General features: G+C 33.2%; 108 protein-coding genes and 1 tRNA gene (1 of these 109 cut by a window edge). 56 read left to right on the forward strand and 53 right to left on the reverse strand.

Features of this window, described 5'->3' with window-relative positions; translation table 11 throughout:
• On the reverse strand, positions 1-30 hold the start of the coding sequence (locus tag H8R22_RS02450) for a carboxymuconolactone decarboxylase family protein (protein ID WP_187009109.1). 522 nt of this gene lie to the left of the window's left edge; 30 of the gene's 552 nt are visible here — the first part of the coding sequence; its start codon is at positions 28-30; the stop codon falls past the left edge of the window.
• 73 nt (positions 31-103) lie between these two features.
• Positions 104-673 carry a TetR/AcrR family transcriptional regulator gene (locus H8R22_RS02455; RefSeq protein ID WP_187009108.1) on the reverse strand — a complete coding sequence of 190 codons (570 nt, stop codon included), beginning with the start codon at positions 671-673 and terminating at the stop codon, positions 104-106.
• A 177-nt stretch (positions 674-850) separates the two neighbouring features.
• Between H8R22_RS02455 and H8R22_RS02460 the strand changes: the two genes are divergently transcribed.
• Positions 851-1,483, forward strand: coding sequence for an SDR family oxidoreductase (locus H8R22_RS02460; RefSeq protein ID WP_187009107.1), 633 nt, complete (start codon positions 851-853; stop codon positions 1,481-1,483).
• A 198-nt stretch (positions 1,484-1,681) separates the two neighbouring features.
• Here H8R22_RS02460 and H8R22_RS02465 read toward each other — a convergent pair whose 3' ends face one another.
• The 10 genes from H8R22_RS02465 to H8R22_RS02510 all read right to left on the reverse strand — a co-directional run bounded on the left by H8R22_RS02465 (position 1,682) and on the right by H8R22_RS02510 (position 11,270).
• Positions 1,682-2,896, reverse strand: a complete 1,215-nt coding sequence (locus tag H8R22_RS02465) for a multidrug effflux MFS transporter (protein ID WP_187009106.1) — start codon at positions 2,894-2,896, stop codon at positions 1,682-1,684.
• 126 nt (positions 2,897-3,022) lie between these two features.
• Complete coding sequence (locus H8R22_RS02470; RefSeq protein ID WP_187009105.1) at positions 3,023-3,427, reverse strand: OsmC family protein; 405 nt, start codon at positions 3,425-3,427, stop codon at positions 3,023-3,025.
• 67 nt (positions 3,428-3,494) lie between these two features.
• Positions 3,495-3,926: a hypothetical protein gene (locus H8R22_RS02475; RefSeq protein ID WP_187009104.1), complete on the reverse strand. Its 432-nt coding sequence runs from the start codon at positions 3,924-3,926 to the stop codon at positions 3,495-3,497.
• Positions 3,927-4,160: 234 nt separating this feature from the next.
• Positions 4,161-6,431, reverse strand: a complete 2,271-nt coding sequence (locus H8R22_RS02480; protein WP_187009103.1) for a helix-turn-helix domain-containing protein — start codon at positions 6,429-6,431, stop codon at positions 4,161-4,163.
• 48 nt (positions 6,432-6,479) lie between these two features.
• Entirely contained in the window at positions 6,480-8,219 is a 1,740-nt protein-coding gene (locus H8R22_RS02485) for an ABC transporter ATP-binding protein (RefSeq protein WP_187009102.1), read from the reverse strand.
• A 35-nt stretch (positions 8,220-8,254) separates the two neighbouring features.
• Positions 8,255-8,497, reverse strand: coding sequence for a hypothetical protein (locus H8R22_RS02490; RefSeq protein WP_187009101.1), 243 nt, complete (start codon positions 8,495-8,497; stop codon positions 8,255-8,257).
• Positions 8,498-8,854: 357 nt separating this feature from the next.
• Positions 8,855-9,280 (reverse strand): lasso peptide biosynthesis B2 protein, encoded by a 426-nt coding sequence (locus tag H8R22_RS02495; protein ID WP_187009100.1) that lies wholly within the window; start codon positions 9,278-9,280, stop codon positions 8,855-8,857.
• Complete coding sequence (locus tag H8R22_RS02500) at positions 9,264-9,542, reverse strand: PqqD family protein (protein WP_187009099.1); 279 nt, start codon at positions 9,540-9,542, stop codon at positions 9,264-9,266. Before H8R22_RS02500 ends, H8R22_RS02495 begins: the two co-directional genes overlap by 17 nt.
• Positions 9,543-9,760: 218 nt before the next feature.
• A complete protein-coding gene (locus H8R22_RS02505) occupies positions 9,761-10,366 on the reverse strand; it encodes a sulfotransferase domain-containing protein (protein WP_187009098.1) in 606 nt (201 codons plus the stop codon).
• Entirely contained in the window at positions 10,356-11,270 is a 915-nt protein-coding gene (locus H8R22_RS02510; RefSeq protein WP_187009097.1) for a hypothetical protein, read from the reverse strand. The genes H8R22_RS02505 and H8R22_RS02510 overlap by 11 nt, the downstream gene beginning before the upstream one ends.
• Before the next feature lie 57 nt (positions 11,271-11,327).
• On the opposite strand from H8R22_RS02510, the gene H8R22_RS02515 reads away from it, so the two are divergent.
• Both H8R22_RS02515 and H8R22_RS02520 read left to right on the forward strand, forming a co-directional pair.
• Entirely contained in the window at positions 11,328-13,130 is a 1,803-nt protein-coding gene (locus H8R22_RS02515) for an asparagine synthetase B family protein (RefSeq protein ID WP_187009096.1), read from the forward strand.
• A 47-nt stretch (positions 13,131-13,177) separates the two neighbouring features.
• Positions 13,178-14,413 (forward strand): nucleotidyltransferase family protein, encoded by a 1,236-nt coding sequence (locus H8R22_RS02520; protein WP_187009095.1) that lies wholly within the window; start codon positions 13,178-13,180, stop codon positions 14,411-14,413.
• A gap of 68 nt (positions 14,414-14,481) precedes the next feature.
• Here the strand turns inward: H8R22_RS02520 and H8R22_RS02525 are convergent, their stop codons facing one another.
• From H8R22_RS02525 to H8R22_RS02545, 5 genes are all read right to left on the reverse strand, one after another.
• Complete coding sequence (locus H8R22_RS02525) at positions 14,482-15,057, reverse strand: OmpH family outer membrane protein (protein ID WP_187009094.1); 576 nt, start codon at positions 15,055-15,057, stop codon at positions 14,482-14,484.
• 242 nt (positions 15,058-15,299) lie between these two features.
• Positions 15,300-16,148: a class I SAM-dependent methyltransferase gene (locus H8R22_RS02530; RefSeq protein ID WP_187009093.1), complete on the reverse strand. Its 849-nt coding sequence runs from the start codon at positions 16,146-16,148 to the stop codon at positions 15,300-15,302.
• Between the two features lie 251 nt (positions 16,149-16,399).
• A complete protein-coding gene (gene mnmG / locus H8R22_RS02535) occupies positions 16,400-18,271 on the reverse strand; it encodes a tRNA uridine-5-carboxymethylaminomethyl(34) synthesis enzyme MnmG (RefSeq protein ID WP_187009092.1) in 1,872 nt (623 codons plus the stop codon).
• 168 nt (positions 18,272-18,439) lie between these two features.
• On the reverse strand, positions 18,440-18,862 hold the full coding sequence (gene ybeY / locus H8R22_RS02540) for an rRNA maturation RNase YbeY (RefSeq protein WP_187009091.1): 423 nt from the start codon (positions 18,860-18,862) through the stop codon (positions 18,440-18,442).
• Entirely contained in the window at positions 18,859-22,140 is a 3,282-nt protein-coding gene (locus tag H8R22_RS02545) for a coiled-coil domain-containing protein (RefSeq protein ID WP_187009090.1), read from the reverse strand. The genes ybeY and H8R22_RS02545 overlap by 4 nt, the downstream gene beginning before the upstream one ends.
• A 152-nt stretch (positions 22,141-22,292) precedes the next feature.
• Here H8R22_RS02545 and gltX point away from each other — a divergent pair, with 152 nt between their 5' ends.
• A complete protein-coding gene (gltX, locus tag H8R22_RS02550; RefSeq protein WP_187009089.1) occupies positions 22,293-23,798 on the forward strand; it encodes a glutamate--tRNA ligase in 1,506 nt (501 codons plus the stop codon).
• Positions 23,799-23,841: 43 nt separating this feature from the next.
• Here gltX and H8R22_RS02555 read toward each other — a convergent pair whose 3' ends face one another.
• The gene (locus H8R22_RS02555; RefSeq protein ID WP_187009088.1) at positions 23,842-24,483 is read right to left on the reverse strand and encodes an outer membrane beta-barrel protein; all 642 of its coding nucleotides are present in this window, start codon (positions 24,481-24,483) and stop codon (positions 23,842-23,844) included.
• A gap of 77 nt (positions 24,484-24,560) precedes the next feature.
• Between H8R22_RS02555 and H8R22_RS02560 the strand changes: the two genes are divergently transcribed.
• Positions 24,561-25,547 (forward strand): SPFH domain-containing protein, encoded by a 987-nt coding sequence (locus H8R22_RS02560; RefSeq protein ID WP_187009087.1) that lies wholly within the window; start codon positions 24,561-24,563, stop codon positions 25,545-25,547.
• On the opposite strand, the gene H8R22_RS15570 is transcribed toward H8R22_RS02560, so the two are convergent.
• From H8R22_RS15570 to H8R22_RS02580, 5 genes are all read right to left on the reverse strand, one after another.
• Positions 25,544-25,831, reverse strand: a complete 288-nt coding sequence (locus tag H8R22_RS15570; protein ID WP_222616886.1) for a DUF6327 family protein — start codon at positions 25,829-25,831, stop codon at positions 25,544-25,546. The two genes, H8R22_RS02560 and H8R22_RS15570, sit on opposite strands and share 4 nt — an antisense overlap.
• 3 nt (positions 25,832-25,834) lie before the next feature.
• Positions 25,835-26,185 (reverse strand): phage holin family protein, encoded by a 351-nt coding sequence (locus H8R22_RS02565; protein WP_187009086.1) that lies wholly within the window; start codon positions 26,183-26,185, stop codon positions 25,835-25,837.
• Positions 26,186-26,215: 30 nt separating this feature from the next.
• Positions 26,216-26,545, reverse strand: coding sequence for a YtxH domain-containing protein (locus tag H8R22_RS02570; protein ID WP_187009085.1), 330 nt, complete (start codon positions 26,543-26,545; stop codon positions 26,216-26,218).
• Positions 26,546-26,660: 115 nt separating this feature from the next.
• On the reverse strand, positions 26,661-27,143 hold the full coding sequence (locus H8R22_RS02575; protein ID WP_187009084.1) for a hypothetical protein: 483 nt from the start codon (positions 27,141-27,143) through the stop codon (positions 26,661-26,663).
• A gap of 504 nt (positions 27,144-27,647) precedes the next feature.
• The gene (locus tag H8R22_RS02580; RefSeq protein ID WP_187009083.1) at positions 27,648-29,771 is read right to left on the reverse strand and encodes a glutamine--tRNA ligase/YqeY domain fusion protein; all 2,124 of its coding nucleotides are present in this window, start codon (positions 29,769-29,771) and stop codon (positions 27,648-27,650) included.
• Positions 29,772-29,903: 132 nt separating this feature from the next.
• On the opposite strand from H8R22_RS02580, the gene folB reads away from it, so the two are divergent.
• Positions 29,904-30,263, forward strand: coding sequence for a dihydroneopterin aldolase (gene folB / locus H8R22_RS02585; RefSeq protein ID WP_187009082.1), 360 nt, complete (start codon positions 29,904-29,906; stop codon positions 30,261-30,263).
• A gap of 126 nt (positions 30,264-30,389) precedes the next feature.
• Positions 30,390-30,460 (forward strand) — tRNA-Cys (locus H8R22_RS02590).
• A 483-nt stretch (positions 30,461-30,943) separates the two neighbouring features.
• Here H8R22_RS02590 and H8R22_RS02595 read toward each other — a convergent pair.
• The 3 genes from H8R22_RS02595 to rnr are packed head-to-tail and all read right to left on the reverse strand — an operon-like array spanning position 30,944 to position 34,528.
• Entirely contained in the window at positions 30,944-31,627 is a 684-nt protein-coding gene (locus H8R22_RS02595) for a LysE family translocator (RefSeq protein ID WP_187009081.1), read from the reverse strand.
• Positions 31,628-31,663: 36 nt separating this feature from the next.
• Positions 31,664-32,332 (reverse strand): head GIN domain-containing protein, encoded by a 669-nt coding sequence (locus tag H8R22_RS02600; RefSeq protein WP_187009080.1) that lies wholly within the window; start codon positions 32,330-32,332, stop codon positions 31,664-31,666.
• A gap of 6 nt (positions 32,333-32,338) precedes the next feature.
• On the reverse strand, positions 32,339-34,528 hold the full coding sequence (gene rnr / locus H8R22_RS02605) for a ribonuclease R (protein ID WP_187009079.1): 2,190 nt from the start codon (positions 34,526-34,528) through the stop codon (positions 32,339-32,341).
• A 121-nt stretch (positions 34,529-34,649) separates the two neighbouring features.
• Here rnr and H8R22_RS02610 point away from each other — a divergent pair, with 121 nt between their 5' ends.
• Positions 34,650-34,889 (forward strand): DUF2007 domain-containing protein, encoded by a 240-nt coding sequence (locus H8R22_RS02610; RefSeq protein WP_187009078.1) that lies wholly within the window; start codon positions 34,650-34,652, stop codon positions 34,887-34,889.
• Positions 34,890-35,572: 683 nt separating this feature from the next.
• Complete coding sequence (gene rpiB, locus H8R22_RS02615; protein WP_187009077.1) at positions 35,573-36,004, forward strand: ribose 5-phosphate isomerase B; 432 nt, start codon at positions 35,573-35,575, stop codon at positions 36,002-36,004.
• Positions 36,005-36,122: 118 nt separating this feature from the next.
• Here rpiB and H8R22_RS02620 read toward each other — a convergent pair whose 3' ends face one another.
• Complete coding sequence (locus tag H8R22_RS02620) at positions 36,123-36,389, reverse strand: DUF1294 domain-containing protein (RefSeq protein ID WP_187009076.1); 267 nt, start codon at positions 36,387-36,389, stop codon at positions 36,123-36,125.
• 54 nt (positions 36,390-36,443) lie between these two features.
• Between H8R22_RS02620 and H8R22_RS02625 the strand changes: the two genes are divergently transcribed.
• A complete protein-coding gene (locus H8R22_RS02625; RefSeq protein ID WP_187009075.1) occupies positions 36,444-38,567 on the forward strand; it encodes a Tex family protein in 2,124 nt (707 codons plus the stop codon).
• Positions 38,568-38,650: 83 nt separating this feature from the next.
• Here the strand turns inward: H8R22_RS02625 and H8R22_RS02630 are convergent, their stop codons facing one another.
• The 5 genes from H8R22_RS02630 to tatA all read right to left on the reverse strand — a co-directional run bounded on the left by H8R22_RS02630 (position 38,651) and on the right by tatA (position 41,982).
• Positions 38,651-39,166: a PepSY domain-containing protein gene (locus H8R22_RS02630; protein ID WP_187009074.1), complete on the reverse strand. Its 516-nt coding sequence runs from the start codon at positions 39,164-39,166 to the stop codon at positions 38,651-38,653.
• A gap of 221 nt (positions 39,167-39,387) precedes the next feature.
• Positions 39,388-40,725: an alpha/beta hydrolase family protein gene (locus tag H8R22_RS02635; protein WP_187009073.1), complete on the reverse strand. Its 1,338-nt coding sequence runs from the start codon at positions 40,723-40,725 to the stop codon at positions 39,388-39,390.
• Positions 40,726-40,759: 34 nt separating this feature from the next.
• The gene (locus H8R22_RS02640) at positions 40,760-41,347 is read right to left on the reverse strand and encodes a YIP1 family protein (protein ID WP_187009072.1); all 588 of its coding nucleotides are present in this window, start codon (positions 41,345-41,347) and stop codon (positions 40,760-40,762) included.
• Between the two features lie 2 nt (positions 41,348-41,349).
• Positions 41,350-41,616, reverse strand: coding sequence for a DUF2089 family protein (locus H8R22_RS02645; protein ID WP_187009071.1), 267 nt, complete (start codon positions 41,614-41,616; stop codon positions 41,350-41,352).
• 192 nt (positions 41,617-41,808) lie between these two features.
• Complete coding sequence (tatA, locus tag H8R22_RS02650) at positions 41,809-41,982, reverse strand: twin-arginine translocase TatA/TatE family subunit (RefSeq protein ID WP_187009070.1); 174 nt, start codon at positions 41,980-41,982, stop codon at positions 41,809-41,811.
• 215 nt (positions 41,983-42,197) lie between these two features.
• Here tatA and H8R22_RS02655 point away from each other — a divergent pair, with 215 nt between their 5' ends.
• The 8 genes from H8R22_RS02655 (at position 42,198) to H8R22_RS02690 (ending at position 51,804) form a co-directional block, all read left to right on the forward strand.
• On the forward strand, positions 42,198-42,704 hold the full coding sequence (locus H8R22_RS02655; protein WP_187009069.1) for a peptidase: 507 nt from the start codon (positions 42,198-42,200) through the stop codon (positions 42,702-42,704).
• Positions 42,705-42,786: 82 nt separating this feature from the next.
• Complete coding sequence (locus H8R22_RS02660) at positions 42,787-44,274, forward strand: GH3 family domain-containing protein (protein WP_187009068.1); 1,488 nt, start codon at positions 42,787-42,789, stop codon at positions 44,272-44,274.
• A 35-nt stretch (positions 44,275-44,309) separates the two neighbouring features.
• Positions 44,310-45,989, forward strand: a complete 1,680-nt coding sequence (locus H8R22_RS02665; RefSeq protein ID WP_187009067.1) for a DUF6909 family protein — start codon at positions 44,310-44,312, stop codon at positions 45,987-45,989.
• 7 nt (positions 45,990-45,996) lie between these two features.
• Positions 45,997-46,980 (forward strand): hypothetical protein, encoded by a 984-nt coding sequence (locus H8R22_RS02670; RefSeq protein ID WP_187009066.1) that lies wholly within the window; start codon positions 45,997-45,999, stop codon positions 46,978-46,980.
• A gap of 44 nt (positions 46,981-47,024) precedes the next feature.
• The gene (locus H8R22_RS02675) at positions 47,025-48,335 is read left to right on the forward strand and encodes an MATE family efflux transporter (RefSeq protein ID WP_187009065.1); all 1,311 of its coding nucleotides are present in this window, start codon (positions 47,025-47,027) and stop codon (positions 48,333-48,335) included.
• Between the two features lie 42 nt (positions 48,336-48,377).
• Entirely contained in the window at positions 48,378-49,460 is a 1,083-nt protein-coding gene (locus tag H8R22_RS02680; protein WP_187009064.1) for a glycosyltransferase, read from the forward strand.
• Positions 49,461-49,463: 3 nt separating this feature from the next.
• The gene (locus tag H8R22_RS02685; RefSeq protein WP_187009600.1) at positions 49,464-50,525 is read left to right on the forward strand and encodes a hypothetical protein; all 1,062 of its coding nucleotides are present in this window, start codon (positions 49,464-49,466) and stop codon (positions 50,523-50,525) included.
• Positions 50,488-51,804 carry an O-antigen ligase family protein gene (locus tag H8R22_RS02690; RefSeq protein WP_225875980.1) on the forward strand — a complete coding sequence of 439 codons (1,317 nt, stop codon included), beginning with the start codon at positions 50,488-50,490 and terminating at the stop codon, positions 51,802-51,804. Before H8R22_RS02685 ends, H8R22_RS02690 begins: the two co-directional genes overlap by 38 nt.
• Here the strand turns inward: H8R22_RS02690 and H8R22_RS02695 are convergent.
• Positions 51,773-52,852, reverse strand: coding sequence for a glycosyltransferase (locus H8R22_RS02695; protein WP_187009063.1), 1,080 nt, complete (start codon positions 52,850-52,852; stop codon positions 51,773-51,775). The genes H8R22_RS02690 and H8R22_RS02695 overlap by 32 nt on opposite strands.
• A gap of 221 nt (positions 52,853-53,073) precedes the next feature.
• Between H8R22_RS02695 and H8R22_RS02700 the strand changes: the two genes are divergently transcribed.
• Together H8R22_RS02700 and H8R22_RS02705 are read left to right on the forward strand one after the other, a co-directional pair.
• Complete coding sequence (locus tag H8R22_RS02700; RefSeq protein WP_187009062.1) at positions 53,074-54,441, forward strand: exopolysaccharide biosynthesis polyprenyl glycosylphosphotransferase; 1,368 nt, start codon at positions 53,074-53,076, stop codon at positions 54,439-54,441.
• Between the two features lies 1 nt (position 54,442).
• On the forward strand, positions 54,443-55,225 hold the full coding sequence (locus H8R22_RS02705; protein WP_187009061.1) for a glycosyltransferase family 2 protein: 783 nt from the start codon (positions 54,443-54,445) through the stop codon (positions 55,223-55,225).
• On the opposite strand, the gene H8R22_RS02710 is transcribed toward H8R22_RS02705, so the two are convergent.
• Complete coding sequence (locus H8R22_RS02710; RefSeq protein ID WP_187009060.1) at positions 55,209-56,519, reverse strand: phenylacetate--CoA ligase family protein; 1,311 nt, start codon at positions 56,517-56,519, stop codon at positions 55,209-55,211. The two genes, H8R22_RS02705 and H8R22_RS02710, sit on opposite strands and share 17 nt — an antisense overlap.
• Before the next feature lie 153 nt (positions 56,520-56,672).
• On the opposite strand from H8R22_RS02710, the gene purD reads away from it, so the two are divergent.
• A complete protein-coding gene (purD, locus tag H8R22_RS02715) occupies positions 56,673-57,947 on the forward strand; it encodes a phosphoribosylamine--glycine ligase (protein WP_187009059.1) in 1,275 nt (424 codons plus the stop codon).
• Between the two features lie 86 nt (positions 57,948-58,033).
• Here purD and H8R22_RS02720 read toward each other — a convergent pair whose 3' ends face one another.
• Positions 58,034-58,264: a DUF6341 family protein gene (locus tag H8R22_RS02720; RefSeq protein WP_187009058.1), complete on the reverse strand. Its 231-nt coding sequence runs from the start codon at positions 58,262-58,264 to the stop codon at positions 58,034-58,036.
• A gap of 133 nt (positions 58,265-58,397) precedes the next feature.
• On the opposite strand from H8R22_RS02720, the gene H8R22_RS02725 reads away from it, so the two are divergent.
• Positions 58,398-59,327, forward strand: a complete 930-nt coding sequence (locus H8R22_RS02725) for a DUF6427 family protein (protein WP_187009057.1) — start codon at positions 58,398-58,400, stop codon at positions 59,325-59,327.
• Here the strand turns inward: H8R22_RS02725 and upp are convergent.
• Entirely contained in the window at positions 59,322-59,975 is a 654-nt protein-coding gene (gene upp, locus H8R22_RS02730) for a uracil phosphoribosyltransferase (protein WP_187009056.1), read from the reverse strand. The genes H8R22_RS02725 and upp overlap by 6 nt on opposite strands.
• Positions 59,976-60,096: 121 nt before the next feature.
• Between upp and H8R22_RS02735 the strand changes: the two genes are divergently transcribed.
• Positions 60,097-60,702, forward strand: a complete 606-nt coding sequence (locus tag H8R22_RS02735; protein ID WP_187009055.1) for a DUF4254 domain-containing protein — start codon at positions 60,097-60,099, stop codon at positions 60,700-60,702.
• A 266-nt stretch (positions 60,703-60,968) separates the two neighbouring features.
• Positions 60,969-61,982 carry a glycosyltransferase family 9 protein gene (locus H8R22_RS02740; protein ID WP_187009598.1) on the forward strand — a complete coding sequence of 338 codons (1,014 nt, stop codon included), beginning with the start codon at positions 60,969-60,971 and terminating at the stop codon, positions 61,980-61,982.
• Between the two features lie 111 nt (positions 61,983-62,093).
• Here the strand turns inward: H8R22_RS02740 and H8R22_RS02745 are convergent, their stop codons facing one another.
• Complete coding sequence (locus H8R22_RS02745) at positions 62,094-63,143, reverse strand: ferredoxin--NADP reductase (protein ID WP_187009054.1); 1,050 nt, start codon at positions 63,141-63,143, stop codon at positions 62,094-62,096.
• A 129-nt stretch (positions 63,144-63,272) separates the two neighbouring features.
• Between H8R22_RS02745 and H8R22_RS02750 the strand changes: the two genes are divergently transcribed.
• The 24 genes from H8R22_RS02750 to H8R22_RS02860 all read left to right on the forward strand — a co-directional run bounded on the left by H8R22_RS02750 (position 63,273) and on the right by H8R22_RS02860 (position 84,974).
• Entirely contained in the window at positions 63,273-63,614 is a 342-nt protein-coding gene (locus tag H8R22_RS02750) for a PadR family transcriptional regulator (protein WP_026708801.1), read from the forward strand.
• An 11-nt stretch (positions 63,615-63,625) separates the two neighbouring features.
• Complete coding sequence (locus H8R22_RS02755; protein WP_187009053.1) at positions 63,626-64,303, forward strand: hypothetical protein; 678 nt, start codon at positions 63,626-63,628, stop codon at positions 64,301-64,303.
• Between the two features lie 98 nt (positions 64,304-64,401).
• Positions 64,402-64,962, forward strand: coding sequence for a hypothetical protein (locus tag H8R22_RS02760; protein WP_225875979.1), 561 nt, complete (start codon positions 64,402-64,404; stop codon positions 64,960-64,962).
• 79 nt (positions 64,963-65,041) lie between these two features.
• Positions 65,042-65,353, forward strand: a complete 312-nt coding sequence (locus tag H8R22_RS02765) for a GIY-YIG nuclease family protein (RefSeq protein ID WP_187009051.1) — start codon at positions 65,042-65,044, stop codon at positions 65,351-65,353.
• 90 nt (positions 65,354-65,443) lie between these two features.
• Complete coding sequence (locus H8R22_RS02770; protein WP_187009050.1) at positions 65,444-66,151, forward strand: hypothetical protein; 708 nt, start codon at positions 65,444-65,446, stop codon at positions 66,149-66,151.
• A 48-nt stretch (positions 66,152-66,199) separates the two neighbouring features.
• Positions 66,200-67,669, forward strand: coding sequence for a DUF5687 family protein (locus tag H8R22_RS02775; protein WP_187009049.1), 1,470 nt, complete (start codon positions 66,200-66,202; stop codon positions 67,667-67,669).
• A 49-nt stretch (positions 67,670-67,718) separates the two neighbouring features.
• On the forward strand, positions 67,719-68,414 hold the full coding sequence (locus H8R22_RS02780) for an ABC transporter ATP-binding protein (RefSeq protein ID WP_187009048.1): 696 nt from the start codon (positions 67,719-67,721) through the stop codon (positions 68,412-68,414).
• Positions 68,415-68,643: 229 nt separating this feature from the next.
• Positions 68,644-71,274, forward strand: coding sequence for a type IX secretion system periplasmic lipoprotein PorW/SprE (gene porW / locus H8R22_RS02785; protein WP_187009047.1), 2,631 nt, complete (start codon positions 68,644-68,646; stop codon positions 71,272-71,274).
• A 4-nt stretch (positions 71,275-71,278) separates the two neighbouring features.
• Positions 71,279-71,686 carry a bactofilin family protein gene (locus H8R22_RS02790; RefSeq protein ID WP_187009046.1) on the forward strand — a complete coding sequence of 136 codons (408 nt, stop codon included), beginning with the start codon at positions 71,279-71,281 and terminating at the stop codon, positions 71,684-71,686.
• On the forward strand, positions 71,655-71,882 hold the full coding sequence (locus tag H8R22_RS02795; RefSeq protein WP_187009045.1) for an AtpZ/AtpI family protein: 228 nt from the start codon (positions 71,655-71,657) through the stop codon (positions 71,880-71,882). The genes H8R22_RS02790 and H8R22_RS02795 overlap by 32 nt, the downstream gene beginning before the upstream one ends.
• A gap of 34 nt (positions 71,883-71,916) precedes the next feature.
• Positions 71,917-72,309 (forward strand): DUF6168 family protein, encoded by a 393-nt coding sequence (locus H8R22_RS15575; RefSeq protein WP_222616885.1) that lies wholly within the window; start codon positions 71,917-71,919, stop codon positions 72,307-72,309.
• A gap of 119 nt (positions 72,310-72,428) precedes the next feature.
• A complete protein-coding gene (atpB, locus tag H8R22_RS02800) occupies positions 72,429-73,586 on the forward strand; it encodes a F0F1 ATP synthase subunit A (protein WP_187009044.1) in 1,158 nt (385 codons plus the stop codon).
• Between the two features lie 99 nt (positions 73,587-73,685).
• Positions 73,686-73,877: an ATP synthase F0 subunit C gene (atpE, locus tag H8R22_RS02805; RefSeq protein WP_170111537.1), complete on the forward strand. Its 192-nt coding sequence runs from the start codon at positions 73,686-73,688 to the stop codon at positions 73,875-73,877.
• 119 nt (positions 73,878-73,996) lie between these two features.
• Complete coding sequence (locus H8R22_RS02810) at positions 73,997-74,497, forward strand: F0F1 ATP synthase subunit B (RefSeq protein WP_187009043.1); 501 nt, start codon at positions 73,997-73,999, stop codon at positions 74,495-74,497.
• Positions 74,498-74,503: 6 nt separating this feature from the next.
• Positions 74,504-75,037 (forward strand): ATP synthase F1 subunit delta, encoded by a 534-nt coding sequence (atpH, locus tag H8R22_RS02815; protein WP_187009042.1) that lies wholly within the window; start codon positions 74,504-74,506, stop codon positions 75,035-75,037.
• Between the two features lie 36 nt (positions 75,038-75,073).
• Entirely contained in the window at positions 75,074-76,651 is a 1,578-nt protein-coding gene (atpA, locus tag H8R22_RS02820) for a F0F1 ATP synthase subunit alpha (RefSeq protein ID WP_187009041.1), read from the forward strand.
• An 80-nt stretch (positions 76,652-76,731) separates the two neighbouring features.
• Positions 76,732-77,592, forward strand: a complete 861-nt coding sequence (atpG, locus tag H8R22_RS02825) for an ATP synthase F1 subunit gamma (RefSeq protein ID WP_187009040.1) — start codon at positions 76,732-76,734, stop codon at positions 77,590-77,592.
• Positions 77,593-77,686: 94 nt separating this feature from the next.
• Complete coding sequence (locus tag H8R22_RS02830) at positions 77,687-78,124, forward strand: GNAT family N-acetyltransferase (protein WP_225875978.1); 438 nt, start codon at positions 77,687-77,689, stop codon at positions 78,122-78,124.
• Positions 78,125-78,237: 113 nt separating this feature from the next.
• On the forward strand, positions 78,238-79,695 hold the full coding sequence (locus tag H8R22_RS02835; protein ID WP_187009039.1) for a lipopolysaccharide biosynthesis protein: 1,458 nt from the start codon (positions 78,238-78,240) through the stop codon (positions 79,693-79,695).
• 140 nt (positions 79,696-79,835) lie between these two features.
• Positions 79,836-80,270: a dUTP diphosphatase gene (dut, locus tag H8R22_RS02840; protein ID WP_187009038.1), complete on the forward strand. Its 435-nt coding sequence runs from the start codon at positions 79,836-79,838 to the stop codon at positions 80,268-80,270.
• Between the two features lie 175 nt (positions 80,271-80,445).
• On the forward strand, positions 80,446-81,462 hold the full coding sequence (locus H8R22_RS02845; RefSeq protein ID WP_187009037.1) for a sugar phosphate nucleotidyltransferase: 1,017 nt from the start codon (positions 80,446-80,448) through the stop codon (positions 81,460-81,462).
• Between the two features lie 52 nt (positions 81,463-81,514).
• The gene (locus tag H8R22_RS02850) at positions 81,515-82,855 is read left to right on the forward strand and encodes a tetratricopeptide repeat protein (protein ID WP_187009036.1); all 1,341 of its coding nucleotides are present in this window, start codon (positions 81,515-81,517) and stop codon (positions 82,853-82,855) included.
• A 9-nt stretch (positions 82,856-82,864) separates the two neighbouring features.
• Positions 82,865-83,665 (forward strand): DUF4292 domain-containing protein, encoded by an 801-nt coding sequence (locus tag H8R22_RS02855; protein WP_187009035.1) that lies wholly within the window; start codon positions 82,865-82,867, stop codon positions 83,663-83,665.
• 22 nt (positions 83,666-83,687) lie between these two features.
• Complete coding sequence (locus H8R22_RS02860; protein ID WP_187009034.1) at positions 83,688-84,974, forward strand: murein hydrolase activator EnvC family protein; 1,287 nt, start codon at positions 83,688-83,690, stop codon at positions 84,972-84,974.
• Between the two features lie 170 nt (positions 84,975-85,144).
• Here the strand turns inward: H8R22_RS02860 and H8R22_RS02865 are convergent, their stop codons facing one another.
• Together H8R22_RS02865 and H8R22_RS02870 are read right to left on the reverse strand one after the other, a co-directional pair.
• Positions 85,145-85,996 carry a polysaccharide deacetylase family protein gene (locus H8R22_RS02865; RefSeq protein WP_187009033.1) on the reverse strand — a complete coding sequence of 284 codons (852 nt, stop codon included), beginning with the start codon at positions 85,994-85,996 and terminating at the stop codon, positions 85,145-85,147.
• Between the two features lie 18 nt (positions 85,997-86,014).
• Entirely contained in the window at positions 86,015-87,040 is a 1,026-nt protein-coding gene (locus H8R22_RS02870) for a hypothetical protein (protein ID WP_187009032.1), read from the reverse strand.
• Positions 87,041-87,240: 200 nt separating this feature from the next.
• On the opposite strand from H8R22_RS02870, the gene H8R22_RS02875 reads away from it, so the two are divergent.
• Positions 87,241-89,319, forward strand: coding sequence for a TonB-dependent receptor family protein (locus H8R22_RS02875; protein ID WP_317171724.1), 2,079 nt, complete (start codon positions 87,241-87,243; stop codon positions 89,317-89,319).
• A gap of 15 nt (positions 89,320-89,334) precedes the next feature.
• Here the strand turns inward: H8R22_RS02875 and H8R22_RS02880 are convergent, their stop codons facing one another.
• On the reverse strand, positions 89,335-89,799 hold the full coding sequence (locus H8R22_RS02880) for a c-type cytochrome (RefSeq protein WP_187009031.1): 465 nt from the start codon (positions 89,797-89,799) through the stop codon (positions 89,335-89,337).
• 1 nt (position 89,800) lies between these two features.
• On the reverse strand, positions 89,801-90,916 hold the full coding sequence (locus H8R22_RS02885; protein ID WP_187009030.1) for a PQQ-dependent sugar dehydrogenase: 1,116 nt from the start codon (positions 90,914-90,916) through the stop codon (positions 89,801-89,803).
• Positions 90,917-91,198: 282 nt separating this feature from the next.
• Here H8R22_RS02885 and H8R22_RS02890 point away from each other — a divergent pair, with 282 nt between their 5' ends.
• Together H8R22_RS02890 and H8R22_RS02895 are read left to right on the forward strand one after the other, a co-directional pair.
• Complete coding sequence (locus tag H8R22_RS02890) at positions 91,199-93,250, forward strand: tetratricopeptide repeat-containing sensor histidine kinase (RefSeq protein WP_187009029.1); 2,052 nt, start codon at positions 91,199-91,201, stop codon at positions 93,248-93,250.
• A 587-nt stretch (positions 93,251-93,837) separates the two neighbouring features.
• A complete protein-coding gene (locus tag H8R22_RS02895; RefSeq protein ID WP_187009028.1) occupies positions 93,838-94,257 on the forward strand; it encodes a DUF2452 domain-containing protein in 420 nt (139 codons plus the stop codon).
• 422 nt (positions 94,258-94,679) lie between these two features.
• On the opposite strand, the gene H8R22_RS02900 is transcribed toward H8R22_RS02895, so the two are convergent.
• The 9 genes from H8R22_RS02900 to H8R22_RS02940 all read right to left on the reverse strand — a co-directional run bounded on the left by H8R22_RS02900 (position 94,680) and on the right by H8R22_RS02940 (position 106,498).
• A complete protein-coding gene (locus H8R22_RS02900) occupies positions 94,680-98,114 on the reverse strand; it encodes a DUF3427 domain-containing protein (RefSeq protein WP_187009027.1) in 3,435 nt (1,144 codons plus the stop codon).
• The gene (locus tag H8R22_RS02905; RefSeq protein WP_187009026.1) at positions 98,107-98,502 is read right to left on the reverse strand and encodes a (deoxy)nucleoside triphosphate pyrophosphohydrolase; all 396 of its coding nucleotides are present in this window, start codon (positions 98,500-98,502) and stop codon (positions 98,107-98,109) included. The genes H8R22_RS02900 and H8R22_RS02905 overlap by 8 nt, the downstream gene beginning before the upstream one ends.
• A gap of 255 nt (positions 98,503-98,757) precedes the next feature.
• Positions 98,758-99,618: an HIT family protein gene (locus H8R22_RS02910; protein WP_187009025.1), complete on the reverse strand. Its 861-nt coding sequence runs from the start codon at positions 99,616-99,618 to the stop codon at positions 98,758-98,760.
• Complete coding sequence (locus H8R22_RS02915; RefSeq protein ID WP_187009024.1) at positions 99,611-100,675, reverse strand: HNH endonuclease domain-containing protein; 1,065 nt, start codon at positions 100,673-100,675, stop codon at positions 99,611-99,613. The genes H8R22_RS02910 and H8R22_RS02915 overlap by 8 nt, the downstream gene beginning before the upstream one ends.
• A 643-nt stretch (positions 100,676-101,318) precedes the next feature.
• Complete coding sequence (locus tag H8R22_RS02920; RefSeq protein ID WP_187009023.1) at positions 101,319-102,962, reverse strand: amidase family protein; 1,644 nt, start codon at positions 102,960-102,962, stop codon at positions 101,319-101,321.
• 787 nt (positions 102,963-103,749) lie between these two features.
• Entirely contained in the window at positions 103,750-104,037 is a 288-nt protein-coding gene (locus tag H8R22_RS02925) for a GIY-YIG nuclease family protein (RefSeq protein ID WP_187009022.1), read from the reverse strand.
• 284 nt (positions 104,038-104,321) lie between these two features.
• Positions 104,322-104,684: a hypothetical protein gene (locus H8R22_RS02930; protein WP_187009021.1), complete on the reverse strand. Its 363-nt coding sequence runs from the start codon at positions 104,682-104,684 to the stop codon at positions 104,322-104,324.
• Between the two features lie 122 nt (positions 104,685-104,806).
• On the reverse strand, positions 104,807-105,745 hold the full coding sequence (locus H8R22_RS02935) for a DUF805 domain-containing protein (protein WP_187009020.1): 939 nt from the start codon (positions 105,743-105,745) through the stop codon (positions 104,807-104,809).
• Positions 105,746-105,883: 138 nt separating this feature from the next.
• Positions 105,884-106,498, reverse strand: a complete 615-nt coding sequence (locus H8R22_RS02940; RefSeq protein WP_187009019.1) for a tetratricopeptide repeat protein — start codon at positions 106,496-106,498, stop codon at positions 105,884-105,886.
• A 374-nt stretch (positions 106,499-106,872) separates the two neighbouring features.
• Here H8R22_RS02940 and H8R22_RS02945 point away from each other — a divergent pair, with 374 nt between their 5' ends.
• Complete coding sequence (locus tag H8R22_RS02945) at positions 106,873-107,085, forward strand: helix-turn-helix domain-containing protein (RefSeq protein WP_187009018.1); 213 nt, start codon at positions 106,873-106,875, stop codon at positions 107,083-107,085.
• Between the two features lie 317 nt (positions 107,086-107,402).
• On the opposite strand, the gene H8R22_RS02950 is transcribed toward H8R22_RS02945, so the two are convergent.
• The 3 genes from H8R22_RS02950 to H8R22_RS02960 form a co-directional block, all read right to left on the reverse strand.
• The gene (locus H8R22_RS02950; RefSeq protein ID WP_187009017.1) at positions 107,403-107,597 is read right to left on the reverse strand and encodes a hypothetical protein; all 195 of its coding nucleotides are present in this window, start codon (positions 107,595-107,597) and stop codon (positions 107,403-107,405) included.
• 122 nt (positions 107,598-107,719) lie between these two features.
• Complete coding sequence (locus tag H8R22_RS02955; RefSeq protein ID WP_187009016.1) at positions 107,720-108,178, reverse strand: JAB domain-containing protein; 459 nt, start codon at positions 108,176-108,178, stop codon at positions 107,720-107,722.
• A 98-nt stretch (positions 108,179-108,276) separates the two neighbouring features.
• Positions 108,277-108,681 (reverse strand): hypothetical protein, encoded by a 405-nt coding sequence (locus tag H8R22_RS02960; RefSeq protein WP_187009015.1) that lies wholly within the window; start codon positions 108,679-108,681, stop codon positions 108,277-108,279.
• A 260-nt stretch (positions 108,682-108,941) separates the two neighbouring features.
• Here H8R22_RS02960 and H8R22_RS02965 point away from each other — a divergent pair, with 260 nt between their 5' ends.
• The 4 genes from H8R22_RS02965 to H8R22_RS02980 all read left to right on the forward strand — a co-directional run bounded on the left by H8R22_RS02965 (position 108,942) and on the right by H8R22_RS02980 (position 115,202).
• The gene (locus H8R22_RS02965) at positions 108,942-110,513 is read left to right on the forward strand and encodes a site-specific DNA-methyltransferase (protein WP_187009014.1); all 1,572 of its coding nucleotides are present in this window, start codon (positions 108,942-108,944) and stop codon (positions 110,511-110,513) included.
• Between the two features lie 9 nt (positions 110,514-110,522).
• Positions 110,523-111,518, forward strand: coding sequence for a virulence RhuM family protein (locus H8R22_RS02970; protein WP_187009013.1), 996 nt, complete (start codon positions 110,523-110,525; stop codon positions 111,516-111,518).
• A gap of 1 nt (position 111,519) precedes the next feature.
• Entirely contained in the window at positions 111,520-114,192 is a 2,673-nt protein-coding gene (locus tag H8R22_RS02975; protein WP_187009012.1) for a DEAD/DEAH box helicase, read from the forward strand.
• Positions 114,193-114,323: 131 nt separating this feature from the next.
• A complete protein-coding gene (locus tag H8R22_RS02980) occupies positions 114,324-115,202 on the forward strand; it encodes an Abi family protein (RefSeq protein ID WP_187009011.1) in 879 nt (292 codons plus the stop codon).
• Positions 115,203-115,343: the final 141 nt, after the last annotated feature.

Here is a 115,343-nt window from a genome sequence, read left to right on the forward strand (position 1 = left end):
TTCGATTGTGTGCACTTTTAATGTTGTCATTGTATTGATTTTTAAAATTATAATTGTGTTAAATATATCTAAGCATTTGCTTAGTTTATGGTTAAAAAAATAGTTAGATGTTTTGGAACGTTAATTCAATGTAGTCTTCTATTTCTTGTTTGTTATTTACTCGTGATGCGGCAGCTAGACCGTGTTTTGCTAATACTAAATAGTTAGCTTGTTTGGCAATTGTTGCTTCGTCTTTAGTGCTATTTACAGCTAATTTTTCAATAAAAACTGTTTTCAAATTATCCATGAATTCCTTCATTTGCAATTGAATCAACTGGTCTTCGTTGTTTGCAAATTCATTGTAGGTATTAGTTAACAGGCAACCTTTATTGTCAAATTCTCCCATTTTTACAGGCATTTCGACTGAATCATAGAAAAATGTTTTGATGTCATTTACGCCATCGCTTCCGTTTTGTAATTTTTCGAAAACAGAATAGATTTTGCTTTTATAACATTTTAAGCTTTCTAAGAAAACCCCGTGTTTACTCCCAAAACTAGCATAAATAGAAAATTGATTGATACCCATTTCCTTTTCCAACATACGAACGGAAGTACTCTCATACCCATTGCGCCAGAACAAAGACATCGCTTTCTCTATCACTTCTTGTTCGTTATATTGTTTTGCTCTAGCCATATTTTATTTTATTCTGATGCAAAACTAAGCAACTGCTTTGAAATAAAAAAATTATTTGGAAAGTTTTAACTTATCTTAACGAATTCAATTTCTTAAAGAGAGTTAAAAAGTCATAACCTGAAGTTAAACGTATATTTTATAAGCCATTAGTATAAGAAGTTTTTGTAATTTTAGAATATGGAAAATATATTAGTAGCCAGTGCTAATGGCACCACTGGAAAAAAAATAGTAGCCATTTTAAATAAATCTCAACTTTACAATCCTATAGCAATGGTTAGAAAAGAGGAGCAGCAAGCTTACTTTAAAGACCAAAACATCGATTGTGTAGTAGGCGATTTGGAAAATAATGTGGCCTCCGTTTTTAATTCATCCATTGATAAAGTGATTTTTGCTGCAGGATCTGGCGGGAAAAATGTAGTAGGTGTAGATCAAGAAGGAGCCAAAAACTTAATTGATGCCTCTATAAAAGGAAATATTAAAAAATTTGTAATGCTAAGTTCTATGGGAGCTGACAAACCTGAAGAAGCAACGCAGTTAGTAGAATATTTGAAAGCGAAGCATAATGCGGATGAATATTTAAAAAATAGTGGACTTACCTACAGTATTGTGAGACCTGGAACGCTAACAAATGATTCCCCTATCGAATTGATTGAACTGCAGCAACACCTAAATAAACACGGAGAAATCAGTAGAGCAGATGTTGCTCAAACGCTAGTTCATTTTTTAGCAGATAAAATAGGTCTTAACGCAACTTTCGAAATTATAAAAGGAAATACTTCAATCCAAAAAGCATTGGGTCAAATTAGTTAAAGTAATATACATTGCGCAGTTTAGATTTGTAAGAGAATACAATTATTAATTCAAAATAAAAAACCGAAAGGACTTTATAGACTAAAGTTCTTTCGGTTTTTTTATATTTTGTTTTAAGCTGAGACAGAATTATAGTATGAATTAAGATACTTCTTTATTCAAGTCGTTCCTCTCCTATTTTAGTAATCTCATTCTATTTTAAAGGTTGGCTATTCTTCGTTTCTCGTCTATTTTTAAATAAATAAGCAAACCAACTGCCAAAGCAGAGCATATTGAAAAACCAAAAAATAATGGCAACGCTGTTTCCTTAATGAATCGGCCAATAAAGATACTGATAGGAACAGCCATAATTGTAGAAATGAAACCGGTTACTGCTGCGGCAATTCCAGCAATGTGTCCAACAGGCTCCATGGCCATAGCGCGTACATTTCCGAAAAGGAAACCAATACTGAAAAATTGCAATCCAAAAAACAACAGCAAAACACGTACATCCGGATTCGGCATATTATAAAATAAGGCTACATAGGTGGCCGAAACTACAAAGAAAGATATTAGAGCTACGGTAATTAATTTTTCCATTCCGTATTTTAAAACAAGTACACCATTTGAAAAAACAGCCGCGCCTATTGCTATTGCTAGTCCGGCGAATATATATGGGAATTCTTCCTCTAGATTATATTGATTCTGAAATATTTGTTGCGAACTACTCAAGTACACCATGAAAGATCCAGTAATAAAGCCAGAAATTACGGTAAAACCAATGGATCTTTTAAATTTTAGCAACTCTTTGAACTCGCCTATAAATCCTTTTTTGGAAAAAACTTTCCTGTTTTCAATGGATAAGGTCTCTGGTTGACGTTTCCAAAACCAGAACGAAACCAATATACTAATAACGACCTGAATATAAAAAATCCCATGCCAGTTGAAGTAATCAAGGACAAATTTACCCAAGGCTGGAGCAACGACAGGAACGAGTATAAAAACAACCGTTACAAATGACATAATACGTGCCATATAATCTCCGCTATACATGTCGCGAATAATGGCAATACTGATGGTTCTGGGAGCTGAAAGACCAATTCCTTGCAATATTCTTCCTAAAACCATCACCTCTAAACTTGTAGCATTTACACAAATGAAACTAGCGGCAATAAATAAGGCAAAACCCATGTAAACAACTGGCTTTCGTCCTAAACTATCGGATAGCGGACCAAAAACTAATGGACCAAATCCAAGACCCAAAAAAATCATGGTGATTAGTAGTTGGTTATCAACAACATTTGTGGTTCCAATGGTTATTCCAATAATTTGTAACGCTGGTAATAAAGCATCAATTGCTAATGCTACCACCGACATTAGTGATGCCATTAATGCGACAAATTCAAATTGAGACGTGCGGATAGTATTTTGCATACCGCAAAAATACAGTATTGAAATGGTTTCGGCACTTTTTCTTGGGATTTCAAAGCATTTTAGATTTGCCTTGCTACGTTCTAAAAGTCCATCAAAATTAGAAGTATAGGTACTATCAGACTTAAACTATTCAGTTATTTTTTTAACGGTACCGCTTATTGAGCAGCACAATTTTACTGTATTAAATATGGTACCAAACTTTTCAATGTTCTTTTGTAACAAATCAATGTTTAAGCTTTCGTCTTGGCTGTAAATAACTAGTTCATATTGAATTTCATCCATTCGTGGTGGCTTTTCAAGACGTACCGCTTTAATTTTTACTTCAGCTCTTATGTAATCAAAATCCATCATAGCCGAAAATCGGGCAACGTTTTTAAGAATACAAGCAGATAAGGAACCTAAAAACAATTCGGCCGGGTTGGGTAAACTTGCTTCGGTCTCAGGAGAAATACCAAAAGTAATAGCAGACTCTTTAATTTGAACTGCTGCATATTTAGTTGAGGATATACTTGCCACTACTTCGTATTCCATAGTATTTTTATTTAGATGTGGAGAGATTTCACCGCTTGTGTTACTATCAAATATACAACAAAGCAAATTAGATTGCTGCAGTACTATTTTGTATACCAGCATTTTCATTAATAATACGGATGAGTTTAGCAACATCCTCACTATTAATAGTATCGATTTGAAAGTTTTTTTTGAAACCTGATTTTTCAATAATTGTTAGTGTGCTATCTGTCAGAAGCACTTCGCTTACTTCATCAAAAGAGATCGACTTACTGATCCATTTGTTTAGTTTAATGTTCATACCAAGCTTATTCCATTCGACATAATTCCTGTACCAAAACATTTTAGAATAATAAATTGCAGTCAAAATATACCCCAAAGCTGATACCTTTTTATTGATTTCTGGATTAGTGAACGCGACAATCTCAAAGAAACCAAATACAATACATAGAAATGCTAGCAGTATAACAAACGTTGACCAATGTTTGAATCTCAAATGATTAAAATGAATTTTTTTCATATTCCCATAATTTTAATAGTAATCTAATAAAAAATGACCGGTAAGATAATTATTCCATTCAAATATTTAGAAAATATCTTATATTTTTGACCAATATTGCTCATGAAAATGAAATTGCCTTTTTAGCCCCGATAGCAGTGAAAATCCTTTGCTTTTTTTCTTTAAAAAAGTAAAGATTGCAACGTATAGCGGGAGGATTTGTTGTTAAAAACTACTCTCATACTGCTCCTAAAACTAATTCAAGCTAGCCTTGAACATGCGCAATTCGTCCCAGCTGTATTTATCGGCAAATTGCTCTTTCATAGCGTTTAGCGATTCTTCTTTGTAATGTTTGAAGGCTTCGCTTAATTCGGTTATTTTATCGCTAGGTAAAATATCTTGCACATTAACTTTTTTAGACTGAATAAGTTTTACCAAATGTCCCTCGATTGTCGCAGTCGTCAATTTACGAATGGTTGCAATATCTTGAACTGAATTTTTAGCAATCCACAATTCATACGTCTCCTCTACTGTGGACTTTTTCGGTGCTTTTTTATCCTTACTTTTCTTGGTGTATCGGTCCGCATCGGCTTCATCTTCGATTAAAGTAACATGTGTTTCCTTAAATTGATTTTGAATTGATTCGGTTTTTCGAGCCAAGTACTTTTTAATTTCTTCTGAGGTTAGCTTTTCTTTCGAAATTGTTTCACCAGCCACAACTGTTTCAATTAGTAACTTGGCTTTCATTAGTCGTAAAACAGCTTTAGACTGCATCTCCTCGAGTATGGTAAGTTCGTCAAAAAAAGCTTTCCCTTTCTTGAGGCGCTTTACCTCTTCGATTTTCCAAATGGTTTCAAAAACCAGATCGTCCATGGGTTTAAAAAAGTAATCGAAAGCCGCTTGGATGCGGTCTGAAACATGAATTAAATCGACGGTCTCACTTGCAAATATTTTGTTTAGTTGATGTATAAATTTTTTGGATGGGTCCAAAACACCTTCGATAGCATCCAATTGTTTTGCAGCCCAATTGGCATGTTTCGATTTGGTTGTATTTTCAGTCTTATCACCGTAACTAAATTTATGATTGCGCCATTCTTGGGCTAGATCATGCCAATCGAAACTGTTAATAAGGTAGTTATGAATAAAATTCTTGGTTTCAAAATGCAGGGAATTCTTCAGCAACTCTTCTGAAGCTTTGTTGAGCGCGTAATCCATCACATCTTGATCATTCGAAATACCATTCATTCGCAGCGGAGAAAGCAAAATAAGTCCTTCTAACGAGCGCAAACGTGATAATGCAACGTATGCTTGTCCAGGCATAAAAACTTGTGAAACATCAATCGCTGCCTTGTCAAAAGTCAATCCTTGACTTTTATGCACCGTTATAGCCCACGCTAATTTGATGGGATAATGTACAAAAGTTCCCAAAACCTCCTCCTCTACTTCCTTAGTAAAAGCATCTACTTTATATCGAATGTTTTGCCATTCGTATTTATCGACTTCAATAGTTTTATTTTCCTCTGGGAAATGCACAAGAATTTCTTGGCTAGAGAGCGATTTAATAATGCCCATTTTACCATTGAAATAGTTTTTTTCGAATGACAAATCGTTTTTTACAAACATGACCTGAGCGCCAACCTTAAGCTGTAACTTTTCCTCGACAGGGTAAATTTTTTCTGGAAAATCACCAACTATTTCTGGGGAATAGGTAATTAATTCTCCCTTTAAATCAGCTAAAGCTTGTGCATTCATGGCATCAGCTTTATTATTGTGCGTAGTAAGTGTGATGTATCCTTTATTGATTTTTAAGTCAAAATCAGGTTGAACATATTTGTTTAAAGCAGCCACATCAATGGCTGTTATTTTATTGTCTCTCAAATTATTAAGTACCGATATAAACTCGGTATCCGTTTGACGGAAAATGGTAGACAATTCGATATACAGCGGCGGACTTTGCTGCACTACATGCGAGTGAAAAAAGAATTTTCCTTTGTAATAATTGCGCAACGTACGCCATTCCTCGTCTCTAATTACGGGTGGTAATTGCAATAAATCTCCAATATACAATACTTGCACACCACCAAAAGGCGTCGTTTTTTTTCGAACTGTTTGCATCATATAATCCATAGCGTCAAGCAAATCAGCGCGCAACATACTGACTTCATCAATAACGAGCAATTCCATGTTGCGAATCACCGATTTTTTGAGACCGTTCATTTTAAAATGCCTGCGTAAGGTATCTTTAGACTCAAACTTAACCGTATCCGTAAATTGTGAATCAACATTAAACGAAGGAATGAAACCACCAAAAGGCAACTGAAACATCGAGTGAATGGTAACACCACCTGCGTTTAAAGCTGCTATGCCTGTAGGCGCCACGACTACTGTGTTTTTATGTGTTGTAGCAATTATTTCCTTAAGCAAAGTGGTTTTACCAGTACCCGCCTTACCCGTTAAAAAAACGGATCGTTGGGTTTGATTGATAAATTGTAAGGTGTAGGCAGCGGCTTCGGAAATAGTTTGCATGTGGCGTGTAGGGTATAAAGTTGCATTTTAAAATCGTCCTAAAAAGAATTACAATTGATCTTCGAACATGTCACAAAAATAGCTTTTTTGACTGATTAAAGTATCAAAATCGCCTTTCTCGACAATACGACCATTTTTCATTACATAAATGACGTCCGCTTTTTTCAATTGGGACAAACGGTGAGAAACTAAAAGAATCATTTTTTCTTTACCCCAAACACGCAATGAATTGTACAATTCACTCTCAGAAAAAGCATCTAAGGCACTAGTAGGCTCATCCATAACTACTAAATCAGCATCGCGATAAAACAAACGGGCTAAGGCTAATTTTTGCCATTCGCCACCACTTAATTGTTCCCCCATCCAAAACGTTCGACCTAATTTAGTGTCAAAACCTTGCTTCATTCTATCTATAAATGTTGAAGCACCACTGTTAATAGCTGCTTCATTTAAACGTTTTATATCAATGCTCTCTTTAGACCCTAAGCTAATGCTCTCGCCAACACTTAAAAAATATTTTTCAAAATCCTGAAAAAGGAAAACACTTTTCCTCCGGAACTCTTGGTTATCTATAGTGTACAAGGGTATGGAATCAATGGTAATCGCGCCATTATCATCGCTGTACAATCTTCCCAGAAGTTTAACTAACGTAGATTTACCCGAACCATTTGCACCTACAATAGCAATGATTTGCCCTTTGTCACAGGATAAAGAAATATCATGTAACACTTCTCGATCAGTATCTGGATACGAAAAACTAAGATTTTTAACCTCTATTCGTTTAGGTGAAACCGGAAAAGGAACTCCTTTATTACTAGAGTTGCTATCAGGAATATCTAAAAATAAAAACAAATGGTTGATAAACATGCGATGTTGAAATAACTGCACTAAGGCAGTCAAAAAACTCTTGGTGCCTGATTGTAATTTTTGGAAACCTTGTAAATAAATTACAAAAAGACCAGGAGTAATAATTTGCTCCCAAGTATTTTTTGCCAAGGATAAAAATATAAAACCAACTAAAACAATTTCACCCGCTTCGATGATAACGCTATAAAAATTTTGTTTGTTCTGAATGCTTTTTCGTTTTTTAAATAAATATTCTCTTAATGCACTATAGCGTGAAATAAATTCTTGACCAAAACCAAACAGCCTTACCTCCTTAGCATAACTCAATCCTGTTAAAACCTGCTGTAAATAATTAGACTCTCTCTCGATCGTGGCTAAGTTTTTCTCTTCACTAAAACTTTTTCGAGAAAAAAACCACTTTACTGCAAATAAGGGTAATGAAAGTAAAATTATGATTACTGCATACTGCCAATAATAATAAGCCAACATTATAGCAATCATGATTACGCTGCTAAACTGCATTAATAATGTACTAAAACTATTTAGCAATTGAGCTGCCTTGAATACCGCTTGTTGTTGCGCTAAATGCAAGGTATCGTGATAAATGGGGTTTTCGTAATAAGCAAAATCAACGGTTATTGCTTTCTCCAATACTTGCTTGGAGAGGTAATCACCCACTTTTTGTTGGTATAGTGAATTGACATAAGTTGCCATTTGAGCACAGACAGAGGAAATTAATTGTAATAAACAAAATCCAAGAACTAAAAGAATCACTTCGTTAAAGTCATGTCCTTTGGGACTAGTGATAATATCAATTATCTCCTTGGTAATATACAAAGACAATACAGGAACAACGGATTGCAACAAAACCAAAACAAAATAAATCAAGGCGTTTGCCGGAGAAGCCTGGTAGATTAATTGTAAAATATGGACATAATCCATTAAGATTTTTTTGACTTGCAATTGCTTTTTCACGTTTAAATTGCAAATTTAAGATTGAAACTTCTCTTTAACTCTAAGTAATTGTCATCGCAATTACAGTTGTCAGATCTCAATTGACGATTATGATCATATTGCTTTAATGACAATTCTACTAAAAATTTTCTACGGTCCGAAAACTCAGTTGACTGGATATTAAAATAATTTTGACCATCCAATTCTTCACTTTCTTTTGTAGAGAACGAATAGTTGTCGTTGAATAAATTAGTAACCTCTTTCATACTATTACTATTGTTTAGAGTTCAAATTTAGTATTTTGAACTTAATTGGTAAAAAAACAAGCTTTTTCTTTACAGAAGAAAGAAATTTTAAAAACTTTTACTTTTTTTTTTAACATAATTTTTTTTTTAACAGAAAAAAGAATACTTTTGTAGTATTATTTGTAAACAACTAAAAAACATAGATTATGAACATAGCAAAAAAACAATGGATGGCTCCCGTAGCTACTGAAATAGAAGTTAATAATGGTCCTCAAATGGGAACTGATGAAGTTTTTGATGCAACTGATGGAGATTCTTAATCAGAGAAATATTTTACTTACTAGTACAATAAAAAAGCTCACTTTACAGTGAGCTTTTTTATTTATTTAATACAATGTAATTATTTTCGTTACATCTACCCGAAATAAATTTGTCATTTACTTTCACCCAAGAATGTCCTTCTTTAACATTTTTCATCTTCTTAACCCCTACCTTATACTCAAAAGGAATTTTATACTTAATAAGCAAATAAACTGCCTGCCAAGATTGATGTCGGCACACATTCTTCCAAATCATGTATTTATTAACAATAGCAATTCCTAAGGCAATATCTTTTGCTATAGCCATTTTTTCTACCGTCAAAGTAGTCTTGTACTTTAGATTTTTACTTATATTTTCTGAAAAAGCTTGTTTTGAACCTATTAGTAAAAGTAAATTTCTGTATATTGATAAAAGAAAAACTAATACTATTATTTTTTTTTGACGAGCAGATAAAAGAAAAGCATTTCTAAACAGTCGCTTCATTTATGTATTTTTTTGCAATTAGATCGTCAATCGTCTTTTTTAGTTGAAATGTACATTCATCCTTTCCTACATGGTATTCTACCATCAATCGCTCGAGAATAGTTGAATATGTTAAACCTTCGTCTATATATTTCAAAATTGAAGCGTAGCTTTCATTTAAACTAATGTACTTGTTTTCTGTTAAAGCATATAAAACACCTTCTTCTTCAAGAGGAGTGAATATTACTTTATCAGTATTCAAACTATATTTCTTGTTTTCCATATTTATTTATTTAATTAATTTCTTCATCACAATATCCAAAACATTTTATCATCGTTTCGTTTAGGGTCACTATTTTTATATTTGTTCCTTCAATAACTCTTTTTTCCACCGTCATGCTTCTCCTTTAAAAAAGAAAGCAGAAGCCACATTTGGTCTCTTTGAGTCTCTTGGTAACCTCTTGTTCCTTTAAATTATTGACGTCGTAAGACTCGATCACTTTACATATGGTTATCATCATAATTCAATTGCATTTGCAAAGCGGCTTCCTTAAAAGTCGCGAAAGGGTCTTCTTCCAAATCCTCGTAACGAATAACATGGACTGAAATGTTTTTTTGATCGATCCCACTAGATGTATGTATGGCCCAAGTTCCTAACAATTGATAATATTGCTGTTTTATTTTACTTTTTTTAACAAAAACACTTTCCTCACAATTCATGTATTTATAAATAGTTTCCTCTATGTTCAAGCCTATATGGTTGGCCAAAGAAAGTACTACATCGAGTGGATTACGAATAAAGTATAAAGCTAATCGACTTCCAAACGAGGGAATTAATGGGAGCCCATCCCATCGAGAGTAGGTATACGAATCTTGGATTTTTACAAAAGATGATTTTGCACTTTCTTTGGCTATGTAAATAAAAGCGAGTTTCCTGTAATTTATTAATTCTCTCGAGCTTAAAACATCTACTGATAAGTCTAGTATGTTTTCGACATATCCTTTATCTGAAAAAATACCATCGTTTTGAAGTGCTGTTAAAAAACCACGAAACCAGGAGAGACCTGACTTATGACAGGAGGTCAATAAAATAATATTATTTCCCATCAACTTCTATAATTTGTTCAATTATTGCATCAGCAAAACTTTCAAAACTAAGCTTGTCTTTCGGTCTTAATGCTTTCCAAAAAGGCACCTTTTGCGCTATGGCGCTAATGGTTTTAAATTGTAAAAAATTTTTATTCATTCCTTCAACCCACCTATTTCGATAAATATTATCACCTAACAATTTCATTCCATCGATAGCTTTCATCTTTTCGATATGAATGCAATCACCTTGAATTTCTAAAAAAACAATTCCTCTCACTTTTTGGGAAGTACAAACAAAATCATCGTGAAATGCAATTCCGAACTTATTAATTTCTGCGCGCAATTGTTTAGCATCCGAATAGGTATAGACGTGTTGATTATCCAAGGTGTTTTGCCATGCTCTTAAAACAGGATAGGAGGCTGTAGCTACACAACTATTATTTTCAATGGATATTAACGCGGTATCATCTGTAAATAAAGTATATCCTTTTTCTTTTAATTTTAAAGCTGTGGTTGATTTCCCTGTTCTAGAAGGTGCGGCAAAAAGCCAAAGTCCTTTGTTTTTATCCAATACTCCCGAAACATGAAATGGCATTAAATTCCTTTGGAATAAGATTGCTGCTACACAATTGGAATAGAAAAACAATAAAATACTATCCCAGTCCTCACAAAGCGGTTCAATTATAACTTTATTACCGTTACTAACAAAATATCTAGCGATATCAGGTATTTGATAAAAAAATTCATTTTCATTAAAATGTGTAAACGGATTTTTAACGGTTGGCTCGAGCTTAAAATCCGGCCCAACTGAACCTAGAACTACTTCAAAATCAGGTTTCACATCTTCTTCAACAGCAATAAATGATGGTAGTGGTAAAGAAGAAGAACAAATTAAATTAAAAACCTTGTATTTGTACTGCATTAGCTCGCTTTATTTTGATATTTTATTAACTTAGCAAAAGTAAAAAAATACACTGAAATGAAAGGGTTTTTCGGCATTTTAAACTTAAAAAAAGATAATTTTAAAATAGCAACGGCTAATTATCTACAAAATAAATCAAAAAGAAATCTAACTATTCCTCTTACAACAGATGATATCTTATTAATTGATTTTGATTCGTCCGTAGTTAATGACGCTAAATCTAAAAATCTGCAGTATGTCGGTTGGTGCCGATTAGACAATATAACCGAATTACAAACGCTTTTGAATCTTAAAAGCACTGCCATTGAAAGTGAAGTGATCCTTACTGCTTATAAAAAATGGGGAGAAGCTTGTGCTGAGCATTTTATAGGCGATTTTAGTTTTGCTATATGGGATAGTGAACAAAAGACTCTTTTTTTAGCCAAAGATCAAATGGGTATTCGTCCCCTTTTCTATTTAGAACAAAATGGATTATTCTACTTTGGGACAACTATTCCTGAAATAAAAATAGCATTATTAGAAAAACCTTCATTAAATGAAATCTATATTGCTAAAGAATTAAGAAATTTCCCCCAAGAAATTGAGGATACTTTTTTTAAAGGCATTAAGCGTTTAAAACCGGCTCATTATATTTTCCTAAAAATAGAGGGAAGGTTAGAAGAAAAAAGGTATTGGGAACTTACGCCAGTTGATTTAAGTGAATGTAAAAGTGAAGAGGACTACCTTGTTTTGTTAAGAGCTACTTTTAAAGAAGCTGTTCTTTGTAGAATTAGAGATAAGAAAAATGTAGGATGCCAGCTTTCGGGAGGAATAGATTCCTCTGCTATTGCAGTACTTTTATCAAGATTAATGAATAATAAAAATCTACACACATACTCTTTCGTATTAGACGACTTAACAAAAACATATTCAGAAAATGCTATTGACGAACAAGGAACTCAGGAGGAAATTATCAATTATGCTAATTTAATTCGTGAGAATCATCATCATATCACTTCGTTCTACTACAAAAATGTCTTTGAAGAATTAGCTAAAAAAAATGCGGTAATGGGTGGCGTCGCTAATAGCGATTCTATCTGGCAAGATAGTTTATATAAAATAGCTGCTGAACAAAATAAAATAGAAGTTATATTCAGTGGTTTTCCGGGAGATGAAGGATTATCTCAAACAGGAAGTAATTATTTTTATGATTATTTAAATGATTTTAAAGTTTTTGCATTATTTGCTTTTATTATCAATTTTAGAAGAGCTGCCATAAAAAAGATAGTTCAATACTATAGAGCAAAAAAAGCTAATACATCAGCTTTGGGCTATGAGGAACTTCAGAGAAAAAGAAACATGCTAAACATAAAATCTGAATTCTACACAGAACTGAAAGATCCTTCATTTAAATTTAATCCGAGTTTTAAAAGCTGGCAAAAACAGCAAATTTGTAGAGCCCATACTACTTTGAGAGCAGAGTCAGAAGGTACTTATGCAAATCAATATAACATAGAAACTGTTTATCCTTTAGCTGATATACGTTTATTAGAAATCATGTATAGTTTACCGGCTGAATTATTTAAACCAAAGCCTTATTCAAGGGCTTTATTTAGGAATATATGTAAAGGAATTTTACCTGACAGGGTGCGCCTTCAAACTAAAAGAAATGGTTCTAAAACACTAGCTTTTGCAGACTATTGGGTAACTAAAAAATCCGTTGAACTTAACCATTATAAAATTAAGAATCATACTGGCCTGATGATGACCGAGGAGGAATACCATCTTAAAGAAACTGAAAATGAATTCATGCGAATGAAACGATTAAATACATTAAAAGAAATAGATTATCTTATAGATTTGAATTTACCGACGAATTAAAAAGCGCTATTAAATTCCTCTGAGAAATAAAAAAACAGTTTCTGTAAATGAACGCTACTAAAGACATAAAAAATAAATACGACTCTTCTATTGCCTTAATCGTTTTGTGCTGTAGAATACACTTTAAATCATCTAATTTAGATGATCTAAAGACCTTTATGGTTGCAAACGAAATTGATTGGTCAGTCTTTTATAAAAGTAGTTCTAAACAAAAGGTTAGACCTATCGTATATCGGATTCTATTAAAAACAGAATTACCCGAAACTGTAAAAATTACTCTTACCAATGAGTTAAATAAACTCACTTTACATAGTTTTGAACAAGCAAAAGAAACAGAGCGTATTATTTATTTATGTAAAGAAAATGGCGTGAATTTACTTCCGTATAAGGGAACTGCATTTTCCAAACAGTTTTTCGGTAACATCAATATGAGGGAGTCTAGTGATATTGATCTTATAATACCTCCAGATGACATCCCAAAGGCGATAGAAATACTTGAAAAAGATGGCTATTCACCCTATCAAAAAGAATACTACCAATGGGTAGGGCATGAACAATTCATAAAGTTTCATAAAGATTTTAGTTTTGATAAGCACGATAGTTCTAAGAGACTGCACCATGTGGAACTGCATTTTAACATTTTAGGCAAAACGACTTACTTACCGGATCACCGAAATACATTTGTAACACAGCAAACGACAAACTATAAACTATTTCAAAAGGAAGTTGATTGCCTACTTCCCGTAGAACATTTTAGAGCAGTAGCGTTACACCATATGCTCATGGATACCATGGGATATTTAAAAACGGTAGTTGATCTTGCCCAAATGTTTCAATCAATTCAAGATATACAATCAAATCAGGAACTGAATTCCAACGAAATTGCCATTTTGAAGACGATGGAAGAACAGTATAACTTATCGTTAGTAAAAAATTTAATAAAAAGTTTATTGGGTGTCGACTTAGCTATATATTCCAGTCAAAAATCAACAAATTCATTAAGTAAAAGAATTTTAAGTGGGTCTTATAGAAAGGTTAGAGAAAATAAGTCGCCCTTTTTTGATACTATTTCGTTTACCTATACACATCTTAAATATAGTACCTTTTTTTATGTAAAAAGAATAGATAAGTTCAAATATTTGTCTAAAAGTTTCATAAACATCATGCATCCGCAACCCGAGGATTGCATGTCTATCATCTTACCTAAGTACCTTTTTTTCATGTACTATATAATTAGGCCCTTTAGACTAGTATTCTTTCCAGGAGACCCAACAAAGAAATAAAATCAATAAAAAAAGCCTTCATTTCTAAATAAGAAATGAAGGCTTTTTTTATACTTATTCAGAAAAAATTATTTTTTTTCTTCCGTTTTTACTTCCTCTTTAGCATTTGTTTTAGAAGTAGCTTTGTATTTATCATTCAATGCTTTTACAACCTCTTTAGTAATATCATATTTGTCTTCAGCATATAAGACAGTTGCAGCATCGCCAGTTCCATATATGTAAGAATACCCTTTTTCTTTACCATAAGATTTGATAAACTTTTTAACGCCAGAAACTAACGAGTCCATTTCGGCACCACTCTCTTGTTGCAATTGTTGTGCTAACGCTTGTTGTGCATATCCTAATTCTTGCTCTCTTTTTTGTAATTCTGCTCCACGCTTTTGCGCCCACTCTTGACCATTTGCTTGTGCCTGTGCTTGAAAATTTGACGCATCTTGTTTGAAGCGATTAATCTCTGCTTCTAGTTGTCTTCCTTTCTCACTAGATTGCGCTTTATATTTTTCTTCAAGATCTTTTGCTTCTGTGTATTCTTTCATTAATACCGACGTGTCAACATAAGCAGTTTTTACTTCTTTAACTTCTGCTGTTTTGTTACAAGCAACAACTGAAATAGAAATTGCGATAAATAATAATACTTTTTTCATTTTGGTTTATTTCTAATTTATGTGTGTTAGCAAAAATATAAAAAAATAGATAGTATCCTAAAAAACTTTAATAAACAGTTAATTTTAATGGTATCGATTTTATTTATATAATATTAATTGTTGATAAGATGAGGCTATAAGAATCAACTTAAAAAGCTGCGATTTGCAGAATAAAGTCAAAATTTCCTTGACAACCATTGCTCAAGTGGTAAATCTAGTCTTAAATGAGCTTAAAATCAAAATCACTTATGATTTATAACATATATGTGAGAGGAATACTCCTGATTACTACTGCCTTTCCAATTAGATTGTAAACCGATCAAAAAAGCTTTTACAAAATTCATTTTACCATTTTTATATTTTTCTGAAAGCAAACTCACATAAAAAGAGTCAAATTTCATAGGGAGCACCGTTTTTAAAACCATCTGTTCTTTTTCAAAAAGCAGTTTAATTGCATTTTTAGAAAAATGCCAAAAATGAATAGGAACATCATAAGCTGCCCAAAAGGCTCCATAATATTTAGCATCAAATGATTTAAAATTAGGAACCGCGACGATCAAAGTTCCAGTAGGCTTTAATAATCGTTTAAGCTCTTTTATCTGAAAATCTAAATCTGGTACATGTTCCAATACATGCCACATGGTAATTACATCAAAAGAAGAATCAGCTAAATCAGTAGTATTTGACACAAAAGATATTCCTTTGCCAATAGCAATAGACTTGGCCCTTTCACTAGGTTCAATACCCGTAGTATTCCATCCATCGTTTTTTGCCACAGATAGAAAATCACCAGTACCAGCACCAATATCTAAGATACTACCTTTAGTAATTTGCTCTCTATTAATTAATTCTAGTTTGTTTTTTAAAGCAATGCCTTTGACAAAATGATAGGCTTTCTCAAACAAAGACCTCTTATTATCTGTATGTGAAATATAATCTTCACTTTCATAATATCTACCCAAGTTTTCGAGGCTAGGTTGTGGCGAAGTAACCAACATATCTAAATTTGTATCGTGATACAAATCAAAAGTTTCTTTAGAAACGGAATGATCCTGTACGGTCAGGAAATGATTTTTATTTGAAATATCCATTAATTATTTTAATTTGAACAAACTGTAAATTTTATATTTTGTATTCTTAGATATGTGATACAATCACAACTTGACTACATTCACAAAAAAGGAGTGATTTACAATTAAAGTAAATACTCCTTTTAATATCTTTTAAATCTTTAATTTTCTAATGATAGCAAGGGTTACCGAAGTAGTTTCACGTGGAACAAACTAACTAAACTATCAAAAATATATTTCTATGTAAATTTGTAGCCGATAAAAACTATTCTTTACCTTCCCATATAAATTAACAATACAGAAACATCACTCGGCGAAACACCACTAATTCTAGAAGCTTGCGAGATAGTAACAGGACGTATTTTACTTAATTTTTGCTTAGCTTCTATAGACATTGACTTGATTTTATCATAATCAAAATCAGCAGGAATCTTTACATCCTCTAGACGAGTAAGCTTATCTGCATTATTTCTTTCTTTTTCTATATAACCGGAATACTTCACCTGAATTTCAGCTTGCTCCAAGATTTCCTGATCTAGATTATTTTCAGAAATATAAGTCTTCACTTTATCGAACTTTAGAATATCTTCCAAATCAATTTGAGGACGAGAGAAAACCTTAAACATTTTATCACCTTGAGAAATAAGAGCAGTGCCTTTCGATTCCAATATCGGATTTGCTTCGGCAACTGAAACACTTGTTTCTTTAAAAAAAGAAACCATTTTTTCAGACTCATTCAATTTATGCTCCATCCTGCGCAAACGCTTTTCAGAAGCTAACCCAATTTCATATCCCATAGGAGTCAATCTAAAATCGGCGTTGTCTTGACGTAATAAAGTTCTATATTCTGCACGAGAGGTAAACATCCTATAGGGCTCTTCAGTTCCCTTAGTAATTAAATCATCAATTAATACACCAATATAAGCTTCGTCCCTTTTTAAAATTAAGGGTGCTTTTTCGCGAACCTTTAAATGCGCATTAATACCTGCCATCAACCCTTGAGACGCTGCCTCTTCGTAGCCAGTAGTTCCATTTATCTGCCCAGCAAAATACAATCCTTCGACCAACTTTGTTTCTAAAGTATGCTTTAATTGTGTTGGTGGAAAATAATCATATTCTATTGCATACCCTGGTCTAAAAAACTTTACATTTTCAAAACCTACAACAGAACGCAATGCTTTAAATTGAATGTCCTCTGGTAAAGAAGTAGAAAAACCATTAACGTAAACTTCACAAGTCTGCCATCCTTCTGGCTCAATAAATAATTGATGCCTTTCCTTATCAGCAAAACGATTAATTTTATCTTCTATGGATGGACAGTATCTTGGACCAAGACTTTTAATACGACCATTAAACATTGGAGAACGATCAAAACCTTCTCTCAAAATATCATGAACATCTAATGAAGTATAAGTCATATGACAAGATCTTTGATGTACAAGTGGAGAAGTAACATCAGAATAAGAAAATTTATCTGGACGCACATCTCCCTTTTCCTCATTCATTTTAGAATAATCTAAAGAACGCCCATCAACACGAGGAGGGGTCCCCGTTTTCATTCTTCCTGCTTCAAAACCTTCTTTAATCAAATCTTCCGTAATTCCATAGGCAGCACTTTCGCCTGCCCTACCACCTCCAAATTGTTTTTCACCAATATGAATTAAACCATTCAAAAAAGTACCATTAGTCAAAACAACAGACTTAGATCTTATTTCAACTCCTAAAGAAGTACGAACTCCTTTAACAACTCCTTTTTCAATAATTAATCCACTCACCATTTCTTGATAAAAATCCAAGTTAGGAGTACCTTCTAACATCATCCTCCACTCTTCAGCAAAACGCATACGGTCCGACTGAACACGAGGCGACCACATCGCAGGGCCTTTGGATTTGTTCAGCATTTTGAACTGAATAGCAGTTCTATCAGAAACAATCCCTGAATAACCACCAAGCGCGTCAATTTCTCGCACAATTTGCCCTTTTGCAATACCACCCATAGCTGGATTGCATGACATTTGCGCTATATTTTGCAAACTCATTGTAACCAACAAAGTCTTAGAACCCAAATTAGCAGCCGCAGCCGCAGCCTCAGATCCCGCATGACCTGCTCCTACTACAATAACATCATATTCTTCTTGAAACATCTTATGTATTTGAATTAATCCAACTTCGTCGGAAATATCTAAATTCTATTTTATTTAAGCCTTTTACTGATTTCCCAACTGTTCCACGTGGAACAACAGTGTGTGTAGATAAGACTAAAGGTTCCACGTGGAACAAAAGACTAAAAGCAAACTATCTTGTATAATGCTTTAGCTATGTTTCACGTGGAACATAGCAATTTTTTCATCTTCTTTAGAGCGCATTAAAAGCTCATCACTCTCACCCTTATCTTTATATCCACAGTAATGCAGTAAACCATGAACAATAACACGCTTTAGTTCCTCTTCAAAAGCGACGTTGAAATCTTTTGCATTGTCTTCAACCCTCTCGATAGATATAAAACAATCACCATTAATTTCATTACCTAGACTATAATCAAAACTAATAACATCTGTAAGCGTATCATGGTCTAGGTATTCCACGTTGATCTTATGAAGGTAATCGTCATCACAGAATATATAGTTTATCTCTCCCTCATTCTTGTTTTCAGACTCAATAACTCTAGATAACCATGAAGCTATCTCCTCTTCGTTGCTTAGACTAAACTCTGTCTCGTAGTTAAAATCGATCATTTTTTATTAAAATATTCTTGAACCTTACGGTTGTAATTATTGCGCAAAGGTAATGATTGTCTATTTAAAATCTCTATGCTCTTCAAATATTCCAACAATGCGTCTGGTAATACTTTAGCGCTGTTGTTAAAAGCCTTGTCTCCTACCTGTGACTGCCTAATATTCTCTTCACCTTGAGTTTGCAAAGCACTCTTTAATTTTAATAATTCTTGATTAACATTCAGTACCTTTGACAACGTTTGCTTGCTAAAGCCCCTGTTCAAAACATCCCTTTCGATTTGCTTCATGTTTTCCAATACACCATTGCCAGCACCATTAATGCCTTGCTTCTTCAACTCGGCGTCAAGAGCTTCCCTTAACTCCTTCTGTTGCTTATAAATCTCCATTATCTCTTTAGCGTCTCCTTCAGAAGCATTATCATCTTTACCTCCTTCGGAACGGCCGTTTTTATCTCCATCAGAATTACCATCCTTTCCAATACCTTTACTTAACTTATCTCCTAACCCCTTCTGTTTGGCAATAATGTCTGGAAGTTGCATACCTTGCCCACCACCACTTTTAGGCTTACCGGAACTCATGCTGCTTAAATCCATTTGCATATTAGATAAAATACCACTTAGAAAATCACCTAGCTTATTTGCACCAGCTATAACATACTGCTGATGCGATAAACCTTTACCGATCTTAGAGTCCGACAAGCTTTCAATAGCCTTGTCTAAATTATATTGCGTACTCCCTACCTCTTTAGTAATATCCTCAGTAAAACGTGGATTACGTAACGACACAGCAAACAAACTACCATCAATGTGTTTAAACTGCAAACGTAAATCTTGCTGCTTTTTAATATTTTTGTTATACATTGGCGAACCAGAATTCAGATTTCTGACATCCTTCATTACCACTTCTTCAGCAAGAGAGAAAGCAAGCAAATTATCTAACACTTGCCTTAACATTTGAATATCTTCTTGCATCTGCTCCGCATCAGAACTCTCTAAACTTTCACCCATTTTTTTTGATAAAGACTTCATCTTAGAAGAAGCATTCTTTTGATTACTCTTCGCTTTACCTTTGTTCTCTTTAGAAAGTTCATTAAGAGACTTCTCCAAATCAGTATCAATACCTATCTCTAAATTTTTATCTTCACCTAAGTCCAAAGGCGCTCTTAACTCTCTATTATCTTTACCCAAGTCACTTAAATCTTGCTTCAAATTATCGAAATCCTTATTGATATCATTTTGGTTTTTAACTGTATTATCTGTGTCATTTTCTGTTAAGTCGTCTTGCTTTTCAGCTAAATTCATCAACTTATTCGCAATTTGTTCCGTCTTCTTTTGGACATAAAACTTCTTAGTAAGCTCTACAAGTTGTTGCAAGTTTTTACTTTGGTTTTTACTGTTCTGCTTGAATTTATCAATTTTGGTCACTAACTCCTCCTTGCTTAATTTGTCATTAAGAAGTTGTAATTCATCTAACAATTTATTGTTCTTATCTAATTCATCAGCGGACTTGTCTATCCGACTTTTTATTAATTCTTTGAAGTCATCTTTAGCAGAACTCTTTTGCTTGTCTAAATTATCCTTAAGTTTTGCAGCGAAATCACGCATCATTTGATCTTGTTTTCTTTGCTGCTGAATAAAATCTTTAACTTTTTGCTGCTCATTAAAATCAAAATTATCTTTTTCCTTTCCTACTTTTTGCAACCTTTCAATTTGTGAAAACTGCTTTTCTTGGTTTAGCAGTGAACGTTCTAAGCCTTTGATATTACCGTTTTGTTCCTCTAGAATTAAATCATTAGTTTCCTCTACGGTACGTACACGAGCAGAAAAAACAGAAGATCTAGTACTTTTAAAATTGTGCACTACATCATTATCAAAAACTTCAAAATAATAATCGTAATCAATACCCTCTTTAACTGGAAATGGTCCAGGAAAAGCAAATACGAATTGATCAAAAATTCCATTTTTAACCGATACTGTTCCACGACTAACAATGGATGGTTTTGTGTGATCATAATAAACGACCTGAAGTTTACTGACACCATAATCATCTCCTACTTCTCCTATAACGAACTTAGAATCTAATTTTAAACTATCTGGACTTTTACGCGCATTAATAGTTGGAAACTGATCTTTTATGACTGTTAATTGATAACTAAGCATTTCGAATTTCTTTCCATTACTATTTGAAGTAACTATTTGGTATTCTGTATTTTGACTAATATTTTTACTTAAGTAAAACAATAGATTATTTTTTGAGAATGCAATAGAACGATTATCGATTTGCATATCGATTCTTTGGGTTGATTGCGCATTCACTCTCCACGTTACAACAGTACCCTCAGGAACAACTGCATTACCACTACCACTAATAACCTCATTTTTACGACCTAGAAACGAAGGGTAATTTAACTCCATTACTAAGTTGGTAATTGAAGGAACTGCTACTACATCCAAGTAAAATTCCTCCGATACTACGTTGTTAGCTTCAAAATGAAAAAGCATTGCTTTGGTGGGTTTACTAATACTATACTTAAACTCCCCTCCACCAATATTCTCCATGAAGTAACTTTCACCATCAATAGAAATAAGAGCATTTTCAGGAACAAGAGAGCCCACTGTTTTAACACGTATGACAAAATCTTTGTTCTCATCAACAATTAACTTTGAATTAGTGACAATAAACTTAAAAGGTGCTGGAGGTAAAAACTCCTTTTTAAAATTCATGACTCTATTTAGACTTTGAGAAATAACAATACTATTCCCTGAAAAATAAATAAGTGATATAACTATTACAGGTATCAATGCAACAGGAAAAAACTTTTTATTGGCTTTAAAATTAACCGCATTGGAGAAAGGAATAGGCTTAAGATCTAAAGCTTTTTGATCTATAGAAGCCAATAGTAAATCTGAATCACTTGTGGCCTTTACAGACTTATTTAACTGAATAAAATTTAAAAGTTTGTCATCGACCTCTTTAAAATGATCACCAATTATCACTGAAGCAGCGGTATAACCTATTCCTTTACTAAACTTACTAAGTTTGAAAATTGGAAAGCAGATAAACCTTATAAACAAAAACAATTCGACTACAAGAAAAAACCAAAACAATACGGTTCTTCCCAAAGGCTTAAGCCAAAGAAAATATTCGATAAATAGAATGCCTAAAAAGTATAGCAAACCTAAACCTACGAAGAGTAACAAGCCTCTAAGCAATTCATTTACATAATACTTCTTAATAAACGCTTCTAACTTTTGATAAATAACATCTGTACCGTCCAAAATATTTAAGTCTTTTTATAACCAATAAAAGTACTAATTTAAATGTTTAGTATATTGTTAAAAATAAGAAACCTAGCTGCAATCTAAATATCTCATTTTCATATTCTCCTATTCAGCAATTGATATTGTATCTTTGCCATAAAATAATAAACATGTCACAGAAAGTTCGTGTGCGTTTTGCACCAAGTCCTACAGGACCATTACATATTGGCGGTGTTAGAACAGCCTTATTTAATTATTTATTTGCCAAGAAACATGGAGGTACCTTCTTCCTAAGAATCGAAGATACTGACCAAAACAGATTTGTTCCTGGTGCCGAAAAATACATCTTAGAAGCATTAGAATGGCTGGGGATTTCGCCTGATGAAACCATAGATAAAAATGAAAAGTTTGGACCTTACCGTCAAAGCGAAAGAAAACAAATTTACGCAAATTACTCCAAAGAGCTTATAGACAATGGCTGGGCTTACTATGCATTTGATACTCCCGAAGCCTTAGATAAAGCGAGAAAAACACAAGAAGAAAAAGGAAATACATTCATATATAATCACACTATTCGCGAAACATTAGACACATCGTTGATATTGACAAAAGAGGAAACTGCAGCAAGAATAGCTAGCGGAGCACCCTACGTTATTCGTTTTAAAACTCCAGTAAATGAAACTTTACATCTACACGATATAATAAGAGGAGACGTAAAATTTGAAACTGGTTTACTTGACGACAAGGTTCTGTTTAAAAGCGACGGAATGCCTACCTATCATTTAGCAAATATCGTCGATGACCATTTAATGGAAACCTCTCACGTAATACGAGGTGAAGAGTGGCTTCCATCAATGCCTTTGCATGTTTTAATTTATAGAGCATTTGGATGGAAAGCACCACAATTTGCTCATCTGCCCTTAATTTTAAAACCGGTAGGAAATGGTAAATTATCAAAACGTGATGGTGACAAATTAGGATTTCCCGTATTTCCATTAGAATGGAAAACAGAGGAAGGAATAGCATCAGGATACAGAGAAAACGGATTTTTTCCTGAAGCGGTAGTTAACTTTTTAGCACTTTTAGGATGGAATGATGGAACTGAAAAAGAACTTTTTACATTAGAAGAACTATCTGCCTCATTTGATTTAAACAGAGTTCACAAATCAGGAGCTAAATTTGATCCTGAGAAAAACAAATGGTTCAATCATCAATATTTAATTAAGCAGGAAGATCAAACTTTGGCAAATGACTTCTCCCCTATTTTATCAGAAAAAAACATTGACACAGCAAAATTTGACCTTGATAAAATAGTTTCCTTGATAAAAGAAAGAGCGAATTTCGTGTCTGATTTTTGGGAAATGAGTGATTTCTTCTTTGTTGCGCCAATTGAATATGATGCCAAAGCTAGTAAAAACTGGAAAGAAGAAACAACACCTTTGATGCAACAACTAATAGCTGTACTTGAAGAAATAAGCGATTTCACATCAATCAATATTGAAACGATAGTAAAAGATTGGATGACCACAAATGAAATAGGAATGGGTAAGGTAATGCAACCTTTTAGACTAAGTTTAGTAGGTGCATTAAAAGGCCCTCACCTATTTGATATTGTCGAAGTGATTGGTAAGCATGAAACAATCGAAAGAATAAAACATGCCATACAAAAATTCTAATAAAAGTAAAACCCCGTCTAGTTAAATACCTATTCGGGGTTTTTTAAAAATATAAAATTACATTGCCGTTTAGTATAGCTGCATTCCCTTTAAAACTGTTCCCCAAATTTTCGTTATTTAGATTAGCCAAGAAGTTATTAATTCCATATTGGTAGGATACATTTACTCTAACATGTTTCACTCCTGCAGTCAAGCCAACCGTAGGATAAAAATTAAATTTAGAGATATCAACTATATCCTTTGCTAATAAAGTTGTTCCAGATATGATATTGTTTTCACTGGACCTATCAATTTTAAGCTTACCATTCACCTGAATTAATGGACCAAATTCTAAACTTAAATGATTTTGAATTAGAACATAACTCAATTGAAGAGACATTTGTGCTGATGGCAGCTTATAGTTTAAGTCTTCATTACCTAAAACAAGCTTGTTAGTGGCAACAGAAAAATTGTTTTCACTAAACTGCAAAGCGTAAACCATATCCCAATTGTTATAAAAGTTACCTCTAACAGAAAGACCCGCATTCCAACCGTAATCAGGTTTAGCATTAAAGTTGGAAGTGTTTAAGGTGAACTGGTTCATTCCTAAAGTAACTCCAATTCTGTTAGAATCACGATAGCCAAATTGAGCATAACTGCTATTACAATTCCAAACAAACATTAGTAACAATATTAGCTTTTTCATATAGTTGATTTATTCGACGACAAACCTAAAGATTTTTCGTAATTTAACGGTAATTTTATAACTAAATAAATATAATCATGAACATTGCATTAATTATTATTCTTGTACTAGGGCTTTTTATCTTGATGTCTTCTTTTTTCACGGTAAAGCAACAATCCTCTGTAATTGTAGAGCGATTTGGTAAATTTCACAGTGTTAGACAGTCAGGTTTGCACTTAAAAATTCCGTTAATTGATCGAATTGCAGGACGCGTAAATCTAAAAATCCAACAACTAGACGTTATTATTGAAACAAAAACGAAAGATAACGTTTTTGTCAAGCTAAAAGTATCCGTTCAATTTATGGTCGTTAAAGACACTGTATATGATGCTTTTTACAAACTTGAATATGCACACGACCAAATCACATCTTATGTATTTGACGTTGTACGTGCCGAAGTTCCAAAATTAAAACTAGATGATGTCTTTGAAAGAAAAGATGATATCGCTATTGCTGTAAAGAGAGAATTGAATGAAGCAATGACAACTTATGGATATACGATCATCAACACGTTAGTAACAGATATTGATCCAGATATTCAAGTTAAAAATGCTATGAATAGAATTAACGCTGCAGATAGAGAAAAAACAGTCGCAGAATTTGAAGCAGAAGCATCAAGAATACGAATAGTAGCTAAAGCAAAAGCAGAAGCAGAAAGTAAGAGGCTCCAAGGTCAAGGTATAGCTGACCAAAGAAGAGAAATTGCAAGGGGACTTGTTGAAAGTGTAGATGTTCTTAATAGAGTTGGAATCAATTCACAAGAAGCATCTGCATTGATTGTTGTTACACAGCATTACGATACCTTACAAGCAATTGGTGCAGATACTAATTCGAATCTGATCTTACTACCTAATTCTCCACAAGCAGGAAGCGATATGTTAAACAATATGGTTGCTAGTTTTACTGCAAGCAACATGGTGGGAGAATCTATGAAACAAGGGAGATCAAGTACTAAAGCGGTAAACACCTTCCCTGCTCCTATTGCTCCAACTGTTGAAGAAAACGAAAGTGAGGACGAAGCTTAATAACAGATATTATCAAAAAAAAAGAGGCTTAATTGCCTCTTTTTTTTACGAAAAAACCTTTTTATAATAAAAGGTAACGCTAGGTTGAAAATTGTGCCTAAGGACCCTGGAAAATTAGATATAGTAGAACTAACTAATCCTTTAACTATATTCATAGGTTCTAAATTTTCCTTAGTCTTCTGGACACTATAAATTAGTCTTTGATAATGAATATCTTTCTCGATCTTCAATATTTCCAACTCTCTATCAATTTGCGCAAATGAGGTATATCTTCTTGAATCCATAATCTAGTTGTTAAAAAATAGCTCAGAAAACTTCTTTAAAAGCGGACCTTCAATGATTTTGTCTTTTACCAATAATAGTAATGATGTTACAATAACATAAATCCCACCAACACAAAGAAAACCAAGAGCTGTATTAGAAAAATAATTACCTAATCCAAAAGCTAATGCAATTGACAAGAATAATAAAATCATTAAAAAACAAAGTGTAACTATAGCTAATTTCAAAATCAATGTCGTCGATTTTGCAGCAATTTTGAAAGTACGAAGCTTATAATAAGCTACATTACTTTCAATTATTGCCTGAGCTTGCTCACGAATGTCTTCAGCACTTTCTTTTATTTCTTCAAAAGCCATATGTTGGTTTATTATAATTGTTACTATAAATTATTTTTGAAGTTTAGCATTTTTAGCCTTTAATTCGGCTAATTTATTTTCTAAAAACAAAATAACGTCTTCTGTTTTATGGCTCATATTGTCCAATAAGTCATCATAACTACCTTCAAAATCTATTTTCGCAGTAGATAACCTTGATTTAACTTCGCTAGAAAGTGATTCATATTTTTTTACTAAATCCTTTTGAGCATCATTATACCCATCCTTGATCTTTCCTCTAGTTTTTGAACCCTTGTCTGGTGCAAATAAAATTCCTACTCCAGCTCCGATTGCAGCCCCTGTTAAAAGTGCTAATAATGTATTTCCTGTGTTATTTGACATAATATTTAATTTTTAAGATTTATATAAAGATATAATTAATTCACTACTAACTGCTTATAGTATTATATGAATTAGTTACAAAATTGTAAACAATTGGAAATACTACAGTATTAACTTAATAAGTATAGGCAGTAGCCTCATAATTACCATTAGATTTTTTTGTGATTGCAACAAAAGGGTATCCCTTCTCTGCAGCTCTGTACTTTAAAGCTCGTTTCGTGTTTTCTAATTGTTCCCAAACAGAAATTCCTTTAGTTTTATTAAGCTGCCCTTTAAATTCTTCAGCTACTTTCAAACCAGCTGCTTCATCTTTGTCGTTTAAAATAACAACCTTTAGATAATCCTCTTTAGAATTAATCTGATTTTTAGTTGAAATATTTTGCTTTTCAGAAGATTTTAGATCTTTTACAACAGCAACAGCATGCACACTAATTGATTTTTGTTCCTGACTTTCAGGATGAGAGTAAATCACTAGATTCTGTTCTTGCTTGATGAAATTAACCTCTTGGATGCTCCCGTCGTGTTGCACTAACTGATGAGTTTGAGAAAATGCATTGCATCCTAAAAATAAGGATATTGATAAAAATAAAATTTTCATAATAATAAATTTAAGATTAAAAATATTTTGCAGAAAATTTATTTTAAAAGATTATTAAGGTTCTAAAACTTTTCTCAAGCAATACTGAGAAAAGAAGCACAACCGTTTTTCACACTTAAAAAAAATTTTAGAATGTAAAAAAATATATTACCAAATTTTAAATTGCGTTAAACAATTTAAAATTTATAAAAATATTTAATATTCCATTGCATGTTTGTACACCATTGAAAAATACAAATTTTTTCATTAATCCAAAAATACAACAATATTTACATTTATGCTGTTAACAAATAGTTAAACGGCTCTAAAGATTTATAAAAAAGCCAAATAAAAACAATTAAAAGCTTTTTTTTATAAATACATATATAATATCCAAATTTTAAAAAAACTACCTAAAAAAGGCTTTAAAATAGTTATTTTTAATAATTAAAAACTATTAAAATTATAATAACAATTAGTAAATATTATTATAAAAAAAAGCGCTTAAAAAAGCGCTTTCTATAATTAAAACTTATTTAAAATTTTTTCTGTAATTTCTTTTTCAAAATCAGTAACGCTTTTAGGAGGATTGGATTTTAACTTTATTATCTCGTCTTTAAATGAGTTCACAAAAGAGATTGTATAACTTAGCTCCAATAAATTTAAAATAGCTTGCGATCTGACAAAAGTAGATTCACTTCTAAGTGACATCATGTATAATTTAGAAAGTTCCTCTTTATCAAAATCAGCAAACACTAAAGAACTAAATTTCAAAATATAGTTAGCAAACAACAAAGAAGATTTGTTATTATTAATATTCTTTTTAAAAGAACTTAGTAATAAGCTATAGTTGTTAATCTCTTTTAAAGTCGCGCCAATTGCTTCGCTAATAGCTGTTCTTTCCTCATCAGTTGTTACTTTAAAAAATTTATTAATATCTTTTAAAGCATTATTTATAGCATTAGTATCTTTTTTTCCCTTTTCTTCCCAAGCATCTTTTAAACCAACCGTCTTGTTAAATACTAATTTAGAACTAGATGAATCCTTATCTACAGCAAAATAACCCAGACGTTGAAACTGAAATTGATCCCCAACTTTAGCAGTACGAAGACTTGGCTCAACATAAGCAGTGATAACTTGTAATGAATTTGGATTCATAAAATCCAAGAAATTTTTCTCCTTGTGAGAGTCTGGAGCTTCATCGATAAACAAACGATCATACAAACGCACTTCTACCGGAACAGCATGTTCAATAGAGACCCAATGCAAAGTACCAGCTACTTTACGCTGAGAAGCCTCACTCCCACTTCCGCTGCGACTATCTTCATCATATGTAACTTGGATCTCAGTTATATTTCCATCACTATCCTTCGTAACTGATTCTCCTTTAATGATATATCCATTCTTTAATCGAACTTCATTGCCTATACTTAATCTAAAAAACTTTGGTGGAGCTACTTCTAGAAAGTCTTCTCTTTCGATGTAAAATTCTCTTGAGAAAGGTACTTTTCTAAACCCAGCAGCCTCATCTTCTTGATTATTTTCAGCATCAAGTAGTTCTTCTTTTCCAACAGGATAATTAGTAATAACAACTTTTACAGGATCTAAAACTGCCATTACACGTGCTGCTGATTTATTTAAATCATCACGTAAACAAAACTCTAACAATGAAAAATCAATAATATTTTCGCGTTTAGCAACTCCAATACTTTCACAAAACTTACGAATAGAATTAGGAGTATAGCCCCTTCTTCTTAATCCAGAGATAGTAGGCATTCTTGGATCATCCCAACCATTAACTATATTTTCCTGAACTAACTGAAGTAACTTACGCTTACTCATCACTGTGTAGTTCAAATTCAATCTTGCGAATTCATACTGATGTGGTTTAACTTTGGTATCATCATAAATTTGATCTAAGAACCAATTGTATAATTCACGATGCATCACAAATTCAAGTGTACAGATCGAATGCGAGATTTGTTCAATATAATCACTCTCACCATGCGCAAAATCGTACATTGGATAGATTTTCCAATCATTACCTGTACGGTGATGATGACGGTGTAATACTCTATATATTAAAGGATCACGCATTAACATATTAGTCGAAGCCATATCAATCTTAGCACGTAAGACATGACTTCCCTCCGGAAAATCACCATTTTTCATTCCTTCGAATAAAGTTAAATTTTCCTCAACAGATCTATTACGGTACGGACCATCAACTCCAGGTTGTGTAGGCGTACCTTTTTGAGTGGCCATATCTTCCGAGGATTGGCTATCTACGTAAGCCTTTCCATCTTTAATCATTTTAACAGCCCATTCATACAATTGCTGAAAATAGTCTGATGCATAGCGTTCTTCTGCCCATTGAAAACCTAACCATTGTAGGTCTTCCTTGATCGCGTCAACATATTCTTGCTCTTCTTTAGCAGGATTAGTATCATCAAAACGAAGATTAACAGGTGCATTGTATTTTAAACCCAAACCAAATTGCAGACAAATAGACTTGGCGTGACCTATGTGTAAATAACCATTAGGTTCCGGTGGAAAACGAAAACGCAATTTATCTTGATTAAAACCATTAGCTAGGTTTTCTTCAATTATTTGTTCTATAAAATGGAGTGACTTTTCTTCTGTTGACATGATAGTTTATTAAAAGAGCAAAGTTACCAAAATTGTTCGTTAATTAATAATAACTGTATTTGCTTCTTTGATTTTAACTTAATAAAACTGAATAATGTTGTACTTTTATGCGATAAACAAATACTCTCACAGATGGGAACAATTAAATTAAAAAATATTAGAACTTTTTCCTATCACGGTTGCTTGATTGAAGAAGGTAAAATTGGATCTGATTACGCAGTAGATTTAGAAATAAAGACTGATTTGCGAAAATCTTGTCTATCTGATGATCTTAATGATACAGTAGATTATGTATTATTGAATAAAATTGTAGTAGAAGAAATGGAAATACGCTCACATTTATTAGAACATGTGGGACATCGCATAATTACTAGGATTTTTAGTGAAGTTCCTGAGATTTCTAGAATATTATTAGGAGTTTCAAAACTGAATCCCCCTATTGGTGGTGATGTAGAATCAGTTACGATTGAATTAGAAGAATATAGAAGCTAGATATTTTAATAGTAATAGAAACTTACAGGCAATACAAGGTAAACCTTAAAATATTTTTAAAAAATTTAGGGCTTTAAACTTTTAAACTATAAACTTTTTAAGTACTTTTGCCGTCCATTCAATTATGGCGTCGTGGCCGAGTGGCTAGGCTGGGCTCTGCAAAAGCTCCTACTGCGGTTCGAATCCGCACGATGCCTCTATAACCTTCAAAGAGATTTGAAGGTTTTTTTTATGTTTAATTTTTAGAAAAAATTGGATAAAGAAATGGTTCGAATCCGAATGATACTTCTGAAACATTCATAGAAATTTAGAGGCTTTTTTTATGTCAAACCCATCCAAAATTATCATTTCGACGAAGGAGAAAACTCTATTAAATGCTTCAATTATTAGTGTCACATAGTGGAGATTCCTCCTTTGTCGGAATGACAAAGTAACAGGGAATCAGAGCTTAATATATAGTATACCTCAAAAGTAGTTTGAAAGATTTTATATATCAAACCCAGTTAAAATTGATATTTCGACGAAGGAGAAAACTCTATTGAATACTTCAATTATTAGTATCACGTAGTGGAGATTCCTTCTTTATCAACATAATAACTAAATTATATGATTATCTTTAAAATATAATCACAAAAAAACCACTCATTATGAGTGGTTTAAATTCTATCTTTTTAATAAAATTATTCTTGATTTTCAATTTTTTGGAAGGCATTTTTAACCATTTCTTTCTCTTTTGGAAACCAACCTTGGGTAATTAATACTAATCCAAATACCATTAGAACAACACTTATTCCCTTCTTAATCTTTAGAATATTAGTAGGTGTCATCTTTGATTTTAGTTGCTTTGCTAAAAGTATTTTTGCACAATCAACTAATAAATAAGTGACAATTACCGCAGTGAAAAAGGTTAACATTCTGCTATTTTGCATTTCTAATTTTGGTCCAACAGAAATAATTACTGCCATCCAAAAACCCAATACTCCAATATTTATAACGTTTAAAAGAAAACCTTTAACGAACAAACTAAAATAGTTTTTCTTAATGATTTCCTTATCAATTTCGTTAGTGTTGATTTTTTTTTCTTTTCTTAAACTCAAAAAAGAAATCACTCCATAAGCCAACATTATAATTCCGCCAAAAATGAAAAGAGCTGGTTTATCTTGTAAACTTTGAATTAATCTATAGCTACCTAAATATGCTACTGCAATAAAAAAAATATCTCCTAAAACCACACCTAAGTCAAAAACCAAAGCCGCTCTAAATCCTTTTAAAATACTAGTTTCTAGTAAAATAAAAAATACGGGTCCAATCATAAAACTTAAAAATATTCCCCATGGAATACCAGATAAAATGTCGTTTATCATTAATTTTAAAATTTAGCTAACGAATAAAAGTACAAGTTAATTTTTTTCTTCAATTGTACCACCTAGAATTGTCTTTTTATTAATTTGCTTTGGCTTTCCATAAACAAATACAGTACCTCCCGCTTTGATTTTTGCATCAACTAAAACTTTTGCATAAACCTCTGCGCTACCTCCAGCACTTATATTTACAGTAGTTTGATCAGTAACTAAATCTTTATTCTCTACAACACCACCTGTAGTAACAACGATGTCTTGATTAGTTGCTTTACCTTCTAAAACGATTATTCCGCCTGTAACAGTTTTAACATTTACTTTGTTGACATCTAAATTTAAATGTATCTCTGCTCCTTCTTTTGCGCTAACATCCATAATAGTTGCATCAAAAGTTTCATCGCTAGATACATAAGCACCTTCACTAGCATCTACTCCATCAATATTCTTGTAAAATAATTGAATAGCGATATCATTCCCTGATAACAATTTTGGAAAAGGCATTCTTAATTTCAATTCACCATTATTATTCACCACTTCTACTTCTTGCTCTCTAGAACCTTTTATAATAACTTTGTTCTCAGAGCTAGCAATTAGTTTTACATTTAGTTTATCATATACTTTTACTGTATTAAAATCCCCTAAATTTTTTGATACTTGTGCAACAGCAGTTTGCATTACAAATGCTATAGCGATAATAAATATTTTTTTCATTTTTCTTTAATTTATTGGTTCATTTACTCTTCTTAAAAAATTAAAATCTAATTGTTTTTTAACTAGATCTGCATTTTTAACTTTAACGTAAATTTCATCTCCTAATTGCAATAACTGATGTGATGTAGCACCAACTAAAGCGTATTGTTTCTCATCGAAAGTGTAATAATCGTCTTTGATGTCACGAATTCGTACCATTCCTTCGCACTTATTTTCGATAATCTCAACAAAAATTCCCCACTCCGTAACTCCAGAAATAACTCCCAAGAATTCTTGATCTTGGTGATCTTGCATGTATTTCACTTGCATGTACTTGATCGAATCTCTTTCGGCATTGGTAGCGAGTCCTTCCATAGTTGAGCTATGCAAACATTTAGTTTCATACAGCTCTTCATCAACTGATTTTCCTCCGTCTAAATAATGTTGTAGCAAACGGTGTACCATAACGTCAGGATAACGGCGAATTGGGGAAGTAAAATGAGAATAATAATCAAATGCTAATCCGTAATGACCGATATTATCAGTAGAATATTTCGCTTTACTCATCGAGCGAATCGCTAGAGTATCTATTAAATTTTGTTCCTTAGTTCCGTTTACATCAGCCATTAATTGGTTTAACGCTTTTGAAACATCACCTTGACTAAAATCAATTTTATAACCAAACTTAGATATCAGAGCTTGCATAGCAAACAATTTATCTTCATTTGGTTCATCGTGAATTCTATAAATAAAAGTTTTCTTTTGTTTACCAATGAACTCCGCTACTTTTCTGTTCGCTAATAACATGAATTCTTCGATAAGGTGATTGGCATCTTTTGATACTTTGAAATAAACACCTTCTGGTTCACCCTCTTCACTCAAGTTAAATTTAACTTCTACCTTATCAAAAGAGATTGCTCCATCGTTCATTCTCTTTCTACGTAAAATTTTAGCTAACTCGTCTAATTTAAGCGTCGCTGCAACAATTTCAGGTGAAACTTTATAAGAACTACCGGTTATAGAAGTTTCTTCCGGAATTGTATCATCTTTGGTCTCTATGATGTATTGCGCTTCCTCGTAAGCAAAACGTTGATCTGAGAAAATAACCGTACGACCAAACCATTGATTCAACACTTCGGCTTTTTCTGAAATTTCAAATACCGCTGAAAAAGTATACTTTTCCTCTTGGGGACGCAATGAACAAGCAAAATTAGACAATACTTCAGGTAACATAGGTACTACTCTATCTACTAAGTAAACCGAAGTAGCTCTTTGATAGGCTTCATCATCTAAAATAGTTCCTTCTTCAAGGTAATACGAAACATCAGCGATATGAATTCCTATTTCGTAATTACCATTTTCCAATTTTTTAAATGATAAGGCATCGTCAAAATCCTTAGCATCCTTTGGATCAATAGTAAACGTCAGCGTATCCCGCATGTCTCTGCGATTAGCAATTTCAGCTGCTGTAATAGACGTATCAATTTTTTGTGCAAACGTCTCCACTTCGATAGGAAACTCGGATGGTAGACCATATTCAGCAAGGATAGCATGGATCTCAGTATCATGTTCCCCTGGTTTACCCAAAACTTTAGTTACTGTACCAAAAGGACTATCCGCTCTTTTAGGCCAATCTTCGATGTGAACTAAAACAACATCCCCTTGTTCTGCTTCTCCTAATTTATCCTTTGGAATAAAAATATCGGTATACATTTTAGGATTAGCTGTCGATACAAAAGCAAAGTTCTTCTGTATATCAATCACACCTACAAAGTCTGTTTTATGTCGTTCTACAACTTCAATTACTTCACCTTCTGGGCGTTTACCTTTACGTCTATTGTAAACATATACTTTGACAATATCTTTATCTAGCGCTCGATTTAAATTAGCTGTAGGTATAAATACATCATCGTCTAAATCTGGACAAACAAAAAAAGCAGTCTTACGACCTGTCATATCTATTTTTCCTTCGTAATAATCTTGACTAGCTGCTTTTATTAAATATTTACCTGGCTCACTTTCGATAATCTTATTTTGAGAAGCTAATATTTTTAAATCTTTTATAATTTGATTTCTACTTTCGGTATCATCAAGTTCTAATTTTGATCCTATTTGCTTAAAATTGAATGCTTTATTAGCATTTTGTGACAGTATTTTTATAATTTTTTCAGAGAAATCTTTCTCTTTTTTGATCGGCTTTCTTAATCTTTTTCCCATAAATCTTTTCTTAAAAGTCGAAAATTACAAAATAGTTAACAGTTATTAGAAATTTGCAAAGAGTTTTAAAGAAAATATAACTTTCAAGAGATCTTTGTATCTTTATGAAAAGTACTAACAAATGGAAAAATTTATAACTGTAGCCGTTTTTGACTATGTCCATGAAATACAAATTTTAAAACATAGATTAGATCAAGAGGAATTACAATACTTTTTTGAAAATGAGATCATGTCTTCCTTTGCTCCAATGTATTCGAATGCACTTGGAGGAATCAAACTTAAAATTCATCCCAACGATTATGAAACTGTGAAAACAATTCTTCAAGAAATGAGATACGATAACAATTTAAAAATTGTTTAATTTTTTGAAAGTTGTCAACACTTATTTAAATAAACAAAAAGAAAAATTAAATTTAAAATCTTTTTTAATGGTTATTATAGTGTGTTAATAGTTACTATAAATTTATTTAAAAAAGGTTTGAATAGAAGTTATTCTCTTTTATATCGAGTTATTAACATAGTTATCTATTCTTAAAGTTCTTGTTTTCAAACGATATTCAATTTTAATTAACAATGGTTGATAAACTAAAAATAATAGAAAATGTAAATAAGTATTTTTTAAAATTATGTTGACAAACCACAGTTTAGTATTAATAACTTTTCTAAAAATTAGCTAAACTAAATTAGGTTTTTAAAAGTGGGTTTTGGATTAGTCTTTTTATTTTAAGAACCAAAAAATACTTCTAATATTCTATCCGAACTTATTAACATGTAATGTTAAATTAAAGTTAACTGAATATCAAGCATTTGCATTTTACTATTAACAATGCAAAAGATTAACATTTTATTTTCGAATTATTAACTGATTATCAATGATTTGTATATTTACATAAATTGTTAATAACCTCATAAATTTCTGTTTTGGTGATACTTAAGTGGTTGAATAACTAGAAACTTTAAAATAGTAAAAACAAATAAAAAGTGCTTTAAAATATGTAGTTATCTTTTGGTAAATTTGCAATACACAACTTAATATATAATTCAATGAAAATTTCAATTGGAAACGATCACGCCGGTCCAGAATACAAAAAAGCAATAGTTAAAATGCTAGAAGCAAAAGGGTACGAAGTTACTAATTACGGTACAGACTCGGTAGATTCTGTAGATTATCCAGATTTTGGTCATCCTGTAGCTACAGATGTTGAAGAAGGTAAAGCCGACTACGGAATTGTTATTTGCGGAAGCGGTAACGGTATTGCCATGACAGTTAACAAACACGCAGGCGTAAGAGCAGGTTTATGTTGGACTAAAGAAATTGCTTATTTGACACGTTTACATAACGATGCTAATGTGGTGAGTATCCCTGCACGTTTTACATCAATCGAACAAGCGGTAGAAATAGTAGATACGTTCTTGAATACTAAGTTCGAAGGTGGAAGACATCAAAATAGAGTGAATAAAATTGCTTGTTCATAAGTACTTTTTTAGATTTTTTTTTGAGGTAAATCCTATATTTAAAACGAGTTGCATTGTATTATGTAGCTCGTTTTTTGTTTGTACTAATTAAGTTAAACTAAAAACAATTAAAATTGGATTACTTTAGGGTCAACAAAAAGTAGATAAAAAAAATTTGCAAAAGTAGCACTCCAAAATACTTCCATAAAAAAGTAGCTTTTGCCGTTTTGTGTCTAAAAAGCAGCATGGCAATGCCAACACCAAAGCTTCCTCCAAGTGCAGCGATGCTCAAAAGAGTTTTCTCAGGAATTCTTCTTTTGCGTTTTTTTGCTAAGTTTTTGTCGTAACCCGTACTGACAAATCCAAGAATAGATAAAATCAAAAAACAGCAGAATAAAATAGACATTTAACTTAATTTAAGTTTCAAAGATATTATTTTAGCTGTCCGAAAAAAATTAAAATGAACAACATACAATTCATCTCTAAGTCAGTTGCTACAGCAGCAATCAACATTCAAAAAACAGTTCAATTATTGCAAGAAGATTGTACGATTCCGTTTATATCGCGCTATCGAAAAGATACTACAGGAAATCTAGACGAAGTACAAATAGAAAGCATAGCCAAGCTTCAAAAGGAATACGAAGTGATTGTAAAACGTAAAGAAGCAATTTTAAAATCGATCACGGAGCAAGGAGCCATGAATGAAACCTTGTTTGCTAAAATTGATAAAAGCTTTGATTTACAAGAACTGGAAGATTTCTATTTGCCTTTCAAGAAGAAGAAAAAAACGAAGGCCGATGTTGCTCGTGAAAACGGTTTGGAGCCTTTGGCCAAAATCATTATGGCGCAAGGTAAAGATGATGTTGATTTCTTGTCGACTAAGTATTTGAACGAAAATGTAATAAACGAAGAAGCCGCGCTGCAAGGTGCAAGAGATATTGTAGCCGAGTGGATTAATGAAAATATTTATGTTCGAAAACAATTACGTCGTTTATATGAACGAAAAGCAACAATCACCACTAAGGTTGTTAAAACTAAAAAGGACGACGAAGCAGCACAAAAATTCAATCAATATTTTGATTGGTCAGAGCCGTTGACCAAAGCGCCTTCTCACCGTTTAATGGCGATGTTGCGTGCCGAAAACGAAGGGTTTATCAAGTTTAAAGTCGAAGTTGACATTGATGATGCTTATAATATTATTGACGAAATAGTATTAAAAGGGCAAAGCGCGAGTACACCACATGTGCAATTGGCGATTGAAGATAGTTATAAACGTTTACTAAATCCAGCGATTTCTAATGAAGCGTTACAAGAAGCTAAAGCAAAGGCAGATGCTAATTCGATTCAGGTTTTTGCTAGTAATTTAGGGCAGTTGTTGCTAGCACCGCCATTGGGTGAAAAACGAATTCTAGCTATTGATCCAGGATTTAGAAGTGGATGTAAAGTGGTTTGTTTAGACGAAAAAGGAGATTTATTATACAATGAAAATATCTATCCCCATGCGCCGCAAAATGAAACGGCCATGGCGATGAAAAAGATAAAATCGATGGTGAATGCCTATAAAATTGATGCCATCTCGATAGGAAACGGAACCGCTTCACGCGAAACCGAATTCTTCATCAAGAAAATAGCATTTGATAAACCGGTGCAAGTATTTATCGTTTCAGAGGCTGGAGCTTCGGTTTATTCGGCATCGAAAATTGCTCGAGAAGAATTTCCAGATTATGATGTTACGGTTCGTGGTTCGGTTTCTATTGGGAGACGATTGTCTGATCCTTTGGCCGAATTGGTAAAAATTGATCCAAAAGCCATTGGAGTGGGGCAGTACCAGCATGATGTGGATCAATCTAAGTTGAAAGAAGAACTAGATAATACAGTGATTCGTTGCGTGAACTCGGTTGGGATCAACATCAACACAGCCAGCAAACATTTGTTGAGTTATGTGAGTGGAATAGGAGAGAAGCTAGCCGAAAACATTGTAAACTACCGCTCTGAAAACGGTCCATTCGAAGACAGAAAACAACTAAAGAAAGTGCCTCGTTTGGGCGAAAAAGCATACCAACAAGGAGTAGCGTTTATCCGAATTTCGAATGCTAAAAATCCCTTGGATAATTCGGCTGTGCATCCAGAAGCCTATAAAATTGTGGAGAAAATGGCCAAGGATTTAAAATTGACGGTGAACGATTTGATTGCCAATAAAGAAAAAACGGCCTTAATCAAACCAGAGAATTACATTACTGCAGAAATAGGTTTATTGACTTTGAAAGACATCATAAAAGAGCTAGAAAAACCAGGATTAGACCCAAGAAAAGCCGCTAAAGTTTTCGAATTTGATCCAAATGTAAAAACCATAAAAGACGTAAAATCAGGAATGATTCTCCCAGGAATTGTAAATAACATTACCAATTTTGGTTGTTTCGTAGATATAGGCGTCAAAGAAAGTGGTTTGGTACACATCTCACAACTCAAAGCAGGCTTTGTAAGCGACGTAAACGAAGTCGTGAAGTTACACCAACACGTAACCGTAAAAGTCACTGAAGTTGATGAAGATAGAAAAAGAATTCAGTTGACAATGGTGATTTAAAAAGTCAATAGTACTAATTAAAATAGAGAAACCATCCTGTAAAAAGATGGTTTCTCTATTTATAGGTATAATTAATTGAATTACTACAAAAATAACATGATGATAGTAAGCACAATTCCACCAGCGGTAAAGTACATTCCTTTTTTGAAAATAGTAGTTTTGGGTGTAAACATCCAGAAGGTCGAAACTACAAAAAAGAACAAGGATAGCCCAAAGAATATGTTTAAAAAGAACAATGGATCTCCTGTTTTTGCTTTGTGCAAATGAGTCATTTTCTCTATTATGAGGGGTTGGCTAGTCAATTTATAATCTGTAGCTCCTGTTTTTTTATTGTACGTTCCCTCTTTAAAGTAAATAACATCACCTTCCTCGCGCTCTACTTTAAATTTTTTAATTTTTAATGCTTTACCTAGGTCTTCACCACTTAAATTGGTTTCGACAGTACTAACAAATTTCTTTTCTTGCTTAAGAAAATCCGTATCTCTAAAGATTAAAATAATCCCACTTAAGGCATAAACTGCCATTATTCCCGCAAGGAAAAACCCTAAATATCTGTGAATAATTCGCATGAGGTTGGTTGATTTCTTCTTTTTTGTCATTACCGTTTATAATTTAAAAATTGTTTTACTATTTCAAAGTGCAAACATACACAATTAAGATTAATTCTAAATAAGAGTTTTTAATTTTTTTTGACTTGGAATGAAATTGTTTTCAGCAGTAAAAAATTGGTAATTTCTTGGATAGCATTTTTTACACAACCCTTTTTCAATTTATAGAAATCGAAAAAACTAAAAGTCCCGATTATCTCGAGACTTTTAGTTTATAATTTCAGAATCCAAGAACTCATTTTATCGAGTACTTGAGGCGAGACGGTTTGCTTTATTTGTTCATATTCTGTGAAAGCTCCCGTTTTACATTCTTGAAAAAGATGGTTCATTCCTTTAAATTCAAAGGTTTCAAAGTTTTTGTTCTTAGCCTTAGTTAAAGAATTTTTAATAGCAGCTAAATTTGTTGTGGCGGGAACTTGAAAATCAAGACTTCCATTAATCGCCAATACTGGAATTGTAACTTTTGATAAATAAGTGTCAGGATTAAATTTTAAGAAATATAGTAACCATGGATTTTTCATTTGACTCAAAACGGCTTCATCAACTAGTTGTCCCTCTTTCTCTAAAAAGGAACGGAGGTCTTTTTCGTAATCTGAACCCGTGTACTTCATTATAAAACTATAAATATTTTTATTTATTTTTTTATTTTCTAGTAGTTTTTCCTCGCTCATTCCAGCTAATTTTCCAGCTAAATAGTTTTGTTCTACGAGTAATTCATCAATTGGGGTAGCGGGAGCAGCCATTAATACGAGGAAGCGCACATTTTTTGAGTTAGTGGCAACCATAGGCGCTATCATACCACCTTCGCTATGACCAATTAATCCAATATTTGTAAAACCTTTGTTTTTTATAAATAATACAGCAGCATCTATATCAGTAGCGAAGTTAGCTGATGTATCGGTGCTAGTGCCTTTAGAAGAACCTCCTATGCCACGATCATCAATGCGAAGAGTTGCTATTCCTTTTTTGGCAAAATTATCAGCAATTACCGCAAAAGGCTTGTGATCAAAAAGTTCTTCATCTCGGTTTTGATTACCAGAACCAGTTATCATTATAAGTATTGGCGCTTTTTTATTGAAGTTTTTTGGGGTTGTAAGGGTACCGGCTAGCGTGTTTTTATCAATTGTGTTTGTAAAACTAACCTCCTCAATTTCGTAATCAAAAGGTCCTTTTGGTGTTTGTGGTCTGTTTACTGTTTTTATAGCTTCACTTTGTCGTGAAAGTGTCATTGGAAGCTCCATTCCGCCTTGTTTGAACGTACCTTCAAAAGTATCAGCATTAAATTTTCCAGAATAACTTAAACCTAAAGCAGGTGCATTTATTGCTAATTGATTATCAACAAATGTAGTAGTGCCAAGTGGAATATTGGTAGCCCCTTGTTTAGGACTGTCCATAGTAGAACTAAATCCATTTACATCTTTTTTAATATGAATGATTAGTGGTAGTGACATCCCTTGAACGTTAAGTTCCCCAGACCAAGATCCTGTGATCTCTTGCGCAAAAAGGAATTGCATGCTTAATAGCGAAAGAATTAGAAATTTTGTTTTCATGATTTATGTTTTTTTTAAAAATGCAATTTGATAGTTAAAGATCTAAAGATTGAATGTAAACCTGATGAAAAGTTATAAATAGAAATAGTGAAATTATAAATAGTGCGATATGGTATCCTTTCTTTAAGTTGGTAGCCGTTTTGAAACCATTATACATTAGTACAAATCCATATATAATCAATGCAAGCATTAAACAGATACCAACAACAAAAGGGATAATAGCAATTGTATTTAAATCCAATGAGGGAGGTGAACCATCTGTGGTATTTATATTATTGGCGAGTGTTTCTAAACCGCTGTATTTGATGCTAAGTAATACCATAAAATTAGGTGCTTGTGACAGTAGTACGGTGTTTATAATATCAATAAAACGAGTTTTTTTATTAATTAGAAGCGCTAGTAAAAAAAGAAAAAGAATTGCTGATGCATGACTAACACTAACTAAAATAAAAGCGCTGGAGAGCGAAAGATTGTTTTGTGGAGAAAAATGAAAGATACTATCCATTTTTGTAGAAGTGTAAAAGCAGACCAATGAATTGATGCTAAAAAATAATAATCCAAAGAGAAATAATTGCTTTTCGGACAACTTTGAAAACGGATTAAAAACGGTTTGCCAATTCATGGTTATGATTTTAAAGTTTTAATTTTTTTGATAAGATCGTCCATTTTGTTTCGCATGGTGGGATAGGAGTTGCCTGCTTGTTTGGCCATTTCTTTGATACTGCCGCTGCTCAAAAAAAATTCGAGTATGAAATCTTGATCATCTCTGTTTAATTTTAAATAAAGAGGTAACTCGTAATTACCATTCACATCTGTTTGGCATTGGTCGCATTTCATCTGACTAACTCGCAGCGAGTTTTCACAACTCGGGCAAACAATGGGTAGTTTCATTTTAATAAAGTTAAAAATAATTTAAACAAAGTTAAATATTATTTTCTATTCTTTACCATTTTAGGACCAAACTTATAATTTAGAGACTCTAAACAGAGAAGCTTAGACAAAAAAAATCCCAAACACCAGGAATTGGAATTTGGGATTACCTTACTTAAACCGTCTTATTTGTTTAGGTAGAATCGTTAGAGTTTACTCTTTAGTTTCGTCTTTTTTATCAGCTGGCTGATCTTCTTTAGCGGCGTTTTTGAATTCTTTAATTCCACTACCTAATCCTTTCATTAATTCTGGAATTTTTTTACCTCCAAAAAGTAATAAAACCACTGCTAAAATAACTAGGATTTCTGTAACACCAAATCTTCCCATGATTGAATAATTTATTGCCGAGGCAAATTTGTAATTAATGTAGCTGCAAAGGTAAATAGAATAACTATACGTGCATTCATTTCGTAGGACTTATTTAAAGTATGTAAAGTTAAAAATATATTAAAAACGTTTTTAAACACCCTTTAGTACTGAACTAAGGCACGAAAGCACTATCATTGACATTAATTATTATATTTGTCATATAAAGAAAAAAAATGCCTGAGAAACGATTAAAAAGAAAGAAACTTCACAGTAAATTATTCACTAAAAACCGATTGGTCATTTTGAATGAGGATACATTTGAAGAAACCTTTTCTTTAAAGTTGACTTTGATGAACGTTTTTGTAGTAGCAACTCTTGGAGCAATTTTACTTATTTCAATCACTACTTTTATCATTGCTTTTACGCCTTTGCGGGAATACATTCCGGGCTATTCCTCTACTAAACTTAAAAAAGACGCTACAATATTAGCCCTAAAATCAGACTCTTTAACCAACGCACTAAAGAAAAACGAAGCCTACATTCAGTCCATTCAAAAAGTGTTAAACGGACAGCTTGAGTATGCAAAATTTAATAAAGATTCTATTTTAGCAGCTTCAGATGAGGATGTGCCAAAATTGAAACTATCTGCATCAGAGGAAGAACTACAATTAAGAAAGGAAGTGGAACTAGAGGATAAAAAGGCAGATGTTTCTAAAAGTAAAAAGAAAGTTCAAAAGTAGCTTTTGGTTCAATAGATTGTAGTATCAATCTTGATAATACTAATCGATATTCCAGCATTAGGCTATAAATTAAAAGTAAATCATGTCAATAAAAGCAATTGCAGCAAAACTTTTTGCTCGTCATATCTTCAATAAAACCCAAGCCTGGCTCAATAATCCCGTGGCTACGCAGCAGGCTGTGTTCCATCAGTTGATTAAAGAGGCTAAGCAAACTGATTTTGGTAAAGACCATCATTTTGATATTATTAAATCCTTTACTGATTTTGCAAAACAAGTCCCTATTCGCGATTATGAAGATCTAAAACCCTATGTTGACAAAGTAGTAAGCGGACAGGAAAATGTGCTATGGAAAGGTAAGCCGCTTTATTTCGCTAAGACATCTGGCACGACGTCTGGTGCAAAATACATTCCGCTTACAAGGGAATCAATGCCGTATCATATTGAGGCAGCTCGAAATGCTATTTTAAGTTATATCCATGAAACGGGAAAGGCAGATTTTGTAGATGGGAAAATGATTTTCCTACAAGGAAGTCCCGTTCTAGAAGAAAAACACGGTATACAATTTGGTCGTTTATCTGGAATTGTAGCCCATTTTGTTCCTAAGTATTTACAAAAAAACCGCATGCCCTCATTAGAAACTAATTGTATTGAAGACTGGGAATCTAAAATTGACGCTATAGTAGACGAAACCTTCAATGAAAATATGACCGTGATCTCTGGAATTCCCTCTTGGGTTCAAATGTATTTTGAACGCTTAGAACAAAAAGGAGGAAAGCCCGTAGGTGAGATTTTTAAAAATTTTAATTTGTTCATCTATGGCGGTGTAAACTACGAACCGTATCGATCCAAATTTGAAAATCTGATAGGTCGAAAAGTAGATAGTATCGAACTTTTTCCTGCTTCGGAAGGATTTTTTGCGTACCAGGATTCGCAAAAAGAAAAAGGAATGTTACTGCTCTTGAATGCAGGGATTTTTTATGAATTTGTAAAAAGTGATGCATTTTATAGTGAAAACCCTAGACGTTATACCATTGGTGAGGTAGAGCTGGGCGTAAATTATGTTTTAATAATTTCGACCAATGCGGGACTATGGGGATACAATATAGGAGACACTGTTCAATTTAGTTCTTTAAAGCCTTACCGAATTATTGTATCAGGACGGATCAAACATTATATTTCTGCTTTTGGCGAGCATGTGATTGGTAAAGAGGTCGAGAGTGCTTTACAAGAAGCCATGGAGGGAACAAATGTGCGGGTCAACGAATTTACTGTCGCGCCTCAAATAAATCCTTCTAGCGGTTTACCTTATCACGAGTGGTTCATTGAATTTGAGCAGGAGCCAGAGAACAAATCCGCTTTTGCAGAAGCAATAGATAACGCCATGCGCAAACAAAACATCTATTATGACGACCTAATTGTAGGGAACATTTTGAGAAAAGTTGTTATTACGGCTGTGGCCAAAAATGGTTTTCAGGACTATATGAAATCAATAGGTAAACTAGGAGGACAGAACAAGATTCCGAGACTGTCAGACAACAGGAAGATTGTAGATTTATTAAACTTGAAATAAAACACTTACCTTTGCAGGTTAGAAAATTATAAGAAATGAAAGAAACTAAAAACATATCACGCTCTAGAGCGCAAGAATCATCAGCAGCAATTGAAAAATTGTACATTACCATGCGTCACTTATTTAACCGTGGATTTTACAAACCAATGGGAATCTCTGGTGAAACGTTGCGTGAAGCGTTACTGGCTTTACGTCCTGAAATATATGGGAATATAGCGGAAGAAAAAGTAGAATTAAACGGATTATTATACGTTATAGAACGATTACCAGTAGGAATTGAGGAATGTCGTTTTATCAATTTAACCTCTGACGAAGGGTATTCAAGATCACATTTTAAAGCGATTGTCCCTCCAAAAAGAAGACGTAATTGTTACCGAATTGATGAGGAGCAAATGAATGTAGAAATCACACGTGGTCGCTCAGATATTTATGATATTTTGACGCATTTGACTTTCATCTTCATTGAGTCTCACAAAATTAGAAATAGAGTTTTATTGGATGAAGCAGGTGAGGTTTCACGCGATTGGATGAAATTAGAGCAAGCCGTTTCTCAAACTAAAAAACTGCCTTTAGTCGAAAAAGAAAAAGCAATTTCTCATGCAGCTAATATTTTAGGTCGAACTTTTGAGGAGGTTTTAAATATTTACGACGCTTTTGGAACAGAGGCAGCGCCAGACCGATTTTTACACGTTATTTATTGGTTAGGAAAATTAGCCATCGATGAAATTGTATCAAATAATAAACGTACAATCACTTTTAGTCCTATATTAAGAGAACGTTTAGGGCACCACATTCATGGAGAAATTTGGGCTACAAATATTAAGGAAGTTTTAAAAGAAAACGGATTATTAGAACGTCCTATTCATGTTATTAGTGCGAATATGCACTCTGTGATGAACTCTATTTTTGCTACTACGGTACTAAAAACACAATTTAAAGACAAAGCAGATTTTTTTATTTACGAAGAGTTAAGTAGGTCTGGTGCACACGAAGTGCGAAACAAAGTAGAAGAAGTGGCACTTAAACACGGTATGATTTCAATACCGGACGCTTCAGGAACTAATATTGATGTTCAAATTTTTGATACTGCAAAAATCAATTGGGCTAAATCATCGTTTCCTAACGCAAAGTTTGAAGGGCAAGAACCTGTATTAATAGTAATGGATTACGCTTTTGGTGAGCAAGCTTACGAGACAATTGATGAGCTTTTAAAACCGTATAAAAAAGATACTTTATTAAATGTTGAGTCGGTTTCGATCATGGGTAAAGCTGGAATTCTAGAAGGCGGAAAAGGAGATATCATGATTCCGAATGCGCACATCAATGAAGGAACAGCAGATAATTACTTTTTTGAAAATGAATTAAACGCTTCGATGTTTGAAGGGAATGATATCGCTGTTTTTGCAGGACCAATGGTAACTGTTTTAGGGACTTCTTTGCAAAATAGAGATTTACTAAAATTCTTTCATCAATCAACTTGGGGCGTTATTGGTTTAGAGATGGAGGGTTCTTATTATCAAAAAGCAATACAATCTGCTTCGAAAATTAGAAAAAGTGTCCCTCAGGACATCAAAGTACGATATGCGTATTATGCATCAGATAATCCTTTAGAAACAGGAAGTACTCTTGCTTCAGGCGGATTAGGAACCACAGGAGTAAAACCTACTTATTTGATTACTATCAAAATATTGGAACAGATATTCAATTCTAAATAAATCACGAATGAGTACAAACGTACCCCAAAATCAAGACAATCAAGAAATTGATTTGTTTGTTATATTCAAGAAAGTAGGTGATTTTTTTCAATGGATTAATCGAGTGTTATTTCTTTCGATTTATTTTTTTGTAAAAAATGCGATCATCGTATTTGTTTTGATACTTCTCGGTTTTGGGGTAGGGCTGTATTTAGACAAAACACAACAACAATACGATCATCATATTATTGTTGCCCCTAATTTTAAATCAACTGATTACTTGTATGCTAAGATTGATTTGCTGGCATCAAAAATTGCAGAGCGAGATACCTCATTTTTAAATTTAGTAGGCCTACCTAAATACAGTAGTTTGCGATCAATAAAGATCGAACCCGTTGTTGATATTTACAAACTAATCAGTAGTAATGATCAAAACTTTGAGTTGTTAGCATTACTGGCTCAAAACGGTGATTTGAAAACAGTTGTAAAAGAGACTACTACCAGTAAAAACTATAATTTTCATACTATAATTGTATCTACTGAGGGAACAACTAATCAAAATGATATAATAGATCCATTACTACGCTATTTAAACACAAATAGGTACTATGCAGATGTACAAAAGATTGCTGTAGCTAATATTCAGCAAAAAATAAAAGTAAAAGAGGATATTATTTTGCAAATTGACGAAATTATCAAGTCGTATACCACGAATAAAGAAAGTGTTATTAAAAACGATAAGATGATGTATTATAATGAGAACAATCAGTTAGATAATATCATCAAAACTAAAGATACTTTGTCTAGTACGATGGCAGCATTAAAGATGGAACTGTTTAATTCCAAGAAAATTATAAACGATAATTCGGTGGTTTTAAATATCAAAAACAATAAATTTTCGAATGGCAAATTAAAATTTATTTTACCCTTCGTCTTGCTAGTCTTTTTTGTACTGACACAACTCTTTATTTCTTTTTACAAAAGTCAATCTGCAAAACACGCAGCGGAGTAATATTTTTCAATCATGCATATATAAACAAACTAATAAGAGTATGTATGATTAAATCAATTAGCCATTATATACAGGTACTAAAGCAAAACTCTTTGATTAAGCAAAGTCTGGTGACATTGATTTTAAGGGTTATTGGGGTCTTAATTTTGTTTGGGTTTACCTTATTTCTAACAAATAATTTTAGTCCAAAAATTGTAGGCCAATACGATTTTGTTCGTGCGTATTTGTTTGTTATAGGCAGTATTTGTTTGTTAGGCTGTGACCAATCTATATTGTATTTTAGAGGTAAGTTCAAAGGTGCTACTGTCTTGTCGTCATTGAAAAGTATTTATCTAAAAATGGTAGCTATCATTTTAATGATGTCAATTATTCTATTTGTCATCGTACTTGCGGTTAATGAATCGTTTGTAGATTCTTTTTTTGAGGATAAAGGAGTTTACACGCTTTTATATCAAGCTACAATAATTTTGTTTTTCTACGCTATTACCACCCTAAATATCGAGCTAATTAGAGTTTTAGATCATTTATATGTTGCTGAGTTATTTAGAAACTCAATCAAGTACTTCCCAATGATAATAGGTGCTATTGTCATAAATTACATTAACAAGGAAACGTATTTAGTACCTGTTTTTTTAGGAGGTTTCTTAGTGTTATCTCTTATTACAACTCTAGTTGTTTATTATTATTTTTCAAGAAATCAAGAGGTCTCTGCCGCACTTCCTACTTCCTATAAAGAGATTGTAACTCGATCATATCCCATTGCAATTAGCAGTATGGCTTTGTTTTTATTACTTAGTTTTGATATTTTGTTTTTGAAAAAATACAGAGATGACTCCACTATTGCATTTTATTCCTTAGCAGTGAAACTTATGACTATTTTGTCTATGATCATTGTTACGGTTAACATTACGGTTTCGACAAAAATAGCGGAACACCACTTTAAACAAAATAGGGAAGAGTTAAAAAAAATAATTAGAAGTAGTTCGCGCTTAATTTTTGCCTTAACATTACCTGCTGCATTATTTATCTGTTTTTTCTCTAGTTTTATTTTAGGTTTTTTTGGACCTGACTACCTTGCGGCTAGGGAAGCATTACTTATATTAACCATTGGACAAGTACTATGTTCTGCGTTTGGATCTGCTCCCGTATATTTAAATATGACAGGCAGACAACATGTTTTTCAGATAATTGTGTTGCTAGCAGTACTACTAAACTTAGGATTTAATAGATTTTTAATACCTATTTATGGCATGACTGGTGCTGCGATTGCGTTTGTGATTAGTGCTGTGTTTTGGAATTTATGTTCAGCAATTGTAATCTACAAGAGAGACAAAATTATTGTTTTCTTGAGCTAGAATAGTTTAGAACTAACTCCTAAAAGAATTAAAAAAGTAGAGATGAAAATAGTACACATTATAAATAGTTTAGAGTCAGGTGGCGCCGAGAAGTTGTTGCTGGATACCTTGCCTCTATATTCAAAAAAAAATGTGACTGTAGATTTGATTGTTTTAAATAGTTTCGATTTTCCATTTATGAAAGCCTTGCGATCTATAAATTGTTGCACGATCCACTCTTTAGGTTTGACTTCAGCTTACAATCCTATCGCTATATTTAAGCTCATTACTTTTTTAAAGAGATATGATATCGCTCATGTTCATTTGTTTCCTACTCAATATTGGGTGGTCATTGCAAAATTTTTATCAGGATCAAAAATTAAATTAGTCTACACAGAGCATAGTACCTCTGGACGCAGAATTAAAAGTAGCTTTTTCAAAAAATCAGACCCTTTTTTTTATAAGCAGTACAGCAAAATAATAGCCATTTCAGAGGAAGTTGTTGAGGTGATAAAAGCGCATACCAAACTAGATTCTACAATTGAGTTGATACCTAATGGCGTCGCAATTGATACTTTTAGAAATAGTGTTCCCGCTCAAAAGTCGGTTTTCTTTCCGGGAGGTACTACTGCTTTTAAAATCCTCATCCAAGTTGCAAGTTTTAAGGATCCTAAAGATCAAAAAACAGTAATTCGATCCCTGTTGTATTTACCTGACAATATTCGACTTATATTAGTTGGTGATGGTGCGCAACAAGAAGATTGTATTAATTTGACCAAACAGTTAAACATTAGCCATCGGGTCGTTTTTTTAGGAGTTCGTATGGATGTTCCTCAGCTTATTAAAATGGCTGATATTGCAATTGTATCATCAAAGTACGAAGGGTTTTCATTAACAGCTATCGAGGCAATGGCGGCCGGAAAGCCAGTTATAGCGAGTGATGTTGTAGCTTTAAATACAATCGTAAAGGGTGCTGGACTTTTGTTTAATGTGGGAGACGAAAAACAATTAGCGTACCACGTAGAGCAGTTGCTTTCTAACGATGATTATTACAATGAAAGGGTTGGTAGAGGGCTTGAAAGGGCTTCGCAATATGACGTAGCGTTTATGGTAAATAAACAGATTAAAATGTATTCAAAATTATAAATGATGCAGTTAAAATTAGCTAAAAGTAAAGCCGCTTTTTTGTTGTTATTTTTGAGTAATCTTCTAGTCGCTGTTGCGGCATTTTATGTCTTACCTAAAAAGTTTTTCTATGATGCTACACTTATTGCTTATGACAAAGGAAACGAGATTGGATTTTTAGGAAGTTATCCGCTCACGATTCTTTTTTATAAATTAACCTATTTAAGATATTTGCCGTTTCCTATTATCGGACTAATCCAGTATCCTATTTTAATTTATGTTTTATATAAAATTACTATTCCTAGTAATTTTCACATTATTACAATAAAAAATGTTTTGGTTTACTTGGGTTTTTTTATGATCGCTGTATTTATGTCTATGCCTTCAAAGGAGTTTATCACTTATTTATATTTATCGGTACTTGTATTTATTTTTAAAAGTGATCGTATTTCTTTTCAGCATTCTATACTGTACTCGATGCTGTTGCTCCTCCTTTTTGGAATTTTTTATCGTCCTTATTTTTTACTAATTCCCATAATTTCAGTTGGGATGTATGCAGTAGGATTTATAAAATTTAAGAACAAAACATTCTCTATCTTATTTTATGGTTTGTGTATTGCTTTTTTCTTATCATTGAGCTACGCAATTGTAAAAGGGCAATACCTTTCAGAAAGTAGTAGGGAAGTGGTAAATTTAGATCGACTGAATTCGCAAGACGCTAATTCGATAATAAGCTCTCCCATTAAACCCGACACTTGGTATGGTGAAGCTGTTGGTATTGTGTACGGTTTCTTCACCGTCAATGTGCCAATAAATGGCTTGAAGCATCTATTATCGCCGCAAATTTTAGCCTTTGTCATTTGGCAACTCTTGTTGTTTTATATCCTGATAGTAAGACTTTCAAGATGTTTAAAAAACAGACGAGAACAGCACTATGAATTATGGTTATTACTAATACTATTTTCTTATTTTATAGTTCAAGGTGTATTTGAGCCCGATTTAGGAACCGCTATCCGACATAAAATAGGAGTTTTTCCTTTAATCTATTATGCTTTATACTATGACTATTTCAGAGAAAAACTTTAATCAAATATTCAATCTCTTTTTACTTTTTATAGGAGCTGGAATTATCTTTAGAGTTCCATGTACTTGGTTGCTCTGTATTTTTACAGTTTTTAATTTAATTTTTATAAAAAAAACTGCAAACGTACAAGAGGCTCTTGTTTTACGAATTGTGCTGCTCTCACCCTTACTGTTAGAACTGTTGTTCTTTTTTAACACTGACTCCTATATCGACGAGGTTAAAGTGGTAGAGAAATATGTTTCTCTTGCGCTGTTTTCATGGTTCATCATTGGGAATTATCATAGAATTCAATTTGCTAGCTTAATTGAGTACTATGCTATTGCCACGATGAGTATAGTATCCCTATTCTTACTGCTTTTTGTATTAAATAATCCGCTATTAATAGCCAAGTATCAAAGTGGGATAGATTTATGGGAAATGGGTTATGTTTTTTCAAATAGTATGGGTATTCACGCACCTGCTTTAAACATGCATCTTGCTTTTGTAACTATTATTTTTATTTACTTAACGGTGCACTCTTTTAAGCAAAATAGGCAAACAAAAACACAGTTATTCCGCATTAGTAACTTTATTATTTCTTTATTCTTGGTATTGTTCATTAATACACGATTGGCCTTGCTCAATGTAATTTTGGGTATGCTACTTGTTTTTTTCTGTACTATAAAAGATCATATTAATATAAAAAAAACAATAAAAAGTACTCTACTGTCGATTGTAATTTTGAGTATTGTTTTAAGTATTTATGTCAAAAACAACAGCTATATGGCCTATAAATACAATAATGTAACCTTTGCTCATATGGATAAGATAGGCAAACTTGATGACATAGAAAATCCAGAAGCTACCGTTTTTAATTCATTTGTAACGAGACTTTCAATCTGGAAATCAGCATGGGAGTTGGGAGTTCAAAACCTTCCTTTTGGAGTAGGAGCTTCTCAATCGAAACCTGCTTTAACTGCTTATTACAAGCAAACAAACCAGCAGTTCTTGGCTAAATATGAATTTCCCACCCACAATCAGTTTTTAGATTATTTTATAAAATATGGTATTCTAGGACCTATTGTAGTTTTAATTTATCTATCAGGAATAGCTTATTTAGGAATAAATTTGAGACAACCTGTGATATTGTCTTTTTTTGTATTGTTTTTTACCTCCAATTGTGTTGATGACTTTTTACTTCGGTTTGATGGTATTGTTTTTAGTGGTTTTTGGTTTGCAATATTTATTAGTTATTGGTTGCAACAGAAAATTAAAGGTGATACAGCGCAATCAATTCTTTAAATTTCCTTTCGTTGCTAAATAATTTTTGACAACGAGCCAATCCGTTTTTACCCATTGTATCCCGTACATCTTTACTTTGTAAGGTTGTTAAGTAGTCATTAGCTTCAGATATACTTTCGAACAAAAAACCAGTTTCATTTGGTACAACCACATCTTTATTACCTATAATATTAGTAGCCAAAACTGGTTTTTGCAACGCCATAGCTTCAAGGACTGCAATTGGTAATCCTTCCCACAGTGAGGTTTGCATGTAAATATCTAGTTTGTTCAACTCACGCAAGGCCTCTTTTTGATCATAAAACCAGCCTGTAATAGTAATATTAGGAGCTGTAAGATTGTTTTTTAATTCGCCATCACCAATCCAAACAAAATGATAATTTGGGTTTTGAAGTGCAACTTCATTAAAGAGATCTGGGTTTCTTGCGGCTGTTATACGACCAACAATACCAATGGTTAAGATACTGTTGGTATGATCGATTGCTTGCTTTTGTATTTGATTTATATCAATGCCATTACGAACTAAATACGTAGGGCCTATTTTTTTTGCTATTTCGTATTCGGTATCTCCGCAAGCAATGGTTGTGTTATTAGATAGTTTTTGAAACACAATTTCGATGCCTTTGTAAATTTTTTTCTTGAAAGAGGAAATGTCGGTTCGCAGAAACGCGTACCCGTGTGGACTGTAAAAAATTTTTACTTTTTTTGACAGAAATAAGCAAGCAATTCTGCCTAAAACTCCTGCTTTTGAAGAGTGTAAGTGGACCACATCTGGTTTAGCAGATCTCAGGAATTTAGTAAGTTCAATAATTGCTTTACAATCTGCAATCCATGAAAATTCCCTCTCCATACTTAGTTCTTGCAGGACAACTGTTTTAGAAAAAGTGTGTTTTATTTGAGCTGAATCAACTTCCTTACGATTCGAACTATAAACAATTGTGGTTTGTATATCATGATGTGCGTTTTCATTGTCAAAAAACCAAGATAGGTCTTTGAAATAAGTATTGACTCCACCAGCCAAAGCCTCTACAACATGTACAACTTTTAACATTAAAATTGATTATTTGTGTAAAAATAAACAAAATAGATAAGTTACAAAGGAGCAATTAATTTGCATAGTTATTATTTAATGTTTAGCTCGTTAAATGTTTTTTAATACCTTGCATAGTCAAATGTAGATAAGGATACCTACGAATTAATGCCTATCACATTTGAATAAAATTTTTATTCCCCTTATAAACAAACTGCGTTCAAAGAACAGGAAAACTCCATATGACTGCCACCCAAATAGGAAGATATTCTAAATACATTAGGCCAATTGCTGTTCTAACAGATGTGCTACTTATCGTTATAAACTGTGTCTATTGGTTTCGATTTGCAAGGCCTCAAAGTGTATATCATTATAGTTATCTAATTGTAGGTTGGCTTGTTCTATCGTACATGGTGGGCTTTTATAAGGTGTATCGGTTTACCACTCTTATCCAGATTATTTCTAAAATTATAAAACAAGGCTTTCTCTTTTTACTGCTCGTTCTTGCTTATTTTCCTTTTGTAGAAACGATTGTATTTGATTTGGATATAGCGATTGCATTTTTTTTATGTTTTATGTTTTTTGTTACGATCTTCAAATTCGTTCTTTTTTATTGCTTAAAGCAGTATCGGATACTAACAGGTAATAATTATAGAAGGGTAATTATCGTAGGCTACAGCACAGAGGCCACTAACCTAAAACAGCTTTTTGAATCTAGAAAAGGGTTTGGATACATTTTCATGGGTTACTTTTCTAATAAAGGCGTAAATCAGGACATAAAAGGAAATTTAGAAAGCATAAAGTCATTTGTAATCGAAAATAAGATTGATGAAATCTATTGCTCATTAGAGGAGGTTTCAAATGCACGATTAAAAGATTTGATCGACTTTGCCGATGAGAATTACAAAACAATCAAGTTTATTCCAGATACTAAGGAAGTTTTTAAAAAGAATTTGAAAATTGATTATTACGATTTCTTTCCTGTTTTGTCCTTACACAAAACAGTGCTAGACGAGCCTGCAGTAAAGTTTTTTAAGCGTAGTTTTGATATAATTTTTTCGTTACTTGTTATCTTTTGCATCTTGATCTGGCTAACACCTATTTTGGCCCTCTTAATTAAGTTAGAATCAAAAGGGGCTGTGTTTTTTAAGCAAGGAAGACCCGGTATTAACGAAAATGAATTCAATTGCTATAAATTTAGATCCATGAAGCAAAATGAGACTACGGAGATCGAAACCTATAAAAATGATCCTCGCGTAACGACCATTGGACGTTTTATGCGTAAAACAAGTATGGATGAGCTACCTCAGTTTCTAAATGTTTTACTTGGAGATATGTCTGTAGTTGGTCCTAGACCGCATTTATGGTCGCAAAATATAACCTATGGGAATAAAATAAAAAAATACATGAAGCGCCACTTTGTTAAGCCAGGAATAACGGGCTTAGCACAAGTAAGCGGATATAGAGGAGAAATAGTAAAGGATACGGACATGATTAATAGAGTAAAATTGGATGTGTTCTATATCGAAAATTGGTCTTTGATTTTAGACTTAAAAATCATTTACCAAACTCTTGTAAATATTTACAAAGGAGAAGATAAAGCGTATTAATATGGATTTAGGATTAGTATCAATAGTTATACCTACATTTAATTCCGCTCCATTTATTGCCGAAGCGATTCAGTCTGTCCAAAATCAAACCTATGCCAATTGGGAAATTATTGTAGTTGATGATGGCTCCACGGATGGCTCTGTCGCAATTATCTCTGAATTTCAGGCTAGTGATAATCGCATACAACTCTATAAATTGCGAGTAAACTCTGGTACTGGTATAGCTCGAAATTTAGGCGTAGAAAAAGCGAAAGGGAAATACATTGCCTTTTTAGATTCCGATGATCTATGGAAACCACATAAATTAGAAAAACAAATTCAGTGGATGCTTACTCATCAAATACCTTTTACCTTTTCGTTTTATGATTGTATAGACGAGCAAGGGCAACCACTGAATCGAGTAATTCAGGCTCCTAAAATTTTGACGTACAAACAGCTATTTTTTTGTAATTATGTAGGCAACCTTACGGGAATTTATGATGTAGATTTCTTTGGTAAATTGCCCATTTCGCCTATTAGAAAAAGACAAGATTGGATGTTGTGGCTTACTATTCTAAAAAAGATTAAAACAGTAAAACCAGTACCTGAAAGTTTAGCATCATACAGAATTAGATCTAATTCGATTTCAACAGCAAAGATCAATTTGCTTCAGTATAATTATGCGGTTTACAAACAATATCACGGATACAAGACGTTAGTTTCAGCCTTATGCATGCTTGTTTTTTTGTGGAATCAAATTCTTATAAAACCAAGGTACAGTAAAACCATTAAAGCAAGGACCTAAACTGTTTTAATTTACCACGATTTGTTCTTTCTAAGAAGTCTCTTTTGGTAAAAATAAAATGTAGGCCAGGTTCTAAATATAATGCAATGGCTTTCTCTATTTTCTGAATCTGTGAAGCATTTAACTCAGTCTCGCTGACGTAATCAATTTCAAAATGGTCATGGTTAGTTTGAGTGATAGCAAATTCTTTTACGTTGCCATCATCTTCAATAATACTTTTTGTTACGTAGTAAAACGTTAAACCTGCAGACTTTTTTCCGCTAGGGAGTAAAGCAATATCGTTTGTTCGGCCTATTAATCTTTTAAGAATGGGTTTTTGCAACGTGCTTTTTTCGTCAAGAATCCCAATATCACCAATGTCGTAACGTATAAAAGGATGTGCTTTATTGAAAAGGGAGGTGATTACAATGCGACCTTCTTGGCCGTAAGGCAACACGGTATCTTTTGCGTCTAGAATTTCTACAAAAAGCGTTTCTGCATTTACTTGCCATTCGCCCTCTTGGTTTTGAAAAGCAATTAAATCAAGTTCGGATGCTCCGTATTCATTAACTACTGGAATTCCAAATTGAGTTTCTAGCAATAGCTTATCTGCTTCAAAAAGCATTTCAGAGGTAACTATTACTACTTTTAAGCTGGGACAAATGGTTTTTAATAGTAGATTGTGTTGGCGTAAAAATTTGGCAAACAATACAATCGAACTAGTGTAACCGTTAATATAATCGAATTTTTCAGTTCGGAATTTGGCAACGATAGTTTCTAAAACAGCATCAGATAAATCGAAAATAGGAAAACGATACCGCTTGCCTAAAAAGTCTTTAAAACGTTCTTTTCGATATCCAATAAAATCTAGCGGAATGCCATAAAATCGCGCTTGATACGAGCTGTTAAAATCAATGTCAAACCAACCAAAACGATGTATATTAGAAGCCCAAGTAAGCGCGTGCGTATATTTATCTTTGGCAAAACTAAAAGGAGTTCCGCTTGAACCAGATGTTTTATTAGTATAGCTGTTATTGAGTGTAAAACCGTGAGACAATCTATTTTGTAGCGGTATTTGTAGGTCTTTCTTGGTCAGAACTGGCACATCCTCCCAATTTTCAAACGATGCTTTTTTGGTAAAATCACTGTAAAAAGGATTATGATTCAGATGAAAATGAAGTATTTCCCTTTTTTGATTTTCGGCGAAAGCCAAAAAATCATCTTCAGATAAGGTGATTATTTCCTGAAACTGTTTTTTTGCTTTCTGTATAGGAAAGCCATTAAGCTGCAAGGATAAATCAAAAAGACGAAGCATCAGTAATTTTATTTATTCAAAAATAGCGCTAATGTTGTTGGAATTGAAAGGATGGAACAACTTTTTAGAAATTAATTATTTTTTACGTGCAAAAGCAATTATTTTTGCAGCATTCCGTACAAAGGGATAAACAACTAAACAAACACACTACAGATGAATATTTTACTATTAGGATCAGGCGGAAGAGAGCATGCATTTGCATGGAAAATGGTTCAAAGTCCACTATGCGACACTCTATTTATGGCACCAGGAAATGCAGGAACTGCTACTATTGCTACTAATGTTGCGATTGCTGTTACTGATTTTGAGGCTTTAAAAGCTTTAGTAATTGAAAAAAACATCGAGATGGTAGTTGTGGGTCCTGAGGATCCGCTTGTACAAGGAATTTATGACTTTTTCCTAAATGACGCACAATTAAGTCATGTACCAGTTATTGGACCATCAAAATTAGGCGCTCAACTAGAAGGTAGTAAAGAATTTGCAAAAGAATTTTTAGTAAAGCACAATATTCCAACCGCTGCATATGATAGTTTTACTGCTGAAACTGTGGAGAAAGGATGTGCTTTTTTAGAAAAGTTGCAACCTCCATATGTTCTTAAAGCGGATGGTTTAGCTGCAGGAAAAGGCGTTTTGATTATTCATGATTTGGCAGAAGCCAAAGAGGAATTGAGAAACATGCTAGTGGGACAAAAATTTGGTGCAGCAAGCTCAAAAGTAGTTATCGAGGAATTTCTTGATGGTATCGAGTTAAGTTGCTTTGTGCTTACGGATGGCAAAAGTTATAAAATTTTACCAACAGCGAAGGATTACAAGCGCATAGGCGAGGGTGACACAGGATTGAACACAGGCGGAATGGGAGCTGTTTCTCCGGTACCTTACGTTGATGCTGTTTTGATGGAAAAAATCGAAACACGCATTGTAAAACCAACCATCGAAGGGTTTCAAAAAGACGGAATCCCCTATAAAGGATTTGTTTTTATTGGTTTGATTAATGTTAATAATGAACCCATTGTGATCGAATACAATGTGCGAATGGGTGATCCAGAAACAGAGGTTGTTATCCCAAGATTAAAAAATGATTTAGTTGAGTTGTTTTTGGCTGTAGCCAATGAAAAATTGGACACCATTACACTTGAAGTGGATGAACGAAGTGCAACAACTGTGATGTTAGTTTCTGGTGGTTATCCTGAAGCTTTTGAAAAAGGGAAAGTAATCACAGGTTTAGAAAATGTTGAAAACTCGATCGTTTTTCATGCAGGCACGAAACTGGATAACGGAAATATAGTGAGTAACGGAGGGCGCGTTATGGCGATAACGTCTTATGGTAGTTCATTTCAAGAAGCTTTGGCACAATCGTACCAAAATGTAGAAAAGATAAAATTTGATCAAATGAATTTCAGAAAAGATATCGGTTTTGATTTAGTGTAAAATCATACTCTTTGGACATAAAAAAAACGAATTGCATTTTAAAATGCAATTCGTTTTTTTATTTAAAACCTTTAGTTGTTTTTTTCTTATTTCAAGAATGAATGAGCAGTAGTATCTTGGTTTTCTGTTCCTGCCTCATCAAAAATTCTCAGTTGCTTGATCCAATATACCATTGCAGCTGCACAGATAATCATGAAAATCCAGTTAATTGTATTAGCTACAAACCAAGATGAAAGTTCTAATGAACGTAAAAAATCTAGAGGAGCAAATAAAATGTTTACAAATAGGTATTGAATTCCTTCAAAAAATGCTTTCATATCGTTAAAAATTAATTTGTTGTGTTTATTCCTCTAACCGTAAAAAACTCTTTTATTAAGAATCTTTTCAACTTGAGGGTTTACTTTTTAAACAAGTATTATATTTACAGTCACAAAAGTATAAAATATCCTTATGATTACAAGTGTTTTTAGAAAATCTACACCGTTAAATTTCTCTTTAGTAGTATTTTTGATACTAGTTTTCTTTTTTGTCTATCAATTTCACGATTCAAGCGGGGCTACTACACTTTTATTGTTGGCTGAAAAGTTTGGGATACTAGCTGTTTTGTTGGGATCTATTTTTATGACAAACTTTATTTCTAGAAAAAACGGTCTTAGTAAAGACAGTGCCTACACCGTTTTGTTTTACTTTTTACTTTTATTATTCTTTCCTTCTGTCTTGGATAATGTCAAGCTTGTACTCGCTAACTTTTTTATTCTTTTGGCCTTTCGACGTTTAATTTCGCTTCAATCTTTAAAGGCTTCAAAGGAGAAAATTTTTGATGCTTCTTTTTGGATCATCGTGGCGTCGCTGTTCCAATTTTGGAGTATTCTTTACTTGGTTTTAGTATTTATCTCTATCATTTTCCACGTTTCAAGAGATTACAGAAACTGGTTTTTACCTTTTATAGCATTTTTTGCGGTTGCCACTTTATTTCTACTCACGTCTTTACTATTTCAATTCAGTATACTAGACTATTTAGTTAGGGCAGTACGTGTTAGTTTTGAAATAAATTACTTTAAGAATAACTATGAAAACGGAGCTTTATCTATTTACGCTACAGCAGCTTTGTTTTTTGTAACCTCTATGCTAATTAGTTTATCTAATAGACCACAAGTTTTACATACCTCATTTAAAAAAGTAGTGGCCTCGTTTTTTATTGGTGTGCTAATTTTTATTGTTTCGGATAACAAGAGTAATGACTTACTTATTTTTACAGTTGCTCCTTTAGCAATTTTAGCGACTAGTCACATCGAAATTCCACAGCTAAAGTTAAAGCAGGAAATGGTGCTATTTGTGCTTATCGCCTGCAGTTTATTTGCTTTTTTCTCTCAATTATAATTTAGTTCCGTACGCTAAATCTCCTGCATCGCCTAGTCCTGGAACAATATAGCTGTGTTCATTCAGTTTTTCATCAAGATCAGCAACCCATAAGTGGCAATTATCTGGTAAATGTTGCTCGAGGTAAGCAATACCTTCAGGTGCAGCGATTACTACTGCAATATGAATAGCCTTGGGTGTACCTGTTTCCATCAACTTATTAAAAACGGCTACAATAGACTGGCCTGTGGCAAGCATTGGGTCTACAATTAGTAGGTATTTATCATTAAAATCAGCAATGGCTTGGTAGTCCACTTTTATCTCAAAATAATCATCGTTGTTAGGGTGGAATCTGAAAGCCGATACAAAACCATTTTCTGCTTGATCGAAATAATTTAAGAAACCCATATGTAAAGGTAGTCCGGCACGTAAAATAGAACCTATGACTAACTGATCTGAAATTTCAGTAGTTTTTTTTACTCCAAGCGGTGTTTCAATTGTTACCTCTTTATAATGCAATTCTTTACTCATCTCGTACGCCATGATTTCTCCAATGCGCTCAATATTACGTCTAAATCGCATACTGTCTTTGTGGACGTTTACGTTTCGAATTTGACCTAAAAAATGATTTAGTACACTGTTGTTTTCAGATAAATGATGAATTTGCATGATGGTATTTGTTATTATTTTTATTTTAATAATTGATTATCAAGTACTAAAGTAGATTTTGTAGGTGTAATTTTTTTATAAAAGTATAAAAAGTATCTTTGTATCTATAAAAATATAAAAGATGTTTTCAAAATTAGCCTATTCTGTTTTCGAGCAAAGTATCAAAGATTATCACCAGTTTGATAATGTGGATCAACCGATCAACAATCCCTTTCCTAAAGATAAATTTGAACACTTACTATATGTTAAGAATTGGATAGATACGGTACAATGGCATTTTGAAGATATTATTCGTGATCCTAATATTGATCCAGTAGCCGCTTTAACGCTAAAAAGAAGAATTGACGCCTCTAATCAAGAGCGTACCGATATGGTCGAATATATTGATAGTTATTTTTTGCAAAAATTTAGCGATGTAAAAGTCAGTGCTGATGCAAAGATTAATTCTGAAAGTCCTGCTTGGGCTTTTGATAGACTGTCCATTCTAGCTTTAAAAATTTATCACATGAGTGAGGAAGCAAATCGTGTAGAAGCTTCAGTAGAACACAGAGATAAATGCCAAGAAAAACTAAACATTTTGTTGGAGCAAAGAACAGATTTGTCTACGGCTATAGATGATTTATTATTGGCAATTGAAAATGGGGAAAAATTCATGAAAGTGTACAAACAAATGAAAATGTACAATGATGACGATTTGAACCCTGTATTGTACCAAAACAAAAAGTAATATGGCTAAGCCTTCTTTTTTTTCGAGTGAGCCTTTTTTTTTCAAGCTTATTTACGTCTTTTCCTTCATTGGGGCGTTATATGTGCTCTATGAAATCTTGTTTGTAAAAGAGGAGCAACATTCTGGGATAGCAATATATCTCGTAGTTCTTTTTGGATTATTTTTTTTGAGAATTACTTTAAAAAAAAATGCGATTAAAAGAAATTCTGAAAATTCTAATAGTGAAAAATAGTAGTTTGGCAACAAAATCTACACACATTGCCGTCATGCGACTGTCTGCCATGGGCGACGTTGCCATGACGGTTCCTGTTTTACGTGCTCTTGTTCAGCAACATCCTGAGGTACAGCTGACGATTATTTCTCGTCCCTTTTTTAAACCTTTTTTTGACGGAATTCCTAATCTTACTTTTTTTGCTTTCGACGAAAAAGAAAGACACAATGGTTTTTTAGGCTTAGTCCGATTGTTTAGGGATGTAAAGAAGCTTGACATTGACCTTTTTGCTGATTTTCATAACGTATTGCGATCTAAGATTGTCAGATCCCTTTTTGCCTTGAGCGGAAAAAAAATCGCATACACAGACAAAGGAAGATCAGATAAGAAAGCTTTGACAAGACCCGAAAATAAAGTATTTAAACCTTTACCAAGCATGTTCGATCGGCATGTAAAGGTTCTTGAAAAATTAGGCTTTAGCGTTGATTTATCTAATCCAATATTCCCCGAAAAAGCTGTTTTAAGTAATGAAGTTCGCCATATTATTGGTGGTTCAGAAACTAAATTAATAGGTATCGCACCTTTTGCGCAATATGATTCTAAGGTGTATCCACTTGATTATATGCAGGAAGTAATCGATCAACTTGCTGAACGTGAGAATTACAAAATCTTGCTTTTTGGAGGAGGAAAAAAAGAAATTGAAACCTTAGACTCATTAGCACATGGGAAACCAAATGTGGTTAACATGGCTGGAAAAATCAAATTTCAGCAGGAGCTAGAATTGATTAGTAATCTAGATATTATGCTCTCTATGGATTCGGGCAACGCGCACATTGCGGCTATGCTAGGTATAAATGTCATTACACTTTGGGGCGCTACGCACCCGTATGCTGGTTTTTTACCATTCAATCAAAGGGAACAAAATGCTTTAGTTTCTGATAGGAATTTGTTTCCTAAACTCCCTACTTCTGTCTACGGAAATAAAAAGGTGGAAGGCTATGAAGATGCAATGCGAACGATCGTTCCAAAAACAGTAGTTGATGCAATCATAAAAAAAATAAACCATTAAGAAACTAAGATTTAGTAAGGCTTGCCTTGGTCTTCATTTCTTAATGGTTTAATCTATTTTTAGCTATAGTATATTGATAAATTACAGCATACGTTTATTTAACTTATGTTTTTAAACATCATCAAAATCGACATAAATCGATTCTGATGTAGGATGTGCTTGACAACTTAGTATTAAACCATCAGCGATTTCCTTATCAGTTAAAATAGAATTTTTCTTCATCTCGGCAGTTCCGGATGTTACTCTACAAAGGCAACTGCTGCATATTCCGCCTTGGCATGAATAAGGAGCGTCAATTCCTTGCTTAAGTGCTGCATCTAGAATGGTTTGCTTTTGAGACATTTCAAAAGTAGTTTCCTCATCATCAACCATGATTGTGATTTTAGAATGTCCTCCTAAATCTTTAATTTCAGTAACTTGAGTTGAACTCGTGAAAAGTTCGAATTTGATAGCAGATTCTTTTACATTTTTTTCTTTCAAAACAGCCGAAACGGTATTGATCATATCCTCAGGTCCGCACAAGTAAAACTTATCAAATTCCAGTTCCTTGTGTTTATTGCTCAATACAAAATTCACCACGGATTTATCGATGCGTCCAAAAAGTGAGTCATCTACCTTAACTTTACTGTACACATAATGTACAAATAAGCGATTTACATATTGCAGGTGTAAGTCATGTAGTTGTTGATGAAAAATCGTGTCTTCGGGTGTTTTGTTTCCGTAAACCAAAACAAAAGTACTTTTAGGTTCGCTTTTTAAAACCGACTTTAGGATTGACAAAACAGGAGTGATTCCGCTTCCAGATACAAAGGCTGCATAATTTTTTTGACGATCTGCATCGGGAGTGAACGTAAATTTACCTTCAGGTGTTCCCACTTCTAGGACATCACCCGCTTTAAGTTTTGAATTAGCAAATTGAGAAAAAACACCATTTTGTACTGCTTTTACTGAAATACGCAATTCACCACTTTCAGGCGACGAGCAAATAGAATAAGCACGACGAATCTCTTGGCCGTCTAGTGTTAGTTTTATATTTACATATTGTCCAGCAACAAAAGTATAGTTGGGTTTTAGTTCTTCAGGAACATTAAAAAGTATAGAGATCGCCGCTGCAGTTTCTCTTTTTACTTCTTTTATAATTAATTTTAAAAATGAAGCCATGTTTTATTTTTTGTACAAATATACTAAACAGAATAGGTTTCTTAAATCAAAGCGTTTGAAAAATTTACATACCTAAAACTATTATGTATAAGAAACTTATGTATATTTGTTTTTCAAAATGAAATCGAAATGAAAAATTCACAATTATACAAGGGGAGTTTGAACACCATTATCATGAAATTGCTGGAGGAAAACGGCAAGATGTACGGTTATGAAATTACTCAAAAAGTAAAGGCCATTACAGCGGGTGAACTCAATATTACCGAAGGTGCTTTGTATCCCGCTTTGCATAAACTGGAGGCAGAGGGAATTCTGGATGTCGAAATTGCAAAGGTAGACAATCGCATGCGCAAGTATTATAAACTAACCGAAGCAGGGGAGAAGGAAACCGTGAATCGCTTATCAGAGCTAGAAGATTTTATTAGAAACATGCAAAGTTTAGTGAACCCAAAACCGAGTTTAGAATTTTAATTATTTAGAACATGCAATTAACAACCGAACAAATCTCTGCAATAAACGAAACCCTAGTTTTAAACGGTTTGGTCTACGATGATGTTAAAATGGAACTACTAGATCACATCGCTACAGAAATTGAGCAAGTAATGGATGATAAAGAAATACAATTTGAAGAGGCACTAAAAACAGCGTTCTCAAATTGGGAAGGGCAGTTACATGCTAGTACCTCTTTTTGGATTAGAGGAGATAAGTCTGTTCCGAAAATTATTATTCAAAAATCTTTACAAATGGTAAAGCGTATTTTTTTGATGGCATTCGGTTTTGGAATAGTCAGTGCAGCATTAGCAACTTTACTATTTAAAAGCTACCCTCAGCATGAGGTTGTTTTGATATTGAACGCCGTACTGCAGGTCGCTGGTGGAATTGGAATTCTATTGTTTATCTACTTTCAATACAGGCTTTGGCAATCCAAACAAAAATCGACTTATAGTTTTTTGTTTAATCGCAATGGTATTATTCAAATCATCAATTTAGCTGCAATTGCAACGGGTATATTTGAATTTAAAGGATATACTACTTTTACAGATTATCATTTTATGAGTGCTTTATTACCTATCATTTTTTTACTCGTTCCATTCTTCTACTTGAATGTGGCTTTCCAACACCTAAGATTTGAAAAAAAATTGAAATTATCATGCCGCTAACCAACCAACAAATAGAATACATCTCAGACTACATTGAATCGAAAGATATCAAGTGGTACGAATTACAAGTAGAACTCACAGATCACATGATCACAAGTATGGAAGAATTTTGGAAACAAAACCCTGAGTTAACTTTTGATCAAGTGAAAGACAATACGTTTGAAAAATTCAGCAAACCAGAATTGAAAGCAATTGAAAAAGAACGTACAAAAAATATAAGTAAAGAATTTTTTAAAACACAGCGACAGATGGTTCTGGAGTATTTAAAATTTCCTAAGATTTTTGCAAGCATCATTTTAACTTTAATTACGTTTAAACTATCTTTTTTATTCGATAATCCTCAAAAATATATTGCGATGTTGCTATCTTCATCAATAGTATTTTATTTTCCAATAATCTATAATAGTGTAAAAAACCGAAAGATTGATGGTAAGCGTTTTTTAACTGTTGAGCTAGGAACACCTGTTTTATCTATATTGTTTTTCCCAACAGTAACACTTAATGTTGCAACACAGTTAAAGCATGAAATAATTGCTTATCCCTATTTAGTATTTGTTTTTTGTGTGCTCTGGATGATAGGAAATTTATTTCTACTTACCGGACTTCACTTGCAAAAAAAGACATTTCAAAATGTCAAACAAAAATATCAAATGATCTAAAACTATCACAACACTAATTTGTCATGCTGAGGAACGAAGCATCTCAACAAAACAGGCAATTAATAATAAACTTAATAGTATGATAGAATTTCAGGAAGGGCATCATACCTATTATGTTTACATTCTCACCAACAAAGCAAAAACAGTTTTGTACACGGGTGTAACAAATAATTTAAGAGTAAGGTTAAATCAGCATAAAGAATCCTTGAATCCTGAATCGTTTACAGCAAAATATAACGTTCATTTTGTATTGTATTATGAAAAATTCACTTGGATACAGTTAGCAATTGCAAAAGAGAAAGAAATTAAAGGATGGAAAAGAGACAAAAAGATAGCATTAATAAAAGCAATAAATCCTGAGTTGCGTTTTCTTAATCATTTGTTTGAGTAAGAGTGAAAGCATAGATGCTTCGTTCCTCAGCATGACAAAAAATACACGAAGTAAAATAAAAATCAATACCAAATAACCTAACACTTTAGAATGCAACTAACCACTTCACAAATAGACCAGCTATTCATTTTTACGCGCCAGCATTATGTCGAATGGTATGACCTGCAATCAGAGCTTGTTGACCATTTAGCGAATGCTATAGAAACTGATTGGCAAGAGAATCCGACACTTTCCTTTGAGGCTGCTTTGAATAAAGAATTCAAGAAATTTGGTGTATTTGGTTTTATGGACGTTGTTGAAAAACGACAAGCTGCTTTGAGTAAAAAATACAATTCAATCGTTTGGCAGCATTTCAAAGATTTTTTTAGTGTTCCGAAAATTATTTTGACAGTAGCGATGACATTGACCTTGTTCACAATTTTGCAATTGAGTGCCGTTAAGGAATATATATTCTTTGGTTTTTATATCGTATTGATAGTAGGAATGTTTTACGAAATCTACAAAGGCTACCAAACAAGGAAAAATAAAAAACAAAGCGGAGAAAAACGCTGGCTGTTTGAGGAGATCATAAGTCATTATGGGAATTTTGCTGGAATTATAATACTACCTTTTAATATGATAACACAATTATTTAATCATTCTGATAGGTTGTTTAGTAATGAATACTGGACTATGGGTTTGAGCTTCTTTTTAGTATCACTTAGTTTATTCTTTTATATCATTTTTAAGATTATACCGTCTAAGGCTGAGAGTTATTTGTTAGCCACTTATCCCGAATATAAACTAGAAAAGCTGTAACGTTTTCCTACTTTAGTATACTTACCATACAACCAAAACAAACAAACCATGATTAAAAAATTCCTTTACCTCGAGTGGAAAGCTTTTTTTAGGTCGGCTTCCTTCGCAACTAATTTGGCTTTAAAAATCCTAATGGGTTTTGTAGCCGCTTATTTTATTATCATATTCCTACTCTTAGGAATCGGTGTTTTTTTTATTTTAAAGAAAGCCAACCTCGATCCGGTAGCGACGGTTAATAAATTCATGATTTATTACCTAATCGTCGATTTAATTTTCAGGTTACTTCTTCAAAAGATCCCAGTGATGAACATTCGACCTTTATTGATTTTCCCAATCAAGAAGTCGACAATCGTGCATTTCTCCTTGGGTAAAACAGCTTTGTCTTTTTTCAATATCATTCATGCTTTTTTTCTAATTCCGTTTAGTGTTGTTTTGATTATTCAAGGGTTCGATCCCATTGCAGTAGTATTGTGGTTCATTGCCATAGTTTCATTAATATACCTTAATAATTTCATCAATATAATCTTAAGTAACAAGGATAACTTGTTTGCTATTTTTGGTGCAATAGCTGCAACTCTTGCGGGGTTACATTACTACGGTTATTTTAATATTACGGATTATACGGCACCATTTTTCGATGCGCTTTTCAATACGTATTGGGCAGCAGCCATTCCAGTATTGGCATTAATAACAATGTATTATGTAACGTTTCAGTTTTTCAAAAGAAATCTATATCTCGATGCAGGACTTTCTCAAAAACACGACGTTGCCAAAACTGAAGATCTCGTTTGGTTAAACCAGTTTGGAACTATTGGTACGTTCTTAAAAAACGATATCAAATTAATCAAGAGAAACAAGCGTTCTAAAACGACAGTAGGACTAAGTATAATGTTTTTGTTCTACGGTTTTTTATTTTTTACTAATGGGATCGAAGCATATAACAATCCTATCATGCATATTTTTGCTGGGATTTTCGTTTCGGGTGGTTTCTTAATCACTTTTGGGCAATTTGTACCTAGTTGGGACAGTGCTTATTATCAATTGATGATGACTCAAAACATACCATACAAAGGCTACTTAAGTTCGAAGTGGTGGTTAATGGTTATTGCAACACTCGTTACTACACTAGTCGCATCCTTCTACCTTTATTTTGGATGGCAAACGTATTTAACTATTGTCGTTGGCGGAATTTATAACATTGGCGTTAACTCGCAACTGGTTCTTTTAGGTGGTGCGTATACTAAAACGCCTATAGATTTGAGTTCAGGTAAAGGTGCCTTTGGAGACAAAAAAGCATTTAACTTTAAAACCATGTTAATCTCTATTCCGCAGCTAGTACTACCGGTATTATTATACTGGTTGGGTTCTACTGTTGGAGATGCTACTATAGGTTTGGCATTAGTAGCTGCAGTAGGTGTGTTAGGTCTGGCCTTAAAAGGAAAGGTGTTTACTCAAATAGAAAAAATCTATAAATCAGAGAAATACGCTACCATAGCTGCTTACAAACAAAAAGGCTAAGTAGCCAGCAAAAAAACGACAAATCAGTTCAACAATAAAACTTATAAAGATGATTAAAGTAAACAATCTTTCAAAAAAATATAACGGTACAACCGTATTAAAAATCGATTCATTAGAAATTAAAAAAGGCGAAAGCTTCGGACTAGTAGGGAACAACGGAGCAGGAAAAACCACTTTCTTTAGTTTGTTATTGGATTTAATCCAGCCTACAACCGGAACCATCATCAATAATAGCGTGCAAGTCAATACGAGTGAGGCTTGGAAACCATTTACGGCATCCTTCCTAGATGAGAGTTTCCTAATCGGTTACCTAACTCCTGAGGAATATTTTTATTTCATAGGCGATTTACGAGGTCAAAATAAAGCTGATGTAGATGCCTTATTGGCTAAGCACGAAGAGTTTTTTAATGGAGAAATTCTAAAAAACAAAAAATATTTACGTGATTTATCAAAGGGAAACCAAAAGAAAGTAGGTATCATCGCAACACTTATTGGTAATCCCGAAGTAATTATTCTCGATGAACCTTTTGCAAATCTAGACCCCACAACACAGTTCCGACTTAAAAAAATAATCAAAGAACTAGCGGCTGATCCTAACGTGACCATATTAGTATCAAGTCACGATTTACTGCACACCGTTGAGGTAAGTGATAGAATTGTTGCCATGCACAAGGGCGAGGTGGTTAAGGACATCCAAACTTCACCAGAAACATTACAAGAATTAGAGCAATTTTTTGCAGTATAAAATTTTTATTAGGGCATGACCACGCTAATAAAAAGCGTGGTCGGGCTTTCATTCCCAATCTTTTTTATTTTGAAAATAAAATAAAAAAGGATTTCCATTGCATCCCTCATGCAAACGACAGAAATCAAATAAGTTCATATAATTTCTACATTCTCAAAAAGAAACGTATTTTTACCAGTTAGTATACTAAACAGCTTTTTTAAAAGTTTAATGTTAAAAACGTTTATCATTGAAAACCAATAGATTTAAATTCTCAATCCCTACTTTAGGACTGCTTCTTTTGGTAGCTTGTTCTACTAAGAACAATACTTTTTTATCGAGAAATTCACATGCCTTAAGTACAAAATACAATATTTTATATAATGGTCAAATAGGCTTAGATAAAGGAATTAAAGCTATTGAATCTGGTAATCAAGATGATTTTTGGCACAGGCTTCCTGTTGAAAGTATGTTAATAAATGAGGAAGTAGTAGGGACTGAAAAACCTAAAAATGCCGACTTTGAATTGGCGGAGACCAAAGCCACGAAAGCCATCCAAAAACACTCCATGAATATTGATGGTCTAGAAAAAAACTATCAAATTGACGAATCTTATTTGCTGTTAGGTAAGGCGAGATACTACGACCAACGTTTTATTCCCGCTCTCGATGCCTTTAATTACATTTTATACAAGTACCCAAACGGAAGTAATATATATGAGGCTAAAATTTGGCGAGAAAAAACCAATATGCGCTTAGGTAATGATGCCTTAGTAGTTACTAATATCTCAAGATTATTAAAAAACAGGGCACTAAGTAATCAAGTGTATGCAGATGCTCATGCATTGTTGTCCGAAGCTTTTTTAAATCTTGAGGAAAAAGATAGTGCTGTTGCTAAACTAAAAGTTGCGGCAGATTTTACTAAAAATAATCACGAACGCGCCCGCTATAAATTCATCTTAGGACAACTCTATGAAGAACTTGGGAAGACAGACAGTGCTCGTTATAGCTACGACCAGGTGATAAAAATGAATAGAAAATCCGATAGGAAATATGTTATTCAATCCCAGTTTAGAAAAGCACAATTGTTCGATTATCAAAAAGACGATACTTTGGCTTTCGTAAAAAAATTCAAAAAATTGTTGGCCGACCGTGAAAACCGACCTTTTCTGGGTCTTTTAAACCATCAAATGGGTGTTTTTTATGATAAACAAAACAAGCAAAAACAAGCTTTATCGTATTACGATATTTCATTAAACAAAGCAACTTCTGATGAGTACTTAGTTGCTTCAAATTATAGAAACATCGGAAACATCTATTTTAAAAATGCAAAGTATCCTGTTGCCGCTCAATATTATGACAGTACATTAGTAAAAATGAATCCTAAAACAAGGGAGTACATTCACATTCAAAAAGTACGAAAAGATTTAGACGAAGTTATTATTTATGAAGCAATCGCTAACCGCAATGATAGTATATTGAATGTAGTCGCTATGTCAGATTCTGGCCGAATCACTTATTTTGAAAACTATATTGAAAAACTAAAAGCAGCTGATGCAATAAAAAAAGCAGCTGAGGAAAAGTTAATGGAAAAACAAGCCAATGTTGATCGCAACAATATGGCGTCGAATTCAAACGGTGCTACAGCAGGTCAAAACGGGGTAAGTGCCCCAAAAAACGCACCTCTAGGACCTCCTTCTATGCCGGGATTTAATCCGGTAGAGAATCTCTTTTACTTTTACAATCCTACTACAGTAGCATTTGGAAAAGTAGAATTTAAAAAAACATGGGGCAACCGCAATGCAGCAGGAAATTGGCGACTTTCGTCCGCTGTGAGTACAAACTTTGGCACAACTGATTCTACAGCAGTAGTGATAGCTTCCAGAGTAGATAAAGAAATTAACGAAGAACAAATTGTAATTGAGGCATACACCGCTGACTTTTATTTAAAACAATTACCCACAAGTACTACTGAAATTGATAGTATTTCTAAAGAGCGTAACACAGCATACTACCAACTGGGATTGATTTACAAAGAAAAGTTTAAAGAGTATGAATTGGCTGCGAATAAGTTAGAAAGTCTGCTAAAAAACAATCCAGAGGAGAAATTGATTGTACCTACTCTTTATAATTTGTATAAAATTTATCAAATCATAGATCCTTCTAAAGCGGTAGCTATAAAAGAACGAATTAGCAGTCAATACCCTAATTCGCGTTATGCTTTGATTATAAATGATACCAATATAGATGAAGTTGCATTAACGAATAGTCCAGAGAATTTGTATAACGGCATTTACCAATTGTTTCGTGACGAAAACTTTACAGCTGTCTTAGGTAAAATAGATTCTTTAATTAGTCAATTATCTGGCGAGGAGATTGTAGCTAAGTTTGAGTTACTAAAAGCAAATGCTATTGGTAAACTACAGGGGCTAGCGGCATATAAAAATGCGCTACAATATGTAGCTGACAATTATTCAAATACTGAGGAAGGTAAAAAAGCAATAGAAATACTAGCAGATCAAATTCCGTTACTGGAAAAAATGGAGTTTAGTAAGGAGGACGGTAAGAGCTACAAATTAATGTACCAAGTTGTCTCTAAAGATGATCCTGCAGCAAAAGTAATCGAAGAAAAATTCAAGAAATTTTTAGCCACAGAGAATTTCCAAAAACTAACGATTACGTACGAGAACTATAGTGGCAACCAGACCTTTATTCTACTACAAGGATTTAAGTCAAAACAATATGCGAGTGATGTTGCAACTATTTTTCAAGAGAATAAAGAATTTAAAATAGTACAGCCAGCAATTCTAATTTCGAATGAAAATTATACGATAATTCAAATCAAGAAAAACTTGAGTGAATATTTAGAGTTTAATAAATAAGACTATGTTTAACAAACAAAAAAAGCCATACACAGATCTACTTGGTAAAACCAACAGAATTGTAGAAGGAACAGTCATAAAAGGAGATATCGTATCTCAAGCTGATTTCAGATTAGACGGAGAATTGATTGGTAATTTTCAATCTACTGGCAAATTAGTTATTGGACCTTCAGGAAGTGTTGTAGGAGAAGTGATTTGTAACAATGCTGATATTGAAGGCAAATACGACGGAACCATGCAGGTAATGGAATTGTTAAATGTCAAAGCAAAAGCGCGTATTCACGGACAAGTGACCGTTGGAAAGTTATCTGTTGAACCAGGTGCTGATTTTAGTGCAACCTGTACAATGAAACCTAATGTTAAAAAACTCATGCTAACTGATGGAAAAGAAGCCCAGCAAAAAACAAGCTAGTAAATGGTTGGCTCTTATTAACATTCCTATTCAAATGGGAGTTATCATTTTCCTATTTGCTTATCTAGGGAATTGGCTTGACGAGAATTATCCAAGTCCTAAAGTATACTACATCAAGATTCTTGTTATGGTGGGAGTTGCTCTCGCTTTGTATAATGTTCACAGACAAGTCAGCGAAATTAATAAATCACAATAAATAGCTTTTAGGTCATTTATTATTAAAAAAATCAATGGGAATACAAAGTTTTAAACCATTACTTTATTTAACGGGAATAGTTTTCCTTGTTTATGGTATGCATAAAATAGTTTTCCATCTTTTAGCAATCGATACTATTGATTTTCATTATTCCCTAGAGAGGCTCTACTTGTTTTTTTACATTTTATCATTTATTGTATTTATAATCTTATTAAAGGTAAAAGAGAAAAGTTTTGATAACATTGGAATGTCCTTTTTATTAAGCACGAGTGTAAAAATGATTTTTTGTTTTTTACTTTTAAAACCCATTCTAAAGACGGCAACTGAAGAAAATACATTAGAGAAAATGAATTTTTTCGTGGTTTTTATACTATTTTTAGCAATTGAGACTATTTTAACAATCCGTTTATTAAATGAAAAGCAATAAAAGGACTTTCATGATCAAAACAAATGAAAATAATTTTTCATATGCTTTTGCGTATAAATAAAAAATGTACCTTTGCACCAAATTTTAGAAACGTTAAAAAATTAAGATATTTAAAAGATATGGTAATTTCAAATAAACCGCTTAGATTTATTATCGCAACATTCGTTGCCTGTCTTCCATTGATGAGTTTTGCTAATCAAGAGGTTGACTCTACACAAGTACATGTAGAAGCAAGTCACGAGCAAGTTGCTGAAGGGCACGGTGAGGGAACTCATGCAGAACCAACAGACGTAAAATCTAAAATAAAAGCGTTTATCGGTCATCACGTTTTAGATTCTCACGATTTTTCATTTACACAAGATGATGAAACAGGAGAAGCGTGGAGTGTGGCTTTACCAGTTGTTTTATGGGATGAAGGTTTACATACTTTCTCTTCGGCTAAATTTCACCACGGTAAAGAAGTGGCAGAGTCTAATGGTAATTATTACGCGATTAATCATTATGATGGTAAAATTTACAGAACTGATGCTGCGGGAACAATTACTGAAAATGAAGAAACAGGTTTTCCTACTAACGTAAGACCAATAGATTTTTCTATTACAAAAACAGTAGTTTCTATCTTAATAGCTGCTATACTAATGGTACTCTTATTTAGTTCTTTAGCTAAGTCGTATGCTAAAAATGGTGGAATTGCAAAAGGGCCAGGACGTATCTTTGAACCATTAGTAGTTTACATACGTGACGAAATCGCTATCCCTAATATTGGAGAGAAAAACTACAAAAGATACATGAGTTATTTATTAACGATATTTTTCTTTGTATTGTTCTTGAATATTTTTGGATTAACGCCGCTAGGTATTAATGCAACAGGAAATTTATCTATTACTTTTGCTTTAGCTTTAATCACATTTTTAATCACAAACCTTACTGCTAACAGACATTATTGGGGACACATTTTCTGGATGCCAGGTGTGCCGAAACCAATGCGTATAATATTAGCACCAATTGAATTGTTGGGAGTATTCATTAAGCCATTCTCTTTAATGATACGTTTGTATGCAAATATTTTTGCAGGACACATTGTATTAATGAGTATCATCGGTTTAATGTTCATATTTAAAAGTTGGTTAGGAAGTAGTTTATCATTCGGATTGGCATTCTTGCTTTCTATACTTGAAATTTTAGTAGCATTTTTACAAGCTTATATTTTCACAATGTTATCAGCACTTTATTTTGGTTCGGCTGTTCAAGAACACCACCACGACGAGGCGCACTAAGTCAAATTCTCTAAAACAATAAGTATTTAAGTCACATTCGACTTTTTGACCTTTGACTTTTAGGCTTAAATTGTATGTTTAATTTTTAATATATATATCATGGAAATTCCACAAATCATTGGAGCAGGGTTAATCGTTATCGGAGCAGGATTAGGTATTGGTAAAATTGGTAGTTCAGCAATGGACGCTATTGCTCGTCAACCAGAAGCTTCAGGAAAGATCCAAACAGCTATGCTTATTGCAGCTGCACTTATTGAAGGTATTGGTTTCGCAGCGTTATTCGCTTCTTAATTAAAGACAAAAAAAACAATAGTTGCAACGGTTGGTTGTAACTATTGTTTTTAAAATTTAAACATTACGATTGCAGGAATGCAATTAAAATTAGAACATAAAATTTATAATCATATATAATGGAAAAGTTAATAAATCAGTTTGAGTTTGGTTTGTTTTTTTGGCAGATTTTAATATTTGTTGGATTAGTTTTATTATTGAAAAAATTTGCTTGGAAACCAATTCTTGATGCGGTAAACGAAAGAGAAGATGGAATCAAAAACGCATTACTTTCTGCTGAAAATGCAAAGAAAGAAATGTTAGACCTTCAAGCAGACAACCAACGTATTTTGCAAGAAGCTAGATTAGAGCGTGACACTATGCTTAAGGAAGCTCGTGAAATGAAAGAAAAAATGGTTGCTGACGCAAAAAACGAAGCACAAGTACAAGGAGCAAAAATGATCGAGCAAGCGAAAGCAGCTATCGAGAGTGAAAAAAATGGTGCTGTAGCTGAATTAAAAGCGCAAGTTGCTACTTTATCTTTAAGTATTGCAGAGAAATTATTGAAAGAAGAATTATCTAACAAAGAGTCTCAAACTAAATTAGTAGAGAAATTGTTAGGCGACGTAAAGTTAAACTAAGCAATTATGGCAGGTACAAGAGCGGCAATTCGTTATGCAAAAGCAATTCTAGACTTAGCAAACTCAAAAGGAGTTGCTGAAGCTGTTGATACAGACATGAAATCAATTGCTTTAACAATTAGTTCAAACGAGGAATTAAATACTTTTATCCAAAACCCAACTACTAGAGTTGAAGTGAAGGAAAAAGCACTTGTTGAAATTTTTGCAAGCGTTAATGGAGTTACTAAAGGTTTGTTTCATTTATTATTTGAAAACAAGCGTTTTGAAATCCTAGAAGCAATTGCAACAGAGTATGTAAAATTATTTGATGAAAGCAATGGTATTGAAGTAGCCAAAGTAACTACTGCATTTCCAATGGATGCTGCACTTGAAGCGCAAGTTTTAGCTTCGATTGCAAAATTGTCAGATAAGAAAATCACAATTGAAAAGCATATAGATCCTTCAATCATTGGAGGTTTTATCTTAAGAATAGGTGACAAGCAGTACAATGCTTCTGTTGCTAACAGATTACAAGTATTAAAAAAAGAGTTAAGTAATTAGTTTTATCACACATTAGTGTCTAAATTATAAATTAAGATGGCAGAAATTAAACCAGCTGAAATTTCAGCAATATTAAGAAAGCAAGTAGAAGGTTTTGAATCTGGTGCTACGCTAGAGGAAGTAGGAACAGTACTTCAAGTTGGAGATGGTATTGCTCGTATCTACGGGTTATCTAATGTACAATACGGAGAGTTAGTAGAATTCGAAAATGGTCTTGAGGCTATTGTTTTGAACCTTGAAGAAGACAATGTTGGTGTGGTACTTTTAGGACCATCAACAGGAATCAAAGAAGGATCTACTGCAAAAAGAACACAACGTATCGCTTCTCTTAAAGCAGGAGAACAAATGGTAGGACGTGTAGTAAACACACTTGGTTTTCCTATCGACGGAAAAGGACCAATTGGAGGTGACTTATACGAAATGCCGTTAGAAAGAAAAGCTCCTGGAGTTATCTTCCGTCAACCAGTTACTGAGCCATTACAAACAGGAGTAAAAGCAGTTGATGCTATGATCCCAGTTGGTAGAGGACAACGTGAGCTAGTTATTGGTGACCGTCAAACAGGTAAATCAACGGTTTGTATCGATACTATCTTAAATCAAAAAGAATTTTACGATGCAGGGAAACCTGTTTACTGTATATATGTTGCAATTGGACAAAAAGCGTCTACTGTAGCAGGAATTGCTAAAATGTTAGAAGAAAAAGGAGCAATGGCTTATACCATTATTGTTGCTGCTAATGCTTCTGATCCAGCTCCTATGCAAGTGTATGCTCCTTTCGCAGGTGCTGCAATTGGTGAGTATTTTAGAGATTCAGGTCGTCCAGCTTTAATTGTTTATGATGATTTATCTAAGCAAGCTGTTGCTTACCGTGAGGTTTCTCTTTTATTAAGAAGACCACCGGGACGTGAGGCATATCCTGGAGACGTTTTCTACTTACACTCTCGTTTATTAGAGCGTGCTTGTAAGGTGATTGCTGATGATGGAATTGCAAGAAACATGAATGATTTACCAGATTCTCTTAAAGGAATTGTTAAAGGTGGTGGTTCATTAACAGCTTTACCAATTATCGAAACACAAGCAGGTGACGTTTCTGCATATATCCCAACAAACGTAATCTCGATTACTGATGGTCAAATTTTCTTGGATGGAGATTTGTTTAACTCTGGGGTTCGTCCAGCAATTAACGTAGGTATCTCGGTATCTCGTGTTGGAGGTAATGCTCAAATTAAATCTATGAAAAAAGTATCAGGTACTTTAAAATTAGACCAAGCACAATTCCGTGAATTGGAAGCGTTTGCAAAATTTGGTTCTGATCTTGATGCCGTTACGTTAAATGTAATTGAAAAAGGAAAAAGAAACGTTGAGATCTTGAAACAAGGTTTAAATGATCCTTATACTGTTGAAGACCAAGTAGCTATTATCTACGCGGGTTCTAAAAACTTATTGAAAAATGTTCCTGTGAACAAAGTAAAAGAGTTCGAGAAAGATTTCTTAGAATTTTTGAACGCGAAACACAGACCAACATTAGATGCTTTAAAAGCAGGTAAGTTAACAGATGAAATTACAGATGTAATTCAAACTGTAGCAAAAGAAGTTTCAGCAAAATATAACTAAAAAGTACTAAGTAAGGAGTATTAAGTATCAAGATTATCACGATACTTAATACTTAATACTTAAATCTTAATACAACAAACATGGCAAATTTAAAGGAAATCCGTAATAGAATTACTTCCGTTTCATCAACGATGCAAATTACATCGGCAATGAAAATGGTTTCTGCTGCAAAGCTTAAGAAAGCACAAGATGCAATTACAGCAATGCGCCCTTATGCCGAAAAGTTAACTGAATTATTACAAAATCTTTCTGCTACACTTGAAGGTGATGCTGGAGGAGAATTTACTACACAACGTGAAGTAAAAAAAGTATTGGTAGTTGCCATCACTTCTAACAGAGGACTGTGTGGTGCTTTTAATAGTAATGTAATTAAGGAGGCTAAAAATCGTGTTTCTTTTTATGCTGGTAAGCAAGTGGATATTTTCGCTATTGGAAAAAAAGGAAACGATATTCTAACAAAGACTAGCGTAGTTATCGAAAACCAAAGTGGTGTTTTTGACAACTTAACTTTCGATAATGTAGCTGCTATTGCTGATACCTTGACGGAGAAATTTGTTAATGGTGAATACGACAAAATCGAATTGATTTACAATCAATTTAAAAATGCCGCTACTCAAATTGTTCAAACAGAGCAGTTTTTACCTTTAGCGCCTATTAAGTCAGACGTTCCAGTTACCGCAGGAGATTATATTTTCGAACCATCTAAAGAAGAGATTGTCTTGACTTTGATTCCTAAATCATTGAAAACACAATTGTACAAAGGAATTCGTGATTCGTTTGCCTCTGAGCATGGAGCACGTATGACTGCGATGCACAAAGCAACGGATAACGCAACGGAGTTGAGAAATCAATTAAAGTTAACCTACAACAAAGCACGTCAAGCTGCAATTACAAACGAAATCTTAGAGATCGTTGGTGGAGCGGAAGCTTTGAATGGATAAGAATAATTTTTATAATATATTTAGAGTCTCGCAATGCGGGACTCTTTTTTTTTGATTAATTTTATGCCTGTTTATTAATTTAATATTGGAACTCTTGTTACTAAAAGAATTGACCACAATTAACGAAATGCTTGCCGAAATTGAAATCTTAAAGCATTTGTACCCTACTTTCACTATCGAAAAATACCAATCTTATCTTGAAGAAATGGTGCCTCATAATTACAAACAATTAGCAATTTATGACGAGGGTGTTTGTGTGGCGCTAACTGGGTTTTGGACAGGAGTAAAGCTATGGTGCGGAAAGTATATTGAAATTGATAATTTCATCGTCGATCCTAATCATCGCTCCAAAGGTTTAGGGAAAATGTTAACTGATTATATTGATGCTAAAGCTATTGAATTAGGATGTACTATGACTGTTTTAGACGCTTATACAGGTAATTATACCGCGCATCGCTTCTATTACAATCAGGGTTTTGTGCCTAAAGGATTTCACTTTTTGAAAATATTAAATGAAGATGGTTTATCGTAATGTTCCATTTTATGTGCTCAGCGTATACAATTTATTTTAATCAATTGTAGTTACTTACTAATAAACAAAAGAATTAGTTATTTTTGTTTTTAATATAAATCACACCTCTTATTTTGGGATTATACAAAAGCCTTTTTAAACAAACAGCCATTTACGGACTAGCTACGGTTTTGCCTAGGATGTTTAGTTTTATATTAGTTCCACTTTACACTGATTTGCTTCCAGAAGTCGAATACGGAAAAGTATCTATCATTTTTGCTTGGATGATATTTTTTAATGTAGTGCTGGCCTACGGAATGGAAACAGCCTTTTTTAGATTCTACAACAAGGAAACCGATAAAAGTAGTGTGGTTGAAACCAGTTCTGTATCACTATTTTGGACCACCGTTAGTTTTCTATTCATCGCTCTTTTATTTAGAGATCAACTATCTCACTATCTGCGAATCGATGTTCAATATATAACGTATGCTATTTGGATTTTGGTATTTGATGCCTTGGTAATTATTCCTTTTTCAAAATTGCGCGCTGCACAAAGGCCCATCAAATACGCATTGATAAAAATCGGTAATGTGGTTGTTTTTTTATTGCTAAATATCTTTTTTTTAATTTATTTACCCAAAATTGCGACGCATTATCCCGATAGTTTTTTAGGAACAAATTATGTTCCGGATTATCAAATAGGCTATATTTTTATGGCTAATATCATCGCCAGTTTCCTTACTTTTCTGGCTTTGTCTAATAACTATTTGGTTCTAAAGTGGAAATTCAATTTTGCCTTGTGGAAGAGCATGATGCGTTACGGTTTACCCATTATGATTGCCGGTATCGCCTTTGCCATTAACGAACAGTTTGATAAAATCTTATTAGGTCGCTTGTTGCCTGCTAACGTAGCCGAAGCAGAGGTGGGAGTTTATTCTGCTTGTTACAAACTAGGCTTGTTTATGGTTTTGTATAGACAAGCGTACACATTGGGAATCGAGCCCTTCTTTTTTAGCCATGCTTCTGATAAAAATGCGCCACAAACCTATGCCATGATAACCAAGTATTTTGTAATTTTTGGTTCCTTTATATTATTATCGGTTATTGTCTTTGCTGATTTGTTTAAGATGCTTATGATACCTAACGATTCCTATTGGGTCGCTATGAAAGTAGTTCCCTTGATTATATTGGCTAACTTCTTCTTAGGTATATATACCAACTTATCAGTTTGGTACAAACTAATTGATAAAACCTATATTGGCGCTTATATTTCTATTGTAGGAGCAGTAGTTACCTTGGTTTTAAATTTTTTGCTAATACCAAGTATGAGTTATTATGGATCAGCGATCGCGACCTTAGCAGCATACGGAAGCATGATGTTCATTTCGTATTATTTGGGGAATAAATACTATCCTATTCCGTACGAAATGAAAAAAATTGGAGGCTACCTATCCTTATCAGTGATTTTTTCCGCAGTGTCCTTTTACGGATTCCGAGAAAATTATTTTGTAGGCGTTAGTCTATTAATCGTTTTTCTGTATTTCATATACCATAACGAAAAAGAAACCCTCATGAAAATTATAAAAAAATAGTAATTATTTGAAGCCATTTCCTGCTATCCGCTGTATCTTTTTATCCTGATAAAAATCAGGATAAAAAGGATGCCGCTACTATCAGGGCTAAAAAAACAGAAGCGCCATTCACAAATTGTGCTTTAAAACAAACCAATATTATGAAAGTAAACATCATCAATAAATCGCAACATGCCTTGCCACACTATGAAAGCATAGCATCAGCAGGTATGGATTTAAGAGCTAATCTTACGGAGAGCATCAGCTTACAACCCCTAGAAAGAACCATAATCAAAACAGGTCTTTTTATAGAATTACCTATAGGATATGAAGCGCAAGTACGACCGCGCAGTGGCCTGGCTTTCAAAAATGGAATCACAGTGCTTAATTCCCCTGGAACAGTTGATGCGGATTATCGTGGAGAAATTGGTGTGATTTTAGTAAATTTATCCAATCAAGTATTTGAAATTCAAAACGGAGAACGTATTGCACAACTAATCATTGCTAAGCACGATCGTGCTGAGTGGATAGAAGTACAAGAATTATCACAAACTGCTAGAGGTGAAGGCGGATTTGGGAGTACGGGGGTTAAGTAAGTAGTGAATAGCGATTAGTAATTAGTTGACAGTATTCCTTTGTGGAAAGCAAATAAATGTAATATGGAAAGCTATAGCAATCGGTTAAATCCGTTTAATCTGTGGCCTAATATAAAAATAGAATAATCTAACAACACGGAATGAGATTAGTTCGTTCCTCGCAATGATAAATACAATGAAAATAATAGTACCAATGGCCGGACGTGGTTCTCGCCTTCGCCCACATACCTTAACAATACCTAAACCATTAATCCCTATTGCGGGTAAATCGATTGTACACCGTTTAGTAGAGGATATTGCCAAAATACTAAAAGAACCAGTAACCGAAGTTGCTTTTGTTTTAGGTGACGAAGCTTTTTTTGGAGAGCAAGTAGTGGCAGATTTAGAGACTTTAGCCAAAAGCTTGGGTGCAAAAGCATCCATTTATAGACAAGACCAACCATTAGGAACCGGTCATGCGATCATGTGTGCACAAGATTCTTTATCAGGTCCAGCGGTTATTGCGTATGCAGACACCTTGATTAGAGCTGATTTCGAATTAGATCCACAAGCCGATGCCGTAATCTGGGTAAAACAAGTAGACCAACCAGAAGCATTTGGTGTGGTAAAATTAAACGCAACAAATGACATTGTAGAATTAGTCGAAAAACCAACCACTTTTGTTAGTGACTTAGCCGTTATTGGGATTTACTACTTTAAGGAAGTGGGAGATTTAAAAATAGAGTTGCAAAAAGTATTGGACAACAATATTCAAAATGGGGGTGAATACCAAATTAATGATGGTATCAAAGCGATGATGGCGAATGGTAAAGTCTTTAAAACCGGTAGCGTCGACGAATGGATGGACTGCGGTAACAAAGAGGTAACTGTTGAGACCAATAGTAGAATGCTTGGCTTTTTACATCAAGATGGCGTTCCATTAGTGTCTAAATCGGTACAACTAGAAAACTCGACTATTATTCCGCCGTGTTATATTGGTGAAAATGTAGTTTTAATTAATGCAACAGTTGGACCTAATGTTTCGTTAGGAAAAGGATGTCGTGTAGAAAATGCTTCGATAAAAAACAGTTTGATACAAACAAATTCTTTTATAAAAAATGCAACTTTAGACAATGCCATGATTGGGAATCACGCTCGGTTTGATGGTCAATTCACTAGTGTAAATATTGGTGATTATTCTGTACTAGAGTAATTGGATTTATACTTTTAAAGATACTTTTCCACAATATATTTGTAACAATAGAATGAAAAAAAAATCGATTGTTGTTTTACTATTTGCCTTACTAAGCAATTCTGCTTTGCTGTGGTCTCAAGTGGAGCCGGCGGAGACGAAAACCAATGCCGATAAATTTCAGGATTATTTTTATGAATCATTAACCCAAAAAGGAATCGAAAACTACGATAAAGCGATTGTTTCTTTACAGCAATGCTTAAAGTTGGAGCCGCAAAATGCGGTAGTTTTTTTTGAATTAGGCAAAAATTATTTGGCTCAAAAAGACTATCGAAACGCCTTCGCCTCCTTTGATAAAGCAAGCCAAATTGACCCTACAAACAAGTGGTTTTGGATAGGGATGTACGATGTAAATTATGCTACAAAGGATTACCAAGGAGCTATAAAAACCATTGACAAACTCATCACCTTTGATCCTAAGTTCAAGGAAGACTTAACATCTCTTTATATGAATACCGGACAATTTGATGCGGCCCTTGAACTTATTAACGAACTTAATGAAACAGTAGGCAAATCAGATCGCAGAGAATCCTATAAACTACAAATCCTATCACAAGGCAAATATCAAAATACAGAGATTGCTAATCTTCTCCAGCAAATTAGTAAATACCCTCAAGAGGAATCCAATTATATTTCACTGATTTATTATTATTCAAAAAGTGATGATATTAATAAAGTCTTGGAAACAGCACAAAAATTAGAGAAAGCGATTCCTACTTCAGAGTGGGCACAAGTAAGTTTGTTTAAATACTATTTGGAAAAAAACGATGGACCGAAAGCCGTTGCTGCTATGAATATCGTTTTAAAAAGTAACAAAATCGATAATAAAATCAAGCATAGGATTTTAAATGAGTTCTTGATTTATGCGTATGCTAATCAGCAGTACATGCCAGAGGTTGAAAAGGCAGTACGCTATTTTGACTCTGATCCTTCTGTAAATATCGCAAAGGAGATTGGGAAGTACCACCAAAACAAGAAAAACTGGATCGAAGCCATTAATTTTTACGAAATAGCGAACGAAAAAAGTAGTACGGTCGATATTGAAACCAATTTAATTTTGCTTCAAGCCTATACCGAAACGGCACGTTTTGAGGTAATGGTCAAAAAAGCAAATGAACTTTTAGAACTTTTTCCAGCGCAACCACAATTCTATTTTTATGCTGGTTTGGGATACAACCAACTCAAACAATTTAAGAAAGCAAAAGACGTTTTAGAAATAGGCATGGATTATGTAGTAGAGGATATACCATTAGAGGCTAATTTTAATATTCAGTTAGGAGAATCCTATAATGGACTAGGCGATACCAAGAAAAAAGAATTCTATTTTTCTAAAGCCAATCAATTATTAAAATAAAAAAATAAAATGAATCTATTTTCAAGAACAATAGTGATGGTTTGTATTGCGGGTATTAGCTCCGCTTCATTAGTGTCATGTAAAGCGAAGGCTAATGCAGTTGCATCTGTGGCTACTGAGCCGGTTGACTATATGAAAGCGAGTAAAATTATAGGCAATCATTACAACAATAAAAGCACCTTTTCTACTTTATACATTAGAGCTAATGCGAAATATGCTGATGACAAGCAATCTCAAAATGTAACTGCCGAGATCAAGATAAAAAAGGACGAACAAATTTTAGTAAGTGTCCGTTTTCTAGGGATCACGATGGCAAAAGCTTCGATTACACCGACCTCTGTTAGTTACTACGAAAAAATAAAAGGTACTTATTTTGAAGGAGATTTTAGTGCATTGAGTCAATGGTTGGGAACCGACTTAGATTACAGCAAAATTCAGAATTTACTAGTTGGGGAAGCACTCGATGATTTAAAAAAAGGGAAATATACAGAAACTCTTGTTGAGCAATTGTACCGTTTAGATGATGCGATGGTGGATAACACCAAGAAAACATTTTACATTAACGGAGCTGATTTCACCGTAAACAAACAAGAGATCACCCAAACTGCTGAGTCTAGAATGATTCAAGTAGCCTATGCAGAGAACAAAGTATTTACAGAAGCCATTATGCCTACTAATGTGAACATTAAAACATTTCAGCCTAAAGGAAAGTCTGAAATTAATTTAGAGTACAACACCATCACCTTTAATGAAGAACTTTCTTTTCCTTATAGTGTGCCAAATGGTTATAATCGAATTATAATTAAGTAAATTTGCAAAAATATTTTTTAAGATGCCAAAATTTCTCCTAAGCCTACTATTTATTTGCTTGACTTCCCTTTCATGGAGCCAGTCGCAACAAGAAAAGTTAGAACAACGTAAAGCTGAAATACAAAAAGAGATTAGAGAAAACGAAAAAATGCTCCTTAACGTTAAGTCTAAGGAGAAGTCAGCTATGAATGTTTTTTTGATTCAAAAAAACAAGATCCGTTTAAAGGAAACCTTGATAAATACTACTGAAAAGCAAATGAAGTTGCTTGCTAATGATATGTATATTAATCAAATGAAGATTAATAAACTGAACAAAGAATTAGATGTTCTAAAAGAAGACTATGCAAAGATGATTGTGAAGTCCTATAAAAGTCGTTCAGAGCAAAGTAGAGCGATGTTCATTTTATCCTCTGAAAACTTCTTGCAAGCCTACAAGCGAGCGCAGTATTTGAAGCAGTACACCAGCTTTAGAAAAAACCAAGGAGAAGAAATTAAAAGTAAATCAGTAGAACTGGTTGATTTTAACGCAAAATTAAACGTTCAAAAAGTAGCTAAGAAAAAATTACTTGTTGAGAATCAAAAGGAACGTGTTGCCTTAGAAAAAGAGAAACAAGTACAGGAACAATTGGTGAATTCGATTAAAAAAGACAAGAACAAAATTGTATCTGACATTCGAAAAAAACAAAGAGAATCCAAATCTATCGATAAACAAATTGATCGTTTAATTAGAGAAGCAATTGCCGAAGCCAATAGAAAAGCGGCGTTGGAAAGAGCAAAAGCGCAAGCTCTAGCCTCTAAATCTACTGATACTCCTAAGGAAGTTGCAGCCAAAGCAGCCAAAACACCAGTATCGTCCTCTAGAATAGAACTAACACCGGAGTCAAAAATAATTGCTGATAATTTTAGAGCCAATAGAGGGAGCTTGCCTTGGCCTGTAGAAAAAGGATTTATCTCTCTAGGGTACGGAAATCAAGCACATCCCATTTACAACACCTTAGTGATTCACAACAGTGGAGTAGAAATTACTACTAACGAAGGCGCTAGTGCAAGAGCCGTTTTTAGTGGTGAAGTAACGAGTGTCATCGTGTTATCACCTATCAATAAGGCAGTAGTAATACAACATGGAGATTTCTTTACGGTTTACCAAAACTTAAGTTCAGTATCAGTTAACCAAGGAGAAAAAGTGAGCGGTAAGCAAACTATCGGAAGAGTGAGAACCAATGGAGATACGGGTAAAACGGTCATTAAATTTTTACTCTCTCAAAACACCGTTTACACTAATCCACAACCGTGGTTAGCTAACAAATAGCGGCGTAAAATAATGTCATAAAAAGAGCGAATCAATAATTTGATTCGCTCTTTTTTTTTGGTATGTTGCAGTACTTATTGAATTTTGTAGTAGGGATTTTGCCTACTAAACGGTTTTCCAAAGGTAGAAGTAAGGATATCCTATTCTATTATTTTTTTTAAGAGAGTGTATTATTTATTAAAAGTAGCTTCTATTCCTTTTAGCACTTGCTCTGTTTTCCAATTTCCGGAAACAATCATGCGTCGTATCGTATAAAGCGGCGCGACCGTATCTCTCTTGGTAGATAAAATATAGGCCATTTTGTAACCGCTTTTTTCAATTTGTGGTATGGCGGTAGTGTTCCAGAGGCCAAAAGGGTAAGCAAACGAGGTTACCGGTTTACCAATGATTTTTTCTAGTTTTGCCTTAGGTTTTACGAGTTGAAGTTCCCAATCATCAGCTGTATATTTAGTCACCATATGGTGGTCCCATGTATGAGCGGCTACTTCATGACCCGCCTCAGCTAGTTTTTTTATATCGTCAGCGGATAGATAATTGGGTCGATTGATAGCAACGGTCATCACGAAGAATACTCCTTTAAAATTATATTTTTCCATTTCAGTTGCGCCAATGCTATACTGTTCTCCTCTTGTATCATCAAAGGTAATCATAATGGGTTTTGCGGGTAGTTTATCTCCGTAAGCTAAATAATTATACAATTGCTGGGGTAGAATACTGTGATAACCAGCGTCATGAATTGCTTTCATTTGTGCTGCAAAATTCAATGGTTTTACCGTATAGATTTTGGTCATTTCACCCGCTTGATCTGTAAAATATTTGATATTGTGGTAACATAAAATAGGCACTTCTTTTCGGTTGAGTATTGTGGCTGCATCAGCCATTACCTTAGGGGCATCAGCGGTTTTAGTACTAGGTTGTGGTGCTGTAATTTGTTCAACAACTGGTGTGGGAGCATTCTTTTTTTGCTGACAAGCTGTGATTAGAAAAAAGACTACTAAGGAGGTAACTATTTTATTTTTCATATGGCACAGTGTATTAGATTATTGAAATTGAATGTAAATTGGCTTTGGCGTCAATTGTAATAGCTCCTCTGGAGTATACATGGTCCAATTATTCCAATTGTCATTTTTGTAAAACAATTTAAAACCAGTAAACTGTACAGGCTCTCTAAAAATATAAGTTTTATAGGTAGATCGTTTTAAAACTTTACTCCCAAAACCGTCCATATCCATGACTATTTGGACTTCTGGAACTGTTTTTATTTTTTTATAATTAGTCACCATTCCTTGTGTAAAACGATGTACTACAAGTACTTTAGGCGGAAGTTTATGCTCCTTAACTACCTTGGCCAAAATATCAATTGCGTCATTAATATCGTCGGCAGTAAAGGAACCAATTTTTGAACCCGGAATTTCTCCATTTTTCAACGAAAATTCAGGATCGATACCTAAATGTACATTGGGTAAGGCTAAAAAACGTTCTAATTCTGAGACCTCTGCTTTGACGGTACTATGACCCACTTGAATGTCTAAGAAAACGAGTGCTTTTATGGGTTTTGCCCAACTTAAAACAGTGTCAATTTGCTTAAATGGCATTCTCATTCGGTGCATATTATCTCTTCCCGGTGCACCTTGAGCGGTAACGGCTATATAATGTAAAGCAGGAATTGCAATCAAACTCGAATCTGCTTTTTGCCATTTAGCGACTTCGGCTTCTAATTTAGAAATCATCTCTGCACGAGGGTATTCTCCTAAAACGCCCATTCGTTTCGAATATAAATTTCCGTAAAAGGCAATAATTCTGTGGTAAGGCAATACTGCACCAGGCAATGGGTAGGGTGTTTTAACGGGCCATCTACCGGTAGTGTCGTTATTGCTTAGAGCAACTATTCGTCTGTTGTAGTCAATAGTATCAATAGTGTTAGCCGCTTTTTGTAAAAGGGAATCTTTTTTAATGATCGCGATCGTGTCTTGGTTGCTATCTTCGCTAGTTTCTTTGGTTTTTTGACAACTAAAAAACGCAAGAGTAAAAAAAGAGCAAAGAAGTAAAGGAAGTAATTTTTTCATATCGCATTTTATTATAGTAACCTACAAAGATAGGTGAATATAGCAACGTTCTTCGTACTAAATTAGTATGATACGTTCTTACTTTTATCTAATGAACAAATAAGTTTTACTATTACTTAGTGATAATCCATTGAGCTAGTTTTGTAACTACCTTTTAATAGCCTATTTTTAGTTTTTTAATTCCTGTAAAAAGTAAAACTGTGTTTCCACTAAAATTTTCCTCTTTTTTTGCGCTATTGTTTGCCGCTTTCTCCGCTCTTGGCCAAACCAAAAAAGATACTACGGCCTTATCAGAAATTAAGATAACTGCTTCTCCTATAGCAACACAACTGCAAGTAGCGGCATCATCAGTCGCGATTATAGAAAAGAGTGCGATTCAAAAAAATGATGGTGCGATTCTAACTCCAATTTTGAATAAAATCGCAGGGGTTTATATGCAACAGGGCGCGCTAAACACCAATAGAATCACCATTCGAGGTATAGGTGCTCGAACGCCATTTGGGACCACCCGCATTAAAACGTATTTTGATAATATTCCGCTTACGAACTCGGAGGGTGAATCAAGTATTGAAGATATCGATCTAGAAACCATTGGTAAAATCGAAATTAGTAAGGGGCCTAATACTACTAGTTTTGGCGCCGGTTTGGGAGGTACGATTCATCTTTTTACAAATTCTGCCACAGAACAAGAAACCTTTGCTAAATCGAGTACTACCTTTGGGAGTTTTGGATTAGTGAAGCAAAGTTTTTCAGGCGGATATGTTTTAGAAAAATCTAATTTGTATGCTAATTACATTCATTTACAAAGTGACGGCTTTCGCCAAAATTCTGCTTACGACCGAAAATCAGTTCATTTACAAGCCAAGCAAAAAATTAGTGCGACCGCTAGCTTGTCTTTTTTAGGAGTGTATACTAAACTGAAGGCCTTTATCCCAAGTTCGATTAATGAGACTGATTTTAACAACAGTCCTCAAAAAGTAGCAGCCAATTGGTTAGCGGCTGAAGGGTTTGAGTCGTACGATAAATTTCTAGTCGGAATTGGATATGAGCAGCAATTAGGCAGTAAATGGCTATTCAAATCCAGTGTCTTTACCAATTATAAAAAAGCATTTGAACCACGACCTTTCGATATTCTGGATGATGAATCTGCCTCTGTGGGCTTGCGATCAACGATAAACTACAAGAGTGCGATTTTATCAGTTCCGTTTGAGTTAAGCGTAGGAACCGAAATGGCTTTTGACTCCTATCGTTTTTCGCTCTTTAGAAATTTATACCTGTCGCAACCCAATCAAGGAAGTGTGCAGGGAGCTGAATTTAGTACTAAAAAACAAAATAGTAGTTACCAAAATTATTTTGCTCAAATGGATTTTTCACTTTCTAAAAAATGGCATTTGGAAACAGGCTTGGCCTTGAATTCAACTCAATATGCTTTAGAGGATCTTTTTGGGAGTACTTCAGCACCTAAACTGGCCTATAGTTTTGGAACCCTATTATCGCCAAGAGCTGGCTTATCCTATAGCTTTACTAAAAAGCAAACACTTTTTGCCGCGGTAAGTAAAGGATTCTCGACCCCGACCGTAGCTGAAACTTTAACCCCTACAGGAGCAATAAATACCGACTTGCAGCCCGAAATAGGTTGGAATTATGAACTAGGTTGGAAAGTACGAAGTTTGGATAACAAGCTTTACACAGAGCTCAGTTTATTTAGTACGCAAATAACCAATTTGTTAGTAGCAAGACGCACTGCCGAGGATCAATACATAGGGATTAACGCCGGAGCGAGTTCCCACAACGGTGTGGAGCTGCTACTGAATTATCAGTTGCTAAAAAGGGCATCTTGGGAATTAAGTACGAATCTTTCGGCGGCAGTAAATCATTTCAGGTTCAAGGATTTTGTTGATGATACCAATGATTATTCTGGAAATAAATTAACTGGTGTGCCCAGCGCACAATGGCATTTAGGAGTAGACTTGACGACACAATCGGGTTTTGCATTCACCGCTTCTTATTTACAAGTAGGGAAGATCCCTATGAATGATCAAAATTCAAAATTCACAGAATCGTATTCCTTGGTTGATCTTAAAACGAGTTATGCTTTTTCTATCTTAAAAACCATTAGAGCTACCCTAAGTGCTGGAGCTAACAATTTAACCAATACGCGTTATGCTTCAAGTATTTTACCTAATGCTGTTGGTTTTGGAACAGCACAACCTCGTTCGTACTATCCGGGAAACCCTCGCAATTATTATGGAGGATTTGCCGTTAGTTATCTTTTTTAAAGTAAGTGTATTGTATTATTTTTTTACTGAAGCAACCTCTGCTACCGTTACCATTTTTGCTTGTTTGTTAGACCAAGAATTCATGATGTAGTTCATAACATCTGCTACTTCTTCATCACTTAAACCCATGGGAGGCATCATGCTACTAAATTTCTTTCCATTCACTACTATAGCGCCTTTTATGCCATATTTTACAGCATGAATACTCTCCGTACGTTTATTTTTTAACCAGTCAGAGCCGTCAAGCGGCGGGTAACTGCCACCACTACCATTTCCTGTAGCTTTGTGACATTGCATACAAAAATCAGCATATACCTCTTTGCCATTAGCGATGCTTTTTTGTAAATCGGTTTGCTGATTTATTTTGGTAGGTAGTGTAGTATAATTTGTTGCTACAGTGCTAGAAAGGGAACTGCTGACTAAAGTAAAAGCAGTTGAAGCGATTACTGCTAATGTCACGGATATTTTTGATACAATCATTTTAGTTTGGGATTATTTTTAGAATTCCTTTTCCTTCTACACCAAGGTAAATATAACCATCAGGACCTTGAATGATGTTGCGCAATCGCCCTACATCAGTAGCAATTTTTTGTCTGCCTGTGATTTTATTTCCTGTAAAAGTAAGCATTTCTACATATTGAAATTTTAATGAACCTACTAATAAGTTCCCTTTCCAGTTCGGGTAAATAGTACTACTTATAAAAGCCATTCCGCTTGGCGCAATAGAGGGTGCCCAATAATATTCAGGATCTTGAATACCTTCTTTTTGTTGCTCCTTGCTTATGATGGTGTTGTCATAGTCAATCCCGTAGGTTACAACCGGCCAGCCGTAATTGGCACCTTTTTTTACAATATTAATTTCGTCTCCACCTTGTGGACCATGTTCATGCTCCCAAATAGCGCCAGTTTCAGGATGCTTTACCATTCCTTGCGGATTTCTATTTCCGTAGGTATAAATTGCTTCTTTGGCATTAGCCACGCCCACAAACGGGTTGTCTTTTGGGATACTGCCGTCTGCATTTAGTCGGTAAATTTTTCCGTTGTCTCTTGTAAGATCTTGGGGATTTACATAGTGAGCTCCACGTTCTCCTGCTGAGAAATACAAATAACCGTCGTTGTCAAAAACAATGCGAGAACCAAAATGTTGCCCTTTGGTTGTATTAGGCCCACATTTGTAAATGGACTCTATAGCGGTTAAACTTTCGTTTTCTAGCTTGGCGCGAATAATTTTTGTGTTTCCTCCTGTTCCCTCTCCTTCTGTTGAGGCATAACTAATGTAAATCCAACCATTTTTAGCGTAATCAGGATGTAACGCAATATCAAGCAAACCACCTTGTCCTCGGTTGTATACTTCGGGTACATTCTTAACTTCCGTTTTTTTACCTTTTATAACATGATACAAAATTCCGCTCTTTTCCGTTACTAAAAAGGAACCGTCTGGTAAAAAAGTCATTCCCCAAGGAATTGGGATACCATCAACAACAGTTTCTAATGTATAATTTAAGGGAGCTTCCCTTAGGGGCAAATCATTTAGTTTTACTTGCGAGTTACATCCTATAGTGGCCATCGTAATAATAGCGAGAGCAAAATTTTTCATGTTTTCAATGTTTAAAGGATTTTAAAGATAGTAAAAAAGTTTTAAAAACGGTTTTGAATGCACAGATCAAGCAGCCGTATTTTAGGCGAGCCGTTTTTGTAGGACCTGTGCTGGTAAGGGTATCTCAGAATTTGAAATCGAATACAAGATTATTTAGTAAGCTTTTATTAGCCTCTTTAATTTTCTTACATTTATTTTTAAAATCTGTAGCCAAATCATTTTAAAATTATGATTATTAGCTTTATATTCGCAATCTGATTTTCAAGATATTAAAACGAATTAATGAAAAAAGCGTTCTGTATTCTCTTACTTATTGTACTTCCTTACGTAGCAGTGGGGCAGTATGTAAAAGCATTACGATATGATGAGCGAAGCATTAACAAGGCTTTTATTCAGGATACGGTACGAATTGATGTTGCTCTACAAAAAGCCATCAGTTTCCCAATTAGTAAGGATAAAGAGGCTTTAGTTTATTTTGAAAAAGCGGCCGCTTTGGCTAAAAAACTAAAATCGCAGGAACAAATTGCTAAGGCATTTTTGATTAAAGGGACTTATTATCGAGACAACTTCAATTATTTTGAGGCTATCAAAAGTTTAAATAAAGCATTGCCCTATCTCGAAAACACAAAAGATAGTAAGCACCTGAGCAAACTATACTTCTATCTGGGACAATCGTACTTTTTTGTGTACTCTGATGATATTGCATTTAAATATTATTTGAGAGCTTTGAATTTGTATAAGAAAGACAAAAACGAAGTTGGGATGGCCTATTGTTACAATGGTTTTGGTACCATTTACACGAAAACCAATCCTAAAGAGGGGTTAAGATACCTGAATAAATCACTAGCTCTTTTCAAGAAAAACAACTTTAACAAAGGGATAGCCATAAGCTACATTAACATGGCGAATGCTATTGCTGATTATGACCAAAGCATCGTACTGTACAATAAATCAATAGCGGTTATAAAAGGGCACAAGGACGATTATAGTTTAGCAGTAAACTACAATAACTTAGGAGATTGTTATATGCATGCTGAGGAGTACAACAAAGCTATAGCTTATTTTGAAAAAGCCTTGTTGATTTCAGATCAAATGGAATCTAAACCACTACATGGCCTACTGTACCTTAACATTGCCGAGGTAAAGTTAAAACAACAACTGTATGATGACGCTATTAAATACTCTAATATAAGTCTAGAATATTCAAAAGAAAAAGGCGATATCGAAATACAAGCGGCTAATATTTTAGCGCTTTCGGATATATATGAGCAACAAGGAAATATAAAGAAAGCGTTGCAGTACAAAAGCGAATATATTGAAACAAAGGAGCGGGGCTTAAAATATAGTGATCAGAAAAAAATACAGTTGTTCCAGAGTTTAAACGAATTAGATAAGACGCAATTTGAGGTACAGAAACTTAAAATTCAGAATGAGAATTCAGATTTGAAGTTACAAACTAAGAATAACGAAGCCTATTTCTTGATTTTTGTTACTTTAGGATTAGTTTCGATTGTTGTTATATTGTTTGTACAACGGAAAGCAAAAAATAAAATTTATGCGGAGCTCAAAGAGCAAACAGAGCAAATTAGTGCCTTAAAAGATAATGTTCAGGTGCAAAATGACAACCTGAACGATTTGAACAACACTAAAAACAAACTCTTTAAAATCATTGCACATGATTTAAAAAATCCGTTGAGTTCAATCGAAGCCTTCACGGACTTAATGCTGCAGGACGATGTAGAATGTAGTGAAGAGGATAAGGTTCTTTTTCTGAATTTAATAAAGGAATCAGCTACTAAAGCATCGGAAATTTTGAACGATGTTTTAATATGGGCTTTGAACCAAGAGAAACCTGTAGAAAATAAAAAGCTATCGATTAAAAACTTGATCGACGAGGAGTTGAAATTATTAGAGATTCAGGCCTTACAAAAGGAGATCAGCATACACAATCAAATTGATTCTGACTTAGATGTGGTTACCGATAAAAACAAAGTAGCTACCGTCATCAGGAATTTGATCTCGAATGCGATCAAATATTCACATTCCAAAGGCGCAATTACCATCAGCGCCACTTTACAAGACCAATTCATAAAAATTACGGTTATGGATCAAGGTATTGGTATGACAAAAGAGGAAATGCACAACCTTTTTATTGTCGATTATAAAAAATCGAAATTAGGAACCAATAATGAGGAAGGTACTGGTTTAGGCCTAGTGTTGTGCAAAGATTTTGTCCAAAAATTAGGAGGCAAAATGACCGTTAGCAGCGAACTTAATCAAGGAAGCGCCTTTAGCTTTACGTTGCCTTACGACAGCGGAGCAACCCAAGCATAGCGTAAACTAATGCTACGCTAATACAGCTTGCGTTACGAGCAATCTCCTCTTATATTGCGATAGGATTCTTAATTTTATCAAATCACCACTGTTATTTATTGTTCGAATTTACCCGTTATATTGATCGGTCTAGTGTACTAAAATAGGGAACGTTACTGCTCTTGATTAGCCCTGACCCTAGCGAAACTCCTGTTGCAGGACGGCTGTTCGTTTTTCGTGGGCTGCAAGAGCGACAGCAGGAAGCTCCTTGCAGCCCATAGAAAACACAGCGGGACCAAACAGAGTGTAGCGGAGGGCAGGAATAGCTCCTAAAAACAGATGATGTAGGTATAAAAAAGACCATCGGATGATGTATAAAAATAATTGCTTGTGATCTAGTTAGAAAAGTTTTAAAATTGAGGGTTAAAAATAAATGACTTTGCTGTTTTTTGATTTGAATTCAAACTACTTTGTTGAATTGCAGCTCATTTAGGTGGTTTTTATGAAGAAAGTAGCGTTTACAATGGATAATTGATGATTGAAAATAGTAAGGATTAGGTTAGGGTTTTAAATTTTTGTTTAACTTTGCATCGTAAATGATAAACAAAATGGAAAATAAAAAACCAGATAACATTGTGTACTCTGTAGAGGAGGGATACAATGCTAATGTATTGCCTTATGCTACGACGGTAGGCGCGCCTGTGATTCGGGTAGCTGATGTAGTGTCATGGAAAAGCCGCGGAATTGAGAATGTAAACAAGGAATTGGTTAATAAATTTAATGAGCTCCAGCAGCAATACCAAAAGCTAATGGAGGAATACGAGTGGAACGAACTGGTGTATAGTGCTAAGTTTTCGTTTGAGCCTGTAATAGGCGAAATTTATCATTTGTACCGCGATGCTGCTGGTGTAAACTTTTTGTCACTGATTTCACCTTTGGAATGGAACCGCGAACACATAGGCACTTTTAAATTGAACAGCGATAAAAAATGGGTGGTACTAAAAGCAGGGGAGTCTCAGCTATACTAATAGCAGGGGAAAGCGATTTGTAGCACTATTGTTCTATAAATCGCTTTTCTATTATAGAATGCGTATTCTAATGTAATTGGTACGACTAAGGCGGAGGTCAAAATACAAACCGTTTAGCGTAAAGGAACTGCACCAATATTTAAATTTATTCCACATAAAAGCGTTTTAAGTTAAAGATACGGAATTTTAAAGGAAGTGGTATATTAATGACCTGTGATTGCAACTTTTGTTGCTGCTATCGCTTTTGGAATGAAGTTAATGATATTATAGTGCTTGTGATTTAATTGAGATAAATAGTGGATGGAGAAATCGAAATGTGTTGAAGAAGCATTCTCTGAAAAAATAATTGTTGCTTATATAATATAAAAGACAATCAAAACAGTAGTGTTTTGATTGTCTTTTTTTGTGACTGAGGATTAATATTATTGATTTGATGTAATAATTGAAACAAACTCACCCACAACTCTCATTTGTGATCCATTCTCTTCATTGATAATAATATCTTTATAAGAAGAATCAAATGAATTTGGTTTTAAAGCAATTGATTTGTGTTCGTAACCTTCTTCAGTTACTAATTTTTCACTTGAATAGGTCTTAATTGTAAAAGCCGAATTGAAATCTTGATCTTGAATGTCGATATTTTCAACTAAAACTATTTTTCCATTTCTACTACCGCCAGTATAAGGCTTAAGTAAACAAATTGAGCCATTAGGAATCACTCTATTCATTGATTCTCCAACAATTTTACATGCAAAATAGTCGCTTTTAGAATTTGCAGGCCCTTCAATTAGGATAAATTCTTTCTCAGATTGAATTTCACTAAACGTTCCAGCTGCTGCATAAAAATCGTATAAAGGGATTGGATTATTGAAAGTTGGTTCAAAATCAAAAGTTGATTGAAAATCTTTCTTTTCGGCTTTCTTTTTAGGTTTTTCAGCTTTAACAGTTGCTTTTTCCTCTAAATAATTATACATCGAAGGTGAAACTGGACTAGCTAAATTAAAGCGGATTTTTACAACTGAAACTTGTTTCCCGCTATCATTCCCCATCGTGGTTTGCTCGACTTGATTCATTTCAGGACTTATATCGCCCATGTAATAAAAGTCCATTCCTTCATCATTGTTCTTTTTGATAAAAAGAGGAAGTCTAATTGGACCATTTTTGCCCAGAATAGATTGAACGTCATTACTATTAATTTTTCTATTTGATTTTGACATCCAATCAAATTCCTTAGTATTCACAAACTTATCTTCATATTTTGTAGATTCGGATATGTCTTCTTCTTTGTGATAGTTTACAAAAATTGGACAATGAGAATTGTCAGGACTTACTAAATACCCTCCTACATTTTGCGCTACAGGATTTTCTTTAGTGTTCAATATCCTAAAAACATCTTTTCGAGAATATTTTCGATAAAGTAAAAACCCTTCTTGCCAGTTATGAGGTTCAAATAATTTGTCAAATTCATAAATAGAATAATCGGTACAATCAATTAGAAAAGCTTTGAATGTATCTTGACTTAAATACGATAGAAATGTAGTTGAGAATATGAAATTGTCATTTTCTAATTTTATAATATCTAAATTATAAATCTTCTTTGCCGAAATCAGTTTTCCTTCTTTCTTTTCTCTAATAAATTCAAAATTTAAGTTTGTAATACAAGATTGAATTGTTTCATCAGAAACAGTGTAATGATATTTTGTTAATATGGTTTCTTTTAAACTAGTTAATGAAAGGGTATTATTTTTAATTAATAATTTGATGATTAAACTTTCTTCAACTCTTTTCGAATTATTTATTTCTTTCGAAAACAATTCTAAAAGTTTAATTTGCTCCGCTTTTAAATCGGAATTGTATTCTTGCTCAACTTTGATAATGAAATTATAATACGAACCGATATAATTCACATACAAATAAGGGTCTCTAGAGCCATGCTCTATAAAATCCATCATCATTGGTATTCTACCAAGTTTGAACTTTAATAAGTTGTAATCCTTTTTCAAATCAGAGAACAATTGCATGTTTGCAGAGTCAATAGATTGAAATATTTTTTCTTTGGTGATTTCATCAAAATTAATTGTCGACGAACCGGGAATCATCCTACTGCCTTCGGTAATTAATTTTCGAAGAGAATCTTTATTGTATGAGGTATCACCATAAAGTGCAATTGGGATCAGATAATTATTTTCATAGTTTCCTATAAAATCAATAACTGTAACATAATTTTTCCCTTCAATTTTCCTCAATCCTCTACCCAATTGCTGAATAAAAATGATAGCTGATTCAGTTGGTCTAAGCATAATAATCTGATTAATTTTAGGAATATCAATACCTTCATTGAAAATATCAACTGTAAAAATATAATCAAGTTTATCGTGTATGTTATCTGATTCTAATCTTTCAATTGCTTTTGCTCTTTCTAATTCTGAATTATCACCCGTTAATGAAATGGATTTAATTCCATTTGAATTAAATAATTCAGAGAGTTCAATAGCTTCTTTTTTTCTTGAACAAAAAATTAAGCCTCTGGTAATACCGTTGTCACTTCCGTAAAATTGGGCTTGTTCTATTATTCTTTTTACTCTTTCGGTAGAAACTAATAAATTAAAGTCTGATTTATTATCAATTACATTATTGTCGATTAATAAATCAGAGACACCATAATAATGAAATGGACTGAGCATTTCTTCTTCCATTGCTCGGTTCAGCCTGATTTCATAAGCAATATTGTGGTCAAATAATTGAAATATATCTGTTCCGTCTGTTCGCTGAGGAGTTGCGGTCATTCCCAAGAGAAATTTTGGTTCAAAATAATCTATTAAACGTAAGTAGGAATCTGCACCAGATCTATGCGTTTCATCAATAATGATGTAATCAAAATGATCTTTTGAAAAATTCTCAAGATGCGTAAGTTTTGAAATTGTTTGAATAGTTGAAAACACGAAATCACATTCTAAATCTCTTTTTTCGCCTGAATACAATCCCATCGTTTTAGTTGTCCCAAAAACTTTTTGAAACGTCTTCAATGAATCTTCTGCAATAGTCAATCGATGTACTACAAATAGCAACTTTTTAGGATTAAATTTTTTTGCATCAAACGCTGATAAATATGTTTTTCCTGTTCCGGTTGCAGAAATTATTAAAGCTTTGTTTTTATCGTCTTTTCTTAAATTTCTTAAATTCCTTAATGCTTCTACTTGCATCGCATTAGGAATAATTTCCGTTAAAGAATTATCAGCTTCTTGAGTTTTACTACTAAGAAATTGCTTTTTATAAATTACTTCATAATGAGAAATATAGTCGACTGTTACGGGAGTTGCTTTTTCAAAATCAGTTTGAAATTCTCCCAATACTTTTTCAACTAAACCACTTTCATCTAAGGCTGATACTTTTATATTCCATTCCCTATTAGTCGATAAAGCGCTATCTGTTAAATTGCTACTGCCTACAATTAAATTATAATGATATTTATTTTTAAAAATGTAACCTTTTGCATGGGCATTACCAGTTGTAGCAATGCGTAAATCAATATTTTTAAATTGCAATAACCTCTTTAATGCCTCAGGTTGGGTGAAATTTAAATATTGAGAAACTAAGATTTGACCACTTATGTTGCGGTTTTCTAATTCTTTTAGTTTGTTTATTATAGTAGCGACACCACTTGTTGTAACAAAAGCAACGGAGATATAAAATTGGTCGCAATTTTCAAGCTCATGAAGTATTGTTGTAAGTACTTTTTTAGGTGGGTTTTTCTGATTTACAAGCAACTCTGGTTGATACGCTAAATCAGAAAAGACAGTTTTATTTACGTACCCTGTTTGTAAACTGGAATTGAAAATTTGAACTATCTTATCCATTCATTATTAATTTATCGACAATAGGAATATCTGCTGCGGCCCAATCAAGTTTTTTAAGTTCATTTAAACTTAACCATTCTTTAGCGATGTGCTCATTTAGAGTTAGTTCCTTAGATTGTACTTCACAAATATAACTATGCATTGTCAGTTCAAAATCTGGATACTTGTGTACGACTGTTAGAAATAGAGATTTAATATCGGTAGCAATATTTAATTCTTCAACTAATTCACGTTTCAATGCCTCTTTTTGTGTTTCGCCTACTTCTATTTTTCCGCCGGGAAATTCAAATTTCTCGGATATATAATCGTGTTTGTTTTTAGGTCGTTGAACACATAAAATCTCGCTTTCAAAATATATTATCGCTGCGACTACTTCAACTTTTTTCATTCTTAACTCTAGTTTCTTGTAAAATTATTTCCTTAATAAGTAATGATTTTTTATAATTTGTGTTTTACAAATATATAAGTTTATTCGCAAAAATTCGAGGTTTTGCAGTACCATAGGATTTTTAAACCGTAATATTCTTGATGATATCATTACTAAATGATTGCTAAGATGTTTAATCTAATACTAATCCCCGTAACACTTGCTTTGATGGAATTACTTTTGCAAGAGTCTACTATAAAATTTAACATGTATCAATTAGTATTCTTTTTTACTTGGAATAACGACACGAATTCCTCCTCTTGGATTTTCAACATCGTCTTTATATCTTGGAATAATGTGTATGTGACAATGTGGAATAGTTTGTCCCGCATCTTTATTTACGTTTATACCAACGTTAAAACCATCAGGATTATATTTTTCTTGAAGAAAGGTTCTTACTTTATTTGCAACAATCCAGCAAGCGGTTTGTTCTTTTAGTGTAAGATCAAAATAATTTTGCACTAATCTTTTGGGTACGATTAAAGCATGTCCTATAGATACCGGAAATTTATCATAAAAAGCAAATACTGTCGCCGTTTCAACGATTAATCCTCTTGTTTCTTCGCCGATCAAAAATGGACTTAAATCAGACCTTCCTTTGTTTACAGTCGTGTAATGTTCATATTCATACACTTCACAGTTTTCATTTTTATAAATGGATAAATATGCTAATTTTATGATGCATTGATAGGTTTCTTTTTTGTGGATTTTATGAATTCTAAATCCTTCATACTGTATATCTCTGCGAACAGCAAAATATGCTTTTCCGTTTGGTTTCAGGAGATTTGAAACGTTCATTAAAACTTCTGCTTGCTCTTCAGGAAGTAAAACATTCAAGACATAGAAGCATATAATTGTATCGAATTTTTCAATTGGATATTCTGGAAAATAAAACGGATCATAACCAACAACATTGAATCCTTTGAGTTTTAAAAGCTCTACATCTTTTCCAATGCCGCAACCAAAATCAAGAATTTTTCCTTTTATCTTTTTTTGGTTAAGTAATATTCGAGCTGGATATGAAAGTGATGTTCTTTCAATTGCAGTTAAATGACTATTTGAATTTTGATTATTCATCTTTCATATACAAAAAACCGTTATTACTTGCTATTGTTATTAATGGCTGTATTGTATTAGAAAATTTTTCTTTTTCAAAATTTTCAATGCTTGGAAAAATGGAAAGGTATTCATCCATATATCTGCTTTTGGAGTTATTATGTTTATTAATCTCAAAAGCTAGTTTTTGTAAATCGTAAAATTTGTCAAAATGTTTATCAAACAACGGAAGATTATCACTTTTCTTTGAATTACTAATTTTTTCGACAGGAATTAAATTCCAAATTAAATCATGAGAAACAAATGCGTGTGGAATAAAATGGTCAATTGCAAAATTCTTTTCCTCAAAATATAGCTTACTCCCAGAAAAAATACATTCTATGAAACCTAATTCCTTAAAGACGATTTTCCAATATTCATTTGTCTGTTTTGTCAAACCATTTCTTACTGGCGGTTTAATTAGTTTATTTGGGATATCTGGAACACTTGGATTTCTTGTTTGAAGAAACAAAGATAAATTCCAATAACAGAAATCTTTGAGGATTTTGGCGTTTGTTTTTAAATAGTTAATCCACAATGGATTTATTTCAATAAATTCATGATGTAAAGCATATAGACAATTATCTTCAAATTTTTGAGAAGAGGAATAGATTCGTTTCTTATAATTTGAATCATTTTCATTTTTCATTTTGGGGAACCAAGGCGATAAAAAGCGATGAGGAACATTCAGATTAAAGTGATCTAGGGACTTTTTAGTTGCGGATTTCGTAGTCTTTTCTAAAATTGATATTAGATTATCTTTCTTGATATCGATTGCTAGATTTTCAAGTTTTAAAATATCTTCAACAGCATTTTGAATCAAATCTTGTTTTCCAAAAGAAACGTGAAAATAGTTTACGGTGTACCAAGAACTACTAATCATTCTAGCAAAGATATCTCGTTTATTTATCTTGCTTTGCTCATTCTCGACTAGTTCAATAATCGCAATCAGCCAATAGAATTTATAAGTAGCGACAGTATTTGCGAAAGAAGCCGCAAGTTTATTGGTGGATAAATCTTCTGAAAAAGGTAAATGCATAAAATTTCAAGTAATAAAAATAGTGTTTTCAGAAACTCATTAGTTACAAATAAACGATTCTTTATTATTTTATCCAATACCCACTTTTAATGATTTTTTTGTCAGTGTCTGTTTCTAATTTGGCTTTAGTTTGAAGATTAACTTGATACAGCATTTCTCTGAACCGTTATCCCTAGCCCTGACTGCAATGGAATTCCTTATGCAAGAGGCCGCTGTTTTTTCTAGGTATACAAGAGCGACTGCAAGAAGCTCCTTGTATGCGGTAGAAAAGCAAGGACTATAAATAAGAATGTAAGGAAAGGCAGGATTAGCTCCAAGAGAAAATAATTCCTAAAATGGGCCGCTCTGGGATGCTTTTGTAATAAGGTAGTTTGTGGGAATGTAACTTCTAATGTAATCACGGTAGTATATAAAGCAAAAAAGACCTTACATTGCTGTAAAGTCTTTTTAAAATGGGTGACCGATAGCTATTGCGACTTTTTCGGTTGATTTATAATATGCTTATATCAATGTCATATCAAGATGTTGCATTAGGTTTTTAACACCGATTTTGTCTTGTATTTACGTGCGCAAAACTAGCGTTGTAATCCACCTAAAAGTGATTTGATAGCCACTGTTATTTTTGATTTTTAATGGTTTAAAACTATTTATAGTCGGTAGGTAATTTTCTTGTTTTGGTTGCTTTTTCAAAGGCAAAACCCATTTTTAAAAGGGCATCTTCTTGATAGGGTCTAGCTATAAAGGTAAGTCCCCAGGGTTCTCCCGTTGCTTTATACCCCATAGGGATAGTTAGGCAAGGGTAGTTGGCCGCAGCGGCATGACCAGAGTTGTTATTGTTTATGGAAAAGATAGCGTCGAGTTGGTATTTTACCATTGGTGTTTCAAAAAATTGGATACCTGCTTTTCTGACTTTAGCCTTTATTTGGACTAACTCTGCTTCAGTAGTTTTATCAGATAACATACCATCAAAACGGCCTTGTCCGTAAGGGATTTTCAATGTTGTATCACTGTTATTGTAGGCTACAATTTCAGCAATCGATCGGCTAGTGATGTCATTTGACGCATAGGTATTCAAATAATTAGGGAGATCGACCTTCATGTCGGCGGTAAGTATGGTTCCAAAACCATCAAAACTCATGGGTTCCGGTTCATATTCAACGACTGTACCGCCCAACTCAATTATGGTATTGATACTTTGCTTATAAATAGAATCTCCTAAAAAGTTTTTTATGGCGCCAAAACGCAATCCTTTTAGTGTGCCCGTTTTTAGATGATCGAGGTATTGTATGTTTTGTGGACTGTTTTGTGTAGCGGGATCATTACTGTCTTCTCCACTCATAGCCGAAAGAAGGATGCCACTGTCAGTGATGTTTTTTGTCATGGGTCCAGGCGTATCTAATGTACTTGAGATGGGAACGATACCTGATCGACTCAATAAACCTGTAGTTGGTTTTAGACCAATAATTGAATTTTGCCAAGATGGAGAAATTATAGAGCCTGAAGTTTCGGTACCCACTGCTGCTGCTGCATAATTTGCGGCTACTGCGGCTCCACTTCCCGAGCTCGAACCGCCGGTGTCAAATATTTTGCGTCCGTAGGGATTAAGTGTTTGTCCACCTACCGCACTATAACCGTTAGGACCAGTAAGGAAAAGGAAATTAGCCCATTCGCTTAAGTTTGTTTTTCCTAAAATAATAGCGCCTTTGTTTTTTATTTGGGTGATGATAAATGCATCAGCAGCGGTATTGTTGCGTAGCAAATGTGTTCCTGCGGTGGTAGGCATTCCTTCCACGTTAGTGTTGTCTTTTATAAGTATTGGAATACCGTAAATAGCGTGGTCGCCATTGGATTTGTTTTTATCTTTCTTTCGCGCTTCATTGACCGCTTCGGGGTTAATGGCAACGATCGCGTTGAGCATTTTGTCTTTGTCATTCTCAAATTTGGCAATACGGTACAGATACCATTTTGTTAATTTCTCGTAGTTCAGGCTGCCCGATTGAATATAAGCTTGAATGGTGGGAATATCTTGTTCTAAGATGAAGGGTTTTAGCCTTTGATACTCGCTTTCGGAAAAAGTACCTAGCTGATTAGCTATGTTTTTCAACATTGCATTTTTATCTAGAAGTTTTGACTGAATCGATTTGTATTGCATTCTTAGGGATGCGTTGGTAGCATTTTTTGCTAACTCTTCGGTTTCGTCATAAGGTTCCCAAGCCGGAATAACTGTTTTTTGAGTTGGCTTGCAAGCCAGTATAAAAAAAAGGGAGAGGAAAAGAATTTTCTTCATTACAATTAATTTTTAGGTTTAAGTATTGGCTTTTTTTGGTTAATTCTAGTTCGTTTTTACGTTATGCACTTAATTAAAGTGACTATCAACAAAAGGTCTCGGAAATTTATTCGAAATACAAGAGCATAAATTCTGCTACTTTGAACGGATTCAACTGTCCTTAGAAATAGCAAAACAGCAAGATTGTCGATTAGAACTCAAAGATAAACTTTTATTGTGCTTTTGGAGCATGATGACAGTAAAAGCAGGGTAGTATTTTGTATAAAAAAGTGAATCGTTTTTGTTCCTAATTACAAAGAGTGTTGTTAATTACAGAGCGTAAGTTTTTTTTTAAAATGCCCTTGTGGATACAGATTCCCTAGCCCTGACTGCAGTGGAATTCCTTATGTAATAGGCCGCTGTTTTTCGTGGTATACAAGAGCGACTGCAAGAAGCTCCTTGTATGCCGTAGAAAAACCAGGGCTATAAATAAGAATGCAACGAAAGGCAGGATTAGCTCCTAGAGATAGAAGTAGATCAAAGTACCGATACAATTTTAGGTGAAAGTATATAAAACAAAAAAGACCTTACATTGCTGTAAAGTCTTTTTAAAAAGCTTCCTCTCTTGTCCCGATAGCTATCGGGAGAACCAAGGTTTAAAGTTTGCAGCATGATTAAAAAGCATGAAGATACCTGAAAATTAAGAAAAAAAAAAGCCCGACATTGCTGTCAGGCTTTTAAAAAGCTCCCTCTCTTGTCCCGATAGCTATCGGGAGAACCAAGGCATTTCGATTTCAACTCAATAATTTTAGGCGTTATATTTTTGAAGTAATTTGATTGCAATTTCGGGATAGCGCAAAAGATTTTCAATATAAATTTTAGTTTTCATTTTCTTGATATGCTTTTCGATTGCTAAAGCTTGAGTTTTGGTTTCACATTCAATTTTATAATAGATTTGCCAGTCTTTAGTTTTAGCTGTAAATTTTCTATTTTCAGTTGGGTTTAAATGTAATTCGAGTCGCTGTTCTAAATTGGAGGTGAAGCCAATGTAGAATTGATTTAACAGAGAGGAATGTAAAATGTAAACATAGAACATAGTAGAGAAATGAGTTTAAAACAAAAAAGACCTTACATTGCTGTAAAGTCTTTTTAAAAAGCTCCCTCTCTTGGGCTCGAACCAAGGACCCTCTGATTAACAGTCAGTCTCATATTCGTTGCATTTCTTAGTTTTTATTAGCAAATAGTAGTAATACAGCCTATTGGATAGTTTAAGGTTTATCTTTTTGCATCACTTTTTTACACTTCTTACTATGAATGTTTAACCTATGTTTGACCTGAATAAAATTTGAGCTGTATTGAATGTCTAATTTTGTTTGAATTTTAACCATTAAATATAACTTCAAAATTAATTTCAAGAATTGATCTATAGTCGTAGTAGAGAATAAGTGTTACTCCAATAAGTACTATTATAATAATTTTATGATAGATTTTTAAATTAGGTATAAATAGTGACATTATACCTAAGACAATTAATGCTGCACCTAAAATATAATACCATAGCATTAAAAATGCAAATATTAAATTTAATGCAAAATAAAGAATTGGCAGCCCAAAGCAAATAGACAAGCATACATAGATAACATTAACAGGTTTAAGTTTTATTCTATCAGCGTATGCTGTTACTAAAAAGAAGACAAGTGTAGCAAAAGAAATTGAAGCCAAAATTAAATGTAGGTATTTCATCTGTCAGTTATTTTAAGTATTTCATAAGCTTAAACATGTAACTACAAAAAAGATCACTATTTACATCTTTGTAAATATACTCATAAGTTACTTTAGCTTTAATCAAAGTTGCATTGTCTGGATTATTTTTCTTCTGAATTCCCGTATTTGTTTTGAGATTTTGAACCAGGTATCAATGTGAGTAAAAGCATAGAAAAAGGAACAGTCCACATAAAGATAATTATTATACCAGCCGCATAATCTATTGATATATAACCTTTTAAAATAAAGGCAAAAAGCAACAATTGTTTTGGAATAATAGGTAATAAACTAACCCAACCTGGTAGATTTAAATCGTGGAGTCTTTTAATTATTGGTTTTATTTCAAGTATCAACCAAAGAATATTTAGTAAGACTAGTAATAATACTATCTCGTAATCATTATAATACTCAGCATCTGAAGTAATTGTTGTTTTAAATATACTATAGAAGAATAAGCTAAGTAATCCAATTTTTAGAAAAAAATCAGTTCTTCCAATTCTTCCGTCATAACTAAAAAGTCTTTTCACTAAGCTTTTTTTGACTTCGATTTTTTTTTGGGCTTCACATTTTTCAATCTCAACCATGTTATTGTTATGGTCTATTAGATAAAAATTTTTGATGTATGTTTTAATTTTTTGAAGAATTGATAGAATGTTACTTTTATTACTATGATTTAAAGTGGGTTCTCCAATGTAATTTTTATTAATTTCTGCTGATTTTTTTTTTAAAATTGATGAATTGATGAATTGTTTAAATCTATCTATAAAAACCATTGGACTCCTTTTTATTTTATCATCTTTTGTAAATAAGAAACAATAGATTGCTATTCCTAATAATATTAGTAATGAAATTAATAAATATTTATACGACACATTGTATCCAAAAAAATCGATATGATAACGATGCAAGGGGGTAGAAATTTTTTCCCGATAATATTTTCCGTTTTTAAAAGGTTGTTTAATGGAGTAACCAATAATCATCCCAATACTACTTATTAAAATAAGAATTACAGAAATTTTTTTCTCTTCTAGGTTTTTCATTTACTTGTTTTATAATTAATATTTTTTGCTACTTTTCTTTAAAATTTTACGTTGGAAAAAATCTTTGACATCAATTTCTGCATTATTTCTTGTGACTAATAATTTGGCTATAAAAATAGAACCACTTTTTGTTTGTGATCAATTGCAATATTTTTTTATATAATCATATGAAAGTTTATTCCCTAATTCTCCTGCTTTACTAAAATCCAAACAAGCTGATTCTTTTTGCCCTAAACTAAATTTCACCACTCCTCTGATTCCATAAGCGAAAGCATATTTAGGATTAATTTTAATTGCCATGTTCAAATCGGTTAATGCTCCCTGAAAATCATTTAATGCAAATTTTGCAATTCCTTTTTGTGCATAAGATTCGAAATTGTTTTTATCTATTTCTATAGCTCTATTGTAATCGGAAATAGCTCCTCTGTAATCTTCACTTTTATGCTTTTCTATTCCTCTAAATAAATAAGCATCAACATATTTAGGATCTAATTCAATAGCCTCGTTGAAATTAATCATTGTAAATACGTTAAATGCACCTGATTTTGGATCAGCACATAGCATTGCTTTATAGAAGTATGCTTTAGCATTTTTTGGGTCAATTTCAATTGCTTTGTCAAAATCTTTAAATGCTCCACGGTAATCTTTAAGTATTTTTTTTGAAGTTCCTTGACTAATATAATAATCACTTGATTGACTAAAAGAGTTATTTGTAAAGAGAATAAAAAGAATAAGTATTATAAGGTTTTTCATTTCATTTGTAATTTTTAGATTGTCAAAATATTTATCTGTATACCTCTTACCGAGTCTTCAGTTTGAGTTTTTTTAAAGCTTACAATATCATCAGTTGTAATGGTTGTTTTTTCACATTTTATTGTTTTTTGGAATTTTGAACTCTAATAAGTTTCCATATTTAATAGTATTACTTTCTTGGTAAAGAGGAGGGCAGTGCTCAATAATAAACTTTTCATTTTATATAAGATTGATTTTTCAAAGTAATCTATTTTAGATATCATTCCCTTACGGTTTTCCTCATTCTGTTAAAATAACGGTTAGTTATCTTTTACGATAACCACTATATCCAAATATAGAACAAATTTTGACTTATCGTAAAAGATAATTAAAATTTGGAAGAGTCACTACAGATAAAGGTTGGTAAGCGTATTCAGGAAATTAGAGTTGAGAAAAATATATCTCAACAAGATTTGGCTGCTAGGTGCAACTTTGAAAAAAGTAACATGTCTAGGCTAGAAGCAGGTAGAGCAAATGCTACGCTATCTACATTGGATGTAGTAGCTAAAGCTTTAAATGTAAATATTACTGAGTTTTTTAAATTCTAATTTTCATCATCTTGACCCACAAATTCTAGTTCTTTATCAAGAAGATATAACATTAATAGAGCCTTATCATTTATCACTTTTATATTAATCAAATAGTCTATGAGTCTATAAACGTATAGATCCTTGATTATTACTCGAGCAACAATAGCTGTAGGTTTTTCAAATTTTTCGCAGTTGTAATCTAAGTTTTCACAAAAATCTAAATTTCTAAAACAGGTACATTTAGATAATCCACAAGTAACCTTATCAGGAAAGAGTAAAGCCAAATTAAACTTTTTGCTTACTAAATCATTTTGCTTTAGGGAATTCCAATCCCATTAGTCTCTATATTTTTCTAATAGAGGATAACTCCATTTGATTTTTGAATTGTATGAAAGGATGTTAAAATCTAGTTTGTCATTGTAGAATTCAATATCATCATCTGTAAATGGATAGAGTTCTGCAATACTATCTTTTAAGAATTGCATTCTTACTTCTCTTGGGAAATTTAAATAATTTTTGAACTTATCCATTATAAAAAAAATAGGGCTGTATTGAGTAGCAAATTAATGAATACGCTATTAATAGTAATCTGTAAGAAAGAAAATAATTGAAATTTAGTTACTGCAAGGTATATCTTTATTAGTTTACACTTTCATGTTAACATTCCTTCACTTGAGAAGCTATAAAAAACATTCTTTGTAATTATTAAGTGGTCTATTAAAGTAATGTCAAGTAAGTCTGAACATTTTTTAATTTTCTTTGTTAATCTAATATCAGCATCACTTGGTTTTGTGTTCCCAGATGGATGATTATGTGAAATGATGATACCACAAGCATTGCATTTCAATGCTACTGCAAACAGTAATCTTACATCTACTACAGTTCCAGTTATTCCGCCCTTAGATAGAGAGTAAATACCTAAAGCCTCATTACTTCTATTTAGTAAAATTACTTTAAACTCTTCCTGAAGTTCTAGTGTACCTAAATCCCAAGACTTTAATAAGAACTCGTATGCAGTTTGTACAGAGTTCATTTTCTCTTTTTGAATATTTTGTGTAGAGTAGTAAACCTGTATCTCTGCTAATTCATTTGTGGAGTTAGTTGTTTTCATAATTTAGAAGTATTTAGGTAATTGGGAAATAGTTGAAATACCCTCTATACATTTTAACCATTTAGGTTTATTCGGATAGAGGATATTTTTAAATAAAATTAATGTTGCAATTGACCATTACTTGAAAATGAATTCTCACTAGGAGTTTTGCTCATAAATTCATCAACAGTAGTTTTGCTTTTCTGTGCTTTTGGAGTAGTGGCTTTTTCTTCTTCCACATATTCAAATCTATGGGTTAAGGTGATTACCTCTCCAGTATCTTTGATGGTGTAATCATAAGCCTCACATTCCACTTTCTCTACCTTTCCAGGTAGTTCAGTTCCAATTAATGCTTGACAAGTCAATTCATCAAATGTGGTAGAGATGGAAGCTTTTCTAGCTGTAATATAAAATTTGCTTGTTTCTTTGGATTTCACCATTTCAATTCCACCTTGAAGTTCGAGTACAAAGAATTCTTTGCCGTCCTCTGTTTCTCTTTTTTTGTAATTAATAATTCTTACCATGTTCTTGATTTTTTTGAGTTAAACTTTTTAGCATTCAAAAACATAAACCTGTAGCTTCAAATACAGCTATCAACTTGTATCTATATCTACGGGAATAATTTTTTGGTATGCTAGTGATAGGTGGGGGTCTTGAGTTTAGGTTTTGTTACGGGGGGAGTGTTGTCAAGGTAGTTTATTCTCTTAAAAATTTGAGCCAAAAAAATATCCAAAAAAAAATTATGTAAAAAGTATTACATTTATGCTTTTAAATTTTAAAACGTATGCCAACACTTAATTGGATAGGAAAAGACAAAGTAATAAACCATCACCAGGATGTTCCTTATAGAGTACTAGAAAAACAATACACTTATAGTAATGGATCTGAAACTAATGACACCATTAGTGAGAATAAAATAATTCATGGAGATAATCTTGAAGCATTAAAAAGTTTATTACCTGAATATGAAGGGAAAATAAAGTGTATTTATATTGACCCTCCCTACAATACAGGTAATGAAGGGTGGGTGTATAATGATAATGTAAGTGACCCTAAACTTAAAAAATGGTTAGGTCAAGTTGTAGGTAAAGAGAGCGAAGATTTATCAAGACATGATAAATGGTTGTGCATGATGTACCCTAGATTGAAACTATTACATAAGTTATTAGCAGAAGATGGTGTAATCTTTATTTCTTTAGATGACAATGAGTTCGCTAATTTGAAATTAATTTGTGATGAAATTTTCGGCACTAATAATTTCTTGAATGATGTTATTTGGCAACATAGCATACAGCCTAAAGGATATCTAGGAAAATTTTCAATTCATCATAACCATACATTGGTATATTCAAAATACTCAAGTTACATTCTTGGAAATCTGGATAGAACTGATGAACACAATAAAGCTTATTCTAATCCTGATAATGATGTTAAGGGGATGTGGAGGACGGGTGATGTTAGAAATGCATTATACAGGCCTAATTTAATTTATGATATTCAAACCCCTTCAGGTAAAATAATTAAACCACCAAAGAATGGCTGGAGATGGAGCAAACAAACTTTACATGAAAAAATTGAAACAAAAGAGATATTTTTCAACAAAGGAGAAACTAACATTATAAGAAAAATATACTTGAAAAATCTTGAAGGAAGAGCTCCTGAAACAATTTGGTTTGGTCAAGATGTTGGCACTACTAGGGATGCAAATAAAACATTAAAAGATATATTTCAAAATGAGGAAATTCCATTTGATACACCAAAACCAGTTAATTTAATTAATAGAATTTTAGAAATATCAACAGACAAGAACTCAATAATACTTGATTCCTTTGCTGGTTCAGGCACAACAGCTCATGCAGTTTTAAACCTAAATAAACAAGATGGTGGCAATAGAAAATTCATTTTGATAGAAATGGAAGACTATGCTAATACTATTACAGCTGAAAGAGTAAAAAGAGTTATAAAAGGATATGGCACAGATGCTAAACCAATTGAAGGAACAAATGGGGATTTTAGTTATTATGATCTAGGTGAGCCTATTTTTCTAGAAAATGATTTGCTAAATGAAGCTATTGGTATAGAGAGAATTAATGAGTATGTATGGTTTTCTGAAACTAAGTCTAAATACAGCAAGCAAACAGAAAAGCATTTACTTGGAGTAAAAGAGCAAACAGCTTATTATTTTTATTATAATGCCACAAATATGACCACTCTAGATGAAAGCTTTTTAAGAAAGCTTAAAACTAAGGCAGAACAGTATATAATTTATGCAGATAATTGCTTGCTAGATGAAAAGCTAATGAGTAAATACCACATCATTTTCAAGAAAATCCCAAGAGACATTACTAGATTTTAGACAAAAATTATGGAAGAAGATTTAAAAAAATTCATTTTATATACTGCTCCAAGTGGAGAAGTAAGGGTAGACGTTTTGCTACAAAATGAATCTGTATGGCTTACACAAAAAGCTATTGCAGAGTTATTTGGAGTACAAGTTCCTGCCATAAGTAAACATTTAAAAAACATTTTTGAAGAGGAAGAATTAATTGAGTCTTCAGTTCTTTCCATTTTGGAAACAACTGCCAAGGATAATAAAAATTACAATACAAATTATTACAACCTTGATGCTATAATTTCTGTTGGCTATAGAGTTAATTCTACCAAAGCTACACAATTTAGAATATGGGCTACTAAAACTCTGAAAGAATATATTATTAAAGGTTTTGTATTAGATGATGATAGGCTAAAACAAGGTCAAACCCTTTTTGGAAAAGATTACTTTAAGGAGTTATTACAAAGAGTACGTTCCATACGTGCAAGTGAAAGAAGAATTTACCAACAAGTAACTGATATATTTGCTGAATGTTGCATAGATTATGACAGAAATGCTGACATAACCAAGAATTTTTATGCTATGATACAGAATAAGTTTCACTTTGCTATTACTGGAAAAACAGCAGCAGAGATTATACATAGCATTGCTAACAAGCAAAAGGAAAATATGGGATTAACCAACTGGAAGAATAGCCCAGAGGGAAGAATTTTAAAACAAGATGTAATTGTTGCTAAGAACTATTTAGAAGAAAAAGAAATCAGACAACTGGAAAGAACTGTAACCTCCTATTTTGATTATATTGAAGGATTAATAGAAAGAGAAAACACTTTCACTATGGCAAAATTAGCAGCAAGTGTCAATAAGTTTTTGAATTTTAATGATTACAAAATTTTAGAGGGAAAAGGTAAAATCTCAAAAATACAAGCTGATAAAAAAGCTTTGAAAGAGTACGAGGTTTTTAATAAGACACAAAAAATAATTTCTGATTTTGATAAAGAAATTAAGAAATTAAACAAGAAAAAGTAAAATGGAATTAAAACCATACCAACAAGATGTAATTAAGGATTTAGAAAATTACCTTTCCTATCTTCAAAAATATAAAACCCCAAACAAAGCTTTTAATGAACTTTGGACTGAAAGAGTTGGTGCATACAATCCACTTACTCAAACAGGAATGCGAGGATACAAAGACAACATTCCTAATGCTGTTCATATTGCTATAAAAGTTCCTACTGCTGGTGGTAAAACATTTATAGCCTGCAATGCATTGCATACTATAAACAAACATTTTAGTCAAGGTAATGCCAAAGCTGTAATATGGTTGGTGCCTTGGAGTAACCTGCTGCAGCAAACATACAACAACCTTAATAACCCAAACCATCCTTATAGAGAAAAGCTAAATAGCTTATTTGGTCATAAGGTTGAAGTGTATCAAAAGGACCAATTACTGCAGGGGGCTAATTTTAATCCAACCTCAGTAACAGAACAGCTTAATATTTTTGTGTTGAATTTTAGTAGTTTACGTATTGATAAAGCTAAAAAAGAAGATAGAAAAATATTTCAAGAAAATGGTGCATTAGAATCCTTTAGAGATATAATTATTAATAAGGATTTAGTACTTGAGGGTACAGATGAGACAGCTTTAATTAATATAATAAGGAGCTTAAATCCTATTGTAATAGTTGATGAAAGTCATAATGCTGAGAGTGACTTAAGTGTTGAGATGCTACAAAATCTTAACCCTTCACTTGTATTAGATTTAACTGCTACACCAAAGGAAAATAGTAACATCATAAGTTTTGTAAGTGCTTTAAAACTAAAGCAGGAAAGCATGGTTAAACTACCTGTAGTAGTATATAATCACCACAAAAAAGAGGAAGTTGTTAATAGTGCGCTACACTTGCAGAGACAGTTAGAATTAATAGCTAAAGAGGAAGAAAAAGAAAGTGGGAAGTATATTAGACCTATAATTTTGTTTCAAGCTCAATCTAATATCAAGGGTAAAAACAACACTACCTTTCAAAAAATAAAGGAACAGTTAGTTAAGCTAAAAATACCCGAAGAACAGATCAAGATAAAAGTTAGTGGTGTTGATGAACTTAAAGGTGTTAACTTAATGGATAGAAATTGTCCCGTTAGATACATCATAACTGTAAATGCTCTTAAAGAGGGATGGGATTGTCCTAATGCTTATATTTTAGCTTCATTAGCTGACAAATCCTCTGCTGTAGAAGTTGAGCAAATCCTTGGTAGAGTGCTTAGACAGCCTTATGTTAGCAGACACAAGAATGCATTATTGAACATGTCATTTGTATTAACTGCCTCTGATAAATTTAAAGACACCTTAGATAATATTGTAAAGGGGTTACAAGATGCAGGATTTTCTAAAGATGATTATTTTGCTGCGGAATTACCTGAACCACAATTGACAAATGAGGAAATTTTACAAAAAGACTTATTTGAAAACCCTGCAAATGCAGAAGATACAGAAGTTAAATCAGATGAAGAGTTTGATACTGAGTCAATAGATTTTAATCCTGAGGATGAAGTAACCATAGAAACTTATACGGATACTTCTACTGTAGTTGGTACAATAACAAAACAAGCTATTATTGATAGTAAGATATTTGATGAGAAAGTTAGCAATTTAGATATTGATGACAATACTACATTCTTTACAGAAGTTATGAAGCAAACACCAAAGAAATATTTAATAGATACACAATTCCAAGCACTAGCTACAACTATAGAATTGCCTCAGTTTTTCCTAAAGACAGAGGAAGATGAGCTAACTGATGGGATATTGTTTGAGGAATTAACCAGCTATGATTCTTTATTAAATAAGAATAGCTTATTGAAAGGATTTAATTTACTGGAGTGTGATACAAAAATAAACTTTGATGAAATTTCAGCTGACATATATGCAGTAGATTTTGATGGTAGTAAAGGTACCGCTACAGCTAATAAAGTTACTCAAAGAGCCAAAAGCATATTAGTAGATACCATTTTATCTAAGCCAAAAGAAAACCAAGTAAAAGATGTAAGTAGGTTTATTGTAGGTAAGTTAGGAGATATGACCCCTATAAGAGAGCAAGATTTAACACGATATGTAAGTAGGGTTTTTGAAAGTTTATCTAATGACCAAATTAGAGATATAATTAATAACGAATTCATATACATTCAAAAAATTAAGAATAAAATTAATGATTTAGGTGCTGCTTATTCTAAAGCAAGATTTAAGATGTTACTAGATGCAAATGAGGTTTTTGTAAAAGAAAATTTCTCATTTACTGAGAGTATAAACCCCTTAAGTCCTAGTACGCCAATTGGTAAGTCATTATATGAATTAGAAGACTCCATGAATATCTTTGAACAAGATATGATCATGAGTATAGCTACACTTGACAACGTTGTTTTTTGGCATAGGAATCTTTCTCGTGGAAAGGGCTTTTTTATTAATGGGTATTACCGTGATCATTATCCTGACTTTATTATTTCTACTAAAAAAGGAAACATTATTCTAATAGAAACTAAAGGAGATCATTTAGATAATGATGACAGCAAGGACAAAAATAAGTTAGGTAAAATATGGGCTGAAAAATCAGGAGACAAATACAAGTATTTCATGGTTTTTCAAACTAAGAATGTAGAGAATTGCTACACGGCAAACACGATAATTGAAGTTTTAAAGAGGTTGTAAGTTTGTTTTTTTTATAATTTTTAGAATCCTATCCAGATTTTAATTGTTAAAAAAGTCAAAGAATTGTGAATAAGTTTGGCTTTCATAATGTCAATTAAAAACTAAACTTTGTAATGTAACAAATTGATTAAATGGGAAGTTTAGCAACCACAGTGGAAGAGCAAATAGAAAAGCTTTCGGAGAGAGGAATGGGTTTTGACGATAATGACCAAAAGGAAAAAGCAAAAGAAATTTTACTTGATATTGGTTATTATAGATTAGGGTTTTATTGGAATCCATTTGAGAGCGGAAATAGGCATAATTTTGTTGAGGGCACCAAATTTTCTGATGTTGTATGTTTATACTATATGGATGTTGATTTAAAAAACATTTTAAATAAAGCTTTAAATAGAATAGAGATTAACTTACGGACACAAATTATTTACTATGTTTCAAATGCTAATGCCGATAACCCAACGTGGTTTGCTAGTAAACGTGTTATGCAATCCAAATTTGTAGATGAATTTCCAAATTACTATAATGATAAATTTAAAAGGAATAATAAACCCATTAAAAAGCATCATATAAATTATCCAAATGATATATATGCTCCTGCATGGAAAACACTAGAATTCTTAACATTTGGAACCATATTTACAATTTACTTCTCTTTAAAAGATGAAGAGTTGAAAAAAAGGATTGCAAATGTATATGGGATTAGGAGAGTTAGAGTGTTTGAGAATTTTTTAAAAACAGTTATATTTATAAGGAATTTATGTGCTCATAGTGGAATATTATTTGATTCAAATACACCAAAAGAGATAAATACAACACCCCTAATTACATTTAACAACAATAATAGACATTCATTGGATTCTTCAATCAAGGTTATTTTATATTTTCTAGAAAAGATTTCTACTAGCAGAAAAAAAATTATCGAAGATGAAATAATTGCTCTTTTTGACAATCATTTTGATAATCCAATATTAAGAAAAATTATAGATGACAAGATCGGGTATATTAAAAATTAACTCAAAAAATTTTTTTATATAATATAAATGATATAATTTTGTTGTCCCAAGTGCCCAACTTTTCATTTGCATTAGTGCTGCACTATAAAATAGTAAACATAACCCAGCCTTGCGCTGGGTTTTTTATTACCCAACCCCCAA

This window comes from Flavobacterium kayseriense (assembly GCF_014305095.1).
GTDB classification, from domain to species: domain Bacteria; phylum Bacteroidota; class Bacteroidia; order Flavobacteriales; family Flavobacteriaceae; genus Flavobacterium; species Flavobacterium kayseriense.

Bases quoted from the DNA above. Each gene is read 5' to 3' on its own strand.
- ybeY (WP_187009091.1), bottom strand. From the start codon at position 18,862: ATGATCGATTTTAACTACGAGACAGAGTTTAGTCTAAGCAACGAAGAG.
- H8R22_RS02635 (WP_187009073.1), bottom strand. From the start codon at position 40,725: ATGAAAACAAAATTTCTAATTCTTTCGCTATTAAGCATGCAATTCCTT.
- H8R22_RS02810 (WP_187009043.1), top strand. From the start codon at position 73,997: ATGGAAAAGTTAATAAATCAGTTTGAGTTTGGTTTGTTTTTTTGGCAG.
- H8R22_RS02665 (WP_187009067.1), top strand. From the start codon at position 44,310: ATGAAAGAAACTAAAAACATATCACGCTCTAGAGCGCAAGAATCATCA.
- H8R22_RS02880 (WP_187009031.1), bottom strand. From the start codon at position 89,799: ATGATTGTATCAAAAATATCCGTGACATTAGCAGTAATCGCTTCAACT.
- H8R22_RS02485 (WP_187009102.1), bottom strand. From the start codon at position 8,219: ATGGATTATGTCCATATTTTACAATTAATCTACCAGGCTTCTCCGGCA.
- H8R22_RS02865 (WP_187009033.1), bottom strand. From the start codon at position 85,996: ATGAAAAATAAAATAGTTACCTCCTTAGTAGTCTTTTTTCTAATCACA.
- H8R22_RS02455 (WP_187009108.1), bottom strand. From the start codon at position 673: ATGGCTAGAGCAAAACAATATAACGAACAAGAAGTGATAGAGAAAGCG.
- H8R22_RS02675 (WP_187009065.1), top strand. From the start codon at position 47,025: ATGATTAAATCAATTAGCCATTATATACAGGTACTAAAGCAAAACTCT.
- H8R22_RS02850 (WP_187009036.1), top strand. From the start codon at position 81,515: ATGAAAAAAAAATCGATTGTTGTTTTACTATTTGCCTTACTAAGCAAT.
- atpB (WP_187009044.1), top strand. From the start codon at position 72,429: ATGGTAATTTCAAATAAACCGCTTAGATTTATTATCGCAACATTCGTT.
- H8R22_RS02465 (WP_187009106.1), bottom strand. From the start codon at position 2,896: ATGCAAAATACTATCCGCACGTCTCAATTTGAATTTGTCGCATTAATG.
- upp (WP_187009056.1), bottom strand. From the start codon at position 59,975: ATGCAAATTCATCATTTATCTGAAAACAACAGTGTACTAAATCATTTT.
- H8R22_RS02890 (WP_187009029.1), top strand. From the start codon at position 91,199: ATGAAAAAAGCGTTCTGTATTCTCTTACTTATTGTACTTCCTTACGTA.
- H8R22_RS02975 (WP_187009012.1), top strand. From the start codon at position 111,520: ATGGAATTAAAACCATACCAACAAGATGTAATTAAGGATTTAGAAAAT.
- H8R22_RS02855 (WP_187009035.1), top strand. From the start codon at position 82,865: ATGAATCTATTTTCAAGAACAATAGTGATGGTTTGTATTGCGGGTATT.
- H8R22_RS02475 (WP_187009104.1), bottom strand. From the start codon at position 3,926: ATGAAAAAAATTCATTTTAATCATTTGAGATTCAAACATTGGTCAACG.
- H8R22_RS02915 (WP_187009024.1), bottom strand. From the start codon at position 100,675: ATGCATTTACCTTTTTCAGAAGATTTATCCACCAATAAACTTGCGGCT.
- H8R22_RS02795 (WP_187009045.1), top strand. From the start codon at position 71,655: ATGGAAAAGAAGCCCAGCAAAAAACAAGCTAGTAAATGGTTGGCTCTT.
- H8R22_RS02725 (WP_187009057.1), top strand. From the start codon at position 58,398: ATGATTACAAGTGTTTTTAGAAAATCTACACCGTTAAATTTCTCTTTA.
- H8R22_RS02655 (WP_187009069.1), top strand. From the start codon at position 42,198: ATGCCTGAGAAACGATTAAAAAGAAAGAAACTTCACAGTAAATTATTC.
- H8R22_RS02905 (WP_187009026.1), bottom strand. From the start codon at position 98,502: ATGAAAAAAGTTGAAGTAGTCGCAGCGATAATATATTTTGAAAGCGAG.
- H8R22_RS02935 (WP_187009020.1), bottom strand. From the start codon at position 105,745: ATGAAAAACCTAGAAGAGAAAAAAATTTCTGTAATTCTTATTTTAATA.
- atpE (WP_170111537.1), top strand. From the start codon at position 73,686: ATGGAAATTCCACAAATCATTGGAGCAGGGTTAATCGTTATCGGAGCA.
- H8R22_RS02690 (WP_225875980.1), top strand. From the start codon at position 50,488: ATGCTTTATACTATGACTATTTCAGAGAAAAACTTTAATCAAATATTC.
- dut (WP_187009038.1), top strand. From the start codon at position 79,836: ATGAAAGTAAACATCATCAATAAATCGCAACATGCCTTGCCACACTAT.
- H8R22_RS02685 (WP_187009600.1), top strand. From the start codon at position 49,464: ATGCAGTTAAAATTAGCTAAAAGTAAAGCCGCTTTTTTGTTGTTATTT.
- mnmG (WP_187009092.1), bottom strand. From the start codon at position 18,271: ATGTTTCAAGAAGAATATGATGTTATTGTAGTAGGAGCAGGTCATGCG.
- H8R22_RS02860 (WP_187009034.1), top strand. From the start codon at position 83,688: ATGCCAAAATTTCTCCTAAGCCTACTATTTATTTGCTTGACTTCCCTT.
- H8R22_RS02900 (WP_187009027.1), bottom strand. From the start codon at position 98,114: ATGGATAAGATAGTTCAAATTTTCAATTCCAGTTTACAAACAGGGTAC.
- tatA (WP_187009070.1), bottom strand. From the start codon at position 41,982: ATGGGAAGATTTGGTGTTACAGAAATCCTAGTTATTTTAGCAGTGGTT.
- H8R22_RS02895 (WP_187009028.1), top strand. From the start codon at position 93,838: ATGGAAAATAAAAAACCAGATAACATTGTGTACTCTGTAGAGGAGGGA.
- H8R22_RS15575 (WP_222616885.1), top strand. From the start codon at position 71,917: ATGGGAATACAAAGTTTTAAACCATTACTTTATTTAACGGGAATAGTT.
- H8R22_RS02460 (WP_187009107.1), top strand. From the start codon at position 851: ATGGAAAATATATTAGTAGCCAGTGCTAATGGCACCACTGGAAAAAAA.
- H8R22_RS02560 (WP_187009087.1), top strand. From the start codon at position 24,561: ATGAACATTGCATTAATTATTATTCTTGTACTAGGGCTTTTTATCTTG.
- H8R22_RS02760 (WP_225875979.1), top strand. From the start codon at position 64,402: ATGGAAGAATTTTGGAAACAAAACCCTGAGTTAACTTTTGATCAAGTG.
- H8R22_RS02960 (WP_187009015.1), bottom strand. From the start codon at position 108,681: ATGGTAAGAATTATTAATTACAAAAAAAGAGAAACAGAGGACGGCAAA.
- H8R22_RS02765 (WP_187009051.1), top strand. From the start codon at position 65,042: ATGATAGAATTTCAGGAAGGGCATCATACCTATTATGTTTACATTCTC.
- H8R22_RS02965 (WP_187009014.1), top strand. From the start codon at position 108,942: ATGCCAACACTTAATTGGATAGGAAAAGACAAAGTAATAAACCATCAC.
- H8R22_RS02845 (WP_187009037.1), top strand. From the start codon at position 80,446: ATGAAAATAATAGTACCAATGGCCGGACGTGGTTCTCGCCTTCGCCCA.
- H8R22_RS02610 (WP_187009078.1), top strand. From the start codon at position 34,650: ATGGAAAAATTTATAACTGTAGCCGTTTTTGACTATGTCCATGAAATA.
- H8R22_RS02770 (WP_187009050.1), top strand. From the start codon at position 65,444: ATGCAACTAACCACTTCACAAATAGACCAGCTATTCATTTTTACGCGC.
- H8R22_RS02920 (WP_187009023.1), bottom strand. From the start codon at position 102,962: ATGAAGAAAATTCTTTTCCTCTCCCTTTTTTTTATACTGGCTTGCAAG.
- H8R22_RS02910 (WP_187009025.1), bottom strand. From the start codon at position 99,618: ATGAATAATCAAAATTCAAATAGTCATTTAACTGCAATTGAAAGAACA.
- H8R22_RS02670 (WP_187009066.1), top strand. From the start codon at position 45,997: ATGAGTACAAACGTACCCCAAAATCAAGACAATCAAGAAATTGATTTG.
- H8R22_RS02630 (WP_187009074.1), bottom strand. From the start codon at position 39,166: ATGACAAAAAAGAAGAAATCAACCAACCTCATGCGAATTATTCACAGA.
- purD (WP_187009059.1), top strand. From the start codon at position 56,673: ATGAATATTTTACTATTAGGATCAGGCGGAAGAGAGCATGCATTTGCA.
- atpG (WP_187009040.1), top strand. From the start codon at position 76,732: ATGGCAAATTTAAAGGAAATCCGTAATAGAATTACTTCCGTTTCATCA.
- H8R22_RS02600 (WP_187009080.1), bottom strand. From the start codon at position 32,332: ATGAAAAAAATATTTATTATCGCTATAGCATTTGTAATGCAAACTGCT.
- H8R22_RS02755 (WP_187009053.1), top strand. From the start codon at position 63,626: ATGCAATTAACAACCGAACAAATCTCTGCAATAAACGAAACCCTAGTT.
- H8R22_RS02955 (WP_187009016.1), bottom strand. From the start codon at position 108,178: ATGAAAACAACTAACTCCACAAATGAATTAGCAGAGATACAGGTTTAC.
- H8R22_RS02970 (WP_187009013.1), top strand. From the start codon at position 110,523: ATGGAAGAAGATTTAAAAAAATTCATTTTATATACTGCTCCAAGTGGA.
- rpiB (WP_187009077.1), top strand. From the start codon at position 35,573: ATGAAAATTTCAATTGGAAACGATCACGCCGGTCCAGAATACAAAAAA.
- H8R22_RS02595 (WP_187009081.1), bottom strand. From the start codon at position 31,627: ATGATAAACGACATTTTATCTGGTATTCCATGGGGAATATTTTTAAGT.
- H8R22_RS02870 (WP_187009032.1), bottom strand. From the start codon at position 87,040: ATGAAAAAATTACTTCCTTTACTTCTTTGCTCTTTTTTTACTCTTGCG.
- H8R22_RS02925 (WP_187009022.1), bottom strand. From the start codon at position 104,037: ATGTTCTATGTTTACATTTTACATTCCTCTCTGTTAAATCAATTCTAC.
- H8R22_RS02660 (WP_187009068.1), top strand. From the start codon at position 42,787: ATGTCAATAAAAGCAATTGCAGCAAAACTTTTTGCTCGTCATATCTTC.
- H8R22_RS02940 (WP_187009019.1), bottom strand. From the start codon at position 106,498: ATGAAAAACCTTATAATACTTATTCTTTTTATTCTCTTTACAAATAAC.
- H8R22_RS02745 (WP_187009054.1), bottom strand. From the start codon at position 63,143: ATGGCTTCATTTTTAAAATTAATTATAAAAGAAGTAAAAAGAGAAACT.
- H8R22_RS02510 (WP_187009097.1), bottom strand. From the start codon at position 11,270: ATGCAGTACAAATACAAGGTTTTTAATTTAATTTGTTCTTCTTCTTTA.
- H8R22_RS02620 (WP_187009076.1), bottom strand. From the start codon at position 36,389: ATGTCTATTTTATTCTGCTGTTTTTTGATTTTATCTATTCTTGGATTT.
- atpH (WP_187009042.1), top strand. From the start codon at position 74,504: ATGGCAGGTACAAGAGCGGCAATTCGTTATGCAAAAGCAATTCTAGAC.
- H8R22_RS02570 (WP_187009085.1), bottom strand. From the start codon at position 26,545: ATGTCAAATAACACAGGAAATACATTATTAGCACTTTTAACAGGGGCT.
- folB (WP_187009082.1), top strand. From the start codon at position 29,904: ATGGGAACAATTAAATTAAAAAATATTAGAACTTTTTCCTATCACGGT.
- H8R22_RS02780 (WP_187009048.1), top strand. From the start codon at position 67,719: ATGATTAAAGTAAACAATCTTTCAAAAAAATATAACGGTACAACCGTA.
- H8R22_RS02515 (WP_187009096.1), top strand. From the start codon at position 11,328: ATGAAAGGGTTTTTCGGCATTTTAAACTTAAAAAAAGATAATTTTAAA.
- H8R22_RS02580 (WP_187009083.1), bottom strand. From the start codon at position 29,771: ATGTCAACAGAAGAAAAGTCACTCCATTTTATAGAACAAATAATTGAA.
- H8R22_RS02505 (WP_187009098.1), bottom strand. From the start codon at position 10,366: ATGGGAAATAATATTATTTTATTGACCTCCTGTCATAAGTCAGGTCTC.
- H8R22_RS02470 (WP_187009105.1), bottom strand. From the start codon at position 3,427: ATGGAATACGAAGTAGTGGCAAGTATATCCTCAACTAAATATGCAGCA.
- H8R22_RS02720 (WP_187009058.1), bottom strand. From the start codon at position 58,264: ATGAAAGCATTTTTTGAAGGAATTCAATACCTATTTGTAAACATTTTA.
- rnr (WP_187009079.1), bottom strand. From the start codon at position 34,528: ATGGGAAAAAGATTAAGAAAGCCGATCAAAAAAGAGAAAGATTTCTCT.
- H8R22_RS02480 (WP_187009103.1), bottom strand. From the start codon at position 6,431: ATGCAAACTATTTCCGAAGCCGCTGCCTACACCTTACAATTTATCAAT.
- H8R22_RS02695 (WP_187009063.1), bottom strand. From the start codon at position 52,852: ATGTTAAAAGTTGTACATGTTGTAGAGGCTTTGGCTGGTGGAGTCAAT.
- H8R22_RS02640 (WP_187009072.1), bottom strand. From the start codon at position 41,347: ATGAATTGGCAAACCGTTTTTAATCCGTTTTCAAAGTTGTCCGAAAAG.
- H8R22_RS02790 (WP_187009046.1), top strand. From the start codon at position 71,279: ATGTTTAACAAACAAAAAAAGCCATACACAGATCTACTTGGTAAAACC.
- H8R22_RS02710 (WP_187009060.1), bottom strand. From the start codon at position 56,519: ATGCTTCGTCTTTTTGATTTATCCTTGCAGCTTAATGGCTTTCCTATA.
- H8R22_RS02530 (WP_187009093.1), bottom strand. From the start codon at position 16,148: ATGGATATTTCAAATAAAAATCATTTCCTGACCGTACAGGATCATTCC.
- H8R22_RS02500 (WP_187009099.1), bottom strand. From the start codon at position 9,542: ATGGAAAACAAGAAATATAGTTTGAATACTGATAAAGTAATATTCACT.
- H8R22_RS02490 (WP_187009101.1), bottom strand. From the start codon at position 8,497: ATGAAAGAGGTTACTAATTTATTCAACGACAACTATTCGTTCTCTACA.
- H8R22_RS15570 (WP_222616886.1), bottom strand. From the start codon at position 25,831: ATGGATTCAAGAAGATATACCTCATTTGCGCAAATTGATAGAGAGTTG.
- atpA (WP_187009041.1), top strand. From the start codon at position 75,074: ATGGCAGAAATTAAACCAGCTGAAATTTCAGCAATATTAAGAAAGCAA.
- H8R22_RS02495 (WP_187009100.1), bottom strand. From the start codon at position 9,280: ATGAAGCGACTGTTTAGAAATGCTTTTCTTTTATCTGCTCGTCAAAAA.
- H8R22_RS02525 (WP_187009094.1), bottom strand. From the start codon at position 15,057: ATGAAAAAAGTATTATTATTTATCGCAATTTCTATTTCAGTTGTTGCT.
- H8R22_RS02740 (WP_187009598.1), top strand. From the start codon at position 60,969: ATGCGACTGTCTGCCATGGGCGACGTTGCCATGACGGTTCCTGTTTTA.
- H8R22_RS02565 (WP_187009086.1), bottom strand. From the start codon at position 26,185: ATGGCTTTTGAAGAAATAAAAGAAAGTGCTGAAGACATTCGTGAGCAA.
- H8R22_RS02885 (WP_187009030.1), bottom strand. From the start codon at position 90,916: ATGAAAAATTTTGCTCTCGCTATTATTACGATGGCCACTATAGGATGT.
- H8R22_RS02575 (WP_187009084.1), bottom strand. From the start codon at position 27,143: ATGAAAATTTTATTTTTATCAATATCCTTATTTTTAGGATGCAATGCA.
- H8R22_RS02775 (WP_187009049.1), top strand. From the start codon at position 66,200: ATGATTAAAAAATTCCTTTACCTCGAGTGGAAAGCTTTTTTTAGGTCG.
- H8R22_RS02625 (WP_187009075.1), top strand. From the start codon at position 36,444: ATGAACAACATACAATTCATCTCTAAGTCAGTTGCTACAGCAGCAATC.
- H8R22_RS02645 (WP_187009071.1), bottom strand. From the start codon at position 41,616: ATGAAACTACCCATTGTTTGCCCGAGTTGTGAAAACTCGCTGCGAGTT.
- gltX (WP_187009089.1), top strand. From the start codon at position 22,293: ATGTCACAGAAAGTTCGTGTGCGTTTTGCACCAAGTCCTACAGGACCA.
- H8R22_RS02950 (WP_187009017.1), bottom strand. From the start codon at position 107,597: ATGGATAAGTTCAAAAATTATTTAAATTTCCCAAGAGAAGTAAGAATG.
- H8R22_RS02520 (WP_187009095.1), top strand. From the start codon at position 13,178: ATGAACGCTACTAAAGACATAAAAAATAAATACGACTCTTCTATTGCC.
- H8R22_RS02930 (WP_187009021.1), bottom strand. From the start codon at position 104,684: ATGAAATACCTACATTTAATTTTGGCTTCAATTTCTTTTGCTACACTT.
- H8R22_RS02705 (WP_187009061.1), top strand. From the start codon at position 54,443: ATGGATTTAGGATTAGTATCAATAGTTATACCTACATTTAATTCCGCT.
- H8R22_RS02750 (WP_026708801.1), top strand. From the start codon at position 63,273: ATGAAAAATTCACAATTATACAAGGGGAGTTTGAACACCATTATCATG.
- H8R22_RS02980 (WP_187009011.1), top strand. From the start codon at position 114,324: ATGGGAAGTTTAGCAACCACAGTGGAAGAGCAAATAGAAAAGCTTTCG.
- H8R22_RS02735 (WP_187009055.1), top strand. From the start codon at position 60,097: ATGTTTTCAAAATTAGCCTATTCTGTTTTCGAGCAAAGTATCAAAGAT.
- H8R22_RS02680 (WP_187009064.1), top strand. From the start codon at position 48,378: ATGAAAATAGTACACATTATAAATAGTTTAGAGTCAGGTGGCGCCGAG.
- H8R22_RS02700 (WP_187009062.1), top strand. From the start codon at position 53,074: ATGACTGCCACCCAAATAGGAAGATATTCTAAATACATTAGGCCAATT.
- H8R22_RS02555 (WP_187009088.1), bottom strand. From the start codon at position 24,483: ATGAAAAAGCTAATATTGTTACTAATGTTTGTTTGGAATTGTAATAGC.